The organism is Dyadobacter jejuensis (assembly GCF_003149085.1).
Lineage (GTDB): Bacteria > Bacteroidota > Bacteroidia > Cytophagales > Spirosomataceae > Dyadobacter > Dyadobacter jejuensis.
The window spans coordinates 173014-261386 of sequence record NZ_QGDT01000007.1; the positions used below are offsets into that span (position 1 = coordinate 173014).

The 88373-nt window shown below is 46.4% G+C and carries 73 protein-coding genes (1 of these 73 running past the window's edge); 42 read left to right on the top strand and 31 right to left on the bottom strand.

Features of this window, described 5'->3' with window-relative positions; translation table 11 throughout:
• Positions 1-206 carry the 3' portion of an efflux RND transporter permease subunit gene (locus tag CLV98_RS14525; RefSeq protein ID WP_109675153.1) on the top strand. It extends 2956 nt beyond the left edge of the window, so only the last 206 of its 3162 coding nucleotides appear in the window; the start codon falls outside the window, past its left edge; its stop codon occupies positions 204-206.
• Between the two features lie 487 nt (positions 207-693).
• Here CLV98_RS14525 and CLV98_RS14530 read toward each other — a convergent pair whose 3' ends face one another.
• Positions 694-2004 (bottom strand): DUF4270 family protein, encoded by a 1311-nt coding sequence (locus tag CLV98_RS14530; protein ID WP_158281264.1) that lies wholly within the window; start codon positions 2002-2004, stop codon positions 694-696.
• A gap of 579 nt (positions 2005-2583) precedes the next feature.
• Here CLV98_RS14530 and CLV98_RS14535 point away from each other — a divergent pair.
• Both CLV98_RS14535 and CLV98_RS14540 read left to right on the top strand, forming a co-directional pair.
• Positions 2584-3612, top strand: a complete 1029-nt coding sequence (locus tag CLV98_RS14535) for a Kelch repeat-containing protein (RefSeq protein ID WP_229203381.1) — start codon at positions 2584-2586, stop codon at positions 3610-3612.
• Positions 3613-3661: 49 nt separating this feature from the next.
• On the top strand, positions 3662-4024 hold the full coding sequence (locus CLV98_RS14540; protein ID WP_229203382.1) for a DUF4907 domain-containing protein: 363 nt from the start codon (positions 3662-3664) through the stop codon (positions 4022-4024).
• A gap of 53 nt (positions 4025-4077) precedes the next feature.
• Here CLV98_RS14540 and CLV98_RS14545 read toward each other — a convergent pair whose 3' ends face one another.
• Positions 4078-5127, bottom strand: a complete 1050-nt coding sequence (locus CLV98_RS14545) for an endonuclease/exonuclease/phosphatase family protein (protein WP_109675159.1) — start codon at positions 5125-5127, stop codon at positions 4078-4080.
• Positions 5128-5310: 183 nt separating this feature from the next.
• On the opposite strand from CLV98_RS14545, the gene rimP reads away from it, so the two are divergent.
• From rimP to infB, 3 genes are all read left to right on the top strand, one after another.
• Entirely contained in the window at positions 5311-5793 is a 483-nt protein-coding gene (rimP, locus tag CLV98_RS14550; protein WP_109675161.1) for a ribosome maturation factor RimP, read from the top strand.
• Positions 5794-5872: 79 nt separating this feature from the next.
• Positions 5873-7114: a transcription termination factor NusA gene (gene nusA, locus CLV98_RS14555; protein ID WP_109675163.1), complete on the top strand. Its 1242-nt coding sequence runs from the start codon at positions 5873-5875 to the stop codon at positions 7112-7114.
• Between the two features lie 63 nt (positions 7115-7177).
• A complete protein-coding gene (infB, locus tag CLV98_RS14560) occupies positions 7178-10336 on the top strand; it encodes a translation initiation factor IF-2 (protein WP_109675296.1) in 3159 nt (1052 codons plus the stop codon).
• A 521-nt stretch (positions 10337-10857) separates the two neighbouring features.
• Here infB and CLV98_RS14570 read toward each other — a convergent pair.
• The 8 genes from CLV98_RS14570 to ypfJ all read right to left on the bottom strand — a co-directional run bounded on the left by CLV98_RS14570 (position 10858) and on the right by ypfJ (position 18163).
• A complete protein-coding gene (locus CLV98_RS14570; RefSeq protein WP_109675167.1) occupies positions 10858-12165 on the bottom strand; it encodes an MFS transporter in 1308 nt (435 codons plus the stop codon).
• An 11-nt stretch (positions 12166-12176) separates the two neighbouring features.
• Positions 12177-12716, bottom strand: a complete 540-nt coding sequence (locus tag CLV98_RS14575; RefSeq protein WP_109675169.1) for a DinB family protein — start codon at positions 12714-12716, stop codon at positions 12177-12179.
• 72 nt (positions 12717-12788) lie between these two features.
• A complete protein-coding gene (locus CLV98_RS14580) occupies positions 12789-13577 on the bottom strand; it encodes a DUF3050 domain-containing protein (protein WP_109675297.1) in 789 nt (262 codons plus the stop codon).
• A 115-nt stretch (positions 13578-13692) separates the two neighbouring features.
• A complete protein-coding gene (locus tag CLV98_RS14585) occupies positions 13693-14991 on the bottom strand; it encodes a mandelate racemase/muconate lactonizing enzyme family protein (protein ID WP_229203384.1) in 1299 nt (432 codons plus the stop codon).
• Positions 14992-15148: 157 nt separating this feature from the next.
• Entirely contained in the window at positions 15149-15571 is a 423-nt protein-coding gene (locus CLV98_RS14590; RefSeq protein ID WP_109675172.1) for a secondary thiamine-phosphate synthase enzyme YjbQ, read from the bottom strand.
• A gap of 127 nt (positions 15572-15698) precedes the next feature.
• Positions 15699-16379 carry a hypothetical protein gene (locus CLV98_RS14595; RefSeq protein WP_109675174.1) on the bottom strand — a complete coding sequence of 227 codons (681 nt, stop codon included), beginning with the start codon at positions 16377-16379 and terminating at the stop codon, positions 15699-15701.
• A gap of 157 nt (positions 16380-16536) precedes the next feature.
• A complete protein-coding gene (locus CLV98_RS14600) occupies positions 16537-17169 on the bottom strand; it encodes an NAD(P)H-dependent oxidoreductase (protein WP_109675176.1) in 633 nt (210 codons plus the stop codon).
• A gap of 145 nt (positions 17170-17314) precedes the next feature.
• On the bottom strand, positions 17315-18163 hold the full coding sequence (gene ypfJ, locus CLV98_RS14605; RefSeq protein ID WP_109675178.1) for a KPN_02809 family neutral zinc metallopeptidase: 849 nt from the start codon (positions 18161-18163) through the stop codon (positions 17315-17317).
• Between the two features lie 332 nt (positions 18164-18495).
• Between ypfJ and CLV98_RS14610 the strand changes: the two genes are divergently transcribed.
• The gene (locus CLV98_RS14610; RefSeq protein ID WP_146202286.1) at positions 18496-19236 is read left to right on the top strand and encodes a hypothetical protein; all 741 of its coding nucleotides are present in this window, start codon (positions 18496-18498) and stop codon (positions 19234-19236) included.
• A 46-nt stretch (positions 19237-19282) separates the two neighbouring features.
• Here the strand turns inward: CLV98_RS14610 and CLV98_RS14615 are convergent, their stop codons facing one another.
• Positions 19283-19645 carry a hypothetical protein gene (locus CLV98_RS14615; RefSeq protein ID WP_109675182.1) on the bottom strand — a complete coding sequence of 121 codons (363 nt, stop codon included), beginning with the start codon at positions 19643-19645 and terminating at the stop codon, positions 19283-19285.
• Between the two features lie 272 nt (positions 19646-19917).
• Here CLV98_RS14615 and CLV98_RS14620 point away from each other — a divergent pair, with 272 nt between their 5' ends.
• Genes CLV98_RS14620 through CLV98_RS14630 form a run of 3 tightly spaced genes read left to right on the top strand, consistent with a single transcriptional unit; the run spans position 19918 to position 23535 of the window.
• The gene (locus tag CLV98_RS14620) at positions 19918-22164 is read left to right on the top strand and encodes an FUSC family protein (RefSeq protein WP_109675184.1); all 2247 of its coding nucleotides are present in this window, start codon (positions 19918-19920) and stop codon (positions 22162-22164) included.
• A 39-nt stretch (positions 22165-22203) separates the two neighbouring features.
• Entirely contained in the window at positions 22204-22410 is a 207-nt protein-coding gene (locus CLV98_RS14625; protein WP_109675186.1) for a YwbE family protein, read from the top strand.
• Positions 22411-22470: 60 nt separating this feature from the next.
• On the top strand, positions 22471-23535 hold the full coding sequence (locus CLV98_RS14630; protein ID WP_109675188.1) for an NADH:flavin oxidoreductase/NADH oxidase: 1065 nt from the start codon (positions 22471-22473) through the stop codon (positions 23533-23535).
• Between the two features lie 9 nt (positions 23536-23544).
• Here CLV98_RS14630 and CLV98_RS14635 read toward each other — a convergent pair whose 3' ends face one another.
• On the bottom strand, positions 23545-23886 hold the full coding sequence (locus CLV98_RS14635) for a DUF1801 domain-containing protein (protein WP_158281265.1): 342 nt from the start codon (positions 23884-23886) through the stop codon (positions 23545-23547).
• A 143-nt stretch (positions 23887-24029) separates the two neighbouring features.
• Between CLV98_RS14635 and CLV98_RS14640 the strand changes: the two genes are divergently transcribed.
• Positions 24030-25052: a YncE family protein gene (locus tag CLV98_RS14640; RefSeq protein ID WP_146202287.1), complete on the top strand. Its 1023-nt coding sequence runs from the start codon at positions 24030-24032 to the stop codon at positions 25050-25052.
• A gap of 91 nt (positions 25053-25143) precedes the next feature.
• Here the strand turns inward: CLV98_RS14640 and CLV98_RS14645 are convergent, their stop codons facing one another.
• The 3 genes from CLV98_RS14645 to CLV98_RS14655 form a co-directional block, all read right to left on the bottom strand.
• The gene (locus tag CLV98_RS14645; protein WP_158281266.1) at positions 25144-27972 is read right to left on the bottom strand and encodes a PAS domain-containing protein; all 2829 of its coding nucleotides are present in this window, start codon (positions 27970-27972) and stop codon (positions 25144-25146) included.
• Positions 27973-28106: 134 nt separating this feature from the next.
• Positions 28107-28538: a response regulator gene (locus CLV98_RS14650; protein ID WP_109675196.1), complete on the bottom strand. Its 432-nt coding sequence runs from the start codon at positions 28536-28538 to the stop codon at positions 28107-28109.
• A gap of 206 nt (positions 28539-28744) precedes the next feature.
• Positions 28745-31198, bottom strand: a complete 2454-nt coding sequence (locus CLV98_RS14655) for a TonB-dependent receptor (protein ID WP_109675198.1) — start codon at positions 31196-31198, stop codon at positions 28745-28747.
• A 234-nt stretch (positions 31199-31432) separates the two neighbouring features.
• Here CLV98_RS14655 and CLV98_RS14660 point away from each other — a divergent pair, with 234 nt between their 5' ends.
• From CLV98_RS14660 to hslV, 5 genes are all read left to right on the top strand, one after another.
• The gene (locus CLV98_RS14660) at positions 31433-32794 is read left to right on the top strand and encodes an MATE family efflux transporter (RefSeq protein ID WP_109675200.1); all 1362 of its coding nucleotides are present in this window, start codon (positions 31433-31435) and stop codon (positions 32792-32794) included.
• A gap of 212 nt (positions 32795-33006) precedes the next feature.
• Positions 33007-34794: a translation elongation factor 4 gene (gene lepA, locus CLV98_RS14665; protein WP_109675202.1), complete on the top strand. Its 1788-nt coding sequence runs from the start codon at positions 33007-33009 to the stop codon at positions 34792-34794.
• Between the two features lie 252 nt (positions 34795-35046).
• Positions 35047-36669 carry a pyruvate dehydrogenase complex dihydrolipoamide acetyltransferase gene (locus tag CLV98_RS14670; protein WP_109675205.1) on the top strand — a complete coding sequence of 541 codons (1623 nt, stop codon included), beginning with the start codon at positions 35047-35049 and terminating at the stop codon, positions 36667-36669.
• Positions 36670-36765: 96 nt separating this feature from the next.
• The gene (locus tag CLV98_RS14675) at positions 36766-37272 is read left to right on the top strand and encodes a GNAT family N-acetyltransferase (RefSeq protein WP_211320044.1); all 507 of its coding nucleotides are present in this window, start codon (positions 36766-36768) and stop codon (positions 37270-37272) included.
• 11 nt (positions 37273-37283) lie between these two features.
• Positions 37284-37829, top strand: a complete 546-nt coding sequence (gene hslV, locus CLV98_RS14680; RefSeq protein ID WP_109675207.1) for an ATP-dependent protease subunit HslV — start codon at positions 37284-37286, stop codon at positions 37827-37829.
• 69 nt (positions 37830-37898) lie between these two features.
• On the opposite strand, the gene CLV98_RS14685 is transcribed toward hslV, so the two are convergent.
• Positions 37899-39134 carry an MFS transporter gene (locus tag CLV98_RS14685; RefSeq protein WP_109675209.1) on the bottom strand — a complete coding sequence of 412 codons (1236 nt, stop codon included), beginning with the start codon at positions 39132-39134 and terminating at the stop codon, positions 37899-37901.
• Positions 39135-39372: 238 nt separating this feature from the next.
• On the opposite strand from CLV98_RS14685, the gene CLV98_RS14690 reads away from it, so the two are divergent.
• The 4 genes from CLV98_RS14690 (at position 39373) to CLV98_RS14705 (ending at position 46332) form a co-directional block, all read left to right on the top strand.
• On the top strand, positions 39373-40503 hold the full coding sequence (locus CLV98_RS14690; protein ID WP_109675210.1) for a Gfo/Idh/MocA family protein: 1131 nt from the start codon (positions 39373-39375) through the stop codon (positions 40501-40503).
• A 90-nt stretch (positions 40504-40593) separates the two neighbouring features.
• Complete coding sequence (locus tag CLV98_RS14695; RefSeq protein ID WP_109675212.1) at positions 40594-41739, top strand: Gfo/Idh/MocA family protein; 1146 nt, start codon at positions 40594-40596, stop codon at positions 41737-41739.
• Positions 41740-41782: 43 nt separating this feature from the next.
• Positions 41783-42835, top strand: coding sequence for a sugar phosphate isomerase/epimerase family protein (locus tag CLV98_RS14700; protein ID WP_109675214.1), 1053 nt, complete (start codon positions 41783-41785; stop codon positions 42833-42835).
• 95 nt (positions 42836-42930) lie between these two features.
• Positions 42931-46332 (top strand): ThuA domain-containing protein, encoded by a 3402-nt coding sequence (locus CLV98_RS14705; protein WP_109675216.1) that lies wholly within the window; start codon positions 42931-42933, stop codon positions 46330-46332.
• 62 nt (positions 46333-46394) lie between these two features.
• On the opposite strand, the gene CLV98_RS14710 is transcribed toward CLV98_RS14705, so the two are convergent.
• Together CLV98_RS14710 and CLV98_RS14715 are read right to left on the bottom strand one after the other, a co-directional pair.
• The gene (locus CLV98_RS14710) at positions 46395-46589 is read right to left on the bottom strand and encodes a hypothetical protein (RefSeq protein WP_109675218.1); all 195 of its coding nucleotides are present in this window, start codon (positions 46587-46589) and stop codon (positions 46395-46397) included.
• Positions 46590-46671: 82 nt separating this feature from the next.
• Positions 46672-48237 (bottom strand): sulfatase, encoded by a 1566-nt coding sequence (locus CLV98_RS14715; RefSeq protein WP_109675220.1) that lies wholly within the window; start codon positions 48235-48237, stop codon positions 46672-46674.
• Positions 48238-48871: 634 nt separating this feature from the next.
• Here CLV98_RS14715 and CLV98_RS14720 point away from each other — a divergent pair.
• From CLV98_RS14720 to CLV98_RS14805, 19 genes are all read left to right on the top strand, one after another.
• The gene (locus tag CLV98_RS14720) at positions 48872-49486 is read left to right on the top strand and encodes a contractile injection system cap protein (RefSeq protein ID WP_109675222.1); all 615 of its coding nucleotides are present in this window, start codon (positions 48872-48874) and stop codon (positions 49484-49486) included.
• Between the two features lie 34 nt (positions 49487-49520).
• On the top strand, positions 49521-50600 hold the full coding sequence (locus CLV98_RS14725) for a hypothetical protein (protein ID WP_109675224.1): 1080 nt from the start codon (positions 49521-49523) through the stop codon (positions 50598-50600).
• A gap of 9 nt (positions 50601-50609) precedes the next feature.
• Positions 50610-52100 (top strand): phage tail sheath family protein, encoded by a 1491-nt coding sequence (locus CLV98_RS14730; protein WP_109675226.1) that lies wholly within the window; start codon positions 50610-50612, stop codon positions 52098-52100.
• Positions 52101-52139: 39 nt separating this feature from the next.
• Positions 52140-52583: a phage tail protein gene (locus CLV98_RS14735; protein ID WP_109675228.1), complete on the top strand. Its 444-nt coding sequence runs from the start codon at positions 52140-52142 to the stop codon at positions 52581-52583.
• Between the two features lie 5 nt (positions 52584-52588).
• A complete protein-coding gene (locus CLV98_RS14740) occupies positions 52589-53050 on the top strand; it encodes a phage tail protein (protein ID WP_109675230.1) in 462 nt (153 codons plus the stop codon).
• A 2-nt stretch (positions 53051-53052) separates the two neighbouring features.
• Positions 53053-53229 carry a DUF5908 family protein gene (locus tag CLV98_RS23450; protein WP_158281267.1) on the top strand — a complete coding sequence of 59 codons (177 nt, stop codon included), beginning with the start codon at positions 53053-53055 and terminating at the stop codon, positions 53227-53229.
• Positions 53229-53909, top strand: coding sequence for a CIS tube protein (locus CLV98_RS14745; protein ID WP_109675232.1), 681 nt, complete (start codon positions 53229-53231; stop codon positions 53907-53909). The genes CLV98_RS23450 and CLV98_RS14745 overlap by 1 nt, the downstream gene beginning before the upstream one ends.
• On the top strand, positions 53906-55555 hold the full coding sequence (gene vgrG, locus CLV98_RS14750; RefSeq protein WP_109675234.1) for a type VI secretion system tip protein VgrG: 1650 nt from the start codon (positions 53906-53908) through the stop codon (positions 55553-55555). Before CLV98_RS14745 ends, vgrG begins: the two co-directional genes overlap by 4 nt.
• Position 55556: 1 nt before the next feature.
• Positions 55557-55868, top strand: a complete 312-nt coding sequence (locus tag CLV98_RS14755) for a PAAR domain-containing contractile injection system baseplate protein (protein ID WP_109675236.1) — start codon at positions 55557-55559, stop codon at positions 55866-55868.
• Positions 55869-55896: 28 nt separating this feature from the next.
• The gene (locus tag CLV98_RS14760) at positions 55897-56346 is read left to right on the top strand and encodes a gp25 family contractile injection system sheath assembly initiator (RefSeq protein ID WP_109675238.1); all 450 of its coding nucleotides are present in this window, start codon (positions 55897-55899) and stop codon (positions 56344-56346) included.
• Entirely contained in the window at positions 56343-60494 is a 4152-nt protein-coding gene (locus CLV98_RS14765) for a baseplate J/gp47 family protein (RefSeq protein ID WP_109675240.1), read from the top strand. Before CLV98_RS14760 ends, CLV98_RS14765 begins: the two co-directional genes overlap by 4 nt.
• Before the next feature lie 11 nt (positions 60495-60505).
• Positions 60506-64261 (top strand): baseplate wedge protein, encoded by a 3756-nt coding sequence (locus CLV98_RS14770; RefSeq protein ID WP_109675242.1) that lies wholly within the window; start codon positions 60506-60508, stop codon positions 64259-64261.
• A 2-nt stretch (positions 64262-64263) separates the two neighbouring features.
• The gene (locus CLV98_RS14775) at positions 64264-65628 is read left to right on the top strand and encodes a contractile injection system tape measure protein (protein ID WP_109675244.1); all 1365 of its coding nucleotides are present in this window, start codon (positions 64264-64266) and stop codon (positions 65626-65628) included.
• On the top strand, positions 65622-67079 hold the full coding sequence (locus tag CLV98_RS14780; protein ID WP_109675246.1) for an ATP-binding protein: 1458 nt from the start codon (positions 65622-65624) through the stop codon (positions 67077-67079). The genes CLV98_RS14775 and CLV98_RS14780 overlap by 7 nt, the downstream gene beginning before the upstream one ends.
• A 23-nt stretch (positions 67080-67102) precedes the next feature.
• Entirely contained in the window at positions 67103-68368 is a 1266-nt protein-coding gene (locus CLV98_RS23455; protein ID WP_158281268.1) for an eCIS core domain-containing protein, read from the top strand.
• Between the two features lie 34 nt (positions 68369-68402).
• Positions 68403-68525 carry a hypothetical protein gene (locus tag CLV98_RS24020; RefSeq protein WP_262512151.1) on the top strand — a complete coding sequence of 41 codons (123 nt, stop codon included), beginning with the start codon at positions 68403-68405 and terminating at the stop codon, positions 68523-68525.
• A complete protein-coding gene (locus CLV98_RS14795; RefSeq protein ID WP_109675248.1) occupies positions 68522-68938 on the top strand; it encodes an SLATT domain-containing protein in 417 nt (138 codons plus the stop codon). The genes CLV98_RS24020 and CLV98_RS14795 overlap by 4 nt, the downstream gene beginning before the upstream one ends.
• 69 nt (positions 68939-69007) lie before the next feature.
• Positions 69008-70912, top strand: coding sequence for an eCIS core domain-containing protein (locus CLV98_RS14800; protein WP_109675250.1), 1905 nt, complete (start codon positions 69008-69010; stop codon positions 70910-70912).
• A gap of 70 nt (positions 70913-70982) precedes the next feature.
• Positions 70983-74276 carry an eCIS core domain-containing protein gene (locus tag CLV98_RS14805; RefSeq protein WP_109675252.1) on the top strand — a complete coding sequence of 1098 codons (3294 nt, stop codon included), beginning with the start codon at positions 70983-70985 and terminating at the stop codon, positions 74274-74276.
• Positions 74277-74636: 360 nt separating this feature from the next.
• Here the strand turns inward: CLV98_RS14805 and CLV98_RS14810 are convergent, their stop codons facing one another.
• The 5 genes from CLV98_RS14810 to CLV98_RS14835 form a co-directional block, all read right to left on the bottom strand.
• Positions 74637-74918 carry a hypothetical protein gene (locus CLV98_RS14810; protein ID WP_109675254.1) on the bottom strand — a complete coding sequence of 94 codons (282 nt, stop codon included), beginning with the start codon at positions 74916-74918 and terminating at the stop codon, positions 74637-74639.
• A 901-nt stretch (positions 74919-75819) separates the two neighbouring features.
• Positions 75820-76581 carry a TIGR02757 family protein gene (locus tag CLV98_RS14820; protein ID WP_229203383.1) on the bottom strand — a complete coding sequence of 254 codons (762 nt, stop codon included), beginning with the start codon at positions 76579-76581 and terminating at the stop codon, positions 75820-75822.
• 22 nt (positions 76582-76603) lie between these two features.
• Positions 76604-76810 (bottom strand): hypothetical protein, encoded by a 207-nt coding sequence (locus CLV98_RS14825; RefSeq protein ID WP_109675258.1) that lies wholly within the window; start codon positions 76808-76810, stop codon positions 76604-76606.
• Between the two features lie 47 nt (positions 76811-76857).
• Positions 76858-77844, bottom strand: a complete 987-nt coding sequence (locus tag CLV98_RS14830) for a LysM peptidoglycan-binding domain-containing protein (protein ID WP_109675260.1) — start codon at positions 77842-77844, stop codon at positions 76858-76860.
• A 3-nt stretch (positions 77845-77847) separates the two neighbouring features.
• The gene (locus CLV98_RS14835; RefSeq protein ID WP_158281269.1) at positions 77848-78594 is read right to left on the bottom strand and encodes a DUF4905 domain-containing protein; all 747 of its coding nucleotides are present in this window, start codon (positions 78592-78594) and stop codon (positions 77848-77850) included.
• A gap of 105 nt (positions 78595-78699) precedes the next feature.
• Here CLV98_RS14835 and kdsB point away from each other — a divergent pair, with 105 nt between their 5' ends.
• Together kdsB and porX are read left to right on the top strand one after the other, a co-directional pair.
• Positions 78700-79440, top strand: coding sequence for a 3-deoxy-manno-octulosonate cytidylyltransferase (gene kdsB, locus CLV98_RS14840; RefSeq protein WP_109675303.1), 741 nt, complete (start codon positions 78700-78702; stop codon positions 79438-79440).
• Between the two features lie 150 nt (positions 79441-79590).
• On the top strand, positions 79591-81156 hold the full coding sequence (gene porX / locus CLV98_RS14845) for a T9SS response regulator signal transducer PorX (RefSeq protein WP_109675264.1): 1566 nt from the start codon (positions 79591-79593) through the stop codon (positions 81154-81156).
• A 78-nt stretch (positions 81157-81234) separates the two neighbouring features.
• On the opposite strand, the gene CLV98_RS14850 is transcribed toward porX, so the two are convergent.
• Positions 81235-81912, bottom strand: a complete 678-nt coding sequence (locus CLV98_RS14850) for a cell division ATP-binding protein FtsE (protein WP_109675266.1) — start codon at positions 81910-81912, stop codon at positions 81235-81237.
• Positions 81913-82035: 123 nt separating this feature from the next.
• The gene (gene fsa / locus CLV98_RS14855; RefSeq protein WP_109675268.1) at positions 82036-82692 is read right to left on the bottom strand and encodes a fructose-6-phosphate aldolase; all 657 of its coding nucleotides are present in this window, start codon (positions 82690-82692) and stop codon (positions 82036-82038) included.
• 279 nt (positions 82693-82971) lie between these two features.
• On the opposite strand from fsa, the gene CLV98_RS14860 reads away from it, so the two are divergent.
• On the top strand, positions 82972-83679 hold the full coding sequence (locus tag CLV98_RS14860; RefSeq protein WP_109675305.1) for a tetratricopeptide repeat protein: 708 nt from the start codon (positions 82972-82974) through the stop codon (positions 83677-83679).
• A gap of 94 nt (positions 83680-83773) precedes the next feature.
• Here CLV98_RS14860 and CLV98_RS14865 read toward each other — a convergent pair whose 3' ends face one another.
• From CLV98_RS14865 to CLV98_RS14890, 6 genes are all read right to left on the bottom strand, one after another.
• Entirely contained in the window at positions 83774-84487 is a 714-nt protein-coding gene (locus CLV98_RS14865) for a hypothetical protein (RefSeq protein WP_109675270.1), read from the bottom strand.
• 202 nt (positions 84488-84689) lie between these two features.
• Entirely contained in the window at positions 84690-85628 is a 939-nt protein-coding gene (locus tag CLV98_RS14870; protein ID WP_109675272.1) for a ketopantoate reductase family protein, read from the bottom strand.
• A 104-nt stretch (positions 85629-85732) separates the two neighbouring features.
• Positions 85733-86533, bottom strand: coding sequence for a haloacid dehalogenase type II (locus CLV98_RS14875; protein ID WP_211320045.1), 801 nt, complete (start codon positions 86531-86533; stop codon positions 85733-85735).
• Between the two features lie 47 nt (positions 86534-86580).
• Positions 86581-87177, bottom strand: coding sequence for a TetR/AcrR family transcriptional regulator (locus CLV98_RS14880; protein ID WP_109675274.1), 597 nt, complete (start codon positions 87175-87177; stop codon positions 86581-86583).
• A gap of 64 nt (positions 87178-87241) precedes the next feature.
• Positions 87242-87709, bottom strand: coding sequence for a GNAT family N-acetyltransferase (locus tag CLV98_RS14885; protein WP_109675276.1), 468 nt, complete (start codon positions 87707-87709; stop codon positions 87242-87244).
• 292 nt (positions 87710-88001) lie between these two features.
• Positions 88002-88250 carry a PD40 domain-containing protein gene (locus CLV98_RS14890; protein ID WP_158281270.1) on the bottom strand — a complete coding sequence of 83 codons (249 nt, stop codon included), beginning with the start codon at positions 88248-88250 and terminating at the stop codon, positions 88002-88004.
• Positions 88251-88373: the final 123 nt, after the last annotated feature.

Here is an 88373-nt window from a genome sequence, read left to right on the forward strand (position 1 = left end):
TACTAGGGGTGCTACCCTTGGCCTTCGCCAGCGGGGCAGCGGCCGAATCCCGCAAAACTATTGGCTGGACCGTTTTCGGAGGAATGCTTGCCGCCACCTCACTGGCCATCTTCGTAGTGCCGGTATTATTTGTAGCCATTGAGAAAATTGCGCAAGGCAAAAAGCTCAAAGCTATTCAAGCTGGAGAACATATCGAAGAAGATTAATGAATGATCGTCCATAAAAAAGTTGCTGCTCGGCTGGTTCGGGCAGCAACTTTTTTTATGTCAAAACTTCACTATTCTCCAGCTTATAAAGATAAGAACTAAGTAGTTCATCTATTGTTATTTTCAACCTCCCAACGGATCCATTCAAAGGCTTAGGGCGTATGCTTCGGCTAGGCCAGCCCCTAGGGAGCATACCTACATTAGCCGGTTGCGCCCTTTCTACATCATTAGGGCCTACGGGGGTATACAACCTACTTAACCTTCATGGTCGCCTATAAGTCAAGCCTTCCCCTGGGGTCATTAGGGGGAGGCTATTCCAAACATGCTCCACTGGATTGGTTGAGGTAGGCCCTCCCCTCCCACCTATCTATGTAAGTGAGCCTAGCAGGCAGCAGCTAAGGCATAAAAAAGCCGTCGAAATGCAATAGCATATTACGACGGCTTTAAAAGATCTATTGGCCTTTAACCCAGTACAAAAGGGGTATTCTTACTCGTATTTTACAGTCGTATAATAGAGCTCCAATTTAGAATTCTTCGACCCTATTTTCATTTTCTGATTTCCAATCACCAATCGACTCACCCCTTTCGCAAACCCCATCCGGGCTTCTGGGTAACTACCACTTACTAGTTCAGAAGTAAAAATTCCCAGACCTGAGTCAATTTTATAATCACTAAACATGATATTTGAAATAAACGCGCTCACATCGAAAACATAGTATTGTTCATTATCGATGATATTGTCGATATACGTCCCCGTAATTTGTGTCCGGCCATCCAAAGATGCCAAAGCCTGGGGTGAGTAAGGTTGTTCGGAACCAAATTCATTGTTTTTGTTGACGTAATACAGGTACAAATTCGAAGGCGCATTATACCTTTCCGTAACACTCTGATTGACTGGATAAATCTTAAGCAAGGCCCTATTAGCAACGGAATACTTTGCATATTTGAGCTGATCGAAATACGGGAAATCTACCCGGGTAAATACGCCCATACCTTCCTGAATAAAGGACATATTATTGGTTTTTTCGGAAGGGATGGCAATCCTTTTGGTGCCAGTCCCAGTGGCCAACTCGGTCCCCGTCCGGTCATTCATCACCTTGTTATAGGAATAGTTTAGGGCTACCACCTCCTTATATACCGTATTGCCCTCGAGTCCTTTCACATGATAATGTAACCGAATCCCAGCACCCGTACCTGGCATAGCAATTCCTAGAATCACGTTATTGTCTTCAGAATCTCCTTTTAAGGTTATTCCCTGCAACACATTATACCAATCCGAAGAATTACGCATCAAATTGTTCTTCGCTAAATCGAAAATTTTCAATCCCAATTCGTCTGAAAGTCGCACCTTAACGGAGTCTAAGCTGGGTCGCGGCCTAAACTCTAAAGTCCCCAAAGGGGCCTCATCGTAAGGCAGCACGGAGGTATTAAAATAGGAACTTCTCAATAAAATATCCTCCGTAACGGCATGCACCGATAACTTCATAACCTGAGTGGTGTCGCCATAATAATACCCATCGTAGTTTAAGAAAACATCCAAAGAATCGTAGACGGCGTCGTCGGGCAAGGTAATGGAACCTTGTAATTCGGGCTGAGTAAACCCTTGGGCCGTTACTGCTCCTAAATAAGGGTCGTTGTATTGACCAACAATTAACCGATCAACTCCACCTGTCATTAAGGAATCATAGACTACCGTCGAAAACTGAACGGTGGAAGTGTCACTATAAAGAACCGCAAAATCATCGGGATTAGGCTGAACTAAGGAGACGATCTCATCACCCCATTGACAGCTATACAAAGAGGCTGTCAGGCCTAGGATGAATGAGTAGGGAATTAGGCGGGAAATATATGCTTTGGATTTAAATACTTTTAGGCTCATCTAAGAATGTAACAGTAAAATGCAAAATTATGGGTTGTAATCTTACCTTACAACATATTTTATGGAAAGAGATTAATAATTATCAATTTAACGTTTTTGCAACAAACCGGAGAATGGGTACGTATACCTAATACACATAGTTTGCAATATCGGGTTGTTTCACCTCAACTAGTACGAGTATATCCGCTAACCTGTGGCAAATATGAGAAATAAAAGAAACTTATAACAATGCTAAACATAATATATAGATCACCTAAGATGCCTCAATACACTAGGATTGCAGGTATTTGACAACAAAAATAGTTCCCGAATCGTTGTACTTGGAGGGGGCATGTTAAAAAGAAATATACAAATTTTATTTACAATACTTTACTTACCAAGGCCAAGATGTTATGTTTGCAGAAAATTTAACTTTGGCGGTACTGTATAGACCACAGAAATGTAATCGCAAAAATTAATTTTTTTATCAGTAAAAATTCGTCAAACCATATAATTTTCATGTTCAATACTTTTAAGAAGACATCAATAGCCCTATTAATGGCCTCCACGGCACTTGTGCAGATTGGCTGTAATAACGATGATGCCGAAGCCGACAAATTGGGAAACTGGTATCGTGATGGCATACCTAGTTTTGGTGGGTCAGCTCGCGCTAGAGCCGTAAGCTTTCAAATTGGCGACAAAGGATATGTGGGTACCGGACTTACTAATGAAACCGTTTCTCGCGTACAAGATTTCTGGTCTTATAACGCAGCAGCTAAAATATGGTCTCAGACGGCTGCATTCCCAGGTACAGGACGTACCGATGCCGTATCTTTCGTAGTAGGAGGAAAAGCCTACGTTGGTCTAGGATACGACAGCAATACGATTTCTGATTTAGCATATAAAAAAGACTTCTTCGCTTATGATCCTTCTTCCAATACTTGGTCGGAAGTGGCTGAGTATATCGGAGGAACCCGCCAGTATGCTACAGCTTTCACCCAAGGCAACTACGGTTACGTAGGATTAGGTTATAATGGAAGTGGATACTATCAAGACTTTTATCAGTACGATCCAACCTCCGACTCTTGGAAAGAAATTGCCACCTTTACTGGTGGAAAGCGCCGTGGCGCAGTTTCTTTCACCGTCAATGGAAGTTCCTATGTAGGATTTGGTACTAGCAACTCCGGAGCTTCTACCAGCGATCTCTATCAGTTTAACCCCACAGGAAACGGTGGCCTAGGGGCATGGGTTAAAATGGAAAATGACGATGAAGATTTCCCAAGCCGTACACATGCCTTTGCCTTGGTGATAAACGAAAAAGCCTATATTGTCGGAGGTACGGGACTTTCTGACTGCTGGGAATATACTCCAGGAACCAACGAATGGGATGAAGCGACCGGTTTCGAAGGTGGCCAACGTGGTTTTGCCGCTGGATTCGTTATGGGCAACCTAGGTTACTTTGGTACAGGAAGTCCATCTGGATCGGCCGGGTATGACGACTGGTGGGCTTTCGATCCTACGGCCGTTCAGGACGACGACGATAACTAATTATAGATTAACAGGAAGAAAACCCATTATTTAATAACCTTTGGTAATTGTGAGTAAACCTGTTAAAATAATACTACTAGTAGCCAGCCTTGTTGGAATCCTTTTTTGGTTCAACAAGGCTGGCTATTTCCATTCGGAGCCAAAGTCAGCGCATCAATTGACTGTAAAGGCTACCGAAAATGGCATCGATGGCTGGGGCTATGATATCTATGAGGATAGCACCCTCATCATACAGCAGCCGTATTTGCCAGGAATACCAGGGACTACGGGGTTCCAAAGTGAGGATTTAGCCCTAAAAACCGGTGAGTTGGTCATCAACAAACTACAAAAGGGTATTTTCCCTCCTACCATTTCCCCTTCTGAACTGGACAGCCTGGGGGTTCAATTACCTTCTCCCCCACCCAGCCGGTAGTACCAGGAGACAAATCGGCTTTCACTTCTTCTGTCCTGCTCGCTCCACCTACATCACTTTTTCAGTTGGTAAGTACCTAGTAACGGAAAATGATCGGAGAAGGTCACCTTTCTAAATGTTTGGAAATCCAATAGCTCCATCTTATCCTTTTGGTAAAACTGATGATCGATGCGGATAAAATGAGGAATACCGTTGAAGGTAAAGCCAAACCCCCGCCCCTTTTCTTCGAAGGCATTGGCAAATTGATGCCTCAAGGTGCTGTATGAATAGCTATAGGGAGTTTCATTAAAATCACCCGCAACGATTTTAGGGTAAGGCGATTGGCCAATCCAGTCCATCAACAAGTCCACCTCCCTACTCCTATTGACGAAGCCACGTTTTATTTTTTGCAAGATTCGAATCCCGCCTTTTTCTAACTTTTCCTGCTGCTTTTCTTTTGCCAATTTGTCGAGCTCAAGACTCATAGAATACAAATGCACGCCAAAAACGGATACGGTATCCCCTTGCTTGACGATATCGGCCCTTATCACCCCATTCAAGAACTGAAACAACGTATCCTTCGCAAAGACGATCGGGTACTTGGAGAAAACCGTTAAACGTGCCGTATTTTTCAAATCCCCATATCGGCTATGATTTAGGGTATGGTGAAATATGTAGCCGCTCTTGCGGATACAAGGAAGCGTCGCTTTTTTATCTACCATATAATTCGAATACTCGGGAAGTACCATAACATCGGCATTGACAGCACCGAGCCACTGGCAATACGATTGTGTTTGCTCATTGGTCCTATGTGAGTTTCCTACGTTATAGGACAACACCCTCAGGCTATTAGCCCTACTGGACGCTTCAGTAGAAAAAGATTCCTTTTGACTCTGAAATGTTCGAGACCAAAACAGGAGGCTGCTCAGTAATACTAAAAATGACCACATCAGGCTTCGACGGTCAGAGACCATGAAAAGCAGAAAACAAAGGACATGGAAGCCAATCACAGCGGGTAAAGCCAAGCCGGCCAACCCTAACCACCAGGGCCTATTCACCCCAAAATAAATGATAAGAAACAAGCCAATAGTACCAATACTTACAAAAATATAGAGACGTCGCATACATTAAAAAGGGTAATCGTATTAGGACGCAATATAAGAACTTAATTCTGTCTGGCATTTACATTTGCTTTCGGAGTAACACTTGTAGATCTAATTTAATTGTATTACATTTGTGGCAGAATTCTATTTTGATCGGTTGATTGAGGGGTATTAAACCCCTTTTTTATTTATAGTCCATCTTACATGACAGTTAAAGAACAGTTGGAAGATTTGCTCAATCCGATATTGGAAGCAAGCAATTGTTTTCTTGTCGATATTGCTCTCAAGCCTTCCAAAGTAAGCCAAAAAGTATTAATTTTAGTCGATAGTGACGCAGGAATAACCATTCAGGAATGCACTTCTATCAGCAGGCAATTGGCCAAACAGCTGGAAGAGATGGAGTTTTTTTCGATGGCATATACCTTGGAAGTATCTTCCCCTGGTCTGGATCAACCTTTAATTTTACCTCGTCAGTTTCAAAAAAACATCGGGAGAAGGTTAAAAGTAACCCACAAGTCGGGGGAAAGCATGGTAGGCGAACTCTTGGAATCGTCCAATACGGAGATCACCCTACAGCTAGACGCCCCAAAAAAGAAGTCGAAAGTGGTGATTGACCCTGAGAGCTTAAGAAAGCTGATTCCTTTAGATCAAATCGCCAAGGCAATGGTAGAAATATCATTAAAATAACGAGGTCCCGCATGAACAATGCGGTCAATAAACATAACACAGTACATCCTTAGATAAGCAATTATTCATACTAAATACAATGGATAGCGGAATATTAATAGAATCATTTGCGGAGTTTGCAAGCTCTAAAAACATCGATCGTCCTACTATGATCAGTGTTTTGGAGGAGGTTTTCAGAACCATGATTCGTAAAAAATACGGCACCGATGACAACTTTGATGTCATTATCAACCCCGAAAGTGGTGACTTAGAAATGTGGCGTACAAGAGAGATTGTCGACGACAATTCTGAGGATATTTGGGAGTACAATAAAATACCCCTAAATGAAGCACGGAAAATTCAGAATGACTTTGAAGTAGGCGAAGAGGTTGCCGAAGAGGTCAAGCTTGAAGAATTCGGGCGCAGATTAGTACAAACGGCCCGCCAAACCTTGATCCAAAGAATCAAGGATATGGAAAAAGAGATCATGTATGACAAATACAAGGATCAGGTTGGAGAGATGATTACGGGTGAAGTGTACCAGACACTTCGGCATGAGATTATCATCGTGGATTCGGAAGGCAACGAACTGTCGCTTCCACGTGTAGAGCAGATCTCGAAGGATCGCTTCCGTAAAGGAGAGTCGGTAAAAGCGGTGATACATAAAGTGGACATGAATAATGGTTCACCAAAAATCACCCTGTCGCGTACCTCTCCGGTATTTTTGGAACGACTTTTTGAAGTTGAAATTCCAGAAATTTATGATGGGATCATCGCTGTAAGGCGGGTGGTAAGAGAACCAGGCGAACGTGCTAAAGTAGCCGTAGAGTCATTCGACGACCGTATCGATCCTGTTGGAGCCTGCGTAGGAATGAAGGGATCGCGGATCCATTCTATTGTACGTGAGCTAGGCAACGAAAATATTGATGTAATCAATTATACTGAAAACCTAGAACTACTGATTAGCCGTGCTTTGAGCCCAGCCAAGGTAAGTTCTATGCAAATTGACAAAGAAGCTAAGCGGGTATCTGTCTTTTTAAAGCCCGATCAAGTATCTTTGGCAATTGGTAAGGGTGGCCAGAACATCAAACTAGCTGGAAAACTGGTCGGAATGGAGATCGACGTCTTCAGAGATATTGAAGAACAAAACGACGAGGATGTTGATTTGTCCGAATTCTCCGACGAAATTGAAAGCTGGATTATACAAGAACTCCATAAGATTGGCTTGGATACTGCGAAGAGTGTCTTGGCCCTCAACAAGGAGGAACTGGTAAGAAGGACAGACATGGAAGACACTACCATTGAAGAGGTCTTAGACATCCTTCGCAAAGAATTTGAATAAATGAAATAAGACATGCCTGGTGGTATGTCTTGGAATGCAAAACTTTTTCTACTGATTGCTAATATGGCAGAAGATAAAATGATGCGCCTTAGCCAAGTGGCACGGATCTTGAACGTAGGTATTACTACGATCGTAGATCATCTGTCTGCCAAAGGGTACAAGGTGGAAAGTAATCCCAATACTAAAATTAACTCGGATCAAATTGAGTTTTTGGCCAAGGACTTCAAGTCGGACGATTTGAAATCCTCCATGGCGCCAAAACCGAGCCAGTCCGTGAAGCCCCAGGAGAAACAGGAGGAGAAGGTCAAAAGTGATGTAGACGAAATCCTTTATTTTCGTAATGAACCTTCCAAGTCCGCTCCTGACACTAAAGAACCGGAAGGACAGCCTACCCCCAGCCCTAGTGCTACCGAAAACAAATTGCCCGGTATCAAAGTGGTTGGCAAGATAGACTTAAACGCCAAACCCAATGCTGCACCGGCTCCCAAGCCTGCAGCTCCTCCAGTAGCCCAGGACAAGCCAGAGGCCCCTGTGGCCCCTCCCCAAGTGGAAACCCCTAAAGTTGTTGCGCCCCCGGTAGTACCTCCAGTGGAGCCCAAAGCCCCCCCTGTAGAGAAACCTGAGCCCGTAGCCGATAAAAAAGTAATAGAGCCCGTTCCATCACCACCCCAAGCTAAGGAAGCAGCCACCGCTGCACCTGAAAGCAAGGAGGCTGCCCCGAAGGAAGCGGCACCACAGACCACCGCCCCCAAAGAGCCTGCCCCTGTAGCAAAGGAAACAGTGGAACCTACTGCAACGGCAAAACCAGTAGAAAAGGAGGCTCCTAAAGCACCGGAAAAAACGGAACCCTCTCCAGAATTGAAACAACCAAAAATAGAACCAATAGTAGCAAACACCCCTCAGATTTCGGAATCAGAAAGCATACCGGAATCTACAGAATCGACCCAATCAAAATTAATTGAAGCCCGTGGGGAACAATTAAGAGGATTAAGAGTAATCGGCAAAATTGAACTTCCTTCCGACAAGAAGAAGAAAGATCCCGTTGCATCGAGCGATTCTGCCTCTGACAAAAAAAGGCGTAGAAAACGCAAACGCATTAGGGATGGAGCACCTGCTCCGTCTGGAACGGCCGCCAAGCCGGCCTCTGCTGAAAGTACTTCTACTGCCAAGCCTGCCGACGGTACTGCTCCGAAACCTGCCAACCGATCGGCTGGAACTCCGGCTAGTTCTGGCAATTCGAGTAACGACTCCCGAGGAGGCGCTCGAGGAGGCGCTGGTCGCGATCGTCACAAACGAGGTGGCAAAAGAGAAGAAGTATCCGATAAAGAGGTGGCTAGCAACATTAAGGCCACTATGGCCCGGATGGGAGGCACTAACGCCAAAACTACCGGAAGAGGAAAGTCATTACGTAGACGCGATCGCATCGACAGAAATGATCCCAACGCCATTGAAGACGAAGAAACTAAGGTATTGCGCGTAACAGAGTTCGTATCTGCCAATGACCTAGCTTCCCTGATGGACGTTACCGTACAAGAAGTTATATCTGTTTGTATGAGTATGGGTATGTTCGTTTCGATCAACCAACGCTTAGATGCCGAAGCCATTACGTTTATTTCAGATGAATTTGGCTTTGAAGTAGCCTTTATCTCGGCCGAAGAAGAAGTACAAAATGACGTTGTAGAAGAAGTTGACGACGAGGCTAGCCTTAAAGAAAGAGCGCCTATCGTTACGATCATGGGTCACGTCGATCATGGTAAAACCTCTCTTCTCGATTATATCAGACATGAAAATGTTGCCAGCGGTGAGGCTGGTGGTATTACCCAACATATTGGTGCCTACAGTGTAAAAACGAAGACAGGCAAACAAGTAACTTTCTTGGATACACCCGGTCACGAAGCCTTTACGGCCATGCGTGCTCGTGGAGCCAAAGTTACCGATGTGGTTATCATCGTAATTGCTGCAGACGATAGCGTCATGCCGCAAACCCGAGAAGCGATCAATCACGCACAAGTGGCTGGTGTACCTATCGTATTTGCCTTTAGCAAGGTAGATAAGGCCGGTGCCAACACCGAAAAAGTACGTGAGGAATTGGCCAACATGAACTTGCTCGTAGAAGAGTGGGGTGGTAAATACCAAACTCAGGAAATATCTTCCAAGTCGGGTCTGGGTATCGACGAACTGTTGGAGAAGGTATTGCTTGAAGCCGAACTATTAGAGCTTACTGCTAACCCTAGCAGAAGAGCCATGGGTACCGTGGTGGAAGCCTCCCTAGATAAGGGTCGTGGATACGTGACGACCATCTTGGTACAAACCGGTACCCTTAAGGTAGGAGACTCCGTATTGGCCGGTGCGCATTATGGTAAAGTAAAAGCGATGACGGATCATTTAGGTCGGAAATTAAAATCCGCTGGTCCCTCCACACCTGTCCAGTTACTCGGACTTAATGGTGCACCACAGGCTGGAGATCGCTTTAACGTCTTCGAAAACGAAAGAGATGCCAGAGAAATTGCAACCAAAAGGGAGCAAATACAGCGCGAACAAACCATACGGACTCGTAAGCATATTACCTTAGAAGAGATTGGTCGTAGAAAGGCTATTGGCTCATTTAGAGAGCTGAATCTGATTGTCAAAGGTGATGTGGATGGTTCGGTAGAGGCACTTTCTGATTCTCTATTGCAACTTTCGACCTCTGAAGTTCAGGTCAACATCATTCATAAGGCCGTGGGTCAGATCTCGGAATCGGATGTTAACCTTGCCATTGCTTCTGATGCTATTATCGTCGGCTTCCAAGTAAGGCCTTCGTCCAATGCCAAGAAGATGGCCGAACAGGATCAAATAGAAATACGCCATTATTCGGTGATTTATAACGCTATCGAGGAGATCAAAGACGCCATGACTGGTATGCTTGCTCCAACCATAGAAGAAATCATTACGGGTAATATTGAGATTCGCGAAGTGTTTAAAATTAGTCGTATCGGAACCATCGCTGGATGTTACGTTACCGACGGCTTCGTGAAACGTAATAACAAGATCAGAATTATTAGAGATGGTATTGTACTCCATACCGGTGAGATAGACTCCTTGAAACGCTTTAAAGACGATGTTCAGGAAGTTCGTACCGGATACGAATGTGGGGTGAGTATCAAAAACTATAATGATATTGAAGTAGGAGATATCATCGAAAGTTTCGAATTCAAAGAAGTGAAACGGACCATGCTATAAGCCTACGGTAAAACCTAAAAAAACCGGTTGATGTATTCATCAACCGGTTTTTTTAGGTTTAAAGAATATCCTTCCCTATTCCTGATCAAGATCCCATATTGTAGAGATATCCGGATAAATTAAATAAATGCGCCAAATCCCCTCCATCTAAGTGAACCCAATGAACATCCTTAAATTCCTATAGCTTACAGCTTATTGCTTATTGCATATAGCATATTGCATACAACACATAGCATATAGCTTATTGCTTACAGCTTATTGCATACAAGCTTATTGCTTACAGCTTAATGCATACAGCAAACACCCCGATCCCACTCCCATATTCCTCCGTAAATTCATAATAGATGCGCCAAATCCCCTCCATCTAAGTCAACCCAATGAACATCCTTAAATTCCTATAACTTACAGCTTATTGCTTACAGCATATAGCTTACAGCTTATTGCTTACAGCATACAGCTTATTGCTTATTGCTTACAGCCTACAGCTTAATGCATACAGCACACACCCCAGTCCCACTCCCCTATTCCTCCGTAAATTCATATTGGTAACGTGTCTGAGAGGGAAGTTGGTAAAGCAAAATCATCCCTAAAACGAAAATAACCAAAAGGGCTAGAATACTATTGCGCATGGAGCCTGTCACCTGCTCTACCAACCCATATACAAAAGTCCCCGTTACGATGGCGAGCTTTTCGGTGACGTCATAAAAGCTAAAGTAAGAGGCCACATCTTCTACCCCTTCCGGTATTAACTTGGCGTAAGTGGCACGCGACAAGGACTGTATCCCGCCCATCACCATGCCTACGGTACAAGCCAATATATAAAACTCCATCGCTTCGGTCGTATAGTAGGCCCCCATACATATTCCTATCCACACAAATACTCCTACCATTAAGGCAAAAATATTCCCTATCTTCGACGACAGCCAGGCGAAAGTGAAGGACCCGACGATGCCCACCAACTGAATAAGCAAAACCGTGATAATGAGGCTGTCGGAAGGGAGCCTTAATTCGGAAGCACCAAAAATGGTGGCCACGTACATCACCGTCCTCAAGCCCATGGTATACACGAAGAAAGCCATCAAAAACTTAAACAAATAAGGCTGTTTTTGAATATGCTGGTACACCTTCCTTAACTCCCTAAATCCATCTAAAAAGTACCGACCCCTATTGGCTCGAGGAGCAACCTTAGGTAAATATTTAAACGGAATCTGAGCGAATGCCATCCACCAGATCCCCACACTTAGAAAAGAGATTCGGGCGGGCATGGCCTTGTCCGTAATCCCATAGGCACTGGGGGCAAGAATCATGCTCAGATTGAATAAAAGCAATAAAACGCTACCCAGATACCCCATTGAAAAACCCTTGGCACTGATTCTGTCGAATCGGTCCTCCGTGGCAATTTCAGGAAGATAGGAATCATAAAAAACGATAGAACCACTCCAGCCTACAAGGCTCATCCCAAACAGGACGATGGACCAGGAGATGGTTTCTTTCGTAAAAAAATAGAGGAGCAAGCAGCTGACTGCACCCAGGTAACAAAAGAATTTCATAAAACGCAACTTCGTTCCTGTGTTGTCGGCAATGGCCGTACAGATAGGAATGATGGCTGCTGTAACCAAAAAGGCCAAAGAAACGGTATACGAGAAGAGCACGGAGCTTTTAATAGTCCATCCCATAAACTCCATCATAGGAGACCCGTAGGCCTTTAAGATGGTAGCACTGAAATACACCGGAAATATACTGGACACGATGACCAGTGCATGAACCGAGTTCGCCCAGTCGTACATGCACCAAGCGTTAATGATATGCGAATTATTCTTTTCAAACATGGTATGCAAGGCTAAATTCTACCCAAATTAGACGTTAACAAGGGCATATATCGCTCTTGAATTATATTTTGATGGTGCTTCAAATGACCCACGATTACAAAACCCAGAGCCAAAACTGAAATACTACTCCCATTGGCCAGCCCTTCGGCCATCAACATAGTAGGAGTCATCGGTTTGAACAGATGTATCGTCCCTTCTCGTACGACCTTATATTCGGCCATCAAATCGCTCAATTCGCGTTGGTTCGCCCCACTGTTGGCAGCCATGATGTTTTCTTCAAAGCCAGGCAAAGGAGTAGTTTCTAGTCTGGAGACCCGCATGGCCCTATAGCACATCACTCTTTCTGTGTCGATCAGGTGCTGTAAGATATCTTTGACCGTCCATTTGCCTTCGGCATATACCCGATCACCAAGCTTAGCCAATTGCTCGATGGAGGTTAGTGTCCGTTCTGGGCTATATTGCTCCAGGGCATCCATCAATTCGACGTCAGGACTTAGGTGAATGTACCGATCAAAGAAGACAGGCAATCTTTGTATATCTGATTTTTTCATAAACTTAATTCCTATTTTAATCCTATAAAGCTAAACCAGATAGGGCGATAAATCAATGGATGCTGCCTAGCCTTAGCTAAGTTGAAGTTTGCGGGCAATAATGGCCCTATGTATGGCATTCCATAATTCCAAGCGCTTTTGAAGGGCCCTCACCGCAGCCTGTTGCGCTTCCATCCATTTGGCATCGTCTTCTCCGCATAGTACAGACGTCATACGAATGGCCAAATGGCTGTGCTGATCGCCATCCACTTCTATATGTCGCTCCAGATAGTATTTAAATGTCGACACATGATCTGGGAAACGCATGTTAAGGTCATTGATAATGGACAGAAACATACCCGGGATAAGATCTTCCCTTCCGAAGGTAAAAACTGCCGCCTGCGTGTGCATAGGTCCCTCTGCAATGACATCGAAGGTAAAGCGCATAAAGTCGGATGAGGCAACGGGAATGGAGGCATGCTTAAGGGCTTCAGCAACCGGTAACCCCTTCCTCAGCAACTCAATAAAACCCTGTATAGGCTTCATATTACAGCCCGCTTGTTGCATAGCAGCCAGGTACATCTCAAAATGACTTTCCTTATTGCCAGTCGCGTTCACATCCGACTCCTCTCCTGCCACTATTTCGTTGATCAAGCTCCTGGTCTCGGCGTCGCCTACCGGAAGCCATGGCACTTGCGTACAGGTCAAGCCATTTTGTAGTGATTTTAATAGGGACATAAAATCCCATACCGCAAATACATGATGCTCCATAAAAATTTGGAGATCCTCCAAATCCCGAAGATCCTCATAGACGGGATGGTCGATAATTGCTTGTCTTAAGGACAAAAGTTCCGCATGGATTGTATCTATCGCTTTTTTCATAACACTTTTTAAATAAATAAAACAGGACATCCTGTAAAAAGGCTACAAAATTACAATCAAAGCGAATAAATCTGAGGAAAAGGCTCCAGTTTTTACGATACGCACTTATCCCACCTTAAGCTAGCAAATCGGCATAATGCGCGGAAGGAACTAAAATACCACCACTTTTATCGTAAAAAGTGGAATCGGTTGGGTACACCCCCTTCTGGGTATTAATCCAGGAGGCATCGGGCATAGAATGGAATTGCACCAGCTTATCCCAGCGCTTATAATACTGATGGCCATTCGTTTCTTGCAGCCCTACGTGCATGCCAGGAAAGGGCTGTAAACGTGCCGCAATATTCTTATTCCAATCTACCAAAATCGGATTGACGGTCAGATCGGCACAGAAACAGGGGATATTCTTTTCATAGGCAAGTTGCGCTATTTTCATGGTCATACTCATGGTTTTGGCAATGGCTTTCAGGGCAATAGCCGTATAGCCTAGCTCTATCCTATGGGCGGCATCTTCCACGGTATGGGCGCTCTCGTCGGAGGCCACTCTTACCCCCAAATCCCCCACATACGATTCATTTTCCTCTGGGAAAGGCTCTTCAATGACGGCGATCTGATCGAAAGCGCCGATTTTGCGCGCATGATCTAAAAAGCGCTCTAAGGTCTCTTTTTTCTCATATCGTCCATTCGCATCGAAATAATAAGGGATTTTTCCATTGGCGGTATAGGGAGTCTCAAAATGCCCTATGGCCTTATGCAAGGCAGAGAGGAACGCTATATCCTTTTCTATCATTTCCTTCTGAGTACCTGCCGCACCCGTCTTGAGCTTCATGATAAAATAGCCCTCTTGCGCCGCCTCCTTTATTCGTTGCGCATCGGTGCCCACCGCAAACGACGGTATACTAGCTACCCGATCGTGACGATACGACAACCCCGGCCGATAGGCCTCCGGAATGAGTTGATCGAAATGGGTATACCCATTCTCTCGAGCGTAAAGCATCCACGCGGCGTTGTCGACGGCCACGAGGGCATTTAGTGCAAAGGTCTTTCTTAAATCGGCTAGTCCTGTAATTTTTTTCCCATAGGCGAGTACTTCCGGAAACAGGGAGTCCAATAAGGCCACTGGATTGGTGAAAGACTCCCCTTTTAACATTTGTATGGCACGCTCGGTCATGGCATACATAATGGCGTTACCGCCACTTTCTGAATGCTGGGCAAAAACCCGCGCATCGGACCAGAGGACCCCTTGTGTTCCTAATCCCAGTCCAGTATGACCGGCCTCCGACTTCATCAGAGTGGCAGCTTGCCAACTATCCGTTATGGCACTGCCCTTAAAACGATAGGGATGCAATGGCTCCCGTTCAAAATTTGCATTTACTTCACTGATACGGATGGTTTTGTCCTGAACTGGGTGAGGCATTCCGTGCGTAACAAACGGTAGGGTAAGGCCAAAAGTGGTAGCAGCAGTGGCATGGGCGATAAATGTTCTACGTTTCATGGGATAAGGAAAAAATATATAATGATTACCACTGAACTATGAGAGGGATCTCATTCCTTTTTAATACCCACAGCAGGTATTATGCTCCCATTAAAGTTAGTATCAGGCTGCGGGAGCCCCCTGCATTGCGGTGCTCACAGAGATAGATACCCTGCCAAATTCCCAAAGCCAACCTTCCATTTTGTACAGGAATCATCAGGGAACACCCCAATATGGAGGCCTTTAGATGAGCTGGCATATCATCGCTCCCTTCATAGTTATGACGATAATCGGGATCGTCCTCAACTACAGCTTTATCAAAATAAGTTTCAAAGTCCATCCGCACCGTAGGATCGGCATTTTCATTGATCGTCAATGAAGCAGAGGTATGCTGAATAAAGACCTGACAAAACCCATTTTGAATGCCCATAGGGTAGCCCAGTGCCTTCTCTACTTCTCTAGTGATCAGGTAAAACCCCCTACGCTTTGGTGGGAGAGTAAGATTTTTCTGAATAATTTTCATTTTACAAGCCTATTAGGATTTCTGGTTGGGCCGTAGGCCCATTTTTGAAGATAACAGGAAACGCTATTATAAAAAAACCCGTCGACATTGCTAGAATGCGACGGGTTGAATTCTCTATAAATCGTCCTTAAAATACGAAATAAGCGCCTACATAGGCCGAGGAGCTTTTATATCGAAAGCGGTTATTAGGCTCCGGTTGAGTTTGTACGGTAGTGGTAGTCCTGAGCTCGTTGAAAAGGTATTGGTATGCTACCTTAGCACCAAAATGCTTGCTAAATTTATATTTAACATAAAACTGCGAGTTAAGGGTGCCATTATCGTTGTCGCCTATCAACAAGTAATTTGGAGAGGTGGGCTTTGCACTAACCGTACGGTACTTCCCCTCACTAATGTATCGCGGCGACCCCGTAGGGCCTATACTAAAACCAAATACATCAATTGAAAAGCCCGCCTGCCATTGTTCGTTGAACTTATAACCCAAATTAAGCATCAGGTTCGCCGAATACAACCTAGGAGAGGGTGCCAATAGGGTATCGATGCTGGAATCGTTGGAGGTAAGACTAGATGGGGCTGAAATAAAATTCAAATCGTTGCCTGCAAACCCTGTTAATCGAAGTCCAGTCCCCAGAATGATCCTTTTTTTCTTCCCGACAAAACGATCGTATTGAAACGCTCCTACCCCACTAAACGTGGAGGGACCTATGGCAATACCTGCATCGAGTAAAAACTCGTGTCGAAGGGAGTCTTGCGCAAAGGCGGTACTCAGGGATGCAAAAAGAATACAAATAACTAAACTTAGTTTTTTCATGGTTGTGGTTATCACTTTTATTAACTGAATGAAAATGTGCCTGAGGCAATTTACCCCCTTATACGATCAGGTGCCCAATCTCGTTGCAAAAAAAGTAAAAGTATTCTAAAATTATACTTAAAATCTGGCCATAGACCAGATTTTACCCACAGTAGTCTTAATTTAAGAACGTAAAGAATTGCTCCTTAGGAGTACGTACTTTCTTTAAATTCACCAACCAGTCGCCACTAGTATCACGATAACCCAAAGTCAAAATCGCCACACTCTTCAATCTCTTCGCTTCCAATCCCAAAAGTTCGTCCAAAGCGGGAGCATTGAACCCTTCCATAGGCGTAGCGTCTACCTTGATCTCAGCGGCTGCAGCCATGGCTATTCCCAACGAAATATACGCCTGTTTGGCAGTATGTGCGAAATTCTCCATTTCATCTTTTACCGACAACATATTCAACAGGTTCTTCCTGTACGCATCGGTGGCCGAATCGGGCAAGCCCCGCTCCTGGTTACCCCGAGCAAATACCTCATTTACACGCTCAACGGTATAATTATCCCAAGCGGCAAACACCAATAAATGAGAGGAATCCACGATCTGACTCTGCCCAAAAGCCAAGGGCTGAATTTGTTGCTTCAATTCTTGGTTCGATATCACGATGATCTCAAATGGCTGCAGTCCCGACGACGAGGGAGCCAAATGAGCGGCTTCTAATATAAAATCTATTTTGTCTGCTGGTACCTGCTCCCCATTCATTTTCTTGGTAGCATACCGCCATTTCAAATTCTCTACTAAACTCATAACTTTAAATTATTATATATTGTATGTAACAACATATAAATGAAAGTTACCGTAAAATAGTTCCATCCTGCCTCAATAATCTCGGAATTCGGGCAATAAACTACTCTGAAAGGGCCGTCTACATCGTATAAGGTGGCAAGCCTATTTACTGGATATCATTGTATTGGCCCTGACGGAGGTCGCCGGTATCGAATCCCTTTTTGAACCAATACATGCGTTGCCTAGAGCTCCCATGGGTAAAGGCGTCGGGTACCACATAGCCTTGCGACTGCTTCTGCAGCTTGTCATCTCCAATGGCATTGGCAGCGGTGAGTGCCGACTCCAGGTCACCGGGTTCTAGGATATTACTCATTTGCTGGGCATTATGCGCCCAAACACCGGCAAAGAAATCGGCCTGTAACTCTAACTTAACGGATAATTTATTGTAGTCCGCTTCACTCATTCGCCCTCTTTGACTTTGAACCTGCTGCGAAATACCCATCAAGTTCTGGACGTGATGCCCTACTTCGTGGGCTACCACATAGGCCACGGCAAACTCCCCCGGTGCGTTAAACTTATCGCGGAGTTCTTCGCAAAATGAAAGATCGATATATACTTGCTGGTCGGCCGGACAATAGAAAGGCCCCATGGCCGCCGAAGCGCCCCCACAGCCTCCTTGCGTGACTCCCTCAAAAATCTGCAAACTTGGGGGTTGGTATCGTGCACCATTTTCGGCATAAATTTTGCTCCATACATCTTCAGTACTACCTAAGACTGCCGAAATAAAGTCGGCCGTCTGGTCGTCGGGACGGGGACCCGCCACCCGGGTGTCGGCTTGGGTACTGGCTTGCATTCCCTGTATATTCGATAGCATTTCGCCTGGATCGCGCCCCGTTAACAGGCTTAACACCACTACGATTACTACTCCTATCCCCCCAATGGCTACCTTGCCTCCTCCAGACATCCCCCTACGGTCGTCCACATTTTTACTCCTACGTAAATCTTGCCAACGCATATTTGATTTTTTTAAATAAACTAAAATGAATAGCTAATACTCCAAAACTGCTCAAAGGTAACAAAGTGTCGAAAGAAAGTGGCCCGATAATCTGAACGACATCCTATCGTTCAGCACTCGCCCATTGATTCGCAAGCGTATACCTATTGCTTGTAAATATCAATAATTATGCTTAAATTTTAGTTACTTATCCGTGTTCCATTTACTAAAAGTATTTTTAAGAGATTTTCCCAGATCTCGGGGAGCAAGTGCTAGAGATCAACCCTCAGAGCCTCAAACGGCTATAGCAAAGCATGTAAGAATCCACTTCACCGTCTAAATTACGATGTTATATGTGGCACTCCCTAATGGTTATCCTCATCCCGCTCTTGGCACTCCTATTTCCACCCGTATGTGCCCAAGCCCCAAAGTCCGAAATGATCGTCTTGAGGGATAGTACTGTACTCGAAACCCATATCGTTGAGATGTCGCCGAACAAATTGATATATCAAGAGTTGAGCGACCCCGATCGAGTCAAGAAGTCGATCCCCTTGACTTTGGTATACCGACTACACTTTCGGAATGGACTTACCGCCACTTTCTCAGATAGCCTGATTATGGCCCGCTTAAGGCTAGTAACCACTCCAGGGCCTGTAAACAAACAGCCTTGGAAAAAAGTAGCTGCATTTGGTCCTTTAGATCATGTAGGCATCTATGAGCTGAACCAAGCCTTACTGGCCTACCAATCTAAGCGTAGAAAAATCAAAATATTCGGAATAACCTTTTGCAGTTTAACCTTGGCAGCAGGAACAACAGGTATGATCTTATCGGAAAAATACCGCAGCGAAAATTCCTTTCACCTTTCAGGACTCAATCCTTATACGGCCTCTCATATGTTGATGTTTATAGGTTTTACAGGCTTTTTTGTGGTGGGAACCATATCTCTCAATGAACACGTCCACTCCAAATATCAAAGCCTATCGGTGGAGCAAGAACTCAACCGTCGGAAGAATATGTTAGGAAGACTCCAACTAGGCCCGTCCTATATCCCAGAAGGCCAGATACATGGCCTGACGCTATCCACCACCTTCTGATCGGAATGCAGCCCGCCGCTTTCCAATGACTACTGATCGATTCGAGTCATATATCGTAACGGTCAGGATCGAGCCGGTAGATCCGCTCATAGTCTTGCCAAAAAGTATCCTCGCCTTCGGGAGGCTGGGGCTCTTCCTGAACGACGTCGGGCTCCGGGCTTTCAGGAACGCTAGCCAAATACAGCCTAGAGGCCAGCCAGCTGTGCTGCATGCTGCAATGCAAATGATAATGCCGCTCTACAGTCTCCGTCATTTTCTGAAAATAATGGGAATTTGCCTCCACAAAGTCACGTTCATTCATCCAATGCGCATATTTGAATTTCTGACTCACCATTTGTATCAGACTGTGCATAATATGCACCTGTACCGAAAACATCTTTTTACCCGAATGATCTCCCATTTTATCCATGACAGGCTAATTTTAATAAATGATACTGTTAGCATCAATAAAATACACACAATAGTATCAATTATTATTGGCATAACCAAGTGTATTTTGGGAACCACTAGTGGTTTGCTATCAAACAAATTATATTAGCCCTATTTTTGCAAGCACAGTACATAGCGGGCACGCCATATAAGGACTAGAATGCTTTAAAACGTTATTCGTGAATATATGGTCCTAAATTGTATATGATTGCTCAGACCCATTGAATCTTTGAGAATGCGACCTAGGCTTGTATGAATTATTTGGATGAATTTAAAAAATTTATTTCTAGCTATCAGCTAAGTGCTGGGATCCGTATCACGCTTGGAGCGGTATTACCAAGCTTGATCCTCCAGCATTATAACCTGCTCAGCGAGTATATTGCCTTTCCCTTAGGAACCTTACTGCTAGGAGCTACTGACTCCCCTGGCCCCTATGCCAGGCGCCGGAATGCCCTCTTAATAGCCATTGGTACCTATTTTTTGGTAGCCTTAGTCACCGATTTATTAAGAGACTATCCATTTATTATTTTCGTAGAGATTATCTTTTTCGGGGTATTTTTCTCTTTGGCCGGAGTATATGGCAACAGGGCTAACAACATAGGTCTCATCGCACTCTTAGTATTCGTGTTTAACATCGACGACCACCTGAGTCGTGATTTAGGACTTCGGACTGTCCTCATATTTTCATTGGGAGGATTGTGGTATTTTATCTTATTTCTAGTTCTACAAAAGCTCCGACCCTATGTCTTAATTCGTCAACTCCTGGGAGAAAACTTCGTTGAACTAGGCAAATTATTGTCCATAAAATCGGGCTATTACGCCACCAAACCTAAGTATGAGGAGCTTTTTAGTCAGATGGTTCACCAACAAGTGATCCTTAGAGAGAACCATCAAAACTTAAGGGAGATACTGTTTAAAACCCGAGAATTCGTCAATGAGTCCAATACAACCAGTCGCACCCTGATGCTGATGTTCTTGGACAGCATCGACCTGTTCGAACGGATACTTAATTCGCAGCAGGACTACCATCATTTGCACGAAGCCTTCGAAGAAACCAAGATATTAAGGTTGTTTGGCACCTACCTCCGCTGGCTCTCCGAGGAAATCCAGCAAATAGGTATCGCCGTCCAGTCGGGCACGCCATCCAAGCCCAAGCATAACCTCGACCTGGCCTTTAACAAATGTGCGCGATCCTTTGACAGCCTTCGTGAACGCCGAATGGACCATGAAAACATTGAAGATTTCATCATGTTAAGGCAGATTCTGAATCGCATGCAAGACATCACGGAGCGCATCAAGAAGCTACATAGGGCCACCAGTTTCGATAGCAAGCTAGGGCAAACTTTGGATGTAAACGTTAATCTGGAAAATTTCATACCCAAGCAAGACTATCACCCACGGATATTGCTGGATAATCTGTCTTTAAAATCGGCTCATTTCCGGCATGCTATTCGGGTGACGTTGGCCTTGCTCATAGCCTACCTCATCTCTATTACCTTCGAGTTTGGCCATGGCTATTGGGTACTTCTAACCATTGTTACCATTATGAAGCCGGCCTTTAGCTTAACCAAGCAAAGGAATATTTACCGGATAGGGGGTACATTTACGGGGCTAATCATAGGATTCGGATTATTGTATTTCGTACAAGATGGCACTGCGCTATTTCTGGTTCTGATGTTCAGCATGATCACGGCTTACACTTTTTTAAAAGTCAACTACTTCATCGCTTCTACCAGCATTACCTTATATGTGATATTGTGTTTTTATTTTATCCACCCCGACAACCTTCATGGGGTACTACAAGACCGGGCCGTGGATACCGCACTAGGATCGCTAATCGCCTTTGTAGTATCCTATTACGTACTACCGCTTTGGGAGTATGCCCAAATCAACCAATATCTAAAAGGTGCGCTCTTGGCCAACCGGGCCTATTTTGATATCGTTTCGCTCCGCTACACGGGCCAGCATGTAGAGATAGGACGGGTAAAAGAAGAAAGGAAAAATGCCATTATTGCCATGGCCAACCTTTCCGACAATTTTGAAAAAATGCTTTCTGAGCCCAAACGACAACAGCCTCATATGGAGGAATATCATCAATTTGTGGCGACCAGCCATATGCTTACCTCCTATGTAGCCTCCCTATCCTTTTATATGGAAACGACCGATTTCGATGATTTCAAATCGGAGTTCGAAGCCATGATCCGACAAATTGACCGACAGTTTGAGGTGGCCGTCAATATATTGGAAGGACGGACCGTAGACCCCATAGACCTTACTCGGGAGGCGCTTCCTCAAAATCAAAAACTGGTTCAATTATTGGCTAACCGAAAAAAGGAGGTACGGGAGCTCGGAATTACTCACTCGGCCCAAGGCACCGATCGAAAACGAATTTCGGACCTTATGACCATTAATGGGCTTTTTGAGCTAATTAGCACGATTACGATAGATGAAATAAAGATTTTACAAGTAATCATGAAAAATAATACAGGCCATAACTAGCAGGATGCGGGCCATTTACACCAAACAAAACATCAGAATATGGGATCAGGTACAGAAAGAAAGAATATCAAAATTGGAGCCGCTGTCTCCATTGTATTAAAGCAAGATCAACGCAGCGGAGAATTAACCGAAGGAATTGTACAAAGCATACTAACGAAATCGCCGGTACACCCCCATGGTATAAAAGTTAGGCTCGACGACGGACAAGTGGGCCGGGTAAAGGTCATCCATTCCGTCGAGGACTAAGCCTGGCCAGAATTGGCACAGTTTCTTTCCCAGTCAGTAGCAAACCATAACAACCGATTTATGAATATGCTGTTTTCGAGTTATAAATTAAAGAATATTATCCTCAGAAACCGACTGGTGGTATCGCCAATGTGCCAATACTCTTCTGTGGATGGCTACGCCACCGACTGGCATCTGGTACATTTGGGTAGCCGAGCCGTAGGAGGTGCCGGCTTAGTTTTTACAGAAGCGGCCGCCATAGGTCCCGAAGGGCGCATATCGCCAAAGGATCTGGGGATATGGAAGGATGAACATATTGACAAATTAGCTCAAATCACCCATTTTATTAGCCAACAAGGTGCTACTCCAGGGATCCAACTCGCCCATGCCGGCCGAAAAGCCAGTACATTTGCTCCTTGGGAAGGGCGAGGACAGGTTCCTCTTTTCCAGGGCGGGTGGAAGACCCTCGCCCCATCGCCCTTAGCATTTAGGGAGCTAGAAGACGCCCCCGAGGCCATGGATGTGGTGGGCATAGCCAACGTCATCAATGACTTTACATCGGCTGCCAACCGGGCGTTGGTAGCTGGCTTTAAAGTCATCGAAATCCATGCCGCTCATGGCTATCTATTACATCAGTTTCTATCTCCATTGAGCAACCAACGAACCGACCAGTATGGAGGCAGTTTTGAAAATAGAACGCGATTACTCCTAGAAGTAGTCCGCAGTGTGGCAGCAATATTACCCGAAGAGGTGGCCCTTATGGTACGCATATCGGCCACCGACTGGGCTGAAGGGGGCTGGGATCTGGCACAATCCATACAACTTTCCAAATTATTGAAAAATAATCAGGTGGACCTCGTCGATGTGTCGAGCGGTGGCCTGGCCGCACATCAAAAAATAGACGTAAAACCTGGTTATCAGGTACCTTTTGCAGAGGCAATACGCCATCAGGCAGGAGTCCCTACCGGGGCAGTAGGCCTCATTACCAATGCCCACCAAGCCGAAACCATTCTGCTTGAGGGAAAGGCGGATCTTATTTTTATGGCTCGGGAGCTACTCAGGAATCCTTATTTCCCATTGACATCCTCATCCGAAGAGCTAGAAGCTTCCGCCTGGCCCAATCAGTATATTCGCGCAAAACGCTGAACTTAAGCTTCAATGCAGATTCAGGGCTTGTTGTAATAGTCGCTGAATCTGCCCTACTGGAAGGTCGGCGGAGGCATTCACTTCAAAAATTTTCATTTTCTTTCTCTCCCCTTTTATCAAGGCCGGATCGTCCAGCTTATCTCCGTCGACGAATCCAATATAGGGGTCGCCACTGCGCTTGTCAAGCCAAATATAGCAGAACCTACGCCCCCTAATCAAATAAAACGGCATGCCGTAGCGCAGTACTTCAGTGACTTCAGGGTCCTGCTTTTGAATCAATTCGCGGAGTGCTAACATGGTGCTCAACGCGGGCTCCTGATGTTTATAAAAAAACGTATCTACCAAATTCATATTCAAATTTTTTGTGTGGGATTTTATCCCGCAACCTTTTATAAATGCGCCACGTATTGAGGCACAAAGGGATACGTACTTCATCCTGAATACCTCGAATTCAAAAATAACGAAAGCATTTCATTCTTCAACAAACTAAAAACATGATGAAATCTATTTTAAAAATGAATACGATGGCGTGGTTGTGCATGCTGACCATGGTTATTTCATGTTCGCAGGATCACGACGTTCAACACAGCTACCAGGAAAGCGTTGCGGTAGCCAACCGTGGCGAAAGCAGCCTAAGCTTTATAGATGCGACCAACAATTCCCTAACCAAAACGTTACTTATTCCTGGCTCAGAGCCCATGTATGTGGTGTACGTAGCACAAACCGACAAGCTCTATGTAGGTGATAGGGCGCAAAGCCAAATACACCAGATAGACCCTCAAATGATGGAGGTAGAAAGGAGTATTTCAGTCGGAAAAGGCGTGTTTCATATGTGGGCTAACGGAACCGGGACGCAACTTTGGGTGAGCGCCGACATCGACAACGCCATTTCGGTAGTGGACCTAACCGACTTTACCCTGATGCGCACCATCCCCTTGGGTATCAAGCCACATGACGTTTTCGTGAGCCAAGACGGCACGAAGGCCTATGTTTCCGTTTTTACTCAGAACCTAACCCTCCCCGACAGCGTGTATTTATTCAACGCCCAACACTTTACCAAAGAGAAGGCACAGGCCGTAGGCCGGGATCCTCATCTATTTCACCTGAACCTTACCGACCGCCTCCTAGTAGCCAGCCAATCGGGACAGGTCTTTGCCTTAGACGATGGCGATTTGACGATATCCACCATGACCAGTCTACCTGGCGCTCATGGCCTTTTTGCCACTCCCAGCCAAGACCAACTGGTAATAGCGAGCATTACAGAAAACAAACTCTATTTGGTAAAAAGTGCTTCACTCGCTTTCGATGGTCCCATCCTCACCACGGCCGTTACCACCCCGCATAATGTAGCCATCAATGCCGCTGGCAACAAGGTATTCGTGACCCATTCGGGGGCTATGGCCAATGAGGTTACATTTTACAACCTAAACCATAACGAACTCTCTGAGGAGGGACGGCTTCAGACTGGTCTCAATCCATTTGGAATTGCGTATTTTAAACGATTGCTTAAACCTTAATGTGAAACTTATCTCGACGCCCAATCTGCCTTTCCTAAGTCACCAGTCAACGACTCAGGAAAGTGCAGATGCGCCGGTATGGAAGAGGGCGTTATAGGAATCGTTTCTTGGGCAAATAAATACTAAACACGGCACCTTCTCCCAGATTACCTTCTGCCAGAATGGCACCCGCATGGTTCTCAACGATTTTCTTGCATATGGCCAGCCCTATGCCCGTGCCTTCAAAGGCACTTTTGCTATGTAAGCGCTGAAAGACCTGAAATATGCGGTCTTTATATTCCTGATCGAAACCGATTCCATTATCGCACACTTGTATGCAATAGTAAGTTTTATCGCCCTGTAAATTAGCATATTGAACCTGGCTCCCTAGCATTTCACTACAGGCGACTTGAATTATGGGGGACATATTCTCGCGGGTAAACTTTAGGGCATTACCAATCAGGTTGGTAAAAAGCTGCTCCATCTGATAGGGTATCACTTCTAGGACGGGCAACTCATCACAGCGAATAATTGCCTTTTTCCTACTAATATTTTCAGCAAGCTGATCCTTCACCTTCCACATGACCTGATCCAAGGCAATCATTTCAAAATGTTTCTCCATGGCATTGGTACCTGAAAAAGCAATAAGATCGGAAATCAACTGTTGCATACGGGTAGAGGAAGCCTGCATTCTACCAAAATAATCCTTGCCTTTTTCTGAAAGGTTTTCGAATTCTGTTTCCAAAATTCTACTGGCAAAGGTCTGAATTTTTCTCAAGGGCTCTTGCAGGTCATGGCTGGCCACGTAGGCAAACTGGGCCAATTCCATATTGGTACGCGTCAGCTCGTCATTGGATATGGTCAACTCTCGGGTCCTTTCGGCCACCTCACTTTCGAGCTCCTCCATAAATATCCGCCGGTCGTGAATGTCCGTACTCGTCCCCACCCACATCTGAATAGCCCCTTCAGCATCCTTTTGAGCGATGGCCCTGCTCAGCTGCCACCGATAGCATCCATCGTGGCGTCGGAAACGGTGCTCAAATATAAAATCGTTCCCAGTTCTGACGGCATCCAACCACTTGATCAGGTTTTCTGTTCGGTCGTCGGGATGCACAATCGACAGCCAGCCCCCGGCTTTCATAGTTTCCATGGACATGCCGCTAAAATCAAAAACAGCCTGATTCCAATAATTGAGCTGTCCTTCCTTATCGGCAATCCATATAAACTGAGGCATGGCATTGGCTAGGGTCCTAAATTTCCCCTCACTATTTATTAAGGCAATCTGAGACTCTTTCTCTTCAGTTATATCCATCATGGTCCCCAGCATCCTTAATGGCTTGTCGTGCTCATCAAAGATGATTTTACCCTGGGTACGCACCCAATGTAGGCTTCCATCGGGATGAACCGTCCTGGCCTCATACTGATATATTCCCGTTTTCAGGGCCTTTTCAAAGCTAGGAAGTACGATATTACGAAGGTCTTCAGGGTATACATGCCTCCGCAAAGCGGCATGGCTCAGTTGAGCGTCTGGAGGATAGCCAAATATAACGGGCAATCGGCTTGAATAGATGATATCATAATTAATAAGATTCAAGTCCCAAGTGGCCAACTTGGTGCCATCCGTAGCCAGGGATAGTCTTTCGGCCGCTTCGGCAATCCCATTCCGAAATTGGACCTTCTCGGTAATGTCGTTGGCCGACACCATCACCGCTGATACTGAGCCATCCGGGTTAAATAGGGGGGCGTACTGATAATCTAAATAATACAGGCGTTCCCCATCATCACTTATAATCCGCGCCGTTGCTTCGTTATCCTGATATATTTCACCCGTATCAAATACACGTTGTAGAATATGCAAGAAAGGTTGATCGTTTAATTCTGGAAATATATCTGCCAGTCTCCTGCCTTCTACTTCCGAAAAGCTACGACGCCATAACTTGGTAAGCATGGCTTCATTAGCTAACGTAACGACCAGTTCACGGCCTGTTAAAACCGCCTTGGCAAAAGGAGATTGATTTACCAAATTCCTAAATTGCAACTCACTTCGCTCTAAAGCTAATTTAGATAGTACTTGGGCAGTAACGTCGGTCACAACCACAATCACCGCACGTACCTGCTGGACTTCCAATTCCTGATAAGGCTTGGCAATATAGTTGAAATAGCAGGCTTCTTCTCGTCCATCCTTTACGAGGTTAACACGCAACTCATGACCGTGGAACTCCTCACCCGTCAGCCATACTCGCTCGAGGGAAGGCCCTGCCGTAGTTCGAGAATCTGGAATAACCTCATACAGAGATTGGCCTACCAACGGGGTATTGGGCTTACCAATCATCTCCATATAGTTGTTATTGGCCAATTCTATCGTCATTTCTTTCCCTCTTAGGATTACGATCCCGACGGGAGCCTGCTCCATAACATTCAGAAACTTCTCTTCATTTTGACGGGCTCTTTGATCTGCCCTTCTAGAAATTTCTGTTTGTTCCTGTATACGTTGGTGCAGTTCATGCTGCATGCCGTTCAGCTCCAGCAATTCGGCATAGTTGACCCGCAGCTCCTCCAGGTCGTCAGTAAGGTTCGGCTCCACACCCGAGCCTAGTACCTCATCTTTTAGTGCTCCTAACTCGTCTAGCAGCTCCCTCCCTATTTGTTCGATTTCTACAAGACCATTCCTTGCCTCCTCGGCCAACCCGGAGCGATAGAAAGAGACCAGCCGACTAGCCACCTCATGAATATGATCGTGGATCTGGTGTAGCCTTTGGAATTGGGCAAACCCTCCAAACTCGTGTTGTCTTTTGACGATCCATTGCCCCAGCGGGCATAGTCCCGCCTTTACAACCGCCCCCTCATCGATAGAGGCCCCATAAAGAATTGATCGTAGTCGGGTAGTAAATAAAAGATGGCGTCCGATGGCTCGTTCAAAATCAAGTTCAATTTGATTCATGCGTACTAGTCCTGCGTTTTTTTGAAAAGTGGCAATTGAAACTAGAGCTTGCAACATACAAAAAGTATGCCAGAACAAGATCAGCGCCTATTTTATCCTATTATCTGATCGATAAGATAGACTAAAAGTAGACCTCACATTCCAATCGACAAGGGCTGCCAGCGATAGGTCTTCCAGTCTATAGAGAGCACCTCTTGAATGGCTTGTTTGAGCTTGGGAAAGGAGCCCGGTTTACGAATAAAATAGTTCGCACCAGTTTCATAAACCTTGTGAATCATTTCCTGTTGTCCGGTTGTCGAAAATATAACAACAGGAATATCACGCCAACACTGGCTGTTTTTGATTTGCTGAAGACACTCGAACCCATTTCTTTTAGGCATATTCAAATCCAAAAAAATGACATCCGGATTCCGCTCCGGCACCATTTCTAGAAGTCGAATTAATTCGATACCATCATTTGCAGTGGTAAGGACAGATTCCGTTGATATCTCCATCAAAGCGTCTTGAAATAAAACACAATCATCCAGATCATCATCCGCCAAAAAAATCAGTTTTCTCGAGGTCATATCGACAAAGTTAATGATTTTGTTTAATTGAAAATCTGGCCTACTTAAGTATTTATAAAATATTATAGAAGAACTACTAGAAAAATGACGAATTTACCCCTTTTGTTTAATGTTTTAGGACCAAAGTTAATCCTTAGTTTTATAGTAAATATAACGGCTGATTGTATCTCAATAACAATACAATTAAATTCAATTCAATCCTTCCATCAAAATTCGCCTTCTAAGTCGCCTTTTCCCTTCTTTTTGGCCTGGTGCAGGCGGTAATTCAGGGTCAAGTTAATCTGTCGAAGTCGGCCTTGAGATACGGAACTCGTATAAAAGTTAGCGCCTTCTGTGATATTCCTATATTTTCGCGAATTAAAGACATCGACTACCGTGAGCGTAAGCGTACCATTCTTCTTGAATATATCCCTGTTCAGGGCCAAGTCGAGGGTGGCCAACTGTTTCCTTCTTCCCTGAGGGGTCTTTTGTGGGGCTTCATAATTCCCCCTTAACTGAAAGTCAGTGCTTTTCCAAAGGGTAAACTTCGAGAGCGTCCGTACAAACCAGCTGTAGGTATCACTAGCGTAGATCTCATTGTCGCCTGTCCCATGGGTGATGGCCCTGAAAAAATTCACACTACCATCGAGCTTCCACCAGGAATACCAATTGAACGAACCAGTAAACTCGGCCCCATAGGCTTTTTCAGTCCCCAAATTTTCGGGTCTGGTATAGGAATAACCAAGGGAGTCGACACTCCGGATACTCAATATTTTAGAAGTCGTATGCCTATAGTACAACGAAGAGGTGAGGGTTCCTTTTTCCAAATATTTAATATGCCCCACTTCGAAGGCGTTGGTATATTCTGGGTTCAAGTCGGGATTACCACTCCAATAGTTACGATTATCACTATAGGTCATAAATGGGCTCAGATCGTTATACTGAGGCCTTCTAATGCGCCGACTGTAGCTAACCTGCATGGCATTTTGCTGGGGCAGCTCATAGGAGATATGGACACTCGGAAACATATTGGCATATTTCCGATTATTAACATCCTGAGTTTGGCGCAATTCCGTAGTAACCTCCGTCCATTCGGCCCTTACTCCGGCCTGTAGCGATAGCTTGTCAAACTTATTTCCATAAATCCCATAGGCGGCCGAAATACGCTCCTTATACAGGAAGTCATTGGTAAGTCCTGGCAAGGCGATCCAGCTTCCATCGGTTTGTTCCTCGGTAACGGTATAGTCGTTGGTCATATTCCGGCTACTGGTTCTAGCCCCACTTTCGATCTTACCCTCCTTGCCCACCGGATGGATGTAGTCGGCCTGGAAAAGCAATTGTTTTTCAGTTTCAAAATTTACTGCCCTTTGCAGGATCGACGGCTCTTGAGTAGGGTTCCCGGAAGCATCCAGGGATGACTGAGTATAGTATTGATCCGAATCCTCCCAATTGTCCAAATACCGAACATCGGCTGTAAATTCCTGCCCCTTTTTGTCAAAAGTCTTTTTGTAAGTCAGGGCATATTCTGCATTGGGCTCCGTTTCGGTTTCATTTTGAGTGCGATGGGTGCTTCCCAGCGGCTGGGCCTTCGTTCCCAAATAGTCGTAGTAATTCAAATCGGAAAAGCGCTTTCCCTTGCTAGTGCGCCAGGTATAGGCTGCCGTCAATATATTTTTATCGTTAAAATAATAATCTAGTCCTCCTCGGGCACTGTTGTTCATGCCTTTCAGTTTACTGTGCATGCTTCTCTCGGTGATAAACGTGCTATCGTTTCGGTACAGTTCTTGGTAAATGGTATTCTGCCCGGGGGTATTGCGATAGGTAAGGGTATAATTGATAAAGAAATTCAGGTTCTTCTTCCTATAATTCACATTGGCCGCCACTCCGTAGTTGACCGGATGTCCGGCAATCAGGTCAAACGATCCGTTGATTCCCTCCTTGCGCTCTTTTTTGAGCACGATATTAATAATACCCGCCATTCCTTCAGCCTGATACCGAGCCGAGGGATTGGTGATTATCTCCACCTTTTCTATCATGCTCGCCTGAAGCTGCTGAAGGCCGCTGGAGCCCTTGATACTGACGAGCCCCGAAGGCTTCCCATCTATCAAAATAGTTACATTCCCACTCCCTCTGAGGCTGACACCGCCCTCTACATCCACCGCAACCGAAGGCACATTGGTAAGCACATCCACAGCCGACCCACCGGCATTGGCCAGGTCCTTCCCTACATTAAACACCCTTTTATCCAAGGACAATTCCATGGTACTTTTTTCGCCCTGCACTACCAGCTCTCCTAGTTCATGAGCAATGGGCTGTAATGAAAACTTGCCCAGTTTCAGGCTAGGAGCTCCATCCTGAAGGGTGATACCCGACCGTAACTCCCGAATAAACCCCATAAATTCTACGTACAAATAATACTTCCCCGGGGCTGCTTTTATTGAAAACACCCCCTTACTATCTGTTACTACGCCATCGACCAATGTACTATCCGCTTCAGAAAACAAGCGAATATTGGCAAATTCTAAGGGTTTTCCGCTCTGGTCATCGATCACCTCCCCACTCATATTACCCTCCTTTGACTGGGCCATACCGGGGCCCGAAAACCCTATCCATAAAAAGAGTGTGAGGAAGCTAAAGACAGAAACGAGATTGAATGGGGTAGAGATTCTTGGCAATTTCATATAAAGTTTATCGGTAAAGGAGGCGAAATGGTGCCCTTCAAAATGATGTTCTATACCTAAAGGCCCCTACCCGGGTGACTATACTCATGATGGAAGGGACAGGCACCTTTAGGACGTCGATCTTCTCCCTACACCTGTACAGCCCATTCGCAGATCTTAAATAAATGATAATTTTAGTACCGTATAAGTTGCTTACCTTTGTGGTCCTAAAAATTTGGGCAACAGACTTAGACCATGAAAAGCGAAGCACCTCAAACCATAAAATTAGCCCTTCCCATCATTATAGGAGAATTGGCCCAAATGGCCCTGCATCTCATCGATACGGCCATGGTAGGTGCCATCAACTACAAGCAATTAGCCGCTGCGGCGCTGGTTCTTAACACCATTAATATCCCATTTGTAATTGGCATCGGCATGACCATCTCCGTCTCGCAGATGGTATCGCTAGCCCATGGCCGGCACGACGGCCAACAGGTGTCTCATTATCTATACAATGGCTTTATTCTATGCCTATTGACCTCCCTGATCATCTCTGGCCTGCTTATTTTTGGAGAAGATGTACTGCACCACCTTGGTCAGGACCCAGAGGTAGTGGAGCTAGCCATCCCCTTTATGAGGATCATGGCCTATTCTATCGTCCCTATGCTATTATTCATGACCCTGAAGCAGTTTAGTGACGGGTTAGAATACACCAAAACCGCCATGATACTATCGTTGGCCAGCATGCCGCTCAATGTTTTCCTCAACTGGCTTATGATCTTCGGGAACTGGGGAGTGCCCCGTATGGAGCTTCAGGGGGCCGGATGGGCCACTTTTATCACCCGAACGGTCATATTCCTGGCCTTGGGGCTGGTTATATTACGACATAAAACCTTTCGAAGATATGTGGTCGTTGGAGCGTCTCAATGGCGATTTAGTTTTTCGTCGTGGAAAGAACTCCTGCATATAGGTATACCGAGCAGTCTTCAAATTGGAATGGAAGCCGGGGCTTTCGCCGTATCTGGTATTATCATAGGCACCTTGGGAGCCGTAGCCCAGGCCTCCCATCAAATAGCCCTTAGCTGCGCTTCCTTTACCTTTATGGCTAGCATGGGGCTGGCTCAGGCGGGTTCCATCAGAATCTCCAACGCCTATGGAAATAAAAACTGGCCAAAAATAAATAATATAGGACGAAGCACCCTGCTTACAGCCCTAATATACGGCACCCTATGTGCTATTACCTTTGCAGCCTTACGATCACAACTCCCCAAAGCCTTCAACAAAAATGAAGAAGTAATCGCCTTGGCATCCTATCTGCTGCTATTTGCCGCCATCTTTCAGATTTCCGACAGCACCCAGGCCATCGGTGCAGGCCTGCTGCGGGGCATTAAGGACGTGAAAGCGCCTACCTTTTTTATAGGAATTGCCTATTGGGTACTGGGAATACCTATCGGTTATACGCTAGCCTTTCATATGGGCTATGGCGCAGCGGGCATGTGGCTCGGGCTCATCATCGGACTTACTTTCGCCTCGATCTTCCTTATTACCCGGTTCATTAGAAAATCTAAAAAAGAAATGAACAGGTCTATGACCTTAAGTTCAGTAAATAAGAAATAACGAGTGACCCTGGGAAGTGCCCCACTGGAAGTGCCGCACTGGAAGTGCCTTAGTAACATATCGAGGGGGCTAAGGCCAATAATTTCCATTTAAGTCACTACATTTTTGAAAGTTATAAAAGAAAATCTGTTAAAATAGTAATTCACATAGTAATTTTGGCCTCCTTTGAATAAATATTAAAGGTATGCAGCCTTTGAATTGTAAAAACATACATGAAGAAAATTCGTAATTTTTGTATAATAGCCCATATCGATCATGGGAAAAGTACGCTAGCCGACCGCTTGCTCGAATTCACCAAAACGGTGACCAATCGGGAGATGCAAGCTCAGTTGCTGGATAATATGGACCTGGAACGCGAGCGTGGTATCACGATCAAAAGCCATGCTATTCAGATGAACTACCTCTATCAGGGAGAGGAATATATCCTTAACCTGATCGACACCCCTGGCCATGTGGACTTTTCCTATGAAGTATCCCGTTCTATTGCCGCTTGTGAAGGAGCCCTACTATTGGTAGATGCCTCACAAGGTACGGAAGCCCAGACCATCTCTAACCTTTACCTGGCTATCAACCACGACCTGGTGATCATCCCGGTGCTCAACAAGGTCGATTTGCCTGGTGCTATGCCCGAGGAAATAAAAGACGAGATGGTAGAGCTATTGGCTTGCGAAAGAGACGACATCATCCCAGCTAGTGGGAAGGAAGGGATCGGAATAGAAGAAATATTAAATGCCATAGTAGAAAGGGTTCCACCGCCAAAAGGCGACCCAGAAGCCCCATTACAAGCCCTTATCTTCGACTCTACCTTCAACAGTTACAGGGGAATCGAAGTTATATTCCGGGTAAAGAATGGCCAAATCAAAAAGGGTGATAAGGTGAAATTTATGGCCACGGGCAAGGAGTATCACGCCGACGAAATAGGCACCTTAGGCCTGGTCCAAATCCCCAAACAAGTAGTGGACTGTGGTGATGTAGGGTATCTTATTTCGGGCATAAAAGTAGCCAAGGAAGTAAAGGTAGGCGACACCGTAACACATACCACCCGCCCCGCCCAAGAAGCCATCAAGGGTTTTTCTGAGGTAAAACCCATGGTGTTCGCCGGGATATACCCCGTCGACACTTCAGAATTTGAAGAGCTACGTGATGCCTTAGAAAAACTGCAATTGAACGATGCCGCCTTGGTATGGGAGCCCGAAACTTCTGCCGCCCTTGGGTACGGTTTCCGTTGTGGCTTCTTAGGCATGCTCCATATGGAGATTGTCCAGGAACGACTGGAGCGTGAGTTCGACATGACGGTTATCACTACGGTTCCGTCTGTTCAGTTCAACGTGATCGACACCAAAGGTAAGCTTACCAAAGTAAGTGCTCCCTCAGAAATGCCAGAGCCTACACTTATCAATTGGATTGAAGAGCCATTCATCAATGCGCAGATCATCACCAAATCCGACTATATAGGCCCTATCCTCAACCTGTGTATGGATAAACGGGGTATTTTAAAGAACCAAGTTTACCTTACAGCCGAAAGGGTAGAGCTACAATTCTCCATGCCTCTTGCCGAGGTGGTTTTCGACTTCTTCGATAAATTGAAGACCATATCACGAGGATACGCCTCTCTCGACTACGAGCTAGCAGGATACGAAGAGTCGGACATGGTGAAGCTAGACGTCATGCTGAACGGCGAGGCCGTCGATGCCTTGTCGGCCATCGTACACCGTTCCAAGGCTTATGAATGGGGCAAGAAGCTCTGTGAGAAGCTGCGGGAATTGATTCCTAAGCAGATGTTCGAAATTGCGATCCAGGCCGCTATTGGTCAAAAGATCATTGCCCGGGAAACGGTCAAAGCCATGCGTAAGGATGTATTGGCCAAATGCTACGGAGGGGATATCTCCAGAAAGAGAAAGCTCCTTGAAAAGCAGAAAAAAGGTAAGAAAAGAATGCGTCAAGTTGGGAATGTCGAAATCCCACAAGAAGCATTTATGGCCGTATTAAAAATAAATTGACATCCCCTGGGCGATTTTTATAGACTCCAATAGCAGCACTAAGATTGAAATCATTCTACGCTTTACCTGCTCGGGAGCCGTGAAAAGAAAGGCTTTTTCCAAGCTATGTCGATAAAACCAGAGGCCAATAAACGAAAGAAAAATTACAGAAAGGCAATTTTTGCACTCGGTTATCCTTACCTATTCAGCTTTTATTGTAATTTTGACAGAATGAATTTTTTTGAAAGAAACTAAAATACCTTTATAAGCGATATGGCAGAAGTAATCCGTATGCCCAAGATGAGCGACACCATGGAAGAAGGTGTTATCGCAGCGTGGCACAAAAAAGTTGGAGACAAGATCGAAACTGGTGAAATAATCGCCGAAGTGGAAACCGACAAGGCGACCATGGATCTTGAATCTTATTATGATGGCACACTGCTATATATCGGTGTAGAAAAAGGAGATGCAGTACCCATTAATGGGATTATGGCCATTGTGGGTGATGAAGGAGAAGACTACAAGGCTCTTTTGGATGGTGAAAGTGGCGACGCCCCTTCACAAGCCGAACCAGCCATTGAAACGGCTACTCCAGCGGCCTCTGCGGCACCAGCCCCAGCAGCTGTTTCCGATGAGCAAATCAATGCCATGGTAGTAAGAATGCCCAAAATGAGCGATACCATGGAAGAAGGTACGCTCGTGTCGTGGCTCAAAAAAGTAGGCGATTCTGTTAAGTCGGGAGATATCCTTGCGGAGGTCGAAACCGACAAAGCGACGATGGAGCTGGAAGCCTATGAAGATGGTACGTTGCTACATCTCGGCATTGCCGAAGGCGAAGCCGTTCCGGTAGATGGTATCATTGCCGTTATTGGAGAGTCAGGCGCCAATGTAGAAGCCCTTTTGGCACGTGAGAACGGACAAGGTCAGGCACCGCAGGCTGAAGTAGCCGCTGCTCCCGAGTCCTCTCAGAAAACAGAAGCCTCGAGTACTGCAGCATCCTCCGATGCTTCCGATCGCATCAAGGCCTCCCCTCTTGCCAAAAGATTGGCAGATGAAAAAGGAATTGATTTGTCGAAAGTAGAAGGAAGTGGTGACAACGGCCGTATCGTTAAGCGCGATGTGGACGAGTTCAAAGCTGCCCCTGCTGCTCAAAGCGCTAAGCCAGCAACGGCAGAAGCACCCAAGGCTGCAGCCCCTGCTCCCGCTCCTACTGGCGATTATACGGATCAGCCCATTTCGCAGATGCGTAAAACCATTGCTCGCCGCTTGAGCGATAGCTTATTCACCGCTCCACATTTCTATGTTACCATGGAAATCGTAATGGACAAGGCTATGGCCCTACGCCCTACCCTCAACCAAGTGAGCCCGTCGAAGATCTCCTTTAACGACATGGTGATTAAGGCCTGTGCACTAGCCCTTAAGAAACACCCAGCAGTCAATTCCGCTTGGCTAGGCGATAAAATCCGCCAATACGACTATGTTAACATTGGCGTAGCGGTAGCCGTTGAAGATGGCCTATTGGTACCTGTTATTAGGGATGCCGACAAGAAAAACATGTCGACCATATCGTCAGAAGTAAAAGAATTGGCAGGTAAGGCCAAAGACAAAAAGCTACAGCCCAAAGAATGGGAAGGCAATACCTTCTCGATTTCGAATTTGGGAATGTTTGGTGTGGACGAGTTCACTGCCATCATTAACCCACCCGATTCTTGTATCCTAGCTATTGGAGGCATTAAAAAGGTGGCAGCATTTGCCGAAGACGACAGCATATATGCTACCAATATCATGAAAGTGACCCTTTCGGCCGACCACCGCGTTGTGGATGGTGCCCTAGCGGCCTCTTTCTTGCAAACTGTCAAAAAACTTTTGGAAGAGCCAATGAGCATGTTGGTTTAAAACCAAAAATTGAACATGATAAGTACAAAGTGTCAGGTCGAAAGGCCTGGCACTTTTATTTTAGCTAGACAATCGTAGTATTCAAAAATATGACACATGGCCATGGTTGAGATTAAACCCTTCGAAATTAACTATCAGGAAGAAGTCATTACGATGATCCTGGACATTCAGCAGGGCGAATTTAATATTCCTATTACCAGAGAGCAACAACCCGACCTAGCACAGATCGATGACTTTTACCGGAAGGGAGGAGGAAACTTTTGGCTAGCCCTGCACCAGGGGGAGGTAATCGGCAGCATCGCCCTGATTCACATCGGGAACAGGACAGGGGTCATCAGGAAGATGTTTGTTAAAAAAGAGTTTCGAGGCAAGGAAAAAGGAGTAGCCAAGCTCTTACTTGATACCTTACTGACCTATAGCAGAAACATGGAGCTGAGCGATATTTATCTAGGGACCGTCCAACCCCTGGTCGCGGCCATACGCTTCTATGAAAAAAATGGGTTTGAAAGGATCGATAAATCGGATCTCCCTCCCACTTTTCCTTTAATCCCGATCGACACGGTTTTCTGTCACCTGAAAATTAATAATCAAGACAAAATTTAAACACTGACAAGATGATTGAAAAAATTCACGCTACCACCGTTTTGGGGGTCGTTCATAACGGAAAAGTATCATTAGGGGCCGATGGGCAGGCCACCATGGGCACCACCGTAGCCAAGAGCAACGTCAAAAAAATACGTTCCTTATCGGATGGGAAAATACTGGTAGGCTTTGCCGGCTCCACCGCCGATGCCTTCACGCTGCTAGAGCGCTTCGAAGAGAAACTCAACGCCTATGGTGGGAATATGAAGCGCGCGGCCATAGAGCTCGCCAAAGACTGGCGCACCGACCGCTACCTCAAAAAACTCGAGGCGATGATGATCACGGCAAGCACCAACGAGTTATTGGTTATTTCGGGAACAGGCGACGTATTAGAGCCCGAAAATGGCATAGCCGCCATCGGGTCGGGTGGCAACTTCGCTCTGTCGGCCGCTGTGGCCCTCAAGCGCCATGCTACCCAGCTAAGCTCCGAAGAAATGGTCCGCGAAGGATTGACGGTCGCAGCGGATTTGTGTATTTACACCAACCATAACTTCGTCATCCAAACCGTAAAAGATTAACGAGGCATCCTTATATAAAAGGAGGGGCCGTTAAGCCCCTCCTTTTATATCATTATTTCCCGTTAAAGGCTATACTTCGGCTGTAGTAGCCACAGGAGTGCTCTTGCGGCTCTTCATCCAGAAATGTAAGATTCCGAAAGCAACAATCAAAATACCTGGAAAAACTAACATCGTCTGGAGTGTGGCCTGACCGGCAGCAAGCTCCATTTCGTCACCAACCTTACCTAAGGCTAGCTGCTCCGCAGTAGCATTATCGATCCAGCTTCCGATAATCGGCTGGAAAATAGCAGATGAAAACATCCCGATTCCGCCGATGATCGACATCCCTAAAGCTCCACTCAAAGGAACATTTTGAGCGATAAAACCGACCATATTAGGCCAGAACAAGGCCACTCCCATAGCGAAGAAAATAGCGGCTAGATAAGCAGCCGGACCCGTTACGGTACTAAAAAGGTAAATTCCTATAAATGCAAAGCAAGCCGATCCCCAAAGTACACCCGTTTGACCTAATTTTTGAACAATAGGGCCAGCAAAGAAACGAGCCACGGCCATCAGGCCAGTCACCAATGCCAAAATCAACATCGGACTCGCTCCACTCTTACTCATGATAACGCCTGTCCACTGCTGTGGCCCAAACTCCGAAATAGCCGTAAGGGCCATACAGAAAAACATAAATATAAAGAGCGGGCTAATCATGGCCTTCAAATTCTGAGAAAGGGACAATCCACCCTCCACCTTGGGTTTAGGAAACGCCTGACCATAGAATAAATAGGCATAAATCAAGGTAGGAATCATAATCAACCAAATCTGTGCTTGCCAGCCTAAATTGGCGTCTGTCATAAATTTCGACAATAAGCTACCAATTACGATACCCCCAGGGAACCACATATGGAAACGATTCAGCATCTTATTCATCTTAGATCCGGAATAAGCATCGGCGATCATCGGATTACAAGCAGCCTCAGTACATCCATTCCCGATTCCAATAAAGAAGGTAGACACCAATAGCCCCATATATCCTCCCGAATAGATGGTCATTACAATCCCTAATGTATGACAAACAAAGGCAATTTGCATAATCATTTTGGGCCCCACAGTATGGTAAACGAGCCCACCGATGATCATGGCCAAAGGAAATCCAAAGAACCACATCGAATTGATAAAACCGAGTTGTTCGGCAGAAAGGTTGAATTCTGCTCCTAATTGGGGGAGAATCCCCGCCCGGATACTAAAGGAAAACGCCGTGGTAATAAGCGCAAAACAGCTGGCATTGAATAGCCTGTTGCTATTAACAGTTTGGGTCATGAGTTTGGGTTGTTTTATTTTTAAAAAGTTAATGTAAGTTCAATCAGTTAGTTTTTTTATCCAAGATTACATCAAAAAAAACAAATTAACGGCAAATCTACTCTACTTTTAAACTTCCAGCTATAATTTTACCTGTAGAAATTTATCTTTGTAAGAAGTAAGGGAGTTAAATACTACTCTTTTGATATAAAATCTTTTCAAAAACGCTAAACCAAGAATAATGTCAAGAAAATTAAGAATGGGGATGGTTGGTGGCTCCCTAGAGGCCTTCATAGGAGGGGTGCACCGGCGAGCGGCAATAATGGACGGAGAAATTGAACTAGTTTGTGGGGCCTTTAGCTCCAACCCAGAGAAATCGAAGGAAACAGGAAAGGCCCTCTACCTTCCCGAAAATCGGGTATATGACAATTATGAGCAAATGATACTTCAGGAAAAGCAACTTCCTGAAGGAGAGAGAATGGATTTTGTGGTGGTAGTAACCCCTAACCATGTCCATTTTGGCCCTACCAAATTGGCCCTAGAGAATGGCTTCCATGTGGTATGTGACAAACCCATGACGCTCAATACCGCCGAAGCTGAGGAGATCGTTGCCCTCGTTGAAAAAACGGGACTCCTATTCTGCCTGACTCATAACTATACTGGCTACCCCATGGTGAAAGAAGCCAAGCACATGATTGCCTCTGGGGCCATAGGCAACGTCAGAAAAGTGATTGTAGAATACCCTCAGGGCTGGCTCGCGACCCTGGTCGAAGCCACCGGCAACAAGCAGGCTGCCTGGCGTACCGACCCCAGCAAATCGGGCGCTGCCGGCGGACTGGGCGATATTGGTATTCATGCCGAAAACCTAGCGGAATATATCACAGGGCTTAGCATCACCCAGCTATGTGCCGACCTGACCATCTTCGTGGAAGGCCGACTGCTAGACGACGATGCCAATATATTGCTTCGCTTCAATAACGGAGCCAAAGGCATACTTCAGAATAGCCAAATAGCCAATGGCGAAGAAAACGACCTCAACATCCGCATCTATGGCGAAACGGGCGGCCTCAAATGGAGACAAATGGAACCGAACTCCTTGCTACATACTACCAACCATGGTACCCGTATCATTCGTACTGGAGTAGGCAGCCTCTCCCGAGAGTCGCAAGTGCATACTCGGATCCCGGCAGGCCACCCAGAAGGGTACTTCGAGGCCTTTGCTAACTTGTACCGGAATTTTGCCATTCAGCTCAGGGCAAGACTTGAAGGCACCACCGCCGATCCTATTTTCGACTTCCCCTCTGCCAAAGACGGTTTGCGCGGAATGAAATTTATTGATACGGTGATTGCCTCGAACCAGTCGGAACAAAAATGGACCGATTTGAAGTAATAATTCCGTCGTGGTACCGGGTCCACGACGGAAAATAATATATTTGCCAATCATAATTATATCCTCTTAATACTTTCTTATCCTTAATTTATGAAAAAAATAAAAGTTGGTGTCGTAGGCACCGGGTTTATAGGACCTGCCCATATCGAAGCCCTCAGACGCTTACCCAATGTAGAAGTAGCCGCCCTTTGTGAAGTTACCGCCGAATTAGCCAGAGAGAAAGCCGACCTGCTCGGAATAGAAAGATCTTACACCTTCGACGAGCTGCTCAAACAAGATGATATCGTATCGATACATATCTGTACGCCCAATTTCCTACACTATAGCCAGTCAAAGGCCGCCTTACTAGCCGGCAAGCATGTGATATGCGAAAAGCCCTTGGCCAAAGACCTGGTAGAAGCTGAAGAACTCGTTCAAATTGCGGCCGAATCGGGATTGGTCAATGCGGTACATTTTAACCTACGTTATTACCCCCTCGCCCGACAAATGAAATCGATGCGAGAAAATGGTGAACTGGGAGAGATCTATTCTTTCATTGGCTCCTATCTCCAGGATTGGTTGTTCTATGAAACGGACTACAACTGGCGCCTAGAGCCCGATAAGTCGGGAGACTCCCGCGCCATTGCCGACATAGGGTCGCACCTGATGGACATTTTGGAGTATATTACTGGCCTCAAAACCACCGCCGTCTTGGCCGACTTTAACACCGTACATCCTACCCGCAAAAAGCCTCTTAAGCCTGTAGAGACCTACTCAGGCAAAATGCTTAAGCCGGAAGACTATGCCGATGTGCCCATTACCACCGAAGACCATGCCAACGTATTGCTACGCTTCGATAATGGAAGTAAAGGGGTAATCACCGTGTCGCAGGTGTCGGCAGGCCGTAAAAACCGAATGTCCCTAGAAATCTCCGGCTCCAAAAAAACCTTTAGCTGGTGCTCAGAAGCCCCTAACGAAATGTGGATCGGTAACAGAGACAGCAGCAACGAAGTCTTGATGAGAGACCCATCCCTGGTTAACCGGGACGTTACCTCCGTGATCAGCTTCCCTGGTGGGCATAATGAGGGCTTCCCTGATACATCCAAGCAGATGTTTAAGGAGGTGTATGCCGCCATTGCCGAAGGACGTCAGCCAGAAACCCCTACCTTCCCGACTTTTGCCGACGGGTACCGGGAGCTTTTGATTTGTGAAAGAATATTGGAATCCAACAAAAAACAAGGCTGGGTAGAAGTGTAAGCGCATAGCGTCCCCCTTGTTTCACTAAAATTGAAATACTAGTATGAAAACTATTAAAGGACCAGGTATATTTCTGGCGCAATTTCTTGGCGACGAAGCCCCTTTTAATACATTAGATGGTATCGCCCAATACATGGCCGACTTGGGCTATAAAGGCCTTCAGCTGCCTACCTGGGACCCACGTATCATCGATATCAAGCAAGCAGCCGAATCCCAGACCTATTGTGATGAGCTAAAAGGAAAGCTAGCTGACAAAGGACTGGAAATTACCGAATTGGCCTCTCATATCATCGGTCAATTGGTAGCCTCGCATCCGGTATACGACGATATGTTCGATGGATTTGCCGTACCCGAGGTGCGCAATAACCCCAAAGCACGTGCGGCCTGGGCTACCGAGCACCTTAAGCAAGTGGCCGTAGCCAGCAAGAACCTAGGCCTGAAAGCCAGCGCTACCTTCTCAGGAGCATTGGCATGGCCATATCTGTACCCTTGGCCTCAGCGCCCTGCCGGACTCATCGAGACGGCCTTTACTGAATTGGCCAAAAGATGGGTCCCCATTCTGGACGTTTATGAAGAGAATGGCGTAGATGTAGCCTACGAGCTGCACCCAGGAGAAGACCTATTCGATGGAGCTACTTTCGAAATGTTTGTTGACTATTGTGGTGGGCATAGCCGTGCCAATATCAACTATGATCCTAGCCATTTTGTTCTGCAACAATTGGACTACCTACAGTTCATAGACCTTTACCACGACCGTATCAAAGCCTATCACGTGAAGGATGCGGAATTTAACCCTACTGGCAAACAAGGCGTTTACAGCGGCTTTGCAGGCTGGGCCGACAGGGCAGGCCGTTTCCGTTCTCTAGGGGATGGACAAGTGGACTTCTCTGCGATCTTCTCCAAACTGTCGCAATACGATTATGACAGCTGGGCGGTATTAGAGTGGGAATGTTGCATCAAATCGCCATCTCAAGGTGCAGCAGAAGGAGCACCCTTTATTAGCAACCATATCATAGAGGTTACTACTAAGGCCTTCGACGACTTTGCCGGAACGGGTGCCGACGAGGCCTTTAACAGAAAAATACTAGGCCTTTAAATTATAATTTGGCGTATAAATAAGTATAAGAAAAACCTATCGTTCTTATCAACGATAGGTTTTTATATTCCATATTTTACATATTAAACTAAAAAATGAACGCAATCCCCTTCATAAGGCGGTGTATAGGCTGGAGCTCCGCGCTTCTTCTCTGTATCGTTTCGCCTGCTTCCTATTCCCTAGCCCAAAAAGTAAATACTGAAAAACGAATACTAGTATTTTCTAAAACGGCCGGTTTCCGGCATGGCTCCATCCCCGCTGGCCAGCAAGCCCTTTTCAAGCTGGGTAAAGAAATGAACCTGGCTGTAGACACTACTGAAAATGCAGCCAAATTCACCAACGAAAATTTAAAAAAATATGAGGCCGTAGTATTCCTGAATACCACCGGCAACGTACTCGACGACCAACAACAAGAGGCATTCGAGCGCTATATCCAAGCTGGAGGCGGATATGTAGGGATTCATGCAGCCACCGACACGGAGTACGACTGGCCCTGGTATAACAAACTATCGGGCGCTTACTTTGCTAGCCACCCAGGCAATCCCAACGTACAAACGGGCGAAGCCTATGTGGTAGACGACCAGCACCCTTCCATGAAGGATTTCCCTAAAAAATGGACCATAAAGGATGAATTTTATGATTTTAAAGATTTTAACAACGAGGTAAATGTCTTGGTTAAAATCGATGAAAAAAGCTATAAAGACGGCAAAATGGGCGCCGATCACCCCATGTCGTGGTATCATGCCTATGACGGTGGGAAGGCCTTTTACACCAACTTTGGGCACGAGAATGCTACCTTCGTCAACCCCGTTTTTGTGAGTCATCTTAAAGGTGGGCTACAGTATGTATTGGCCACTAGCCTCGATTATTCCAAAGCACGCCCCGAAGAAAACCGATTCGTAAAGGAAGTCTTGGTTTCTAAACTCGACGAGCCCACCGAGCTCGTAGTTCTCGACGACCATCGCGTACTATTTACAGAAAGAAAAGGGAAGGTAAAGTTGTATAACCCCAAAACCAAAACCGTTAAATTGGTTGGCGAGGTACCCGTTTACAGCCAACAAGAATATGGTTTGATGGGCCTTAATATTGACCCCAACTTCAAAACCAATCAGTTGGTTTACATGTATTATTCGCCACCGTCTACCGAAGCCGACACCGCTCAGCACCTTTCTCGTTTCAAATATGATTCCGTTAAAGACACCCTGCTTCTGTCTACCGAAGAGGTGATGCTTACCGTACCTGTAAAACGTACCGACTGCTGCCATACGGGGGGTTCTATTGCCTGGGATGCCCAGGGTAACCTTTACCTCTCGACCGGCGACGACGTCAACCCCTTTAAGTCTAACGGCTTTGGCCCTATCGACGAACGGCCAGGTAGAGAAGGCTGGGATGGACAACACTCTTCGGCCAACACCATGGATTTGAGAGGAAAAATCCTGAGAATTAAGCCCCGCTACGGCGACCGCCGCGCCAATATGCCTGGAGGTACCAACCTCTACGATATCCCCAACGGAAACCTCTTCGCTCCGGGCACCGAAAAGACCCGCCCAGAGATTTATATCATGGGAAACAGAAACCCTTACCGGATTTCGGTCGATCAACGTACCGGGTATCTTTATTGGGGAGAAGTAGGCCCCGATGCCTCCAACGACGACCCCAAAAGAGGCCCACGAGGCTACGATGAGGTGAATCAGGCACGTAAGGCGGGTAACTTTGGCTACCCTATGTTTGTGGCCGATAACAAAGCTTATGTCGACTATAACTTTGAGACGGAAGTATCTGGAAAACCTTTTGACCCAGCAGCACCTGTCAACGACTCTCCTCATAACACGGGTATCAAGAACCTTCCTCCAGCCCAGCCTGCCTTTATCTATTATCCGTATGCCGAGTCACCAGACTTTGGACCGGTAGTTGGAAAAGGCGGCAGAAACGCCATGGCTGGCCCCGTATACTATTATGACGACTACCAGGACAGTAAGGTTAAGTTCCCACGCTACTACGATGGTAAGTTCTTCGCTTATGACTGGATTCGCGATTATATCAATGCCGTCACAATGAACAAAGAGGGAGATCTGAAACATATCGAGCGTTTTATGCCCAGTGGAGTCTTTAGCCATCCGATGGATATGCAGTTTGCCGTAGACGGCTCCCTGTATTTGCTAGAATATGGTCCTAATTGGTTTGCTCAAAACGATGAAGCCGCACTCTCCAGAATCACCTTTAATGCCGGAAACAGAGTGCCCATCGCCATGGCCAAAGCCGACCATATCGTTGGCGCAGTACCTTTGAAAGTTCAGTTTTCGTCTGAAGGCTCATTGGACCATGACAAGGACCCCATTAAATATGAATGGAACTTTGGTAAAGGTCTTCCCAAAAGCACCCAAGCCAACCCATCCTTTACTTTCAACAAGCCCGGGGAGTATGTGGTTACATTGACGGTATCTGACAATGCGGGAAACTCGGCCACTACCGAAGTGACCATTAAAGCTGGTAATGCTGTACCTAAGGTTGACATTGCCCTAAAAGGCAATAAAACCTTCTATTGGGATAAACAGCCGGTGGCTTATGAAGTAAAAGTGCAGGATAAAGAAGATGGCTCCCTCGCCGATAAAAAGATACCTGCCGAAGACGTAACGCTGACGATCAATTACCTACAAGGCTTCGACAAAACCCAGCTGGCCCAAGGGCATCAGGCCAACACCGGCTTTGAAACCGGAAAAAGGTTAATCGAACTCAGCGATTGCAAGGCCTGCCATGCCGTCGATAAAAAATCAATTGGTCCGTCTTATATGGAGGTGGCCAAGCGATACGAAAAAACACGGAATGCCTTGAAAACCCTCGCTCAAAAGGTTATAGCCGGTGGAGGTGGAAACTGGGGCGAACAAGCCATGGCCGCTCACCCACAGCACAAACCCGAAGAAGCGGAAGAAATGGTTAAATATATCCTTTCTTTAGCTAAGGAAAAGGTTGTGGACAAAAAGCCCCTTAAAAGCACTTATGTCACTGAAGCTAAAAAGGAAGCGGGTTCTTACCTCTTTACGGCCAGCTATACCGACAAAGGGAACGCTGGGATGGGGCCTTTGACAGGATCCAAGACCATCGCTTTGCGCTCTGCCTTAGTACCTGCCAACAGCTATGATACAGCGAAAGACGCCTCAAAAATAAAACTACCTACCGGCAATGAAGTGGTGGTAGGAACCAAATCGGGCGGCTATTTCATGTTGGAAAGAATCGACTTATCGACGGTAAAAAGTCTGTCGGCCAAAGTCGCTAGCCAAGCCGATATGTCTACAGGAGGTGTATTAGAAGTACGACTTGGCAGTCCTTCGGGCCTAAAGCTTGGAGAAGCCAAAGTAACTACTTCCGAAACCGTTGAAATCCCGTTAAAAGTGGTGGCCAGTCCTAAGCCTCAGGATCTATACTTTGTATATGTAAACCCTGCTGCAAATGGCAAGCCACTATTTGCCGTAGATTCAATTCACTTTAACGAAAAGTAATCGCAGGATTAAAGAATCCAAAAAGCCAGCTACCGTCGAAGATTTCAATGGTAGCTGGCTTTTTAACTTTCTACTGACATTTCACCTTGACCGTGTTGCTTCCGATGCATCCGTTTTCTGAACTTCCCAGCACCGGCCCGTGCAAAAGATTTTGAATCATTTAGAAACAGGTAAATGGCCAAAAACAACAACATACCCATTACCCATACTCCCCAAATGACGGTCCAACCCATATCCCAATATTGTCCATGCATCATGGTTTCCAAATGTTTGTTTGTATAAAATTACAAATTTTATTTGAAAAATACCATAATGATTATAAAGGGCATATATTGAGCCCTAGTTTGGAAGGGCATGACGCCAGCCCTGTTCGAGTCGCTTCGACAAGTCGGCGACTACCCCTTGCAGCTGGGAGTCGGCGATGATATTGACGGTTTCGTTGGGGTCATTTTGGGCGTCATAGAGTTCCGCACCTTTCTTCTCCCCTCTTAACCCCATTTTATGGTCCCAAGTATACCATTCGATATAATGGTATTTTTTGGTATTAATAGAATACCCCATATAGCGTTTACCGTCCGCAGACTCTTGTGGCCGACGGTGGAATTGACTAAAAGCAGCATTTTTCCAGGTACGATCTGGTTCATTAATTAGAGGCACAAAGCTCGTTCCTTGCATATAGGCAGGCACTTCTATCCCCGCCAGCTCACAAAGTGAAGGAAACATGTCGACAAGCTCCGTTATTTCGAAGGTGTGAGCACCTCTGTTTTTCTGGTTAGGGTAACGGACTATCAGCGGAACCTGCAAGTCGATATTATAATTCGTCATCTTTCCCCAGCTATTATGATCGCCCAATTTCCAGCCATGATCGCCCCAAATAATAATAATCGTATTTTCATAGATCCCTATCTTTTTCATGTGAGCAATGAGGCTACCCAATAATGCATCTACATAGCTAACGCTGGCATAATACCCGTGTTTTAAGATACGTGCAGTATCCTCCCCCATGCGGTAAGGAGACTGTGGATGTCCTATCGCATTGAACCCATCGTAATGACGCAATTCATACATAGAGTTCATCGTATAGCCTGGTGCATCTTGAGGTACATTTGGGTTAGGGGCTAGGGGTATTTCATCCCGATCGTACAAGTCCCAGTATTTTTTGGGTACTGCAAACGGAAGGTGTGGGCGGAAATATCCGAGCCCCATAAAGAAGGGTTCTTTACGCATGGCCAACCGGGAAAGGGTACGCTTAGCCAGTTCGTTTTGAGAACCATCATAGTATAGGGTGTCATGCACTTCGGCCATCTCCCAGGCGGGACCCGTGTTCCACCCATCTGCATACCTTTTGGGGGCCAATTTTAGGAGCGAATCCCTCTTGATAGCCTGGGAGTTGTTAATGGCCTCGCTGATATAAAACGTTTCACCGTCTCTATCCAGCCATTCTTTGCGCAGATAACGGGAGGGACGTAAGTCTGGCTCATCCCATGATACAGAATCGGGCATGTAATTATGGAATATCTTACCAATATTGACGGTATGGTATCCATGTCTGGAAAAAAACTGCGGCATGGTTACCGTATGGGGGTCAATCACCCGAAATTTATCTCCCAAGTGCCATACACGGGTGGAGTCGGGCCTTAGGCCGGTCATCAAACTCGCCCTCGACGGAGCGCAAACGGCCACCTGTGCAAATGTCTTCCTGAAAGTCATCCCTTCGGATGCCAACTGATCAATATGGGGAGTAATGGCCACCCGATCACCATATACCCCCAAAGTAGGACGAAGGTCGTCAATAGAAATAAACAAAATATTGGGTTTCACCTTCCCCTGTATCGGTTTTTTGCAGGAAGAGATAGCTAGCGTCACGAGTATTGTGAACAGAAAACGAGGATACTGTTTAATCATATAGATTCAAGAGCAAAATAGATTAAAATATAAATTCAATTTTACCATAAATTTAGCTCAAACCATCCCCTCGAATCGTAGAATTATTCATAGCATCGAAAAAGGCTAAAAATAGATGGGAAATTTATAACGCCTTGCACATCAAGGGCCCCCTATTCAGAACCAAAGGGGTCAAGGGCAAGTCCCCCGTATGTTAATAATTAATCGTCCTGCGCATGAAATTGTCCAACTAGAATTTCTATATCCCACTTTCAAAAATATCAGATCGCTACCGTTTACTAACTTTAAAGAATAATAATTGCATAATCCTATTTTATATATAATCTTTATTAAAAATAAATATTAGGGCCAATTACTCATGTAGATAATTCGTACATGTGTAATTACCTAATATATCAATCTGTAACGCTACCCCACTAAACCCAACGAAAGTGGACATCTATAGCATTCGTTCACTTGGATTTTTTTAGTAGAATAACCAACGCATAGACCTACACCTCCTCAAGTACCAGAATATCCTAGGTCATACCCACTGAAAACCCGCTCGTAGTATGCGAAAGCATATTACCTAACTGGTTTCCGTTCCATTTAGAGCACCCTAAGTTTTAACATAAAACCTTTAACAAAACCTATTATGATCAGGACAGCTTTAGAGTTTATCAAAACGGAATTATCGTCGTATTGCTATAACAAAGAACCCCTCAATTACCTCACCAATGGTTCGGTTGCCAAGGTGTCAGGATTCTACTCGGCATCGGGGAGCTCTACTGTCGATCTGGATAAGCACCTGCAAATAACCCTTATAAACTTGGAAGAGGAACGTCTAGAAGGAGTACGTTCGCATTATATCCCCAACGATTCCGATAAGTTCACTAAGTTGCGGGCCCCCGTCACCATCAATTTGTATGTCCTTTTTACGGCCACGGCCATCGACTACCTCGAAGGCCTTCATGACATCAGCAACGTAATCAGTTTTTTTCAGGTAAACCAAACTTTTAGCAAGAACCATTTCCCTGCTATGAATGCCAGCGTGACTGACCCGACGGCTCGTCCGTGGCGTCTCATTGAACGTCTTGATTTCACCATACACACGCTTACCCTAGAGCAGCAAAACAACCTTTGGGCTGCTCTGGGTACCAAGCATTTGCCCCATATTCTATACAAGGTCCGTATGCTAAGCTTTTTCGATATGCAAGGCGAGTCCACCGAGCCAATTATAGAAATGGACCTTAAAAGTAGCCTAACCTAAAACAATAAGGTGTTAATACTAAACCGACTGCACCATGATGATTTACCGCGAATTATTTGGTTTCTCAGTAAGGAATACCTTTTACAGGAATGAAAAATACCCCTCCGAGCTTATTTATCAGGAGGATTTCGAAGTACGCCCTGCCCCATCCACACAGGACTTTTTAAGGGACACGGGGTTGGTTTTCAGGAAAAATCAAAATGGATTTAAATTGTGGGGGAAGGTCGTTAGACTAACCCCAAGCCTCATGGCCTTGGCCCGCAAGATAGACCCTGCCACTCGCCTTACTTTCCTGGTGACCCTTATCAACCAGGACATACAGGGATTTTCTGAGGTGGCTGTTAAGGAATTGAATGGGGGCTTTGTGTACTATGGGCATAATAGAGGCAGCCATGCCGACCCCCGGAACGACTTGCGCATGAGCACCCAGCCTACCGTCAATGCAACCGACGACCTCTTACGCACGCAACCGGCCGCATACTCCTTCCTGGCCCCTGGACTACTCCCCTCCACCGCCGCAAAGGTGGTGGCCCTCGACGGACCCGAAATCGTACTTCCCCTATCGACTACCCAAGCCAACGCAACCACTACCTTTTCATTCTCCCTTGGAGCGGCCCCCTTGGGGCGCTACCAACTCGAGGTGTCGGGTGTGGTACAAGATACCTTTTACTATATAGGCAACCAACAGAATGTCTTCGGTGTCATAGAAATATTTTTCAGTGGAACGGCAGCCAATTACCAAATCCTAGAGCCGGACAATAGCCTCACCAGCGATCGCCCTCAATACCTACTACGCCTGCAAGGACGAAAAACTTTTTGGCGATATACTGTCAACATGATTAGGAATCCGCTGGCGGCCCCGGCCGTAGCCATTTCCGACGGTAGCGCCCTATTCACCCTCAGCAGTAGCAGCCCCACACAGGCCGTATTCACCTCCGACGTCCATTTCGATTCCCAAGAAGACCCACTTCTGAGAGGAAGTCCACCGAACCTAGTCAAGATTAACTTAAAAGACGGAGTGAACGAAAAGATCGAGCAACTCCCCCTTCCCAACTTGGCGCTACTAAAAGAAGAAAGCAATCTGTATTATTCCGACATCACTATAAACATTTAATCCTAAATCATGATCACTAAGCTAGCCACACCGGGCGTGTACATCGACGAAATATCGACGATACCGCCATCCGTCGCAGAGGTCGACTCAGCCATTCCAGCATTTATAGGATACACCGAAATTGCCAAACGATATGCCGATGGTGATTTGCTAATGAAAGCGCATAAAATAGACAGCTGGTCGGAGTTCCTACTCTACTATGCAGGGAAAAACAGCCTAGGACTGGGCCGGCCACCACTGGAGTCCAGTGCCGGGGTGGCCATCGACATCAACGAAAAAACCAGCGATGGAACCGCCACCGGCACCACCATCGACTATGAAATTACCGTAACCAAAGTCCCCGCCTCCTTACTACAGTACAACCTGTACTATGCTGTAAAGCATTATTTCGACAACGGTGGAGGGTCCTGTTACATCGTAGCAGTCAATTTACAGCCTAATCCGGTCGTATTTCCTGGAGAGATTGAAACAGGACTAGACCTCATTCAGGAATACGACGAGCCCACTATGCTCTGTGTGCCCGAAATGGTCTATATGAGTACGGCCGATTATAATTCGACCGTTCAGAAAATGATTGCCCAGGCCTCTACCCTGCAAGACCGCCTGGCACTGATAGATCCACATGTGGTGACACCGGAATCAACCACCAACCCCAACGGGACCATTTCGGCCGATGTGGCCATAATCCGAAGTGCGGCCAATGGATCCGTTACCGAAAACCGATACGCTGCCGCCTATTTCCCTTTTCTGGAAACTACCTATTCCCATGGTTTCGACTTCGATGCACTCACCATAGGAACCCATACCAAGGCCCTCACTGGCGTACCGGTACCTAGCTATGCGGGCGGCCCTATCTCTGCCATAGGCCCAGGCTCTGCGCTCTATGTAAAACTAAAAGCGGCCGTCAACACCGCCTATGTTACCCTACCTCCTTCGGGAGCCATGGCGGGCGTATATGCCCGAGTAGATAGTGCCAAGGGGGTTTGGAAGGCACCAGCCAACGAAGCCGTCCGAAACGTAATCAAGCCCAATCTTGATATCTCTAACCGCGAACAAGAGAACTTAAACGTGGACAGCCTGTCCGGAAAATCCATTAATGTCATCCGTACTTTCCCTGGCTACGGGCCCATCGTGTGGGGAGCCCGCACCCTGAACGGCAACGATAACGAATGGCGCTACATCAACGTCCGCAGGTTCTTTATGGTAGTAGAAGAGTCTATCAAAAAATCGATTCAATGGGCCGTTTTCGAGCCTAATACAGCCTCTACCTGGGTAAAGGTACAGGGGATGATCGATAACTACCTGTATCAGAAATGGCAGCAAGGTGCCCTGGCCGGAGCGAAGCCAGAAGAGGCCTATTTTGTGAAGGTGGGCTTAGGCAAAACCATGAATGCCATCGACATTCTGGAAGGCCGAATGAATGTGGAAATAGGCATGGCTGTGGCCAGACCCGCCGAGTTTATTATCCTGAAGTTTTCGCATATGATGCAGACTTCTTAATTCTCATTACGTTTTTTCTAACCTTAATCATCTGAAATTATGCCATATCCACTTCCGGTCTTTCGCTTCAAGGTAGAAGAAGTGAATGCCTCCGACCCCACCCTTGGTGTCGCTTTCTCAGAAATTAGCGGACTCACCCAGGAAATCCAAATCATCGAATACCGCGACGGACTTACCTCTCAGCAGTCGGCCATGAAGATGCCGGGCATCCAGAAGGTCAATAACGTTACCCTCAAAAGAGGGATTATCAAAGGCGACAACGCCTTCTATGACTGGCTAAACACCGTCAAACTGAACACCATCAGCCGTAAGGACCTGATCATAAGCCTGCTGGATGAGAACGACCTACCAGCTATGGTCTGGAACATCAAACAAGCCTTCCCCGTCAAGGTAGAAGGCCCTAGCCTGAAGGCCACAGGAAATGAAATAGCCGTGGAGTCCATTGAGTTGGCCCATGAAGGACTAACCGTAAGCAATGGATAAGCATTATGGGAGCATACTATCCGCCAGTGGGCTTTTATTTCAAGGTGACTTTTCAAGGAATTGATGGAGTTACAGACGACGACATCCGCTTTCAGGAAGTCGGCGGACTCACCATGGAAGTCGAATTAGACGAAATACGGGATGGTGCCGCTCCTCAGTTCGCTTATAAGGTCCCTAAGCGGGCCAAGTATTCCAACCTGGTTCTTAAAAGGGGCATGCTTAAAGATTCGGCCCTTATCGCCTGGTTCGACAACGCCGTGGACAGTTATTTCAACCAATTCAATATTAGCTTTTCACCCTGTACGGTGATCGTGGAGTTGATGGACGAAAATGGCGATCCACTGAGCACTTGGCAAGTCAATAACGCTTTTCCTGTAAAATGGCAGATGTCCGACTTCAAAGCCAATGCCAACGAGGTGGTGGTAGAAACCATAGAATTAGCGTATCAGAATTTTAAACGATTGTAAATATGCCCGTACAAGTCAATGAAGTGGTGGTACGAGCCATCGTGGCCAGCCCTACCAGCAGCACTCCAAACGCAGTTCCTACCGAAAACTGCGACCCCACCGTGTCGCCAGATGGGTCGGGCGTAGACGAAATAGTAGAAAAGGTATTGGAAATTTTAAAAAATAAACAAGAACGATAATGACAGCGGCAGAATTTGGAAAAAAAATGCTTCTCAATTTAAAGATCATCCCTACCGCCAAGGAGGGATATCCTATTGGGGTGCCATTTATCACGATGTTTAATCCGGAGAACTTTACCCTCCAGGAGACGATCACCCATGCCTGTGAGCCCAATCCTGGCCATGAAGGCGAAGCGCATAAATACAAGCAAACCAAGGCACGTACCTTTTCGATTACTTTCACCCTCGATGGTACGGGAGTCAACTCCCCGAAGGTCATTCCCGTCATATTGCAAGTCGCTTTGTTCAGAGAGGCTACCACGCTGATCAACGGTCTGTTACACAAACCCAATTATTTGATTGTACAATGGGGGACTTTTATCAGCCGATGCCAGCTTACCTCCTCCTCCATTGAGTATAACCTATTCGATCAGACGGGCCTACCCCTGCGCGCCAAGGTAACGGCCACTTTTACCGAATGGACCGATAATGCTTTTAGTGCTATCACTTCCATGCTCTCCTCACCCGACCTTACCCACCTTTATAGTGTGCAAGAACGGGATATTTTGCCCACCATCGTGTTCAAGACCTACCGCGACCAGCGCTATTACTTGCAGGTGGCCAGGGCCAATAAACTGAAGAATTTCAGGAAACTTCAACCCAATAGCCAACTTACCTTACCCCCTATTTCGAAACAATGAGCCTCACGTCAGCATTAACCGGAGCCGGGGATACCCCCACAGACCAAGTTTCAAAGGAAATTTTGATCAATGGAACCGCTCTGTCTAATGAAATCAATGTGATACGCTTTTCGGTATCAAAAGTGTATAACAAAGTGGCCACTGCCAAGCTGATGATAGACGATGGTAGCGTGGCCGACATGGATTTCCCTCAGAGCAATTCCGACCTCTTTAAGCCTGGTCAAGAGATAGAAATACGCCTGGGCTACGACGAAAACCCGAGTACTATTTTTAAAGGGATCATCATCAGGCATACCGTTAAAATCAGGAATGGCTCTTACCTGGAGGTAGAAGCCAAGGATAAGGCCATAAAACTAACTACCCATAGGAAGAATAAAACCTTCGTAGGAACAGGCCTGAAGGATAGCCAGGTGATGGAAGAAATAATAGGCTCCGTAGTCGAAAAAGAAGTAGAACCGACCACGGTGTCTCATAAGCAGCTCGTACAATACGCCACCTCCGACTGGGACTTTATCCTTACCCGTGCCGAAGCCAACTCCATGATGGTACTCACCGACGATGGCAAATTGGTGATCAAAAAACCGGAAATGGATCAGGACAGTGGACTCACCTTTGCCTATGGAGGAACCAATAATATTATTGAGTTCGAAGCGGAGATGGACGTGCGGCACCAGCCTAACTCCACGACCAGCACCTCCTGGAATTACTTACAACAAGCGGGCATAGAACCCATTACGGGCACCTCGTCCTTTCCTGAAACGGGCAATATTACCTCTACCGACTTGGGCGCCGTGCTGGGGGCCGATGTGGAACTCAAGCACAGTGGCTACATTCCCGAACCCCAGCTACGACAATGGGCCGACTCCTATGCCCTCAGGAAAAATATGTCCAAGGTCTACGGTCGCCTGCAAGTATCGGGCCGCCCTACCCTAAAACCAGGGCATAAAATCACCCTCGACGGGGTCGGCGATCGCTTTAATGGCCCCGTGCTTATCACGGGGGTATTGCATCAATACAACGGAAACTATCTGACAGACATACAATTTGGCTGGTCAGACGAATGGTTTTTCCAAAAGGACGACATTCAAGAAAAGCCAGCAGCAGGCCTTTTGCCGGGTGTCAACGGCTTACAGATCGCCGTGGTGCAAGCCATAGCCGGCGACCCAGATCAAGGTTTCAGGGTGCAAGTTAAGCTGCCTATGGTAAGCCTATCGACCGACGGTATATGGGCTCGGGTAGCCTCCGTGGATGCCGGCAACCAAAGAGGATTCCTCTTTCGCCCCGAGATCGGCGACGAAGTCATACTCGGGTTCATCAACGACGACCCCCGCGACGCCGTCATATTGGGGATGCTCCATAGCCAGGAATTCCCCCCGCCTATAACACCCGCCGAGGGGAACCCTACCAAGGGGTACGTAAGTAGGGAGGGCATGAAGATCGTATTCGACGACCAAAATAAATCCACGACCATCACCGTACCGGTGGGCAGCAAAGACGCCAGTACCCTGAAGTCCATTACCTTGGACCAAAGCCAGATCGAACTGAAGGATGAGTTTGATAACTCGATCAAAATGGACTCCTCAGGGATCACCATCAGCTCCAAATTGATTGTAACTGTAGAAGGTAAACCTATAAATCTGAATTGATATGCCTCCAGCCGCCCGTATAAACGATATGCATGCCTGTCTGAAACCCATCACAGGATCCTCGCCACCGGTACCACATGGTACTGGACAGATACTCCCCGCCGGAAGTACCGACGTGTTTATAGGCAAACAGCCAGCGGCTCGTAAAAACGACTCCTGCGTGTGCCCGGCCGAGGCCTCCGACAGCAACTCAATATCCAGCGGCTCCTCTTCGGTTATCATCAACGGGAAGCCCGCCGCCAGGGTCGGAGACAGCACCGCTCATAGTGGCACCATCACCACGGGCTGTGTAACCGTCCAAATAGGAGGCTAATTGTAAAATTATTAACCCAAAATGGCCTATGAAAACCAATGATAAATCCTTCCTCGGCACCGGCTGGGGCTTTCCCCCCACCTTCCACTGCGATGGCGTAGAGATGCTCAGTGGGGAGGCCGATATTCAGGGACTCGACGCTAATAACGATGGAGTAGTGGACCTACAAGGCAGCCTCTACATCATCATTTCCACCGCCTTTGGAGAGCGGGTCATGCAGCCCACCTTCGGCTGCGACCTACAGCCCTATGTGTTTGCACCCATGAACACGCCCAATAAGGCCATGATCGAGCGAATCGTTCAGGATGCGCTTATACTCCATGAACCACGTATCAAAGTCCATGGGGTAAGCTCTATCATAGACCATCAGGAAGGGATCCTACATATTTCGGTCGACTATTCGGTAGTGACCACCAATACCCGCTACAATTATGTGTACCCCTATTATATCCATGAAGCAACGAATCTTAAGCCATGAAAAACTGTCAGTGTCAGTCGGAAATTTCCCGCGATGGGTCGGGACAGCTCTCCAGGTTCCTTGCGGCCCTGGATCCTGCATATGCCAAAATTGACGACCGCAACTTCAATGATTTGTTGCTGTACGCCAAGAACTATGCGAGTCATATTCGGTTCTTTACCCTACCCAACGACCCTTGTCCTCAACAACCGAGCTGGCGGGAATTTTTCAGGAAAGACCTGACCGTCCTGGCGGCTTCTCTGGCCCAATTTGACCTTTCGCAGGTACAAAAAGACTATATTGAAACAAGGAACCATTTCGAAAGTGGCCCCGACATAGCCTCCTTCACCGCCCTTTTTAATCCTATACTCGGCATTTGTACTCAGCTGGACAGTTGGATGCATAGGAGCATAAGCGGCTTCGCGCTCCGTAGCGACATCGAACTGGCCATCGATTCCACCCTGCGGGCTCAAGTGATGCGGATATTTGTTTTAGACAAATCGGCCATGCTCATCAATAGCGGCCAAGATCTTGGACTAGAATTTGCCCCTCACGACGATGCTATCTGGGACTTAGACCAGGCCAATATCCTCATCAACACGGAGCTCTATAGCGGAACACAGCTACCCGAACAGCTATTCCAAGCCTCCTTGGAGGTCGACAGCATCTTTAATGCCTGCTTTGGAGTCATGCAGGGCATCCTCGAAGGGACGGAAGAATACCTTCGCTATTCCCTGGAAAAATATCCAAAACATCAGCCTCATATGGCTCTGTTTATGGCCTTCCTGAAACTATTTCAGCTGGCCCAAGAACAGCTGAATGGCTTAACTGAAAAACACCTCAACTACTACTACAGGGATATCTTGCACCTCGCCGAGAAGGAGGCAGTATCGGACCAGGTCAACCTGATCTTTGAACTAGCCAAAGGCGAAGAAGCCTTTGCGCTAAAAGAAGGAACCCCACTATCGGCAGGGAAGGACGCTCTGGGGATCGACCAGGTGTACGAAACAAACCGTGAAATCGTAGTCAATAAAGCCCAGGTGAAGGAAATAAAAAATCTGTACATACAATCCTATTCCATTGGAAATCCTGACCAGGACCAGGAGGGTAGTTCCCAGTCTATTCCTAAACATTTGTTCTATGAGCGTCCTATAGCCGACTCACAAGATGGGTATGGCGAACCATTCGAGCAGGATCATGGCAAATGGCACCCCTTTGGCGCCGATGCCGTCAAAAGACCTACTCCCTGTGGCACCATCCAGACATTAAAAGGGGCTAACTATGCCCGTATCGGTTTTGCGGTAGCAACCCCACAACTACGGCTGGGCGATGGCCAAAGGAGTATCCAGTTAAGAATAGCGGGGTTGTCTCAAAAAAACCTACAATCCCGTCATTTCAACCTTCAACTTACCACCGATCAGGGCTGGATAGACTTGCAAAACTCGGAAATAAAATCGGGTCCAATGACCTCCACTTACTCTTTCGACAATGAAGGAACTTTCAGCATTCATCTATCGCCTAATGCCCCGGCCCTAGTCCCCTACGACCCAGCACAGCATACCGACTTCCATTACCCCACTACAGAACCAGTGCTTCAGGTAACTTTCAACCTGGAGGAAGAGGGTATCGATGCCGAACTATTAGATGCGTTGGCCATTAGACAAAGGAGCGACTTTTTCCTTTCCGTCAATGTGACGAATCATACCGCTGTGGTACTTGAAAACGAGCAAGGCCTGCAACCCACCAATAAGGCCTTCTATCCCTTTACGCTGATCCCTAACAACGGCTCCATACTCACCATCGACAGTGCCGAGATGAAGGCCAAAAGAGGGCTTCAAAACATAAGCATAGAACCGGTGTGGCAAGATGGAAAGGGTGTGAATACGACACAGTCGACCGATACGGCTCAGCAATTAAAGTTAATTCTAGACGAACCCCACTTTAACAGCAGCAGTGATTTTACTTTGAGGCAGCAAATAGCCCAGAGATCGAAAATCAATGCCCTGAATCTAGGGTATTATGCCGAAATACTGGAAGTCAACCCCGAATATGACCAAATTTTCCAGGTGTATCCTTATGGTGTCGCCGAAACCATCATCCATGAACATCAGGCTATCAACCAGCTCCTTAGCGGTTTTCAGCTAACGTATTCGGAAGCCTTACAGGCAAACAGGCTCCTAACAACCTCCCAGAATAGGCTTTTGCCACAGTTTAAATTTGGCGCCACTACTTTAAAATTAGACGAAGACGCTACCCAGAACTTGTGGAATAGCAAGCAGAAAATATTGAACACTTCGCAGACCTTTCAGCAATTCAATACCAACTTAAGGGCATCCGCAGCCGCCAAGTCCCAATCCATGAGGTCTATGCAAAAGACGGGCATAGAAATCATGAGAAAGGTGGGTTACCTGGGGCAGAACCAGTATACGGGTAAGACCTTGCAAGAAGGTAGCTTATATATTGGCATCGAAAACCTGGTTCCACCTCAGAACCTCTCACTCCTATTTCAGATAGCGGAAGGAACGGGTATGGATGACGATAAAGATGCGCCAAGCATCCACTGGTCCTACCTATCCAACAATTATTGGCTTCCTCTGCCGGGGTCACATATCATTTCGGACGACACCTTCGGGCTGCAAACCACGGGCATTGTGTTGCTCGACATCCCTTCGGATGCCACTAACAACAATACCTTGCTCACCACCGGCCTGCATTGGCTATGCGTGAGCGTCGACGCCGACAGCCATCGACTTCCCTATCTCATCGGTATAATGGCTCAGGCGGTAAAAGCCACTTTCAAAAACCAAGGAAACTCGGACTTGCATTTCCAAACTCCCATGCCCGAGAGTTCTGTAACAAAAATAATAGACAAGCCAGCAGAAATAAAAAAAGTAGAGCAACCCTTCGAATCCTTCGGTGCTATCCCGTCGGAAGTGGGTAAGGCCTTTTGGATGCGCTCCAGCGAAAGGATCCGGCATAAAGATCGGGCCATCAGCGCCTACGATTATGAAAAACTGGCCTTACAGAACTTCCCTACTATTTTCAAAGTCAAGGCCATCACCCATAAGGACCCAAACTGTAACTGTCGAGATATTGAATGGATCGACAAGGCCCTAGAAGAAGTAGACACCCGACTCCCCAATGAGGTAGAAGAAGAGGGTGGTAATAATCCAACCACCCATACTACCGGTAGAGAGGTACTAGAACTGGCTGCGGCGGAGAGAGAATCCGTTAAAAAACTCGCCGACTTGGCGATCTGCTGCGGACCTCAAGTGGCGCCAGGCCACGTATTGGTGGTACCAGTAGCGAACTTAAAGAACCGAAACGCCATCAATATATTACAGCCTCGTACCAGCCGACGGGTGTTGTTAGAACTAGAAGCATTCCTTCAAAAAAAGGCCTCTCCTTTCGTACAAGTACATGCACGGAATCCCATTTATGAAGAAATATTGGTAGCCTTCCACGTTCAGTTTAAGGAAGGAGTGGACAAAGGCTATTACCTCAAAGTCCTCAACGATGAGCTTCTGGAGTTTCTAACCCCCTGGGTGTACAGTGCCGATGTGGATGTGCCTTTTACGGGCAAAGTATATGCCTCGGCAGTCATTCATTTCATCGAAAAAAGACCATATGTGGACTATATCAGCAACTTTATGTTGTTCGTCATAAAATGTAACTGTTGTAACCACACCCTACTATCGAGTTTAGACAAACTATTAAGGAGCTATTTGTTGCTGGAAACGGAACCACTCTTCAAGCCTATTAGCCCCGAAGAGGTCTGGGATTTTATCCGCAACCAAGACCAAAATATAGTTGAAATAGCCGAAAGGATATTGCTGAATTGGAATCGGTATTCGGAACAAGAACAGCTTATTACAATAGAAGTACTGAAATGGTTTATTGCCAAAGTAGCCGACCTAGGCATCTCCGATCCCCTGGGAACGATGAAAGCCTTTCCCGACTTCACCCTGACTACCCTGGCAGTACCCTCCGAAGCACGGGCCATATTAGTATCAGCTCCTCAGCATATCATCCTCTTGGAAGAGCCTCTGCCCGAACCCTGTGCATGCTGCGAGCCTGAGCCGCAGGCCCACAGAGAAGAGAAGAAGGAAGCCATAAAACCAACCAAAGCACCCACTAGAACCCGTAGGACCAAGAAGCCAACCAAATAACCAATAGCGCCATGACCGACGACCTTTCACTCATAAAATCGAACCCGTTATTACCCGCCGAAAATTTCGATTTCCTCAAACAGGAGGGTATCGGCCACATCGAACAGTTGGGAAGTGAACGGTGGAACGAATACAATACCTCCGACCCAGGCATCACCATCCTGGAAGCGGTGAGCTACGCCATCACCGACCTGGCCTACCGCACCTCTTTCGACGTAAAGGACCTGCTTACTCCCGCTCAGTTGAGTAAGCAGATGTGGGACAAAATATTTTATACCGCCCGGCAAATCCTGCATGGCAACCCGGTGACGATAAGCGATTGGCGCAAAGTCATTATCGATACCGACGGTGTAAGGAATGCCTGGGTAGAAGTCAGCAAGGACTATGAGGTCCCTATTTACGTAGATTATGATTGGGTTCAGACTCGGAAAACCTGTGAAGGGAAGCCTTGTTTTGGTTTATTGAGCTTACAGCCAGATGCGACCGAAATCAAGAAAATACGCACTGAAAAGGGCCTAGGACAGGACTTTAAGGCGGCCATCGAACACCTCGAAGCCCAGATTCAAGAGCAAATTAAGAAACTATCCGAAGTGTGGTTCTTGACCTCCGAACTCGACCCTAACGTACCGGCCGAAAAGGCCCTATTGGATCAGCGGGAGGAAAAGATGAAGCAGTGGATAGCAGAATGGAAGCTGATATTTACAGAATGGAAAAAGGCCGATAGTGTGGTGGACCTTAAAAAGGCCATCCAAGACCAAATAGAACGCTTGTATGTCATACTGTTAAAACCTGGCCAAGACCCCGTTGACGTGCGCCTACAGATAAAGGCCCTGCTCGACGAGCTCGGAACCACCGTTAGCCTCATTTTGGGATACCTGACCCTAGGGCAGGACACCAATAAAATTGTTGAGCTCAATGGCTTGTATAATATCATAATAGCCTACGAAGAAAATATCGTTGACGATCAACAACGGGAAGAAGTTCGGGACAAAATCATCGATAAACTTCATCAACGCCGCAACCTTTGCGAGGACTTTTTATCCTTTAATGCCGTAGATTACGACGATTTTACGGTCGACGCCCTCATCGTAGTAGAAGAGCACACCGACCCCGACGAGCTATTGGCTCAAATAGCCTTTGCCATTTATCGGTATTTCTCTCCCCGCTTGGGTTTTTATACCATCGACCAAATGCTCGCCAAAGGCTACACCGTAGCGGAGGTATTTGAAGGACCGGCTTTGAAACATGGATTCATAGACACCGAGGAACTTGAAAATACTGACTTATTTCGGGACCTACGCCTTTCGGACCTGATTCATCTTATCTCTGATATCAAAGGCATAGTGGCCGTTACCAATTTTTATATCCCTGTAGAAGCCATCGACGACCACGACAAGGACATCAGCCTGTACTTCGACCGCTGGATAGCCAAACTCAGGGCTGAAAGGAAGATGGCCCGATTTGATCTAAACAAATCGAAATTCACCATACTCAAAGAAAATTCTGCTACCCGGTACAACTCTGGACAGCCTGGAGATAGGCGAATCGACCGACCTGCCAGGCGATTTGAAGACTTAAAATCGCAGGATCAGGCCTATAAGCTCCATGGACACCAAAACGACTTCCCTATAGAAGTGGGCGAAAACATGGACTTGGAGGACTATTTCCCCATACAATACTCCCTCCCCATGGTATATGGTGTAGGAGAAAGGGAAATCCTACCGCCCCATCCAACCGACACCCGAACCCTGCAAGCCTATCAGCTAAAAGGCTATATGCAATTTTTCGAACAGATCGTATCGGACTATCACGCCCAGCTCAATCACCTGAACGACCTCTTTTCGTTCGATGAAAATGTGCAGCAGACTTACTACACGCATCTATTAAAGGAGATCCATAATTTCAAAGATTTGATCCTAGACTATGATCCCGTTGCCGGAGAAACCGACGAGGAGGTCATGGCCGAATTTGCTAAGATCATCCAGCATTTCATAGAACCACCAGAGAAGTACCATGCCCGTAGAAACACCTTACTAAATCACCTTTTGGCACGCTTTAACGAAGACCTTACGGAGTACGAAGCCCTGTGTAGGTACATGAATCTATCGGAAGTTGAGGCCCGCCTGATCGGCGACAAAATAGGTCTATTGCAAGACTATCCGAAAGTAAGCAGCCAGCGGGGCAAGGGCTTTAACTACCAAAATGGCGAACAGATATGGAATACCGATAATATCACCGGTGCCGAACGACGCTTAGGTCGTCTACTCGGTTTTAAGAATATCCAAAGACGTACCCTCGCTCCTACGCTTTTGAGTCAGGAAACCGTCCTCGTCAAAAACGCCAAAGGAGAATGGGTCCCCAAACTTTCACCAAAAGGTGAACCCATGGTGGTCATCAAAATTGTCGACGAATGTGATGCGCTATTACTGACCTCTAACGAGATCAAGAACGTGGCCTGTTGTGTGGACGAATTTATGAACCTGCTATTGGCCCAAGCCGAATCCCGGAAAAATTATCACCTAATCGATCGGTTAAAGGGTATAAAAAGAGGAAAACAAAAAGACCAAATCGGAGAGTTTGGGTATACCCTGCTGGATGCCGAGGGCTATGAGATAGGACAAGGCCCCACTTTTAAAACCAAAAATGAACGTGATGAAGCCATTCAGAAACTGATGGCCGTGGTGGAGCTTATTTCTGACAACGAAGGCATGCATCTGGTAGAACATATATTGCTCCGGCCGAAGCTCGATTCGGTGCTCCCCTATGCCGACTTTACGGAGCCTTTCGACAACGCCGACGTACCTGTCCAGGAGGTAGATCTGCTCCGGATATGTCTCGATCCCTGCGACCTCAATAAGGGCGTTAATGACCGTGTAGACAAACCCGAATATCGGGTAAGAATCAGCCGTATTCCAGCCGAAAAATGCTATAATGATGAGCCCTGGGTACTACAGATCCTCAACGAAGCCAACGAAAACGTGTTGTTTGCCCAGGTACTTTTCGACGAGGACGGACAGCTCGTCACGCCACCTTATCTGCTTACCTTTCGCCGCTATGAGGCACTCAACGAAAGGCTCGACGACCTTAGAGCGTATGGTGCCGAGCCCGACAACTATAAAAGGATAGTCTATACCGAAATCAGAAAACCCGACGCTGCTGGGAAAGAGAACAGTTATTTCAGTTTTCGCATCCTAAACGAAGAGGGGGAAATGCTGGCCCAAACCCGATATCACGACTTACTAGCCGATGCAGAGAAAGAAAGGGATGCACTGGTAAAATACTTCGCCTTTCAACGCAACCTGTACTGCGAGGTAAACCCCTGCGATCATCATGAGGACCCCTACTCCTTCAGGGTTACCATAGTATTGCCCTGCTGGTCCAAAAGATTCCGCAATCCCGACTATCGGCATTTCGTAGAAAAAACCATCCACACCGAACTCCCCGCCCATATACAGGCTACCATCAAATGGGTGGGTATTGGACAGATGCAGCTATTCGAAGAGAAATACTGCAATTGGCTGGAAGAATTTATGACCAACTACTATCCTGAATATGGGCCTGTGAACGAATTGGTTCGGGTGCTCAACAACCTGAAGGAATGTGGCGACTGTGAGGAGGAATGTAGCGGAAAACTGGAAAGTTCCGGCCTGGACAGGTCCAGCCTGGAGAGGTCCGGCCTGGAGAGGTCCGGCCTGGATAGGTCCGGCCTGGATAGGCCCGGCCCCGAACAACCAAAAAGCACCACTAAAAGAAGAAAATCGACTTAACATTGAAAATAGAGCAACACCATATTGTCAACAGCCTGCAGCTGGAGGTTGAGAGCCAAGACGAAACATTATGCTTCCGTGCCAGGAAAGAACTGTCTACCTATTGGCAAGAATGGCTCTTAGGTACCCTTCAAATGGCTTTCGATAGGTATAGCCCTGCCGACCAGACGCTTAGGATCGACAAAATAGAGCTAGACTTCGTCATTGACTCTGCTGAAGACTTCGAAGAGCAATTCAAAGAACAGATCAAACACAAACTCGAAGAGCACCTGAGCAACTTGCAGGGGGACTCCCCATCTAAGGTAGAAGAAAAGTCCCCGACAAGGACAGATTTGGAGTTGCTCACATTTTTCGTTCAAAACGGATTTTACCCTTGGTGGGCTTCGAGTGAAGAAATCCCCTTAAGCGACCTCCTACACCGCATTTACCACCAAGACAAGGATTCATTAAAAACGCTCCTCGAGCGGGTAGTCAGCAACGAGGTTTGCTACCAAAGGTTATGTTTTCAAATCGACCATACTATATTACTCGACGTTTTAACCGACGTTTTTGACTTAGGCCCCCTAGTCAGCTATATAGAGCAGTCGATGGCAGTACCTGAATTAGGGCTGCCCGCAAGCACGATAGCCTATAAGATGCAGGTACTACTCCAAACTTTGGGGGCGTTTTGGGCCACTAGCCCTTCGGAGCAGGCCGATTTTAAGGATACCGTCCACCAGATCATCCGAGCCAGTCGGGCGACAAAGGAACCCTCACGCGCTGCGCCAGCAGATGCCCCAATAACCGAACCTAGATTAGCGGAGCCTCACCACGGCCAGAAGGAGTTCAACAGCCCTATAGAAAGCAGAGAGGGCACTACCGAACCTATGGAGAAATATAGAACGGGCCATGCTGGCTTAATTTTGATCGCCCCCTTTCTCCCCCAATTCTTTAAGAACCTTAGTCTGCTCGACGGCCCGAAATTCCTTGATCCCGCCAGCCAGCACCGCGCCATCATGCTACTCAATTATATGGCAACCGGTGCTATTGCGGCGGAAGAGCCCTATTTATTGTTCGAAAAAATCCTTTGCGGAATACCCATACATGCGCCTATCCCGAAGCAAATGGAGCTGACTCCCGAAGAGCTAACAGAAGCCGACGAACTCATTAGCTCTATACAGGCCCATTGGAAGCCGGTAAAAAACACCTCCCTAATAAACTTCAGAGGAACTTTTTTACAGCGAGAAGGCCTACTCTACGACGAAGCTCACCTATGGAAATTGAGAGTGGAAAGACAGCCCTATGATATGCTCTTGAGCACCATCAGCTGGGGCTACCAGTATCAGACATACAGTTGGACCCCAAAACCGATCGAAACAGAATGGTAGAAAATATTGAAGATCATATAGAATCGACCCCAGACCTCGTAGTGGCCAACGCCTCTTGCTTAAACGAGGAGATTGGCTGGTTTGCCTCGGTTGTCAACGACCGACTGGCTGCCTACGCTCCGGCACCACCCGACCGTGAGCCCGACGAAAATAGATTCCTTGGGAAATTGTTTTCGAATAACCATCAACCATCCAACGGTAGCGAACCCAGCTGGACTGTAGAGCCAATACCAGTGCCCGATCTGTCGCAAAGTAAGTCCGTGTATGCGGAGTTTGTCCGGCATTATAATATGACGGCCGACGAGCGGTTGATCCTCATGCTCACCATACTCCCCCATATTCAGCCCCAGCTGTTGGACGTGTTTTTTACAACCAATCCGCAACTGAAGAGAGGGTATTCGGAATTTGGGGGGATCAAAGGCCACCAACATGGGGGATTTATGCCTACGGTTGAGACGGCCCTCTTTATTACCTCCGGGCAGGATGTGGTAAAGCGCTTTAGAATGATGCAGACCTTTGAGCCTACGCATTTTTTCTTTGCACATAATATATTATTTATCAACCATATACACACCAGTGAACCTTCTAACAGCGCCGCCCTGTGCATGACGGAAGAATTCCTGGACCTGTTTACTACCGGCAAGTTCCGGAGCCCACCTTTTAGCATGGAGTTCCCGGCGAAGCGGTTGATGACCAAAATGACCTGGGACGACTTGGTACTCGGCAAACAGACGACCAAACAACTCGATGAAATCCGCATCTGGCTCCAACATGGAAAGACCTTGCTTTACGATTGGGGGATGGAAAACAAGCTAAAACCTGGATATAAAGCCCTTTTCTATGGCCCTCCAGGCACCGGCAAGACCCTCACCGCCACCCTACTCGGAAAGACCTTCCACCTGGACGTATACCGAATAGACCTATCGATGGTCATTTCCAAGTACATCGGTGAGACGGAAAAAAATCTCGAAAAGGTTTTTAAAAGGGCCGAAAACAAGAACTGGATCCTATTTTTCGACGAGGCCGACGCACTCTTTGCCAAAAGAACTAGTATATCGGACTCCCACGACAAATATGCCAACCAGGAGATCGCCTATCTCCTACAACGACTCGAGGACTATCCAAGCCTGGCCGTATTGGCCACCAATATGCGGCATAATATCGACGAGGCGATTTTGGAGCGAATACAGTCCATCATCCATTTCCCTAAGCCAGAGCCTAGCGAAAGACTAAAACTATGGCAGTCGACCTTTAGCAAATCCGTAGTGCTCGATGAGGCGATCAATTTGGAACAAATAGCCCGTCAATATGAACTCGTAGGGCGGTCTATTGTGAGCGTGGTTCAATTTGCCTCTTTGATGGCCCTGAACAGAAATACCAATATCATCCTTTTGGAGGATGTCATGAATGGCATACGTAAAGAATATTTAAAAGAAGGAAGAACCATGTAAACGTCCCACCAGGGAAAGGAACCATGTCCACAAGAAAACATGAAACAGGCCAACCGGAACCCTGCATACCGGCAAGCCAAAGTACGGCAGGAGGTTCCAGCCTGGTCATTCAACCGAAGTTGATGATAGGCCAAGCCGACGACCCTTATGAAAGACAAGCCGACCAGGTGGCCGATCAGGTGGTAAGGGGAGCGAGCCCTGGTTCGGTCCGTTTCGGCTCCGAGTTTGCGATACAAAGGAAATGTTCCGATTGCGAGAAAGAGGATGAGACCCTACCGCAAAAGTCACCACTTATTCAAAAGAAGGGAATGAATACTGGGACCTTTGCCGGGGAGGCCATTAGTAGCCAAATAGAAGCCTCTAGAGGGGCTGGAAACCCTATGAATGCAACCACCCAGCGCTTTATGGAGAGCCGTTTTGGGAATAACTTTTCGGGTGTGCGCATCCACACCGACACCAGGGCCATTCAACTTTCGCAAGATTTGAATGCTCAGGCATTTACAGTGGGCAACGATGTATATTTTAATGCGGGGCGCTATAACCCCGAAACCACCGGTGGGCAGCATTTACTCGCCCATGAGCTGACCCATACCCTGCAGCAGGGTGGAGGACTGAACCGACGCGTCCAAAGGCAAGCGGAGGAGATGCCCTCCCTGACGCTGAGCTGTCCGGAGAGTACCACTGCACCGCCACAAGTCGCTCAGGGCATTGCCAACCGTACCGACGCCAGGGCCACCGCCATTATAACCCGAGCCCAAAATTCCGATGCCATTTCCGTTCGGGCCATGCGCTTAGTCTCGGATATCATCTGCACCTATTACCCTTCCCAAGCAGGCAAAATCCGGAATATCCGTTACAACGCCAGCGAAGCGGGCCTGCATGTATTCTCGGTTGGGTCTGGAGCCACCACCCGTGCCGACCTGAATGTCGGGGATTATTTTATCAATAATGCGAGCTCCTTTGCCCGTAGGGTGCTGCAAGTGGGTCATGAGCTGATGCATGTAGAACAATACCGCACTGGTATGGCTGGAGGCCATAAGAGTGACGAAAGGGAATTCCTGGCCTTTTATTGGGAGAGCTTAACTGACGAATTTGAAGGTACCGGACGTATGTCGCATGGCACTCGAAAAAACTTGATAGATGGTGCCCTAGGGTATTATTACTGTTTATCCGCAGCTCTTCAAACCACCCACGATGCAAAAAAACAAACCTTATTGACCCGACGAGCTACCGTAGATGGTACCCGAGGCAATGCGCCTACCCCCGCCCCTACCGCTTGTAGTAGGTAGCTGCGAAGTCAGCAACGAATAAACCGAGGTAACCATGTCCAACGAAAGTGCTAAAGTATTTATACGACAAGAGGAGGAGGAAAAACTGGTTCAGTATTACCGGGATATCATCAGTCGCCAATATGAAACCACCACAGAGGCGCAAAAGGCCTTATGATGCAGTTACTAAATACCAAGATCACCCAAATAGAACCTAAAACGGACAGAACCAAATGGATACATTTTTTACTGCGCATAGGCGTCTTGGGGTTCTCGGCTATTTCGACCATCCTTTTGGGTTTGAAAGGGAATCGCCCGGGATGGGATACCCAGCTGAGCAATGTGGTCCTGATTCTGACGGCTACAGTGACGTTCATGAGTGCATTAGCCTCCTTTTGGGATATAGAAAACTATTGGGTAAGACTCAAGATCATGCTGAATAGACTGAAAACTTTAAGATATGAATTCGTATTTAGGGTCATGGAAAACAAAGAAATGTCCAACCAAACCCTCAAAGAATTCCTCGACCGTTTTGTGGCAACCCAAGAGGACGAATATTGGGACCAGTTTTATAAACATCTGAATAAATAATCAAGGTTAAACGGTAGGCTGTTTCCATAAAGATAGGCCTGCCGCTACTAGAAGATAACCATCAACCTTATGTTCGAACAAGCATCCACATCCACCAAACTACACAGCTCAAAGCCAGTGGCCGAGCGGCTTATTCCTCATGCTGGAAGGCAGGAAGTAGGGTCGCATGGTGCGCTGCGGATCCAGCCGAAGCTTAGCATAGGCAGTCCCAACGACCCTTACGAAAAGGAGGCCGATGCGGTAGCCAACCGGGTGATGCGTATGCCTTTACTGACCAATCCCTCCCATAGGGCTGAACCCTCGCTCCAAAGGAAATGTGCATCTTGTGCCCATGAGAAAGAGGAAATACAAAGGAAACCTACAGAGATCACCCCTTTCATACAAAGGAGCAGCCAATCCGGAGGGCTTCAGGCTTCCGACCGAATCTCCAGTGAAATTGCGGCCACCAAGGGTTCGGGTACTGCCCTGCCAGCCCCTACCAGGAGCTTTATGGAAAGTCGGTTTAACCATGATTTCTCTTCTGTGAGGATCCATACCGGGAGTCCGGCCATCCAGCTCTCCGAAAACCTACAAGCCAGAGCCTTTACGGTGGGCCAGGATATTTATTTTAATTCCCAACAATATAACCCTACCTCCGACACAGGCCAGCATCTATTAGCCCATGAATTAACCCATACCCTCCAACAAGGTGCCGGAGTGGATTGGAAAATCCAAAAACAGGGTGAAACGGGCACCAGCGAATATGAGGAACACGTTTCCAGTACCGTGACCAATACAGCAGAACCTGGCATTACCTCTGGAACAGTTACCCGAAGGGAATTTGTTTCTACAGACACACCAGGGGGACGTCGCCAAATTCATCGTTCAGACGTTGACCTGGTTTTCGATGCCAACACCTGTCGTATCACCATTCCCTATAAGGTAAAATTTGTCCATCAATCGGATACGGATAGCACGCACTGCCGCGATCTTGGAGGACGAACCCCCGACCCTATTCGCCCGGTAAGTGCTTCGACCTTTCGAACCGTTGCCAACCAGTTTTTACGTGCCAATAACGAAGGCTTAAACGGCTGGTTTTTGCTGCGCCTGACCAATGCCCCCGGGCACCCGTGCAATGGTCGCAATATTCCCATTGTGGTAGAGGCTACCGAAGTCACCACTGACCCCGACACTACGGTGATCATCACAGCCAATCGGGGGCGCTCCTATGTGAGTGGTGACGGCTCGGTATGTACCTTGTGCAATAATCCCAGTTACGATGTGATGGTACATGAAGCCGGGCATATGACCCTGGGATTTGGCGATGAATACAGCGAGCGATCGCGCCGATCGGCCGAAACGGAACGACTTACCGACTCCTCCCGTATGGCGCAAGTTGGCCCTGAAAGGCTGCAGGTCTTCCGGGAGCGGCATTTCGCCTTCGTCCCCGCCTTTATTCAGAATATTATTCCGGGATGTAGGGCTACCCTGATTTTTGGCGAGCAACCTCGGTATACGCCCATCGTATATCCCAGTCTCTCCCTGTCGGGTGTGACGGGCGGAATGAGTGGATTTCTGATAAGCGGTGGACTGGACATGGGCATCCCCTTAGACGCCCTTCGCCGGACTGAAATCCTGTTAGGCCCTCGGGTGGGGCTACTTCTTGGTAGCAATGATGAAGGCGACATGCTGGCCTTCTTGTACGGCATGCGGCTCGGCCTAAGCGGCAGCTTCGATACGAGGCTGTTCAATCAACAACTGCTCACCAGAGTAGGCACGTATATGGAATATGGAGGAGGACGGGACTTGGCGTCGATTCATCCGATAGTATCTCCCAATTTCACCTATTTAGAAATGGGAGCTACCCTAGGAGTACGCCTTCCATCGTCGGGATTAGAAATAAGTGCTCAAGCCGGATTCGGGGCTCTGGATTTGGATTCCCCACGTACCATAGATATTTTAAGATGGGGCTTAACCATAGGCGGGAGTCTTTAGAATTATGTAAAACAATAGATGCTTTCGCTTCAATAAATAAAGCTATTGGAACACCTAAAACCCCTTTACCGTGTCAGAACATAGCCAGCAGACCACTTCAGAGAAACCCCAAACCACCTCGGTGGCCCAATCACTTTTGCCCCCTACAGGTGTGGATAAGGGAGGTCTAAACAGTGAACAGGCCTTCCGTATTCAACCGAAACTAAGCATTGGTAGTCCAGACGACCCCTATGAACGAGAGGCCGACGACGTGGCCAACCGGGTGATGCGTATGCCTTCGACGCCCTTTTCCCCCAGCCAGTCGGCCTATGGCATTCAGATGAAATGTGCAGCTTGTGCCCATCAGGAAGAGGAAGTCCACCGAAAAGTCTCCGAAACCACCCCCTTCATACAGAAAAGTGGACTATCCGGTGGTATGCAAGCATCGGATAGCGTTTCCAGTGAAATAGCAGCCACTAGAGGGGCTGGTAGTCCATTGGCCGAAGGACCAAAAAGTTTTATGGAAAGCCGCTTTGGAATGGATTTCGGCAGTGTAAGGATTCATGACAACAGCACCTCTTCCCAATTATCGGAGCGCCTCAACGCCCAAGCCTTTACAGTGGGCAGTGATATCTATTTTAATAGCGGCAAATACCAACCCGACAGCGACAGCGGCAAACAACTGCTGGCGCATGAGCTCACCCATACCATCCAACAGAACCAAGGGGACATTAAACCCAAAATACAAAGACAAGCCTATTGGGTTGGGATCAAAGAGGGAGGAAAAAAAATGACCGGTACCCATATCCATAATACCGTATTAAAGGAATTTGGAAACAAAAACAGCGATCTTTTCACGGAGGCCCCGGTACCCAACGCCACATTAAAAAGCGCGGAATACGGCAAGGAAGGGAGTGCGGACATGTACCTGGCATCGACCACCGTTGGAGTTAAATTCAACGCCCATCATACCCCTGCCTACCTAGACAATAACAGGAAATTAAGGAAAGGCAACAAACCCTTTAAACATGGCAATTTAGCGGCCCCAACGGTCAAAAACGGAGTCGTTGACCTAAACGGTGCCCCTAGTAGTATCAAGGTCGGTGACTTAAAACCATATGGTGCCCCACTCAGCGACCCTGAGTATCAGGAGCAAATCAGCGCGTATTTGGCGGGTTTTAAGATGGTCAAAAATGAAATCAACGAAATGGCACAAGACCCCTCTCAACGCTATTACCTCAAACCCGAGGGAGGTGTCTGGCACCCCACCATTTCGGAAATGACAAGTGCTGACGCCCAAGTACCCGATCAATACGTGTTAAGCTCCACCTCGGCACCATTGCACCGTATTGTTTTGAAGCAGGGGGGAAAAACCTACTTCGACAAGCACATCGTGGTGATGGGCCGCATGCATATTGCCTATAGAAAGGATCAGAAAGGGATCTGGAATTATATTTGGGTGCCTGAAGCCGGTCAAAACATCACGGCAGCAAGCCTTCCCGCTACGGTTGTGGCGCAGCAGATCAATATCAATCACCTCGTCGACCCCCTATCTGACGTTCATATACAGACTAAACCGAAAGCAACTGGAGCTCGACCACGCATTCAAAGAAAAAAGGATGCGAGTGGCTTTGACTTTGAAAAATGGAAGGCCGACCATACGAAGTTTCGCTCGGACTATAAGGCCGTTCCTGAGGCCGACAAAGAAGAAGCCAGTGCCAAGGCATTGAGCTTTAAGGTAGGAAAAGAAATGTACACCCATTTCGGTAGAATTCCAGGATTTGAAACCGGGTTGGACTCCCCAAAAGAGGTAGAACATGTCAAACTCGTAAAAAAACTGAAATTTTGGTCCAATCCACTGTCGGTCATCGTAGGCTGGCTACGAGAGAAATTTGGCGGAACCTTTGTAAAAATCCATAAGGCAGTTGTTAAAATCAAACAAAAGGTAAAACAGGTGGTGGCCAAAACCAAGGCGACCATCAGCAAAGGAGGCATTGTCGGTTCGGTCATCAAGGTATTTATCAAGGCCTTTAAGATGCTAGGCGTATACTTGGTCACTAGGACCGTGGACCTCATCACCCAGGCCATTACGTCGGGCTTCCAGAAGAAAGTCAGCGCCTTTGTAGAGTCGCTGATACCCGATGAAGTGGAGACAGAAATAGAAAAACTCAACAAAATCAAAGACGACTACGAGAAACGGGCCCTAGAAACGGTTGATGAGCTTCTGGAGCGGTTTGTAGGTAAAAACCTTAAGGATTTCGAAGATTTGGCAGAGGTAGCTAAAATCGCACAGACCGCCACCTCCATCATCAGCCTGGTCCGCTGGGGAGCGAGGCTGCTGGCCTGCGCCTCCCCGCCCGCCCTAGGCTGTCTGTGGATCATCGCCGAGGCGGTACTGGAAGAAGTAGCCGCTCGGGTCATCGAGTCCTGTTGGTTTATCAAAAAGGTGATCCCCAAAATCGCCGTATTCGATATAGTAGCCAGCATTCCTAATAAAATAGCCAATCACGTCATAGAGCAAGCCAACCTCGTAATGCCGACAGGATGGAACGACACCTTCGAAAAAGTCCCCGAATCGGCCCTGGGTTACGACGGCAACTATCGAGTCGACTGCTCCGATGGGGGTGGCAGTGGCGAACCCTTTGGAGAGAAAAGACAGGAGGTGATCGAGCTGATGGAAGCCTTAGGGGAGGAGCGTTTCGTGGCTTTGATGGAGCTGTTATCTAAACGCGGAGCCGGCCCTTGGGCCTTGCTAGATAGCGAAAGGGTGAATATGCTCAAAAACAGTGCCATAGCCACCTTGGATCCCGAGACCCTTCGACAAATCGCCAAAGACCCCACCAAAGACACCCCTGTAGAGCTGGAAGAGCTCCTCAAAAGTGTGGCGCAGTACAGTAAAAAAGAAAAAGAGACCAAGGCCAAATATTTCAGGGATAAGGCGAAAAGAGCGCTCCTTGCGGAAGGAGGAGGTTCTGGAGCCAGAAAGGACGGATCGGAAGCCGGAACGGGTAAGTCTGAGGCTGGCAAGGGAACCCCTTACCAGGTCATAAAAACACCCATACCATTCGATAAAAGTACCCATCGCACGGCCCATATTACTGAACTCAATATTAAGGCACCCAAAGACAAGGTCAGAACGAATGGGGAGTATGAGGCCAGCGTACAGGTAACCATCAACGGAACGCTGGTAGTGGTGCCCAGCTTTAAAATAAAGGTACTCAATATCATGCAAATCCTTACGGTGGGTGAAGCAGCTCCTTATGAATATAATATCACTATTACCGAAGATGTGTTTATTAAATTCTCGACAGGAGAAACCCTCAAATTAAATGGCATGAATATATCGGAGACCTTCATTCGCTTTGCTGGTTCGCCCCTACCCTGAATGGCCACTATGGTCTCTGTCTTACAGATCGGTACAACAAACCTCACCACCCCTAGTCTATGAGCACGGACCGACCTAACCAGTGCAAAGTCTCTCATCACCCTAGTCTGTCTCATTGGCCGGTATAAACGTGCATCATTGTTTTGGATAAAATGTTATTAAGTCGGTAGGTTTTAAAGGTCTGTGAAGACACAGATTCTGTGTTAAAAACCAAGCTGTTTTCGCTATAATTATATACATTTGATATGAAGGCAGCTAAATGCTAGCCTGTTTAGAGATGTGTCTTTTTAGGCCATCTCTAATTCTTTTTCTTCCACCTGGGCTATGTCCAGTTTTTCAAGAAAGTCCTTAATCAAAAATTTAAGAAATGAGCTTAACTTGGTGTCCATGCAAATATAGCAACTCCGCTTCAACCGTATTGTTTTTTAGCTCAATGCCATGGAGATAGTCTTGGGTTAGGGTTACGATTCCCGAAGTTTTAACCGTTTTTCTTAATTTATTGCCTAGGCCGTCATAAAGAAGTTCAATGGTATTGCCGGTTCCAAAGTCAAACTTGGTGGGCAGGTTTAGGTGGTTATGCGGGGCCTCTAGGTTGATATGACTCGGGGGGATGCTGCTGGTGCCAGTACTTTGTGTAGACAAGTTACTGGAAGACTGAACGCGTTTAATACGCTAACCCAAGCTAATCTAGATTACCAAACAGGGTTAACTTGGGTTTCTGGTTACTGTTTTACGATTTTCTTCGTTGTCAAAGTACCTACCGAAGGAGAAAAAACACATGTAAAAACAATGGTCTTGATACTTTTCATATTCAAGTGAGGATAACAAAAGTAACCCTAAACTCCGGAGAAGAAGAGCTTCTGGCGAGCAGTATTTTTGTTGTTAAACTTATAAAAGAAAAGTATGTTCAATAATTATATGCACTGCGTTGGGGTGTGGTAGAAGCATTTAAAAAATTGAAACTGGAACAGTTTGGTTGCAAATCATTTTACGGGATTTATCAAGAATTTTACGCCCACCTCTTTTCGATGAACCTTGTCAGTATTATAGGTAATCAGGCAGAAAACAAAGTCAAAGAAAAGACAAAATGTAGAAAACTAATCTATAAATACAACTGGCAGAATGCATTCCGATTGGTTCGAGCTCAATTTGTTTCTTTATTCTATTGGGGAGAATTAGAATAATGCCTTACAACTATATTGGCACAAATTATTGGATCATTAACGGCCATAAAGCCTGGAAGAAATGTTGAAGGGAGCATGATGTGCAAACGAAAATCTGCATATGCCCCGTGTTACAAATAGAATTGCTAAATATACCCAATACAAGTAATTTGGAATAAAACGAAGCATATTGCATGCCACTAGAACTTAATAAAATTGGGAAGGAAAAGTAAGGCCCAAATTTTTCAATATTTAAAATAAAAATCCAAAATTGTAACCTAATTAGCTCACTAAACTACAATTTCTCGATATGTCTTCCTTGAAATAGCTCTAAGTTAAAAGCATTGGTTGAGACACAAACCTTGGTGGCGTCAGCGCTACTAACTGGCGAAGCCTTCGATTCCTAAACCAAAGAGGGCAAAGTCGTATTTTACTGGATCTTCGGGGCAGAGTTCTTTGAGGGATTCCGTTAGTTCTAACGCCGTTTGCCAGTCGGTAACTGGGCGTTGGATCAGTCCTAACACACGGCCCACCCGATCCACATGTACATCGCAAGGACATACCAGCTGGGCGGGAAGGATGCGATCCCAAATACCAAAGTCTACTCCTCTGTCGTCTTTACGGACCATCCAGCGCAGGAACATATTGAGGCGCTTACAGGAAGATTTCCGCTGGGGGCTAGCTATATGCTTGCGGGTGCGCGCCGGAAAAAAGGGAGAATCGGTAAATACCTCCTGGAATCCTATCAGCGCCGATTCTACGTTAGCAGACTCCCTATTCATCCCCACCAAAAACGCATCCTCAAGGGAGTCGAACCGTTGGTAATGTCTCCGCAGGAAGTCGATAAAATACAGGGTGTCCGTCGCATTGAAGGTACGATGCTTAAAGTCAAGAAATGGTTTTAGATCGTTTTCCTGATGGTGCAATATAAAGTCGTAGGGAGCATGATCCATAAGACCAAAGAGCTCCTGGCATTTATTGATAATGGTCTTTCGTTGCCCCCAAGCCAGTATAGAGGCCCAAAAAGCCGTAATTTCTATGTCCTGTGGCCGGGTGTATTGGTGTGGGATGCTGATGGGGTCCAAGGCAATAAAATCAGGACGATTGTATTGCTCTACCTTGGCTTCCAGCAAATCGAACACGTACGATTTTTTTGAAGACAACTTACCCACGAACCAATTTAAATAAATAGGCTAGGGCCCTTGAAATACCCGAAAAGACCATGACTATACCCGAAAAAACGAAGGTAAATACCGCTATAAAAGGATATAAGAGTACGAAGAGAACACTCCATACCTTATAGCCCACCGTTTTTTTTGCTTCAGCACGCTCCTCCTCTCTTTTGGATCTGAATTCTGGAGAATGTTTCATTAACGTTCAATTTTTTAGGTTTATTCCATAGGTACTATCCACGGAGTTTATTCTATATAACTCACTACGGCCCTAAAACGTTTGCTATTGGGAGATACTTTTTCGAATGCTCTGGAAGACAGCTTAATGACGATTTCATCGTTGATACTCGTATCGGGTATACGGCCAATAATACGCACAATGATACGCTCCTGATTATACTCATTGAGCACCTCCACCAGTGCGCCTATTGGAGCAGTACGGTGTAAGCCCAAAAACTTGCTGGTACTCTCGTCGGTTTCTATAACTTCGGCCAGGCCCGACTCCGATTTTTTCTTACCACTTACCACCTTCGGCGCTGCCACCGTTTCAACGGGCTTCACCGTTTTCTCGGGCACTACGGTTTTGGCTTTCACAGAGTCTTTTACCACGGTAGTCACCACCTTGGCGGGAGCGGCCGAGGCTGGGGTTTCCTTGGAAGCGTTGGGGTCTTTCACTACCAACATCTGCCCTTCTTTTAGGTTGTCGTCGGTAAGGTTGTTCCATTTACGAATATCGGCCATCAGCACGCCAAACTTTACGGCTACGCGGTACAGGGTCTGGCCCGCCTCTACCCTATGAACCCCGTTAGGGGCTTCGGAAACAGAGGCTGCCGCAGTGGGAGCTGCCCCAGTGGATGCTGCCGCAGTGGATGCTGCCCCAGTGGGAGCTGCCCCAGTGGGGGTAGGAACTGATTTCGATTCGGTAACGACCTCCACTTTCCGATCCTTCCCTGCCGCTTTATAAGTGTAGGGTACTCGGAGTATCTGCCCTGCCTGAATATTATCGGGAACCCCAGGGTTAGCTTCTCGGAGCAAGTGGATGGTGGTCCCATAGCGGCGTACCACGGCAAACATCGTTTGTCCTGGATCCACTTTATGTAAAATAAAAGATTTACCACCCACTTTTTCAAACCCTACGGAGTCCACCACGGCAAGGTGATTCTTACTGGCTTCAGAGTCCGAGAACTTCAACAAACCGCCCACACAAAGGGCGAGTATTATAATATACTTCATCAATTAAGAAAACTTTAAACTCGAAAATTCATTTTTATTCTTCAAGAAAACCAATAGATCCTCCTTCATTAGCATAGTGGCCTGCCCTATTCCGTCGGAGGGAGCACTAATTTGTTCATGAAAGATCAACTCCTTGCTTTTGTTTACCACTAGCAAAAATTGTATTAGCTTTTCTTGCTGGTAAATATAATAAGAAAACATCATAAACGGGTTCCACTCCAAATAATCGATGCTAATAGCCGAATGACCGTCGGTCATAGTGGCGATAAAGGCCTTCATAGGTTCGAAATAGGGCTCGCCGTCTTTATAGAGGACGGGCGCCTGCAGGGCCAAGCCCTTTGGCACTGTTAAACTCTCTTCCTTAAACGGAGAATAAGCACCCGTATTGGCATCGACCACAGAATATTTAGGAACACCCCCTCTGCCCTGTCTGCCGGCCACTTTTAGCCAAGGCTTTTCCAAAGGCTCTACCAGCACCTGGTTGGCTAGCTCCCACAAGCTGCTGCCATCCAGCAACGATAGGGCGCGCAGATCAGTGGGCTCTGGAATTTCTGGATATCGATAATCATGAATATAGACCTGGTCGCCGGACATGGCCGTCAACGAACTCCACCAGTCACTATAGGGAGGGCTTACCTCCCACAGCACCTTTTGAAGGCCCGTATCGAGGGCTGCGAAGGACACCTGCTTAGTAGCGGGGTCTCGAAGTTCAACCACCCATTCCTTGCGCTGAACCTCGGGATGCGCCAAAACCCGCCAAATTTGTCGGGAAAACCTATAATTAAAGTGTATTTGCAAAATTTTAAATTTAATTTGACACAAATTTCTAAATATTATCATTCAAACACACGTCCCGTGCAAATATTAGGTATCATTCCTGCTCGCTATGCTTCCACCCGTTTCCCGGCCAAAGCCCTGGTAGACATCGGTGGCAAGAGTATGATTCAGCGCGTCTATGAGCAGGCAATACAGGCCGACAGGCTGTCGAAAGTCATCGTGGCCACCGACGACCAACGTATTTTAGACCATGTAGCGTCTTTTGGTGGGGAGGCGGTGATGACCTCCGTCGACCATCAGAGTGGAACCGACCGCTGCCATGAGGCCTTTATGTCGATAGGTTCCCATTTCGATTATGTCATCAATATTCAGGGCGACGAACCCTTTATCAGCCCAGAACCAATTAACGAACTAGCCTCGGTACTCGACCTGAGCACCGAATTGGCCACTTTAGTCAAAATCATAGATTCGGAAGACCTCCTTTTTAACCCCAACGTACCCAAGGTCGTTTTAAATGCCAGACAAGAGGTGCTCTATTTCAGCCGGCAGACCATCCCCTATCTGCGTGGGCAGGAGCCAGCCGATTGGCTTAAGCAGCATACCTATTACAAGCATATTGGTATTTATGCCTATCGGATCGACGTACTATCCAAGATCACCAGCCTCCCCGTCTCCTCATTAGAAAAGGCAGAGGCCCTCGAACAGCTGCGTTGGCTAGAAAATGGTTTTAGGATCAGGGCCGTCGTCACCACCGACGACTCCCATGGGGTAGACACCCCCGACGACTTGGACAAGGTCACCAAAAAATTCCTTTCTTGAGTTGAACCGGGTAACCTCCATGATATAAGGCCGTTCCTAAATCACGTAGTTCTTAAAGAAAGTTAAATTACCCCCATTAAAGACCATAAAAGCACAAATGGGCGTTAAGAAGGCTAAGAGTTATCTATTTTTCATTGTGAACGATTTTTTATGCAATATAATATTCTATGGGCCGACGATGAGATCGATTTGCTCAAGCCCCATATCATGTTTTTAACCAGCAAAGGCTACCACGTCACCCCCGTAAACAGTGGAGCCGATGCTTTGGACCAAATAGACAGTAAACGTTTCGACATCGTATTCCTGGACGAAATGATGCCTGGAATGACCGGGCTGGAAACCCTTTTCCAGATCAAACAACAAAAGCCCAACCTTCCCGTGGTGATGATCACCAAGAGTGAGGAGGAGCATATCATGGAAGACGCCATAGGGTCCAAGATCGACGACTACCTCATCAAACCCCTGAACCCCAACCAAATCCTGCTTTCGGTAAAGAAAATACTCGACAACAAGCGTTTGGTAACCGAAAAGACCACCCTTTCCTACCAGCAGGAGTTTCGGCATTTGGCCATGCAATATCAAGATCGGATAGGACATGAGGAGTGGGCCGATATTTATAAAAAGTTAATCTATTGGGAGCTCGAACTCGAGAAGTCGCAGGATCAAGGGATGGCCGAGGTATTTAGCATGCAGAAAAGTGACGCTAATGCCAATTTTTGTAAGTTTATAGAAGAGGAATATGAGGGCTGGCTCAACGATCCTCGTGCCGAAAAGCCTATCCTCTCCCACCAGTTGATGAAACAAAAGGTGTTCCCACATCTTAAGGGTTCCAGCGAACCTCTATTCTTTATCCTGATCGACAATTTTCGATACGATCAGTGGAAAATGATTCAACCCGTATTGCAGGAGTATTTTAACATTGAAGAGGAGTCCTCGTATTATTCCATACTTCCTACCACGACGGGCTATGCCCGCAACGCCATCTTTTCGGGAATGATGCCTAGCGAAATGGAAAGAAAATTCCCTCAGTGGTGGGTTAGCGACGAAAACACCCCTGAAGGGGAAGAAGGGCTAAATAATCATGAGAACGATTTTCTGCTCAAGCAACTGGAGGCCAACCGGCTCAATATCAAAAGCTCATATCACAAAATACTAAATATCAACCACGGAAAATCCCTGTTGGACAATTTTTCGAACCTGCTCAACAACCAGCTTAATGTGGTAGTCTATAATTTCGTAGACATGCTCTCACATGCCCGTACCGACGTGCAGATGATCAAGGAGCTCGCACCGGACGAGGCAGCCTATCGCTCGTTGACCAAGTCGTGGTTCCAGCACTCTACCCTATTGGACCTTATCCGTAAGATCGCCGAGAAAAAGGGCCGGTTAATCATCACGACCGACCACGGGATGATTCGCGTGCAGAAGCCAGTGAAGATCATTGGCTACCGCGAAACCAATACCAATTTACGTTACAAACACGGAAAAAATCTGGGCTATGACGAAAACCATGTGATGGTATGTCGTAAGCCTGAAAAGATATTCTTGCCTAAGCCTCATGTTTCCACTTCCTACGTTTTCACCAAGGAAGACTACTTTTTCGCCTATCCCAACAATTACAACCAATATGTTAATTTGTACCGGGATACCTTCCAGCATGGAGGGGTGTCGCTAGAGGAAATGGTGATCCCTTTTATTGACCTTAAAGCCAAATAATGGGCATTGCCCTTAAAAGTAAGAACCCCCTGCAGATTCATTCTACAGGGGGTTCTTATTATATTTTGTGTCAAAAGATTAATGTTCCGTCACACTTCCGTTTTCGCATTTTAACACACGAGCCGGAAATTTACGTATAAAGTCGTGGTTGTGTGTAGCCATTAATATGGCGGTGCCTGCGTTATTGATTGTCTTAAAGACCTGCATGATCTGATCCCCTACTTCGGGATCGAGATTACCCGTAGGCTCGTCGGCTATCAATATTTTGGGTTCGTTGAGCATGGCACGGGCTATGACCACCCGCTGCTGCTCCCCTCCCGAGAGTTGATGAGGCATTCGTTTTTGAGCCGTTCCCAGCCCCACCTGCATCAAAACTTCGGCAATTCTATGCGTTATTTTACTGGGATTGGTCCAGCCCGTCGCCCGTAGTACAAAGGACAAGTTATCCTCTACGGAACGGTCGGAGAGAAGCTGAAAATCTTGGAAAACGATGCCAATCTTACGGCGTAAAAAAGGAATATCGGTTCGTTTTATTTTATGTAGTTCATAGCCTGCCACCTTTGCAGAGCCAGTTTGTAGCCACAAATCGGCATATAGGGTCTTGAGCAAAGAGCTTTTCCCGCTGCCTGTACGGCCTATCATAAAAACGAATTCGCCATTATTGACTTCAAAATGCACGTCGTTTAACACCGGACGATCACCCTGGTAAATATCGGCCTTGTCAAGAATAATGATCGGTTCTGAATTGTCGGTCATAGAAGGTAAAAAATAATATAGTCCAGGTTATCGACGGTTTTGGCGTCATTTAAAAAAATTTCAGACTAGGGTATCGTTGGTAGACATACCCTAGCCTGAAAAGACCGTTTCTTATCACTTCAATTAAGCGTTTCCTTTAGCGTAATCGGCCAAGAACTTTTCAAGTCCGCTATCGGTCAATGGGTGCTTCAATAAGGCTTCAATAGCGCTCAATGGGCCCGTCATCACGTCGGCACCTAGCTCAGCACATTGTAAAATATGCATTGGGTGGCGAACAGAGGCAGCCAACACTTGGGTTTCAAAACCATAGTTTCTGTAGATGGTAAGGATCTGATCGATCAGGCCGATTCCGTCCGTAGAAATATCATCTAAACGACCGATAAATGGAGAAACGTAGGTGGCACCCGCTTTAGCAGCTAACAAAGCTTGTCCGGCAGAGAAAATCAACGTACAGTTGGTACGAATTCCTTTGTTAGAAAAATACTTCAAGGCCTTTACACCTTCTTTGATCATCGGAATCTTTACAACGATTTTGCTATCGATTTCAACCAATGCTTCACCTTCGCGGATCATTCCTTCTAGGTCGGTAGAGATCACCTCCGCACTTACATCTCCATCGACGATATCGCAAATCGCCTTATAATGGCGCATGATATTATCCTTTCCAGTGATACCCTCTTTGGCCATCAAAGATGGGTTGGTGGTTACACCATCGAGTACCCCTAGGGCTTGGGCTTCTTCAATCTCCTTGAGATTGGCAGTATCAATAAAAAATTTCATTTGCAATGTATGGTTATGTAATAGCTACAAAAGTAGGAAACGAAGTGCAAAAGCAAAAAAATTGATGAAAATACCGAGGGAAGAAAAAAAAATAGGCAAACCGAGAATCTCACTGCATCGACCACCTACCCTTGCTTCCGTCAGGACCTGGGGGATTCGGTAGGAGCAAGTAGTTCCGATTTGCCTGCTGCAAAGATAAAAACATTTTATTAACAAAAAGAAAACATTCTTTACCGCTTTACCCTTACTTTTGCAGCAACCAACTAGTAATGAATGAATATGTACCGAATTTTTTTTTTATTTTTTTTTGTTTTCTGCTTCTCCTGTTCCCAATCTTCTGAGGCTTTCTTAAAAAAAGGCAAGGAATTGATGCAATCGGGCCAAACCAAAGAGGCCATTGAATTTATTAACAAGGCCATTGAAAAAAACACCTCAAATGCCGATGCATTTAACGTACGAGGGGTAGCCTATTATGAAATGAAGTCCTTTCCCAATGCATTATTGGATTTTGACCAAGCCATCGAATTACAACCAACCGCCTACCGTCCTTATTACAATAAGGGCTTACTCTTTACCGACCAAAACAAGCTCGACTCCGCCCTTGCCAATTACGACCTTGCTGCCAAGTATGCGCCCGACACCGCCGATGTATACCTAAACAGAGGGATGGTCCATACCTTGCTCGACAGCCGGGAGCTGGCCCTAGCCGATTTCAAAAAGGCCTCCGATCTAAATGCCAACAGCGTAATGGCTTGGTATAATATGGGCAACATCTATTTTCATGACAAAAACTATAAAGAAGCAGCCCAAGCCTTCCGCCAGACCGTCAGCCTTGACCCTTCCAGTGGAAAGGCTTTTTACGGCTTAGCGCTATGCTACTACCAGCTCAATGAAACCGACCTTACTTGCACCACCCTGCAGCAGGCCGTTAGCCTGGGCTATACCGATGCCAAAATTGCCCTTGAAAAATACTGTAAAAAGGACTGAAAAGCCCTTTTGATCAAAAAAGCAACCGGTACCCAAGTACTGGCTGCTTTTTTGATTACTCCCCTGTCTGATGTCCCATCCTACGATGGGAATATCAGTGTACCTCTGAAAATTGATGAGAAGCAAAGCCATCTAATACGAAATTGGTCGTTTTCCTGAGCTCCTCATTCAACCATTTATCCGGGTACAACCCACAAGGAGGCTCCATGGCCATCAATGCTGGCTTCCAAAAAACGAAGCCGTCGGCGGTGGTAGCCTCGTAGCTGCAACATATGATGACATCCTGCCCCCAAAACTTGGCATCGACACTAAACACCTTATCGAGGACCTTACGGGTGTAATCGTAGCGTCGCTCCATGGCTTCTTGTATAGAACGGTCGCGCTTATCGGTAGGCAGATGGTGCAAATATTGATTGGCTCCGAACACCTTATTGCAAAAGTGCATATACTCGAAACTAAAATTTTGATGGGCATGCCAGAAAACATCTAGGGTTTTAGACAATGAATGCAGGTTTCTCCCATCAATTATTTCCAAGGCATAAAATATTTTTAGGTTGGTTAAGCCCCGCGCTAAATATTCCTTTTCGAAATACTGCTCTTCCTTAGGATGTTCTTGCTGTACCCGCCAAATGATCTTTGCATAATCGTCGGAGTCGTTGATAAGGTTTAATGCCGTTTGAATTTTATCATTTACAATTTTGTAACTCTTTTTACGGCTCTCATTAAATTGCCTTTTCGACAATTCGACTACCGGACTAATTTCCTTATCAGTCAAATACTTACGAAGTGGTTTGGTTGTGTCTAACATGGTAAAAAGCTCGTTTATAGTGTGATCAACAGGACATTTTACTAAATTATTATAACCAAATTTAAATAATATATGTCATTAAAAAGGCAATTATTATAATTATTTAACTATCATTTATTATACGGTATAGTTCTATTTTCTTTTAAAAGAAACTTCTACAATATGCAGTTATTTACTTAATTTAAGTCTAGTACTAATGCTATTACCCATTCAAACTGCCCGAATGATAGGCTATTTTATCATTCATTTCTTCATAATTAGAAACGTTAATCCCCAGCTTTCTCCCTTGCTCAATCACGAAGTCGACCAAAACATCCTTCTCATTGGAGGGGCTACGGTTTTCGAAGTCTAGCTGAAGCGATGATTTGGATGGGTATGGAAAGTTGGACAACATAGCCAGTGATCGTTCTACATTTTCATTGGTCAAGGGTACATTCATTCCAATAGCCACCGACTTGACCTCTTGCATCATCGCTTCGAGTTGAGCCCTATTGCTGGGATCCTCCACCAATTCACCAAATGTCTTTTTTAAAGCGGTGGTCATGGCTGCCAGTGGGGAAACGAATAGATACTTCCTCCATACGATGGTCGTGATGTCCTTGGTATAAGTGATGTCCAAACCACCATCGGTCAATATTTTTTCGATTCTGCTAAAATCACCAATCCCCCGATTGCCAAAAAATATTTTCCCTGGCCCGCCAAGGTGTTTAACCACCCCAGGACTTAACATATTCGAAACAATATATATGCAGCCTTCCAGTATTCTGGAAGGGTCGTGCCCGCTATGCGCTTCGATGAGACTTTTTGAATTCACTCCATTCTGAATGGGGATTACGACCGTATCCTCCTTTAAACAGGCACGGTACTCTTCCAATGCTGTGGGCAACGAAAAGGACTTTGTGGTAACTAACAAGATGTCCAGTAATCCAATCTGACCTGCATCGTCGGACGCCATGTAAGGCCTCGAGATGGTAGTTTGGCCATCTTTAATCAAGGTTAAGCCATTATTGAGAATTGCTTCCTTCGTCTCATTTCGACAAATAAAAATTATTTGGGTGCTACCGTCATTTTCATAATGCTTGGTGAGTTTGGCACCAATAAAACATCCGACACCGCCCATGCCTAAAATTCCAATTTTCATACGTTGCGTTTTTATCTCCAACCCTGCTATACTTTCTTAGGCGAAAATAAGATCATACGTTAAGAAGCACGAAGGTTCCGCCAGCGTCAGTAAAAGTCGAATAATTATTTAGGTAAAGCCGTTAATTTTTCTGTCAACAGGGACAAGTCCGGTCCTATCATCTCGGGCTTTGGAGCCAATGGATATAATTGTGCCCCTGGCCGGCTCACAAATGCCCCTCTCCAACCTGCCCAAAGGGCTCCTGCAATATCCCAACCATGGGCAGCTACCAAGAGGCACTCTTTGGGCTTAACAGCCATTTTTCTGGCAGCCCAATTATATGCATCCGCGTGTGGCTTGAACTTACCGATATCTTCAATGCTTAAGCGATCGTCGAAAAACTCGATCAAACCTGCGTTCTCGAATTGGGTTTTCACCCCTTTATAAGAGGAATTGGTAAAAGAAACCAGTTTATACCCATCCTTTTTTAATGCGGCAAGGGCATTTTTTACTTCAGGATGTGCAGGTAAAGCTCTTAATGGTTCGAGGATGGCCTCTAACGATTGTTTTTCCGAAAGGGTGATCCCGTTGTTGGCTGCCACCATCCGCAATGCGGCTGCACCAATAACTCCGAAGTCATCATATTGCCTTCCTACTGTAACTACCAGGGAGTATTGTAGCATGGTGGTAAACCATAATGGAAGCAAATCGGCCCGACCGCCCAGGGCATCCCCTACACTTTTCTTCATAACCGTCAGATCCAATAGGGTTTCATTAACATCGAAGTAAAGCACCTTGGGTCGGATCAGGTTCTCTGAGTTGATCTCCAATGGCTGACTTCCTACTTCCATTTGCGGAAGGGCCAGGCTCGTTAAAGCAACGCCTCCCATATTCTTAATAAAGCTTCTTCTGTTTTTTGTCATCATTTTAGGCATCATAAACATTCTATACCGAATGTTTTTAGTTAAAAAAATTATAATTGATCGATAAATAGGTTGGTACCCACCAGATAATCATTCAAAATGGCATCATCTAGGTACAACTTCCGCAAGCCCCTCACCCCTTCAAATGAGCTTATCAAATAGGTGGCCACGGCCACATTATCAAACTCCGTTAGAAAACACTGGTTCTTTTTGCCTTTTTCCAACAGCTTTACTAAGGCTTCCTTCCATTCATCAATGATTCGCCTCAGTGCATTTTGATAGACCGTCTCCATATCGCCTATTTCATTGATTAAGTTGTTGGCCGGGCAGCCCTTTTGCTTTTCGTACAGGGAAAAAGAGGCTAATCTGTTCTTAAAAATTTCCTTCAGTAAAAGCTTTGGCTCTTTAGGATCCGATAAAGGACCCACCATCCAGTTGTATATTCTTTTCTGAACTCTTTGGGTAATCACCTCCATCCCAATTTCCTTTTTGTCCTTGAAATGGTGGTAAAATGCACCTTTTGTAAGGGATGTAGCCTCCATAATCCCGGCAATACTCGTAGCCTTAAAACCGTTTTCGTAGAACAGTTCGAACGCCTTATCAATAATAAGCTGCCTGGTAAGTTCCGATTTTAATTGCTGATCCATGGGGCAAAGATATAAAACATTCTGAATAGAATGTTTTATATCTTTGATTTTTAAGGAATTGAGATTAATCCTTAATTATCAATTCCATCACTAAGACCTCTATACCATGATAATTAACCTGTTCGATGGGCAGCCACCCCAATTGACGATAAAGTCCACCACTCAAATTTTCGGTTTGAAGGTATAGTGTTTTGATCTTCAATTTTTTTGCAATAGCAATTAATTCCAAAATGATCTGACTGGCAATACCTTTACCCCGATGTTCCTGGGAAACGTAAACCCCTCCCAACCAATGTACTTTATCGGGATATATGCTCATTTCATGATATTTCAGCTGAGCAGCACCCAAAGGTTGACCATTTCCTATGGCTATTAAAATAAGCGGTATTTCACCTGGATTTAGATAGGCTTGAAGGTTCTCAATTTCTGTATCTAGGGTTTTATCTTTACTAAGACAACCCCATTCTTCAAAATACCACTTGGCTATTATTGGTAATAGATTTGGATGATCCGCTAAGAGTTCCAGTTTCATATGGTGATGCATAACGAGCAGCAATTTAAGGAGGACTGGAATGAAAACTCCTGCTGGTGTACGCTTTATGTTGACTTAAATGTAGTTGGAGGGGGGGGGCAAAATTAAATCAGGCTTTAAATGAATAATGAAAATAAAACAACGGTCAGCATTCATATATTACAATAAGATCGAAATTTTCAGGAAAACAAATCGGTCGTTGAGACGACAACCGATTGATACATCAGGATTTCGTTTATCCCGTAGAACGAACTGAGGAATTTCTCTTCCTCTCCTTTTTTTCAACAAACTATTATTCCTTAACTACCCCCGCAAAATACAAATCAAATCCACCTTTACCCCCTGCACGATTGGAGGAGAATACCAGCATGTTTTGGTTCCAAGAAACGCCTGCATCGATCAAAATAGGCCTAAACTCATCGAACTCGGTGTTGATTGTAGCACCAAAATTGACGGGCTCGCTCCATTTGCCACCGGTTAGGGTACTATAATAGAGGTCATAACCCCCATAGCCCCCTGCCCTATTAGAAGCAAAAACCATTTTATTTTCAAAACACTAGTGTCCGGTAAAAAAAATAAAGCGAGTGATTATTTTTGATAACCACCCGCCCCAGTCTAATTTTGAGTTGCAAGACAAAAAATTAAAGACATGGGCAAAAGTACA

Coding starts and splice junctions, on each gene's coding strand:
- CLV98_RS23450 (WP_158281267.1), top strand. CDS start 53,053: ATGCCCGTACAAGTCAATGAAGTGGTGGTACGAGCCATCGTGGCCAGC.
- CLV98_RS14710 (WP_109675218.1), bottom strand. CDS start 46,589: ATGATGCATGGACAATATTGGGATATGGGTTGGACCGTCATTTGGGGA.
- CLV98_RS14660 (WP_109675200.1), top strand. CDS start 31,433: ATGAAAAGCGAAGCACCTCAAACCATAAAATTAGCCCTTCCCATCATT.
- CLV98_RS14535 (WP_229203381.1), top strand. CDS start 2,584: ATGTTCAATACTTTTAAGAAGACATCAATAGCCCTATTAATGGCCTCC.
- hslV (WP_109675207.1), top strand. CDS start 37,284: ATGATTGAAAAAATTCACGCTACCACCGTTTTGGGGGTCGTTCATAAC.
- CLV98_RS14725 (WP_109675224.1), top strand. CDS start 49,521: ATGATGATTTACCGCGAATTATTTGGTTTCTCAGTAAGGAATACCTTT.
- CLV98_RS14570 (WP_109675167.1), bottom strand. CDS start 12,165: ATGTTTGAAAAGAATAATTCGCATATCATTAACGCTTGGTGCATGTAC.
- CLV98_RS14720 (WP_109675222.1), top strand. CDS start 48,872: ATGATCAGGACAGCTTTAGAGTTTATCAAAACGGAATTATCGTCGTAT.
- CLV98_RS14595 (WP_109675174.1), bottom strand. CDS start 16,379: ATGAAAAAACTAAGTTTAGTTATTTGTATTCTTTTTGCATCCCTGAGT.
- CLV98_RS14670 (WP_109675205.1), top strand. CDS start 35,047: ATGGCAGAAGTAATCCGTATGCCCAAGATGAGCGACACCATGGAAGAA.
- CLV98_RS14795 (WP_109675248.1), top strand. CDS start 68,522: ATGATGCAGTTACTAAATACCAAGATCACCCAAATAGAACCTAAAACG.
- CLV98_RS14880 (WP_109675274.1), bottom strand. CDS start 87,177: ATGGATCAGCAATTAAAATCGGAACTTACCAGGCAGCTTATTATTGAT.
- CLV98_RS14705 (WP_109675216.1), top strand. CDS start 42,931: ATGAACGCAATCCCCTTCATAAGGCGGTGTATAGGCTGGAGCTCCGCG.
- CLV98_RS14655 (WP_109675198.1), bottom strand. CDS start 31,198: ATGAAATTGCCAAGAATCTCTACCCCATTCAATCTCGTTTCTGTCTTT.
- porX (WP_109675264.1), top strand. CDS start 79,591: ATGCAATATAATATTCTATGGGCCGACGATGAGATCGATTTGCTCAAG.
- lepA (WP_109675202.1), top strand. CDS start 33,007: ATGAAGAAAATTCGTAATTTTTGTATAATAGCCCATATCGATCATGGG.
- CLV98_RS14870 (WP_109675272.1), bottom strand. CDS start 85,628: ATGAAAATTGGAATTTTAGGCATGGGCGGTGTCGGATGTTTTATTGGT.
- CLV98_RS14830 (WP_109675260.1), bottom strand. CDS start 77,844: ATGAAGTATATTATAATACTCGCCCTTTGTGTGGGCGGTTTGTTGAAG.
- CLV98_RS14645 (WP_158281266.1), bottom strand. CDS start 27,972: ATGAATCAAATTGAACTTGATTTTGAACGAGCCATCGGACGCCATCTT.
- CLV98_RS14760 (WP_109675238.1), top strand. CDS start 55,897: ATGAAAACCAATGATAAATCCTTCCTCGGCACCGGCTGGGGCTTTCCC.
- CLV98_RS14650 (WP_109675196.1), bottom strand. CDS start 28,538: ATGACCTCGAGAAAACTGATTTTTTTGGCGGATGATGATCTGGATGAT.
- CLV98_RS14685 (WP_109675209.1), bottom strand. CDS start 39,134: ATGACCCAAACTGTTAATAGCAACAGGCTATTCAATGCCAGCTGTTTT.
- CLV98_RS14800 (WP_109675250.1), top strand. CDS start 69,008: ATGTTCGAACAAGCATCCACATCCACCAAACTACACAGCTCAAAGCCA.
- vgrG (WP_109675234.1), top strand. CDS start 53,906: ATGAGCCTCACGTCAGCATTAACCGGAGCCGGGGATACCCCCACAGAC.
- CLV98_RS14640 (WP_146202287.1), top strand. CDS start 24,030: ATGATGAAATCTATTTTAAAAATGAATACGATGGCGTGGTTGTGCATG.
- CLV98_RS14620 (WP_109675184.1), top strand. CDS start 19,918: ATGAATTATTTGGATGAATTTAAAAAATTTATTTCTAGCTATCAGCTA.
- CLV98_RS14715 (WP_109675220.1), bottom strand. CDS start 48,237: ATGATTAAACAGTATCCTCGTTTTCTGTTCACAATACTCGTGACGCTA.
- CLV98_RS14615 (WP_109675182.1), bottom strand. CDS start 19,645: ATGGATAAAATGGGAGATCATTCGGGTAAAAAGATGTTTTCGGTACAG.
- ypfJ (WP_109675178.1), bottom strand. CDS start 18,163: ATGCGTTGGCAAGATTTACGTAGGAGTAAAAATGTGGACGACCGTAGG.
- CLV98_RS14890 (WP_158281270.1), bottom strand. CDS start 88,250: ATGGTTTTTGCTTCTAATAGGGCAGGGGGCTATGGGGGTTATGACCTC.
- CLV98_RS14865 (WP_109675270.1), bottom strand. CDS start 84,487: ATGTTAGACACAACCAAACCACTTCGTAAGTATTTGACTGATAAGGAA.
- CLV98_RS14825 (WP_109675258.1), bottom strand. CDS start 76,810: ATGAAACATTCTCCAGAATTCAGATCCAAAAGAGAGGAGGAGCGTGCT.
- CLV98_RS14735 (WP_109675228.1), top strand. CDS start 52,140: ATGCCATATCCACTTCCGGTCTTTCGCTTCAAGGTAGAAGAAGTGAAT.
- CLV98_RS14745 (WP_109675232.1), top strand. CDS start 53,229: ATGACAGCGGCAGAATTTGGAAAAAAAATGCTTCTCAATTTAAAGATC.
- nusA (WP_109675163.1), top strand. CDS start 5,873: ATGGATAGCGGAATATTAATAGAATCATTTGCGGAGTTTGCAAGCTCT.
- CLV98_RS14730 (WP_109675226.1), top strand. CDS start 50,610: ATGATCACTAAGCTAGCCACACCGGGCGTGTACATCGACGAAATATCG.
- CLV98_RS14700 (WP_109675214.1), top strand. CDS start 41,783: ATGAAAACTATTAAAGGACCAGGTATATTTCTGGCGCAATTTCTTGGC.
- CLV98_RS24020 (WP_262512151.1), top strand. CDS start 68,403: ATGTCCAACGAAAGTGCTAAAGTATTTATACGACAAGAGGAGGAGGAA.
- CLV98_RS14780 (WP_109675246.1), top strand. CDS start 65,622: ATGGTAGAAAATATTGAAGATCATATAGAATCGACCCCAGACCTCGTA.
- CLV98_RS14850 (WP_109675266.1), bottom strand. CDS start 81,912: ATGACCGACAATTCAGAACCGATCATTATTCTTGACAAGGCCGATATT.
- CLV98_RS14545 (WP_109675159.1), bottom strand. CDS start 5,127: ATGCGACGTCTCTATATTTTTGTAAGTATTGGTACTATTGGCTTGTTT.
- CLV98_RS14610 (WP_146202286.1), top strand. CDS start 18,496: ATGTGGCACTCCCTAATGGTTATCCTCATCCCGCTCTTGGCACTCCTA.
- CLV98_RS14630 (WP_109675188.1), top strand. CDS start 22,471: ATGAATATGCTGTTTTCGAGTTATAAATTAAAGAATATTATCCTCAGA.
- CLV98_RS14695 (WP_109675212.1), top strand. CDS start 40,594: ATGAAAAAAATAAAAGTTGGTGTCGTAGGCACCGGGTTTATAGGACCT.
- CLV98_RS14875 (WP_211320045.1), bottom strand. CDS start 86,533: ATGATGACAAAAAACAGAAGAAGCTTTATTAAGAATATGGGAGGCGTT.
- CLV98_RS14575 (WP_109675169.1), bottom strand. CDS start 12,716: ATGAAAAAATCAGATATACAAAGATTGCCTGTCTTCTTTGATCGGTAC.
- CLV98_RS14690 (WP_109675210.1), top strand. CDS start 39,373: ATGGGGATGGTTGGTGGCTCCCTAGAGGCCTTCATAGGAGGGGTGCAC.
- fsa (WP_109675268.1), bottom strand. CDS start 82,692: ATGAAATTTTTTATTGATACTGCCAATCTCAAGGAGATTGAAGAAGCC.
- CLV98_RS14770 (WP_109675242.1), top strand. CDS start 60,506: ATGACCGACGACCTTTCACTCATAAAATCGAACCCGTTATTACCCGCC.
- CLV98_RS14675 (WP_211320044.1), top strand. CDS start 36,766: ATGGCCATGGTTGAGATTAAACCCTTCGAAATTAACTATCAGGAAGAA.
- CLV98_RS14740 (WP_109675230.1), top strand. CDS start 52,589: ATGGGAGCATACTATCCGCCAGTGGGCTTTTATTTCAAGGTGACTTTT.
- rimP (WP_109675161.1), top strand. CDS start 5,311: ATGACAGTTAAAGAACAGTTGGAAGATTTGCTCAATCCGATATTGGAA.
- CLV98_RS14580 (WP_109675297.1), bottom strand. CDS start 13,577: ATGAAAAAAGCGATAGATACAATCCATGCGGAACTTTTGTCCTTAAGA.
- CLV98_RS14755 (WP_109675236.1), top strand. CDS start 55,557: ATGCCTCCAGCCGCCCGTATAAACGATATGCATGCCTGTCTGAAACCC.
- CLV98_RS23455 (WP_158281268.1), top strand. CDS start 67,103: ATGTCCACAAGAAAACATGAAACAGGCCAACCGGAACCCTGCATACCG.
- CLV98_RS14625 (WP_109675186.1), top strand. CDS start 22,204: ATGGGATCAGGTACAGAAAGAAAGAATATCAAAATTGGAGCCGCTGTC.
- CLV98_RS14885 (WP_109675276.1), bottom strand. CDS start 87,709: ATGAAACTGGAACTCTTAGCGGATCATCCAAATCTATTACCAATAATA.
- CLV98_RS14860 (WP_109675305.1), top strand. CDS start 82,972: ATGTACCGAATTTTTTTTTTATTTTTTTTTGTTTTCTGCTTCTCCTGT.
- CLV98_RS14590 (WP_109675172.1), bottom strand. CDS start 15,571: ATGAAAATTATTCAGAAAAATCTTACTCTCCCACCAAAGCGTAGGGGG.
- CLV98_RS14585 (WP_229203384.1), bottom strand. CDS start 14,991: ATGCCTCACCCAGTTCAGGACAAAACCATCCGTATCAGTGAAGTAAAT.
- CLV98_RS14600 (WP_109675176.1), bottom strand. CDS start 17,169: ATGAGTTTAGTAGAGAATTTGAAATGGCGGTATGCTACCAAGAAAATG.
- infB (WP_109675296.1), top strand. CDS start 7,178: ATGGCAGAAGATAAAATGATGCGCCTTAGCCAAGTGGCACGGATCTTG.
- CLV98_RS14765 (WP_109675240.1), top strand. CDS start 56,343: ATGAAAAACTGTCAGTGTCAGTCGGAAATTTCCCGCGATGGGTCGGGA.
- CLV98_RS14635 (WP_158281265.1), bottom strand. CDS start 23,886: ATGAATTTGGTAGATACGTTTTTTTATAAACATCAGGAGCCCGCGTTG.